General features: G+C 35.8%; 114 protein-coding genes, 1 tRNA gene, 1 pseudogene and 3 riboswitches (1 of these 119 running past the window's edge). Of the genes and pseudogenes, 41 read left to right on the top strand and 75 right to left on the bottom strand.

Annotation, left to right across the window (positions count from 1 at the left end; genetic code table 11):
• The 6 genes from rlmD to MT489_RS16510 form a co-directional block, all read right to left on the bottom strand.
• A protein-coding gene (rlmD, locus tag MT489_RS16535) for a 23S rRNA (uracil(1939)-C(5))-methyltransferase RlmD (protein ID WP_244682671.1) crosses the window boundary here: on the bottom strand, positions 1-450 show its beginning. 933 nt of this gene lie to the left of the window's left edge; the window shows 450 of its 1383 coding nt (coding positions 1-450); the start codon lies at positions 448-450; its stop codon lies off the left edge, out of view.
• A 9-nt stretch (positions 451-459) separates the two neighbouring features.
• Positions 460-1350, bottom strand: coding sequence for a DNA-3-methyladenine glycosylase family protein (locus tag MT489_RS16530; protein ID WP_244682670.1), 891 nt, complete (start codon positions 1348-1350; stop codon positions 460-462).
• 125 nt (positions 1351-1475) lie between these two features.
• The gene (gene pdaA, locus MT489_RS16525) at positions 1476-2273 is read right to left on the bottom strand and encodes a delta-lactam-biosynthetic de-N-acetylase (protein WP_244682669.1); all 798 of its coding nucleotides are present in this window, start codon (positions 2271-2273) and stop codon (positions 1476-1478) included.
• A gap of 113 nt (positions 2274-2386) precedes the next feature.
• Positions 2387-3184, bottom strand: coding sequence for a YfkD famly protein (locus MT489_RS16520; RefSeq protein ID WP_244682668.1), 798 nt, complete (start codon positions 3182-3184; stop codon positions 2387-2389).
• Between the two features lie 264 nt (positions 3185-3448).
• Positions 3449-4507, bottom strand: a complete 1059-nt coding sequence (cax, locus tag MT489_RS16515) for a calcium/proton exchanger (protein ID WP_244682667.1) — start codon at positions 4505-4507, stop codon at positions 3449-3451.
• Between the two features lie 83 nt (positions 4508-4590).
• Positions 4591-5445, bottom strand: coding sequence for a YihY/virulence factor BrkB family protein (locus MT489_RS16510; RefSeq protein ID WP_244682666.1), 855 nt, complete (start codon positions 5443-5445; stop codon positions 4591-4593).
• A 368-nt stretch (positions 5446-5813) separates the two neighbouring features.
• Here MT489_RS16510 and MT489_RS16505 point away from each other — a divergent pair, with 368 nt between their 5' ends.
• Together MT489_RS16505 and MT489_RS16500 are read left to right on the top strand one after the other, a co-directional pair.
• Positions 5814-7175, top strand: a complete 1362-nt coding sequence (locus tag MT489_RS16505; RefSeq protein WP_370876413.1) for an alanine/glycine:cation symporter family protein — start codon at positions 5814-5816, stop codon at positions 7173-7175.
• A gap of 108 nt (positions 7176-7283) precedes the next feature.
• On the top strand, positions 7284-7508 hold the full coding sequence (locus MT489_RS16500; RefSeq protein ID WP_244682664.1) for a DUF1128 domain-containing protein: 225 nt from the start codon (positions 7284-7286) through the stop codon (positions 7506-7508).
• A 208-nt stretch (positions 7509-7716) separates the two neighbouring features.
• Here the strand turns inward: MT489_RS16500 and MT489_RS16495 are convergent, their stop codons facing one another.
• Positions 7717-9309, bottom strand: coding sequence for a GNAT family N-acetyltransferase (locus tag MT489_RS16495; RefSeq protein WP_244682663.1), 1593 nt, complete (start codon positions 9307-9309; stop codon positions 7717-7719).
• A complete protein-coding gene (locus MT489_RS16490) occupies positions 9309-9887 on the bottom strand; it encodes a glycerol-3-phosphate acyltransferase (RefSeq protein WP_244682662.1) in 579 nt (192 codons plus the stop codon). The genes MT489_RS16495 and MT489_RS16490 overlap by 1 nt, the downstream gene beginning before the upstream one ends.
• A gap of 184 nt (positions 9888-10071) precedes the next feature.
• Here MT489_RS16490 and MT489_RS16485 point away from each other — a divergent pair, with 184 nt between their 5' ends.
• Positions 10072-10524, top strand: coding sequence for a flavodoxin (locus MT489_RS16485; RefSeq protein WP_244682661.1), 453 nt, complete (start codon positions 10072-10074; stop codon positions 10522-10524).
• Positions 10525-10628: 104 nt separating this feature from the next.
• Here MT489_RS16485 and motB read toward each other — a convergent pair whose 3' ends face one another.
• The 6 genes from motB to mgtE all read right to left on the bottom strand — a co-directional run bounded on the left by motB (position 10629) and on the right by mgtE (position 16273).
• Positions 10629-11426, bottom strand: a complete 798-nt coding sequence (gene motB / locus MT489_RS16480) for a flagellar motor protein MotB (protein WP_244682763.1) — start codon at positions 11424-11426, stop codon at positions 10629-10631.
• Positions 11413-12213: a flagellar motor stator protein MotA gene (gene motA / locus MT489_RS16475; protein ID WP_244682660.1), complete on the bottom strand. Its 801-nt coding sequence runs from the start codon at positions 12211-12213 to the stop codon at positions 11413-11415. The genes motB and motA overlap by 14 nt, the downstream gene beginning before the upstream one ends.
• A 60-nt stretch (positions 12214-12273) precedes the next feature.
• Complete coding sequence (locus tag MT489_RS16470; protein WP_244682659.1) at positions 12274-12663, bottom strand: DnaJ family domain-containing protein; 390 nt, start codon at positions 12661-12663, stop codon at positions 12274-12276.
• 625 nt (positions 12664-13288) lie between these two features.
• A complete protein-coding gene (locus tag MT489_RS16465; RefSeq protein ID WP_244682658.1) occupies positions 13289-13966 on the bottom strand; it encodes an amino acid ABC transporter permease in 678 nt (225 codons plus the stop codon).
• A gap of 15 nt (positions 13967-13981) precedes the next feature.
• Positions 13982-14842: a transporter substrate-binding domain-containing protein gene (locus MT489_RS16460; RefSeq protein WP_370876412.1), complete on the bottom strand. Its 861-nt coding sequence runs from the start codon at positions 14840-14842 to the stop codon at positions 13982-13984.
• Positions 14843-14944: 102 nt separating this feature from the next.
• A complete protein-coding gene (gene mgtE, locus MT489_RS16455; protein ID WP_244682656.1) occupies positions 14945-16273 on the bottom strand; it encodes a magnesium transporter in 1329 nt (442 codons plus the stop codon).
• 213 nt (positions 16274-16486) lie between these two features.
• A riboswitch (M-box (ykoK) riboswitch) is annotated at positions 16487-16653 on the bottom strand.
• A 1042-nt stretch (positions 16654-17695) separates the two neighbouring features.
• On the opposite strand from mgtE, the gene MT489_RS16450 reads away from it, so the two are divergent.
• A complete protein-coding gene (locus MT489_RS16450) occupies positions 17696-18676 on the top strand; it encodes a metal ABC transporter substrate-binding protein (protein WP_244682655.1) in 981 nt (326 codons plus the stop codon).
• 100 nt (positions 18677-18776) lie between these two features.
• The gene (locus MT489_RS16445; RefSeq protein WP_244682654.1) at positions 18777-20009 is read left to right on the top strand and encodes an aminopeptidase; all 1233 of its coding nucleotides are present in this window, start codon (positions 18777-18779) and stop codon (positions 20007-20009) included.
• A 221-nt stretch (positions 20010-20230) separates the two neighbouring features.
• On the opposite strand, the gene MT489_RS16440 is transcribed toward MT489_RS16445, so the two are convergent.
• Positions 20231-20515: a hypothetical protein gene (locus MT489_RS16440; RefSeq protein WP_244682653.1), complete on the bottom strand. Its 285-nt coding sequence runs from the start codon at positions 20513-20515 to the stop codon at positions 20231-20233.
• A gap of 197 nt (positions 20516-20712) precedes the next feature.
• Between MT489_RS16440 and MT489_RS16435 the strand changes: the two genes are divergently transcribed.
• Both MT489_RS16435 and mreBH read left to right on the top strand, forming a co-directional pair.
• The gene (locus tag MT489_RS16435; RefSeq protein WP_244682652.1) at positions 20713-21234 is read left to right on the top strand and encodes an acyl-CoA thioesterase; all 522 of its coding nucleotides are present in this window, start codon (positions 20713-20715) and stop codon (positions 21232-21234) included.
• Between the two features lie 372 nt (positions 21235-21606).
• Positions 21607-22614 (top strand): rod-share determining protein MreBH, encoded by a 1008-nt coding sequence (mreBH, locus tag MT489_RS16430; protein ID WP_244682651.1) that lies wholly within the window; start codon positions 21607-21609, stop codon positions 22612-22614.
• A gap of 264 nt (positions 22615-22878) precedes the next feature.
• Here mreBH and MT489_RS16425 read toward each other — a convergent pair whose 3' ends face one another.
• Both MT489_RS16425 and MT489_RS16420 read right to left on the bottom strand, forming a co-directional pair.
• Complete coding sequence (locus MT489_RS16425) at positions 22879-24420, bottom strand: flotillin lipid rafts scaffold protein FloT (RefSeq protein WP_244682650.1); 1542 nt, start codon at positions 24418-24420, stop codon at positions 22879-22881.
• Between the two features lie 19 nt (positions 24421-24439).
• The gene (locus MT489_RS16420; RefSeq protein WP_244682649.1) at positions 24440-24970 is read right to left on the bottom strand and encodes an NfeD family protein; all 531 of its coding nucleotides are present in this window, start codon (positions 24968-24970) and stop codon (positions 24440-24442) included.
• A 308-nt stretch (positions 24971-25278) separates the two neighbouring features.
• Here MT489_RS16420 and MT489_RS16415 point away from each other — a divergent pair, with 308 nt between their 5' ends.
• Positions 25279-25842 carry a beta-class carbonic anhydrase gene (locus MT489_RS16415; RefSeq protein ID WP_244682648.1) on the top strand — a complete coding sequence of 188 codons (564 nt, stop codon included), beginning with the start codon at positions 25279-25281 and terminating at the stop codon, positions 25840-25842.
• A gap of 36 nt (positions 25843-25878) precedes the next feature.
• Here MT489_RS16415 and MT489_RS16410 read toward each other — a convergent pair whose 3' ends face one another.
• Both MT489_RS16410 and MT489_RS16405 read right to left on the bottom strand, forming a co-directional pair.
• Positions 25879-26019, bottom strand: coding sequence for a hypothetical protein (locus MT489_RS16410; protein WP_244682647.1), 141 nt, complete (start codon positions 26017-26019; stop codon positions 25879-25881).
• Positions 26012-26185 carry a hypothetical protein gene (locus tag MT489_RS16405; protein ID WP_244682646.1) on the bottom strand — a complete coding sequence of 58 codons (174 nt, stop codon included), beginning with the start codon at positions 26183-26185 and terminating at the stop codon, positions 26012-26014. Before MT489_RS16405 ends, MT489_RS16410 begins: the two co-directional genes overlap by 8 nt.
• A 179-nt stretch (positions 26186-26364) precedes the next feature.
• On the opposite strand from MT489_RS16405, the pseudogene MT489_RS16400 reads away from it, so the two are divergent.
• From MT489_RS16400 to MT489_RS16335, 15 genes and pseudogenes are all read left to right on the top strand, one after another.
• Positions 26365-27186, top strand: a pseudogene (locus MT489_RS16400) (ComEC/Rec2 family competence protein); the annotation flags it as partial.
• Between the two features lie 321 nt (positions 27187-27507).
• Positions 27508-27720, top strand: coding sequence for a DUF3006 domain-containing protein (locus MT489_RS16395; protein ID WP_244682645.1), 213 nt, complete (start codon positions 27508-27510; stop codon positions 27718-27720).
• Positions 27721-27738: 18 nt separating this feature from the next.
• Positions 27739-28563, top strand: a complete 825-nt coding sequence (locus MT489_RS16390; RefSeq protein ID WP_244682644.1) for a TrmH family RNA methyltransferase — start codon at positions 27739-27741, stop codon at positions 28561-28563.
• A 257-nt stretch (positions 28564-28820) separates the two neighbouring features.
• The gene (locus MT489_RS16385) at positions 28821-29087 is read left to right on the top strand and encodes a spore gernimation protein GerQ (protein ID WP_244682643.1); all 267 of its coding nucleotides are present in this window, start codon (positions 28821-28823) and stop codon (positions 29085-29087) included.
• Positions 29084-29452 carry a spore coat protein gene (locus MT489_RS16380; protein WP_244682642.1) on the top strand — a complete coding sequence of 123 codons (369 nt, stop codon included), beginning with the start codon at positions 29084-29086 and terminating at the stop codon, positions 29450-29452. The genes MT489_RS16385 and MT489_RS16380 overlap by 4 nt, the downstream gene beginning before the upstream one ends.
• Positions 29453-29470: 18 nt before the next feature.
• Complete coding sequence (locus tag MT489_RS16375) at positions 29471-30607, top strand: zinc-dependent alcohol dehydrogenase (RefSeq protein ID WP_244682641.1); 1137 nt, start codon at positions 29471-29473, stop codon at positions 30605-30607.
• A 17-nt stretch (positions 30608-30624) separates the two neighbouring features.
• Positions 30625-30822 carry a hypothetical protein gene (locus tag MT489_RS16370; RefSeq protein WP_244682640.1) on the top strand — a complete coding sequence of 66 codons (198 nt, stop codon included), beginning with the start codon at positions 30625-30627 and terminating at the stop codon, positions 30820-30822.
• 13 nt (positions 30823-30835) lie between these two features.
• Positions 30836-31135: a spore coat protein gene (locus MT489_RS16365; RefSeq protein ID WP_244682639.1), complete on the top strand. Its 300-nt coding sequence runs from the start codon at positions 30836-30838 to the stop codon at positions 31133-31135.
• A 438-nt stretch (positions 31136-31573) separates the two neighbouring features.
• Complete coding sequence (locus MT489_RS16360) at positions 31574-32191, top strand: DUF47 domain-containing protein (RefSeq protein WP_244682638.1); 618 nt, start codon at positions 31574-31576, stop codon at positions 32189-32191.
• A 16-nt stretch (positions 32192-32207) separates the two neighbouring features.
• Positions 32208-33206 carry an inorganic phosphate transporter gene (locus MT489_RS16355; RefSeq protein ID WP_244682637.1) on the top strand — a complete coding sequence of 333 codons (999 nt, stop codon included), beginning with the start codon at positions 32208-32210 and terminating at the stop codon, positions 33204-33206.
• 515 nt (positions 33207-33721) lie between these two features.
• On the top strand, positions 33722-33838 hold the full coding sequence (locus tag MT489_RS16350; RefSeq protein ID WP_244682636.1) for a YjcZ family sporulation protein: 117 nt from the start codon (positions 33722-33724) through the stop codon (positions 33836-33838).
• 188 nt (positions 33839-34026) lie between these two features.
• Positions 34027-34134, top strand: a complete 108-nt coding sequence (locus MT489_RS22525; RefSeq protein ID WP_483308111.1) for an aspartyl-phosphate phosphatase Spo0E family protein — start codon at positions 34027-34029, stop codon at positions 34132-34134.
• Between the two features lie 180 nt (positions 34135-34314).
• Positions 34315-34569, top strand: coding sequence for a WGxxGxxG family protein (locus MT489_RS16345; protein ID WP_244682635.1), 255 nt, complete (start codon positions 34315-34317; stop codon positions 34567-34569).
• 155 nt (positions 34570-34724) lie between these two features.
• Positions 34725-34811, top strand: a riboswitch (cyclic di-GMP riboswitch).
• Positions 34812-34881: 70 nt separating this feature from the next.
• On the top strand, positions 34882-35244 hold the full coding sequence (locus MT489_RS16340) for a response regulator (RefSeq protein ID WP_244682634.1): 363 nt from the start codon (positions 34882-34884) through the stop codon (positions 35242-35244).
• A 372-nt stretch (positions 35245-35616) separates the two neighbouring features.
• Positions 35617-35922, top strand: a complete 306-nt coding sequence (locus tag MT489_RS16335; RefSeq protein WP_307416015.1) for a tyrosine-type recombinase/integrase — start codon at positions 35617-35619, stop codon at positions 35920-35922.
• A gap of 101 nt (positions 35923-36023) precedes the next feature.
• Here the strand turns inward: MT489_RS16335 and MT489_RS16330 are convergent.
• Both MT489_RS16330 and MT489_RS22485 read right to left on the bottom strand, forming a co-directional pair.
• A tRNA-Arg gene (locus MT489_RS16330) sits at positions 36024-36096 on the bottom strand.
• 196 nt (positions 36097-36292) lie between these two features.
• Complete coding sequence (locus MT489_RS22485; protein ID WP_370876411.1) at positions 36293-36406, bottom strand: hypothetical protein; 114 nt, start codon at positions 36404-36406, stop codon at positions 36293-36295.
• Positions 36407-37143: 737 nt separating this feature from the next.
• Between MT489_RS22485 and MT489_RS16325 the strand changes: the two genes are divergently transcribed.
• Together MT489_RS16325 and MT489_RS16320 are read left to right on the top strand one after the other, a co-directional pair.
• Complete coding sequence (locus tag MT489_RS16325; protein WP_244682632.1) at positions 37144-37284, top strand: hypothetical protein; 141 nt, start codon at positions 37144-37146, stop codon at positions 37282-37284.
• Positions 37285-37632: 348 nt separating this feature from the next.
• Entirely contained in the window at positions 37633-37770 is a 138-nt protein-coding gene (locus MT489_RS16320) for a hypothetical protein (protein WP_244682631.1), read from the top strand.
• 157 nt (positions 37771-37927) lie between these two features.
• On the opposite strand, the gene MT489_RS16315 is transcribed toward MT489_RS16320, so the two are convergent.
• On the bottom strand, positions 37928-39355 hold the full coding sequence (locus tag MT489_RS16315) for an aldehyde dehydrogenase family protein (RefSeq protein ID WP_244682630.1): 1428 nt from the start codon (positions 39353-39355) through the stop codon (positions 37928-37930).
• A 125-nt stretch (positions 39356-39480) separates the two neighbouring features.
• On the opposite strand from MT489_RS16315, the gene MT489_RS16310 reads away from it, so the two are divergent.
• The 4 genes from MT489_RS16310 to MT489_RS16295 are packed head-to-tail and all read left to right on the top strand — an operon-like array spanning position 39481 to position 41965.
• Positions 39481-39852 (top strand): GntR family transcriptional regulator, encoded by a 372-nt coding sequence (locus tag MT489_RS16310; protein WP_244682629.1) that lies wholly within the window; start codon positions 39481-39483, stop codon positions 39850-39852.
• Positions 39853-39857: 5 nt separating this feature from the next.
• Complete coding sequence (locus tag MT489_RS16305) at positions 39858-40721, top strand: ABC transporter ATP-binding protein (RefSeq protein ID WP_244682628.1); 864 nt, start codon at positions 39858-39860, stop codon at positions 40719-40721.
• Positions 40718-41374, top strand: a complete 657-nt coding sequence (locus tag MT489_RS16300) for an ABC-2 transporter permease (RefSeq protein WP_244682627.1) — start codon at positions 40718-40720, stop codon at positions 41372-41374. Before MT489_RS16305 ends, MT489_RS16300 begins: the two co-directional genes overlap by 4 nt.
• Positions 41375-41386: 12 nt before the next feature.
• Positions 41387-41965, top strand: coding sequence for an ABC-2 transporter permease (locus MT489_RS16295; RefSeq protein WP_244682626.1), 579 nt, complete (start codon positions 41387-41389; stop codon positions 41963-41965).
• A 514-nt stretch (positions 41966-42479) separates the two neighbouring features.
• Here MT489_RS16295 and MT489_RS16290 read toward each other — a convergent pair.
• From MT489_RS16290 to MT489_RS16270, 5 genes are all read right to left on the bottom strand, one after another.
• On the bottom strand, positions 42480-43874 hold the full coding sequence (locus MT489_RS16290; RefSeq protein ID WP_244682625.1) for a sulfatase family protein: 1395 nt from the start codon (positions 43872-43874) through the stop codon (positions 42480-42482).
• Positions 43875-44053: 179 nt separating this feature from the next.
• On the bottom strand, positions 44054-45610 hold the full coding sequence (locus tag MT489_RS16285) for an extracellular solute-binding protein (RefSeq protein WP_244682624.1): 1557 nt from the start codon (positions 45608-45610) through the stop codon (positions 44054-44056).
• Between the two features lie 42 nt (positions 45611-45652).
• On the bottom strand, positions 45653-46552 hold the full coding sequence (locus MT489_RS16280; protein WP_244682623.1) for a carbohydrate ABC transporter permease: 900 nt from the start codon (positions 46550-46552) through the stop codon (positions 45653-45655).
• A 17-nt stretch (positions 46553-46569) separates the two neighbouring features.
• On the bottom strand, positions 46570-47535 hold the full coding sequence (locus MT489_RS16275) for an ABC transporter permease (RefSeq protein ID WP_244682622.1): 966 nt from the start codon (positions 47533-47535) through the stop codon (positions 46570-46572).
• A 323-nt stretch (positions 47536-47858) separates the two neighbouring features.
• Positions 47859-50102: a helix-turn-helix domain-containing protein gene (locus MT489_RS16270; RefSeq protein WP_244682621.1), complete on the bottom strand. Its 2244-nt coding sequence runs from the start codon at positions 50100-50102 to the stop codon at positions 47859-47861.
• A 369-nt stretch (positions 50103-50471) separates the two neighbouring features.
• Between MT489_RS16270 and sspL the strand changes: the two genes are divergently transcribed.
• Together sspL and MT489_RS16260 are read left to right on the top strand one after the other, a co-directional pair.
• Positions 50472-50633, top strand: a complete 162-nt coding sequence (sspL, locus tag MT489_RS16265; protein WP_244682620.1) for a small, acid-soluble spore protein L — start codon at positions 50472-50474, stop codon at positions 50631-50633.
• Between the two features lie 269 nt (positions 50634-50902).
• Positions 50903-51172, top strand: a complete 270-nt coding sequence (locus MT489_RS16260; RefSeq protein ID WP_244682619.1) for a class I SAM-dependent methyltransferase — start codon at positions 50903-50905, stop codon at positions 51170-51172.
• A 193-nt stretch (positions 51173-51365) separates the two neighbouring features.
• On the opposite strand, the gene MT489_RS16255 is transcribed toward MT489_RS16260, so the two are convergent.
• From MT489_RS16255 to MT489_RS16220, 8 genes are all read right to left on the bottom strand, one after another.
• Positions 51366-52838, bottom strand: coding sequence for a sulfatase family protein (locus tag MT489_RS16255; RefSeq protein WP_244682618.1), 1473 nt, complete (start codon positions 52836-52838; stop codon positions 51366-51368).
• A 325-nt stretch (positions 52839-53163) separates the two neighbouring features.
• Entirely contained in the window at positions 53164-54657 is a 1494-nt protein-coding gene (locus MT489_RS16250) for an extracellular solute-binding protein (RefSeq protein ID WP_244682617.1), read from the bottom strand.
• A gap of 37 nt (positions 54658-54694) precedes the next feature.
• Complete coding sequence (locus tag MT489_RS16245) at positions 54695-55561, bottom strand: carbohydrate ABC transporter permease (RefSeq protein WP_244682616.1); 867 nt, start codon at positions 55559-55561, stop codon at positions 54695-54697.
• Positions 55562-55576: 15 nt separating this feature from the next.
• The gene (locus MT489_RS16240; protein ID WP_244682615.1) at positions 55577-56533 is read right to left on the bottom strand and encodes an ABC transporter permease; all 957 of its coding nucleotides are present in this window, start codon (positions 56531-56533) and stop codon (positions 55577-55579) included.
• A 152-nt stretch (positions 56534-56685) separates the two neighbouring features.
• Entirely contained in the window at positions 56686-58971 is a 2286-nt protein-coding gene (locus MT489_RS16235) for a helix-turn-helix domain-containing protein (protein ID WP_244682614.1), read from the bottom strand.
• A 407-nt stretch (positions 58972-59378) separates the two neighbouring features.
• The gene (gene pabC, locus MT489_RS16230; RefSeq protein WP_244682613.1) at positions 59379-60218 is read right to left on the bottom strand and encodes an aminodeoxychorismate lyase; all 840 of its coding nucleotides are present in this window, start codon (positions 60216-60218) and stop codon (positions 59379-59381) included.
• Between the two features lies 1 nt (position 60219).
• Positions 60220-60801, bottom strand: coding sequence for an aminodeoxychorismate/anthranilate synthase component II (gene pabA / locus MT489_RS16225; protein WP_244682612.1), 582 nt, complete (start codon positions 60799-60801; stop codon positions 60220-60222).
• Complete coding sequence (locus MT489_RS16220; protein WP_244682611.1) at positions 60798-62192, bottom strand: anthranilate synthase component I family protein; 1395 nt, start codon at positions 62190-62192, stop codon at positions 60798-60800. Before MT489_RS16220 ends, pabA begins: the two co-directional genes overlap by 4 nt.
• 138 nt (positions 62193-62330) lie before the next feature.
• Here MT489_RS16220 and MT489_RS16215 point away from each other — a divergent pair, with 138 nt between their 5' ends.
• Positions 62331-62573 (top strand): hypothetical protein, encoded by a 243-nt coding sequence (locus tag MT489_RS16215; RefSeq protein WP_244682610.1) that lies wholly within the window; start codon positions 62331-62333, stop codon positions 62571-62573.
• Positions 62574-62612: 39 nt separating this feature from the next.
• Here the strand turns inward: MT489_RS16215 and MT489_RS16210 are convergent, their stop codons facing one another.
• Positions 62613-63257 carry a ThuA domain-containing protein gene (locus MT489_RS16210; RefSeq protein ID WP_244682609.1) on the bottom strand — a complete coding sequence of 215 codons (645 nt, stop codon included), beginning with the start codon at positions 63255-63257 and terminating at the stop codon, positions 62613-62615.
• Between the two features lie 10 nt (positions 63258-63267).
• Positions 63268-63720: a VOC family protein gene (locus tag MT489_RS16205; protein WP_244682608.1), complete on the bottom strand. Its 453-nt coding sequence runs from the start codon at positions 63718-63720 to the stop codon at positions 63268-63270.
• Positions 63721-63947: 227 nt separating this feature from the next.
• Between MT489_RS16205 and MT489_RS16200 the strand changes: the two genes are divergently transcribed.
• A complete protein-coding gene (locus MT489_RS16200) occupies positions 63948-64415 on the top strand; it encodes a hypothetical protein (protein ID WP_244682607.1) in 468 nt (155 codons plus the stop codon).
• Between the two features lie 50 nt (positions 64416-64465).
• Here MT489_RS16200 and MT489_RS16195 read toward each other — a convergent pair whose 3' ends face one another.
• Positions 64466-65605, bottom strand: coding sequence for a DEAD/DEAH box helicase (locus tag MT489_RS16195; RefSeq protein ID WP_244682606.1), 1140 nt, complete (start codon positions 65603-65605; stop codon positions 64466-64468).
• A gap of 114 nt (positions 65606-65719) precedes the next feature.
• Here MT489_RS16195 and MT489_RS16190 point away from each other — a divergent pair, with 114 nt between their 5' ends.
• On the top strand, positions 65720-66640 hold the full coding sequence (locus tag MT489_RS16190) for an MBL fold metallo-hydrolase (protein WP_244682605.1): 921 nt from the start codon (positions 65720-65722) through the stop codon (positions 66638-66640).
• Positions 66641-66825: 185 nt separating this feature from the next.
• On the opposite strand, the gene MT489_RS16185 is transcribed toward MT489_RS16190, so the two are convergent.
• From MT489_RS16185 to sda, 4 genes are all read right to left on the bottom strand, one after another.
• Positions 66826-68301, bottom strand: coding sequence for an amidase family protein (locus MT489_RS16185; protein WP_244682604.1), 1476 nt, complete (start codon positions 68299-68301; stop codon positions 66826-66828).
• A 2-nt stretch (positions 68302-68303) separates the two neighbouring features.
• On the bottom strand, positions 68304-68840 hold the full coding sequence (locus tag MT489_RS16180) for an MFS transporter (RefSeq protein WP_244682603.1): 537 nt from the start codon (positions 68838-68840) through the stop codon (positions 68304-68306).
• Positions 68837-70291 carry an FAD-binding oxidoreductase gene (locus tag MT489_RS16175; protein ID WP_370876409.1) on the bottom strand — a complete coding sequence of 485 codons (1455 nt, stop codon included), beginning with the start codon at positions 70289-70291 and terminating at the stop codon, positions 68837-68839. Before MT489_RS16175 ends, MT489_RS16180 begins: the two co-directional genes overlap by 4 nt.
• A 385-nt stretch (positions 70292-70676) precedes the next feature.
• Positions 70677-70811, bottom strand: a complete 135-nt coding sequence (sda, locus tag MT489_RS16170) for a sporulation histidine kinase inhibitor Sda (RefSeq protein ID WP_244682601.1) — start codon at positions 70809-70811, stop codon at positions 70677-70679.
• 926 nt (positions 70812-71737) lie between these two features.
• On the opposite strand from sda, the gene MT489_RS16165 reads away from it, so the two are divergent.
• A complete protein-coding gene (locus MT489_RS16165) occupies positions 71738-72046 on the top strand; it encodes a DUF3243 domain-containing protein (RefSeq protein WP_244682600.1) in 309 nt (102 codons plus the stop codon).
• A gap of 415 nt (positions 72047-72461) precedes the next feature.
• On the opposite strand, the gene acsA is transcribed toward MT489_RS16165, so the two are convergent.
• From acsA to MT489_RS16140, 5 genes are all read right to left on the bottom strand, one after another.
• A complete protein-coding gene (gene acsA / locus MT489_RS16160; protein ID WP_244682599.1) occupies positions 72462-74174 on the bottom strand; it encodes an acetate--CoA ligase in 1713 nt (570 codons plus the stop codon).
• Positions 74171-74890, bottom strand: coding sequence for an ABC transporter ATP-binding protein (locus tag MT489_RS16155; protein ID WP_244682598.1), 720 nt, complete (start codon positions 74888-74890; stop codon positions 74171-74173). The genes acsA and MT489_RS16155 overlap by 4 nt, the downstream gene beginning before the upstream one ends.
• A gap of 14 nt (positions 74891-74904) precedes the next feature.
• Positions 74905-75747 (bottom strand): ABC transporter permease, encoded by an 843-nt coding sequence (locus tag MT489_RS16150; RefSeq protein WP_244682597.1) that lies wholly within the window; start codon positions 75745-75747, stop codon positions 74905-74907.
• Between the two features lie 21 nt (positions 75748-75768).
• Entirely contained in the window at positions 75769-76737 is a 969-nt protein-coding gene (locus MT489_RS16145; protein ID WP_244682596.1) for an aliphatic sulfonate ABC transporter substrate-binding protein, read from the bottom strand.
• A 132-nt stretch (positions 76738-76869) separates the two neighbouring features.
• Positions 76870-76980, bottom strand: a riboswitch (SAM riboswitch).
• 98 nt (positions 76981-77078) lie between these two features.
• Positions 77079-78224: a trans-sulfuration enzyme family protein gene (locus tag MT489_RS16140; protein ID WP_244682595.1), complete on the bottom strand. Its 1146-nt coding sequence runs from the start codon at positions 78222-78224 to the stop codon at positions 77079-77081.
• Positions 78225-78351: 127 nt separating this feature from the next.
• Between MT489_RS16140 and MT489_RS16135 the strand changes: the two genes are divergently transcribed.
• Positions 78352-79485 (top strand): zinc-dependent alcohol dehydrogenase, encoded by a 1134-nt coding sequence (locus MT489_RS16135; protein ID WP_244682594.1) that lies wholly within the window; start codon positions 78352-78354, stop codon positions 79483-79485.
• Between the two features lie 123 nt (positions 79486-79608).
• Here the strand turns inward: MT489_RS16135 and hisIE are convergent, their stop codons facing one another.
• The 20 genes from hisIE to MT489_RS16035 all read right to left on the bottom strand — a co-directional run bounded on the left by hisIE (position 79609) and on the right by MT489_RS16035 (position 97848).
• On the bottom strand, positions 79609-80274 hold the full coding sequence (gene hisIE / locus MT489_RS16130) for a bifunctional phosphoribosyl-AMP cyclohydrolase/phosphoribosyl-ATP diphosphatase HisIE (protein ID WP_244682762.1): 666 nt from the start codon (positions 80272-80274) through the stop codon (positions 79609-79611).
• Positions 80264-81025, bottom strand: a complete 762-nt coding sequence (gene hisF, locus MT489_RS16125; protein ID WP_244682593.1) for an imidazole glycerol phosphate synthase subunit HisF — start codon at positions 81023-81025, stop codon at positions 80264-80266. Before hisF ends, hisIE begins: the two co-directional genes overlap by 11 nt.
• Before the next feature lie 207 nt (positions 81026-81232).
• On the bottom strand, positions 81233-81820 hold the full coding sequence (hisB, locus tag MT489_RS16120) for an imidazoleglycerol-phosphate dehydratase HisB (protein ID WP_244682592.1): 588 nt from the start codon (positions 81818-81820) through the stop codon (positions 81233-81235).
• A complete protein-coding gene (locus MT489_RS16115; protein ID WP_244682591.1) occupies positions 81804-82874 on the bottom strand; it encodes a pyridoxal phosphate-dependent aminotransferase in 1071 nt (356 codons plus the stop codon). Before MT489_RS16115 ends, hisB begins: the two co-directional genes overlap by 17 nt.
• The gene (gene hisD / locus MT489_RS16110) at positions 82871-84154 is read right to left on the bottom strand and encodes a histidinol dehydrogenase (RefSeq protein ID WP_244682590.1); all 1284 of its coding nucleotides are present in this window, start codon (positions 84152-84154) and stop codon (positions 82871-82873) included. Before hisD ends, MT489_RS16115 begins: the two co-directional genes overlap by 4 nt.
• Positions 84151-84771 (bottom strand): ATP phosphoribosyltransferase, encoded by a 621-nt coding sequence (hisG, locus tag MT489_RS16105; protein WP_244682589.1) that lies wholly within the window; start codon positions 84769-84771, stop codon positions 84151-84153. The genes hisD and hisG overlap by 4 nt, the downstream gene beginning before the upstream one ends.
• The gene (locus tag MT489_RS16100) at positions 84768-85892 is read right to left on the bottom strand and encodes an ATP phosphoribosyltransferase regulatory subunit (RefSeq protein WP_244682588.1); all 1125 of its coding nucleotides are present in this window, start codon (positions 85890-85892) and stop codon (positions 84768-84770) included. The genes hisG and MT489_RS16100 overlap by 4 nt, the downstream gene beginning before the upstream one ends.
• A gap of 147 nt (positions 85893-86039) precedes the next feature.
• Entirely contained in the window at positions 86040-87035 is a 996-nt protein-coding gene (locus MT489_RS16095; RefSeq protein WP_244682587.1) for an ABC transporter ATP-binding protein, read from the bottom strand.
• A complete protein-coding gene (locus MT489_RS16090) occupies positions 87016-88038 on the bottom strand; it encodes an ABC transporter ATP-binding protein (RefSeq protein WP_244682586.1) in 1023 nt (340 codons plus the stop codon). The genes MT489_RS16095 and MT489_RS16090 overlap by 20 nt, the downstream gene beginning before the upstream one ends.
• A gap of 17 nt (positions 88039-88055) precedes the next feature.
• A complete protein-coding gene (locus tag MT489_RS16085) occupies positions 88056-88985 on the bottom strand; it encodes an ABC transporter permease (RefSeq protein ID WP_244682585.1) in 930 nt (309 codons plus the stop codon).
• A complete protein-coding gene (locus MT489_RS16080) occupies positions 88985-89914 on the bottom strand; it encodes an ABC transporter permease (protein ID WP_244682584.1) in 930 nt (309 codons plus the stop codon). Before MT489_RS16080 ends, MT489_RS16085 begins: the two co-directional genes overlap by 1 nt.
• A 299-nt stretch (positions 89915-90213) precedes the next feature.
• Entirely contained in the window at positions 90214-91911 is a 1698-nt protein-coding gene (locus tag MT489_RS16075) for a peptide ABC transporter substrate-binding protein (protein WP_244682583.1), read from the bottom strand.
• 386 nt (positions 91912-92297) lie between these two features.
• A complete protein-coding gene (locus MT489_RS16070) occupies positions 92298-93251 on the bottom strand; it encodes an ABC transporter permease (protein WP_244682582.1) in 954 nt (317 codons plus the stop codon).
• Positions 93244-94164 (bottom strand): ABC transporter ATP-binding protein, encoded by a 921-nt coding sequence (locus tag MT489_RS16065; protein WP_244682581.1) that lies wholly within the window; start codon positions 94162-94164, stop codon positions 93244-93246. Before MT489_RS16065 ends, MT489_RS16070 begins: the two co-directional genes overlap by 8 nt.
• A gap of 5 nt (positions 94165-94169) precedes the next feature.
• A complete protein-coding gene (locus MT489_RS16060; protein WP_244682580.1) occupies positions 94170-94874 on the bottom strand; it encodes an ABC transporter ATP-binding protein in 705 nt (234 codons plus the stop codon).
• Entirely contained in the window at positions 94858-95244 is a 387-nt protein-coding gene (locus MT489_RS16055) for a GntR family transcriptional regulator (protein WP_244682579.1), read from the bottom strand. The genes MT489_RS16060 and MT489_RS16055 overlap by 17 nt, the downstream gene beginning before the upstream one ends.
• 5 nt (positions 95245-95249) lie before the next feature.
• Positions 95250-96035 (bottom strand): hypothetical protein, encoded by a 786-nt coding sequence (locus MT489_RS16050; protein WP_244682578.1) that lies wholly within the window; start codon positions 96033-96035, stop codon positions 95250-95252.
• A 277-nt stretch (positions 96036-96312) separates the two neighbouring features.
• Entirely contained in the window at positions 96313-96891 is a 579-nt protein-coding gene (locus tag MT489_RS16045; protein ID WP_244682577.1) for a DNA-3-methyladenine glycosylase, read from the bottom strand.
• A 22-nt stretch (positions 96892-96913) separates the two neighbouring features.
• Entirely contained in the window at positions 96914-97234 is a 321-nt protein-coding gene (locus MT489_RS16040; protein ID WP_244682576.1) for an alpha/beta hydrolase, read from the bottom strand.
• Positions 97231-97848, bottom strand: a complete 618-nt coding sequence (locus tag MT489_RS16035) for an alpha/beta hydrolase (protein ID WP_244682575.1) — start codon at positions 97846-97848, stop codon at positions 97231-97233. Before MT489_RS16035 ends, MT489_RS16040 begins: the two co-directional genes overlap by 4 nt.
• Positions 97849-98024: 176 nt before the next feature.
• On the opposite strand from MT489_RS16035, the gene MT489_RS16030 reads away from it, so the two are divergent.
• The 4 genes from MT489_RS16030 to MT489_RS16015 all read left to right on the top strand — a co-directional run bounded on the left by MT489_RS16030 (position 98025) and on the right by MT489_RS16015 (position 102592).
• A complete protein-coding gene (locus tag MT489_RS16030; protein WP_244682574.1) occupies positions 98025-99326 on the top strand; it encodes a homoserine dehydrogenase in 1302 nt (433 codons plus the stop codon).
• Positions 99323-100384: a threonine synthase gene (gene thrC, locus MT489_RS16025; protein ID WP_244682573.1), complete on the top strand. Its 1062-nt coding sequence runs from the start codon at positions 99323-99325 to the stop codon at positions 100382-100384. The genes MT489_RS16030 and thrC overlap by 4 nt, the downstream gene beginning before the upstream one ends.
• Positions 100381-101298: a homoserine kinase gene (gene thrB / locus MT489_RS16020; RefSeq protein ID WP_244682572.1), complete on the top strand. Its 918-nt coding sequence runs from the start codon at positions 100381-100383 to the stop codon at positions 101296-101298. The genes thrC and thrB overlap by 4 nt, the downstream gene beginning before the upstream one ends.
• Before the next feature lie 130 nt (positions 101299-101428).
• Positions 101429-102592 carry an iron-containing alcohol dehydrogenase gene (locus MT489_RS16015; protein WP_244682571.1) on the top strand — a complete coding sequence of 388 codons (1164 nt, stop codon included), beginning with the start codon at positions 101429-101431 and terminating at the stop codon, positions 102590-102592.
• Between the two features lie 343 nt (positions 102593-102935).
• Here the strand turns inward: MT489_RS16015 and MT489_RS16010 are convergent, their stop codons facing one another.
• The 7 genes from MT489_RS16010 to MT489_RS15980 all read right to left on the bottom strand — a co-directional run bounded on the left by MT489_RS16010 (position 102936) and on the right by MT489_RS15980 (position 112726).
• On the bottom strand, positions 102936-103694 hold the full coding sequence (locus MT489_RS16010) for a FixH family protein (RefSeq protein WP_244682570.1): 759 nt from the start codon (positions 103692-103694) through the stop codon (positions 102936-102938).
• A 211-nt stretch (positions 103695-103905) separates the two neighbouring features.
• Positions 103906-105084, bottom strand: a complete 1179-nt coding sequence (locus tag MT489_RS16005) for a polysaccharide deacetylase family protein (protein ID WP_244682569.1) — start codon at positions 105082-105084, stop codon at positions 103906-103908.
• A 166-nt stretch (positions 105085-105250) separates the two neighbouring features.
• Positions 105251-106984, bottom strand: coding sequence for an AAA family ATPase (locus tag MT489_RS16000; protein WP_244682568.1), 1734 nt, complete (start codon positions 106982-106984; stop codon positions 105251-105253).
• Between the two features lie 654 nt (positions 106985-107638).
• Positions 107639-108022, bottom strand: a complete 384-nt coding sequence (gene mgsA, locus MT489_RS15995; RefSeq protein ID WP_244682567.1) for a methylglyoxal synthase — start codon at positions 108020-108022, stop codon at positions 107639-107641.
• Positions 108023-108040: 18 nt separating this feature from the next.
• Complete coding sequence (locus tag MT489_RS15990) at positions 108041-110152, bottom strand: hypothetical protein (RefSeq protein ID WP_244682566.1); 2112 nt, start codon at positions 110150-110152, stop codon at positions 108041-108043.
• Positions 110153-110185: 33 nt separating this feature from the next.
• Positions 110186-111172 (bottom strand): Gfo/Idh/MocA family protein, encoded by a 987-nt coding sequence (locus MT489_RS15985; RefSeq protein WP_244682565.1) that lies wholly within the window; start codon positions 111170-111172, stop codon positions 110186-110188.
• Between the two features lie 360 nt (positions 111173-111532).
• The gene (locus tag MT489_RS15980; protein WP_244682564.1) at positions 111533-112726 is read right to left on the bottom strand and encodes an MFS transporter; all 1194 of its coding nucleotides are present in this window, start codon (positions 112724-112726) and stop codon (positions 111533-111535) included.
• A gap of 683 nt (positions 112727-113409) precedes the next feature.
• Between MT489_RS15980 and serA the strand changes: the two genes are divergently transcribed.
• Complete coding sequence (serA, locus tag MT489_RS15975; RefSeq protein WP_244682563.1) at positions 113410-115020, top strand: phosphoglycerate dehydrogenase; 1611 nt, start codon at positions 113410-113412, stop codon at positions 115018-115020.
• Between the two features lie 74 nt (positions 115021-115094).
• Here the strand turns inward: serA and MT489_RS15970 are convergent.
• The coding region (locus MT489_RS15970; RefSeq protein ID WP_244682562.1) for a hypothetical protein at positions 115095-115343 on the bottom strand (249 nt) is incomplete at its 5' end.

Genomic DNA, 115343 nt, shown 5'->3' with positions numbered 1-115343 from the left:
AATTCGTCCGTTCATTTCACGTAACTGAAATTGGCTTTTATTACGATATTTCCAAGGATCTTCCATACCAATTGTTTCACGGATATCTAAATCTTCTAATGCAAATCTCGTATGTCTTTCAAGTGCTTGGATTAATATATCGCGTTTTTCATTTAGCTGTTGGTCATATTGCAAATGCTGAAGCTGGCACCCTCCACATTGTTCATAAACAGGGCAAGGGGCTTTCACTCTAAAAGGAGATCGTTTTCGGACCTTCTTTACAATAGCTTCCGAAAATTTAGGATGGACTTTTACCACTTCTACAACTACTTCTTCACCTGGAAGTGCACCTGGTACAAATACGACCTTCTTTTTAAAATAGCCAACTCCCTCCCCATTGATTCCAAGTCGTTTAATTGTAAGTGGGAATTGTTGATTTACTTTGATTGTTATTTCATTCGAATTTATCATAAAATCATCTCATTCTACTATTAATTCTTTAATTGGCGGTTCAATACTTCTCCATAAATATAGGGAGGCATAGCTTAAGTAAGGTTGCCATTCATTACTAAATTCTAGCATTTCTTCTTTAGTTGGTTTTCGATCCAGTCTATAGAGATCTTTTATTGCATTTTGCAAACCTATGTCGGCAAAAGGAAATAAATTAGGTCTTCCAAGCCCGAAAAGTAGGAAGCTTTGAGCTGTCCAAGGTCCAATTCCCCGTATTTTTACTAATGATTTTATTATTTCTTCATCAGACAGCTTTGACAACTTTTCTAAATTAATTTCACCATTTACAATTTGTGCGGCTAAGCCGATGATGTATTCCGCTTTCCTCTGACTGAATTTTAAAGCTCTTAACGTTTCTGGTTGTATAGTAGCAATTGTCTCAGGTGATGGATAAAAATATACATCGTCGATTTGGAAACCGAATGTTTTAACGAATTCTTCAGTTAATGAAATAGCGAATTTCATATTCACTTGTTGATGAATAATCGATTTTACGAGTGTCGTAAATGGTGAAAAATCTAAAACAATTGGAGTTCCTCTATGAGTTTCGAAAATCTTATTTAAAGATGTTGATATAAAATGATTTTGTATTTCCGCTAAGGGTGTTGTCCATTGGAATACTTTCGATATTTTTTCAATAACTGCTGATTTAGTATTAGAGTTTTTACCATTAATAAGAAATGCGGGTTGATCCGTGGATCCTATTGCCTGAACTGTCGCTACTTCAGGCGTTATATCATAAATAGGAACTTTAACGGACCGTTCTTTTTGGTTCACAATATTTAGCGGATCCATTGCTAATCTGCTCAAAGCCAAATCAAAATCATATGGTCCAGAAAACTCCATCTTTTCTTGCCACACAAATATCTCCTCCGTATGGTTAAATGTTTTATCATTATACCACCGGAGGAGGAGTTTTTTCACTTAGTGTGGATAGATTATCTATATAAGCCCCAATCATATCTAAGAAAGAATGCGCAAAATCTTCAATGGGCAATGATCGGATTTTTCACTTTTTCTTTCAGCATGTAGTCATCCAGACTTTTAAATACGTAACCACGCTTTTTCAAATCTTGAATAACTTTTTCGAGGGCATCCGCATTATCTTTGGATACTGTGTGTAATAACATGACTGCACCCGGATGGACCTGTGCCATAATATTGTCATATGCGTACTTCCAGCCTTTTTGTTGATTGACTTGCCAGTCTTTAAACGCTAATGACCATAATACATGAATATAGCCCGAGTCCCGAGCTACTTTTAGGGTCCGTTCACTTAATATTCCGCGAGGTGGCCTTAGATATTGCATGTCCGATTGACCTGTAATCCTTTTCGTTTCCTCTTTTACCTTATCGAGCTCTATTCTAATCTTTTCATCACTGATTTGCGTCATATCTGGATGGCTCCATGAATGATTTCCCACTATATGTCCTTCATCGACCATCCGTTTTGCTAAATCAGGAGCACTGTCTAAATAGTGACCCGTAACAAAAAAAGCTGCAGGTACTTTTTCCTTTTTCAAAACATCTAATATTTTTGCAGTATAACCATTTTCGTAGCCATTATCGAATGTTAAATATAATATTTTTTGGTCAGCACTCCCTTTATAAAAAGCTCCATATTTCTCAAGAAGATTATCATATTTTTCTCCGGCATCCGCTTGCTTTTCGTTAGCTCCTTTTTTGAACCCCCAATGAATCGGTTGATTGGATATGGCATGCGTAGTTGCTGCATGAAAAAACATAAGAAACAGAACCGGAAATATAAGAATCCATTTTTTCATTTCAATTTCCGCCTTTCATCCTTTTCTTTAGATTTTTCCATAGCAAAAAAATCATGCCTGACAATAAAAGGGACAGGTTCATTTGAACCTGTCCCCTTTGGCCCCGTCCTCAATTAATTTGCAGTGAAAGAAAATGTTAGATGATCTTGAATTGGAAGCCATGCTCCAATTTTTTGGGAAGTAACGTTTTTTACGACGATTTTTCGCTTTGTTCCTCTAATAACTAAATATACTTCCCCGTACGTTACTTCCCCTTTTTCAATTATCGCAGGAATATAGGCATGTAAATATCCGACTCGTTTAGGATGAACATTGTAAATTTGTGAATGTTTCGTACCAGCGCCGATTACTGTTTCCGTTGCTAACGGGAGATTTGTTTTGTCTATTGCTTTTATAAGAATCATCTTTTGAACATCTTCTGGATGAGGGACTCTCCCAGTTAATCCGCCCTTAATTCTCTTTTGCACTTGTTGTACATAATTAATTTGATGGTTCATTTTCCCCGCAGTATTGTCATAAACATTTGTATTTATTTTTTGATATTGCCAATTTGGAATTGTTTCAGCTGACTTATAATTTAATGGCCACTCTCCCATATAAATAGTTGCACGTGTTCCAATCGAAAGCGGCGACTTGTTAATGGATGACTCATTTAAAATTCGAATTAAATTTGGATTTTCGATTGTTTCATTTGATGATTTAAACAATTCCTTCGTAAAATTACTTGGTTTTAAATAAATTAAGTCTTCCATTTCGTTCGGGATAGTATTTTCTTTAGCTATATTTACTACAGATGAAGGCAGTTGAATGGACCCTTTTGATTGCCCTTTAGCAAAGATAAAATCAGCTGGTCCTGAGAGTATTAAAAGTAAAATAAGGATTAACTGTAATCCATAACGAATATGTTTCATAAAGGCAAACCCCTTTCATTATTTACCTTTATGTTTTTCAGAAAGTAGTCTGATTATCCAACAATAGAGCAAATAAAAACCAATATCCTGATAAAATATCTTGTAACTAAATGTGACACCTTCAAAACTAATTTGATTTCCCTAAATAAATAAGTTCCCCTTTTTCAACCATGTTCCATCTTTTATCTTTTTTCTTGGTTTTCCCACATAATTAAAAAGGACCTGGTTCATTTGAACCTGTCCCCATTGGACCCGTCCCCATTATTAGAGCAAATAAAATCCAATTCCCATTATAAAATATGCTGCAAGTAATGTGGCTCCTTCAAACCAGTTTGATTCCCCATCGTTTACAATCACAATTGTTAACAATACAGAGGTAGCCATCGCTACAATTTCGGGAACAGAGAAAACAAGTGGCATGGAAACAGGGAAAAATAATGAAGTAATTACAAGAATCGGTGCAACAAACATTGCAATTTGTAAGGTTGAGCCAACTGCAATTTCAACAGCGACATCCATTTTATCTTTAAAAGCCATTAAGATTGCAGAAGCATGTTCAGCTGCATTCCCGACAATGGCTACAATGATCACCCCAATAAATAGTTCACTCCACCCGAATTTTGTTCCCACTTCATGAAATGTATGAACTAGCCTTTCTGAAGTAAAAGCTACAGCTAATGTCGCCAGCCCTAAGACAATAATCGCTTTTCCTTTTCCCCATTCAGGATCTTCATGTTCAATATTTTTTTCTGATTCCTTTGAATTATAAACACCTCTATGAGTAACTAATTTAAAATACAATGCAAGTACATAAAGGATAATCATTATAATAGAAACACCAATACTTAACGTAATCGTCCTTGTTTCATTCATATTTTTTGAAAACATTTCTGGCACAATAAATGCTACAATCACAGCAAACATTAGTAAGCCTGAATTATGCCTAGCATCGAACACGTTAAAATTTTGTCTTTTAAATTTCAGTCCCCCGATGAAGAAAGATAACCCTGCTACGAGCAATAGATTTCCAATAACGGAACCTGTTAATGAAGCAAGAACTACGCCGATCAACCCCGCTTTTAATGAAAAAATAGAAATGATAAGCTCTACTGCATTACCAAAAGTGGCATTCAATAGTCCGCCAATCCGCGGACCAGCTACAATTGTCAAGCTTTCAGTAGCCCTCCCCATAAAACTGGAAAGTCCGATAATAGTAATACAGGAAAGCCCAAACATTAATACACTTGGGAAATGCAAAAGCGAACCGATTACGATTAAAGGAAATCCAATGAATACGACTATAAGAAAAATTCTATTAACCAATGCATTCAATTCCTCTCAATTTCATGAAAACAAAAATCTAAATGTTATATTAGTTTGTACCATTTAAGTATTATTCCATTCATTTAACATTTATCTTTTTCTTGTGATACAAGAGAGTTAATCTCCCCACCCACCATAATGATTATTCCAGTAATGTAAAACCATAACATTAATATGATAATCCCCCCGATGCTTCCGTATGTGGCCGAATAGTTTGCAAACTTGGAAATGTAAAAAGAAAATCCTAGTGAGACAATGAGCCATCCAATGCTAGAGAAAATTGCCCCCGGTACAGCAGTGAGACATTTTATTTTAATACTTGGCGCTATATAATAAATTGCTAAAAAAACGATAAACAATATTACAGGTGTTAAAGCCCAACGGATCACACTCCAGACTTTTAAAAACATATCCGAATATCCGAAGGTTGAGAAAATAAAAATCCCTAATTGCTTTCCAAAAACCGGTAGCAACAACGCTAGTATAAACACGAAAATCATCGCAAATGTAAAGACGATGGCAAGGGACCTTGCAACAATAAATGATCTTTTTTCTTGTACATCATAGGCCCTGTTTAAGGATTTCATGAGTGCATTCATACCATTTGAAGCAGACCAAAGCGTACCTATAATACCTATTGTCAATAATCCCCCGCTTCGATTCTGCATTACTTCATTGAGTGTCCGTTCAATCATCGAGATGGTCTCAGCCGGGGCTACATCTTTAATTAAGTTAAAAATATCATGTTGTGTTAAAGGGGTAAAAGGAAGCAATGTTACTACAAAAAATAGTAGTGGAAATAAGGAAAGTAAAAAGAAATACGCAAGCTGTGCAGCCATTCCTGCAACATCATTATCTAATATTTTCTGAATTAAAGGTTTTAAAAATTTCATTAAATGATTTTTTTCTTTTCTTAGTTTTAACCTAGCTTTTCCCATCATACCACCTCAATAATTTCATGAAGTCAAGCTTGCTATATGTTTTACCTTTAGGTCCTTTTCTCAAACATAGTAATTGTTTTAAATAAATATTAATAATGAGAAATGAAATCTGGCCTCAAAAATTAGACAGTTACTTGAGAAAAGAACTGCCAACTTTTAGGCATCATTAATCATTATTTATTAGTTGTGAAAGCAGTCGTGTCAGCATTTGCAAAACATTAAACTTTTTGAAAACTATCTATCTTTCTTAACTACAATAAAACATAAATTAGATAAAACTTGACATATGCTTATATTTTTCAGAATAATTTAAGTTGAAGCAAGATAAAAAGGAGGGAAAGAATGTAATGGCAAAAGAAGCTACGATGTCAGAAAAGGTCTTAAAAGTATTAGAAACAATTAGTGACCATGTTTGGGGAATACCATTGCTTATCCTTATTGTCGGTACTGGAATCTACTTAACTATTAGACTCGGATTTTTGCAGTTAAGACTTCTACCCTATTCGTTAAAACTTGCTTTTAGTTTTAAACAGGATAAAAACTCCGAAGGTGATATTTCTCATTTTCAAGCATTAATGACAGCGCTTGCAGCTACTGTTGGTACTGGAAATATAGTTGGTGTTGCGACGGCGGTACTTTTAGGTGGCCCTGGTGCTGTACTTTGGATGTGGCTATCTGCATTTTTTGGAATGGCAACAAAATATGCAGAGGCAATATTGGCAGTAAAATACCGAGTTGTAGACGAAAACGGTGAAATGTCTGGCGGGCCAATGTACTACTTAGAACGAGGATTAAAACAAAAATGGTTAGGAATCTTATTTGCTACTTTTGGTGCAATTGCAGCTTTTGGAATCGGGAATCTCGTTCAATCCAATTCTGTCTCTAAAGTGGTAAACACAACCTTCCATGTGCCTCCAGCAGTGACTGGACTAGTGCTAATGGTCTTTGCTGGACTAGCCATTATTGGAGGAATTAAAAGTATTGGACGAGTCACTTCATTTTTCGTTCCATTCATGGCAATATTTTATGTAATTGGCGGACTTATTATTTTAGTAATGAATTTTAAATTAATCCCAGATGCAGTCGGTATCATTTTTTCTGATGCTTTTACTGGAAAAGCTGTTGCAGGTGGTGCAATAGGAGCTGTTATTCGTTATGGAGTTGCACGTGGGGTCTTTTCCAACGAAGCAGGGCTCGGTTCAGCCCCAATTGCTGCAGCCGCCGCAAAAACGGATTTACCTGGTCGGCAAGCTCTCGTTTCCATGACTCAAGTATTTATTGATACGATTATTATTTGTTCCATTACTGGAATTACTATTGTCATGGCAGGATTATACAGTGACACTTCTATCCAGGCAGGAGACTTAACATCTGTTTCTTTTGCTCATTTTCTCGGTAATACAGGCTCAATTATTGTGGCACTTGGTCTTTTGTTTTTTGCCTCTTCAACGATTATTGGTTGGTCCTATTATGGTGAAAAATGTTTCTCCTATTTATTTAATTCAAAAATAGTTATCTATTACCGTGTCGTTTTTGTACTAGTTGTGTTCATTGGGGCAATAATCAAATTAGAAATTGTTTGGACCTTCTCAGATATTATGAATGGCTTAATGGCCATTCCAAACTTAATCGGACTATTAGGTCTTTCTGGAGTAGTCATTCATGAAACAAGAAAAGTATTAAAAACGATCAAAGAGGAAAAAGAGGAAATGAAAAAAGCCGGATAATATGTATTAATACCTTTCCTTTTCCCAGGGAAAGGTATTTTATTATTGACAACATCCTGTCATCATGAAAGTATAAGGATTATGGATGACAGAGAGGATGGAAATAGTATGGATTTATCTAAAAACACACCTGAAAATATTGAATATATGGTAAATGAAATTGTTACAAAGATGAAAATGGTTAATATTGGAGCAATCAAATCAGAAAGTATGGATTCTGAAATGTATGAAGAACTTCATGAAATTTATGAAATGGTTATGAGAAAGAATAATTTTAGCCCAAGCGAGATGCAAGCGTTAGCAGAAGAACTTGGTCGACTTCGTAAGGCGTAATTCTATATATTTCCTTTATAAAAGAACTGCCCTAGGAAAAGGTGCAGTTCTTTTGTTTGCATATAAAGGGATAATTTTCATAGATTTGTATTTCTTAAGGTTAATAAATGCTGTCAAGGTTGGTCCAAAACAGGTACCAATAAAAGTAATAGAACACCTTTTTACCGGCTCGACTCCTATGTTTACGTACCCAGCACTTTTTTATAAATCAAGTTACGGAAGGCTCTCTATCCGCATTACAAAGACCTTTTAAAATTGAAAGCATTTTTTTAATGTCATTTTCTTCGACATTATTAATACAAGAAATTTGCATCCAATTTTTAGCGACTAAGTATGAACTTTCATAATGTAAATTGTATCCATTCAAATACAAATTATCTCCAAGCTCTTTTGCACTGATATCCTCAGGTAGCAATACCGTCATGATGGTATTAGCTGAATGATTTTTCTCCGATAAAATTGTAAGGCCTGCTTCTTCCACGCCATTTCTTATTAATTGATAGCGTTGATTAATTATTTCATACTCTTCTTCAGGGTAATCGTATCTTTTTAGCGCCTCGGCAAGTGCAGTTACTAGATTCGAAGATTGAGAATAAGGTATGCCTCCTGCTACTGAATATGCTCCAAGATCTAAATAACGTGGCAGACTTTTATTCGGATGCACTTCAACATTATGAAAAACAAATGATAAACCTGAATAACTTGCCAACGCTTTCCCGCTTACTCCGGAAGTAAATAATACACCTTCTAAATTAAGTGGGACCGCTCCTAACGAGCTAATGCAATCTAGAGACAGCTGCAAATTGTATAACTGACATATTTTTTTGAGCATATCAATATCATTTAGCACTCCAGTTGACGTTTCACTGTGTACCGCCCATAGCCAACTGTACTCTTCTTTTCTAATAACTTCAACAATACGTTCTTCTTCAAATGGAAAGCCCCAAGAGTTTTCTATCACATCAAAATCGAGACCGAATCGTTCTGCATGATTGACAAGGCGCTCTCCAAACTCTCCATTGACTAAAATCAACCCTTTTCTAGGCAACAACGATAATTGTCCAGCTACCACATCATTTGCCAAAGTACCTGTACCGTGTAAAATTTGAACATACTTTGCATTCACTAATGTTGTTAATTTCTTTTGTACAGTTTGAAGAAGAATTTCAAAGCCTTTGGATCTATGTGAATAAGGAGATGCAGAAAGTGCTGTTTTTACAGATTCAGAAATGGTTGCAGGTCCAGGTAAAAAATTTATCTGCTCCTTTAATATTCTCCCAGCAATTCCTTCATCAAAAGTTGCTTTAGTAAGATACATTGGTTGGAAGGCTGCCTTATCGTCCCCAGTTAAATATGCAAATGGCTGGAATCCCAATTGACCATAGAGCTTTTGCTCACGTGTAGTTCCTGATATAAGTGCTGCATCGTATCCTAATTTTAAGCAATAACGAATTAATGCTTGCGCCAAACCTAAAAAAGCTCTTCCATTTCTATATTCCGGATCTACTGCTAAAAGCCTAATTTCACAAGGATTTTCAACGGCCACAGGTAAATGCTGCTCAACTTCACCGATTTTTCCGTCCAATGAAAATGGCCTGTTACTGCGTACACATATCATTCCAATCACTTGTTCTTCTTTCATGCAAACGATATATGTATTTTCATCGTGAAATTTATCTATTAAAGTGCGTGAATTATTTCCTTCATGTTGTGGAATTTCTTCTACAAACGTACGATAATTCAGTGTTAAAATTTGTTCAAATTCCGATGCTTTAGTAGCAATTTTATAAATCAAGCTCATCAGCTGATTTTCCTTTCACTGAAAATTTTATCTCTTATATTTTGCCGATGTGCCAATATTACAGTGGCAGAAAGTAAAATAATATAAAAAATTGGATATATATTAAACTGGAAAAAATACATAATAGCTGGCAATAATGCTACGGCAACCATACCTGCTAATGTTAAACTTTTTAAAATGATATAAAATAATATAAAGACAGCTGCAAATGCAGAAAACAATAACGGATGAAAAGCCAATAGCCCACCAATAAAAGTAGACATACCCTTTCCACCTTTAAAATGAAATAATATTGGATAAATATGACCGAGAACTACCGCTAATAAAGCAAGTATTTGTAAGTCGACACTAAATCCGAGCCACTTCGTAATCAAGACTATTATTGCCCCTTTGGCGGCATCACCAAAAAATGTAATAACAAAAGCTTTTTTGCCAAAAATCCTGCCCGCATTTCTAGCCCCTACATTACCACTCCCTTCATTGTGAATATTTTTGTGATAAAAAAACTTTGCTAAAACATAACCAGTTAAAATGTTTCCTAGTAAGTAAGCTCCTAAAAGCCATGCAATCTCTTTCATTATACTTCCTTTTCTAAATTGGTTATTTTTAAATAATATTAACATAATTTAAAAGTTTTTGTGTCAAAATATGTAAAGCTCATGATATAACTGTGTCCCTCCTACGACCTTCACATGATTGTGATAATTTCTTTCGCTCTTTTTTGATAAAATAATGTAGGAGCATATTGAAAGAGTGGGAATCATGAAAAAAATAATATTAATATACACAAGCATGACTGGGAACACTGAGATGCTTGCAGGAGAAGTAATAAAAGGTTTGGAGCAAATGAATGTAGAGCTGACGGTTAAAGAAGCTTTCGACTCTCTTCCGACTGACTTACTTGATTATGATGGTTTTATTATTGGCACCTATACGTGGGAGGGAGAGGTTCCCAATGAATTTATGGATTTTTTTGAGGAACTAGATCATGTTGATTTGTCGGGGAAAAAGGCTGCAGTTTTTGGTTCAGGAGATTCATATTATGGATCTACTTACGGCGCAGCTTTACGCTTTTTCACAGAAAAAATAACATTATTAGGTGCCGAGGTTCTTCTTCCTAACCTAGTCATTGACCTATATCCTGAAGATGCCGAGCTTGAACAATGTCTTGAATTTGGTAGAACATTCGCAGAATTAATGTTTGATAATAGCTAAAACATATAAATTCGACATGTTTCAACATTTCTTAGGTATTTCCCAAGAAATATTATATAGAAGAAAATCGGGGAATAATCATTTCGATTAAGTCCCCGATTTTCTTATTCCTCCCCATTTTTAATTCGGGGCAGTATTAAAACTTCAACTCGTCGATTTTTTGCTCTCCCAGCCTCGGTCGCATTGTTTCCTATCGGTTGAAATTCACCATATCCCTTTGCGCTAAACCACTTAGGATCCAGATTTCTATCTTCAAGTAAAATTTTCATAAAATTAACGGCCCTCATCACACTAAGTTCCCAGTTTGATTGAAATTGGGCATTTTTTATAGGAACATTATCTGTATGTCCACTAATAATGATATTTCTAGGCGGCTCCATTTCTAGTAAAACTGCTAATTCTTTTGCCGTTTTTTTATCTTCTTCCCGAACTTCTGCTTTTCCAGATTGGAAAAGAACATTATCACGTATCGTTAGTAAAAGTCCTTCTGTAGTCAAAGACGTATCGAATTTATTATGAAAGTCATTTTTTTGAATATACGCATTGATTTTAGACTGAATTGCTTCAAGCTCTTTCTGTTCTTCTAAATCGAGAATAACTTCATCTTCTTTAGGAGTCTTATCTTCTTTTTCCTCTTGTTTTTCTTCTTCTATAGGTTCTGGATTATCTTTGCTGTGATCATCATTTTCTATAGGCTGTTGAAAGTCGATTGGACCTGTCCCACCAAGGAAAATACCGTTAAAAACCTGAGATAACTTTTGGAATTTCTGAGCATCTACAGAACTAGCTGCAAAGAGAACGATGAATAACGCCAAGAGCAAGGTCAGTAAATCGGCATATGGAAGAAGCCATGTTTCGTCTGTATGCGGCTCTTCTTTTTTTTCTCTTCTACGCCTGGACATTATTACCTTCACCACTTTCCTCAAATATTTCTCTTCGCTCTGAGGCAGGCAGGTAAGAAGCCAATTTTTGCTCTATTACACGTGGCGCTTCTCCTTCCAATATGGATAAAATACCTTCAACCATCATTTCTTTAATTCTTACTTCTTCTTTAGATTTACGTTTTAATTTATTGGCAAATGGATGCCACCAAACATATCCTGTAAAAATCCCTAGCATTGTCGCTACAAACGCCGCTGAAATAGCCTTACCAAGCTCATCAGTATTATCCATGTTTCCAAGAGCAGCGATTAACCCAATAACCGCTCCAAGAACACCAAGCGTTGGTGCGTATGTACCAGCTTGTGAGAAAATAGAAGCACCGACTGAATGCCGCTCTTCCATTGCGTCAATTTCCTCGTTTAATACATCACGAATATAATCCGCACTGTGGCCATCTACCGCCAAGCTTAATCCGTTCTTCATAAATGTATCTTCAATTTCATCTATTGAAGATTCTAAAGCGAGCAAACCTTCTTTTCTAGCTAATTGTGCAAGATCGGAAAATTCGAGAATGACATCTTTCGCTTCATAAGTCTTTTTATCTTTAAATATAATTCCGAAAAGTTTTGGAACTTTTTTTATTTCTGTAGTTGGAAATGCGGTAACTACACTTGCCGTTGTACCAACTATGATAATTAATATCGCTGCAGGGTTAATAAGTGATATAAGGCTTACACCTTTTAATACCATCCCTACACCAACCGCTACTACTCCCAGAATTAATCCAATAAGTGATGTTCTATCCATATGCTTCACCCTAAACTTTATAAATGTCTTATTCTATATATCGACAGAAAGAAGCAAATTTCAATCACTTTTCGGGTAGAAAAACTTTTTTTCAATTTTGCTCTCATACTGTTTAAAAACGGAAGAGTTTGTTTTAATCCTTTTTTTTGCAAGCAAACTGTTATATTGTAGAATTTTTTCATTTAACTGCCGTTTCAATTTTTCAGCTTCCATTTCATCTTCTGTCTTACGAATTAAGTCTTCAATCGTCATTAGTTCTCTTTTTACGTCCATTTCATCAGGAGAATACCCGGCGTTTTTCATCAATCTATAAGCCATTTTTAACTCATCCGGAATACCAGCCAATGGATCCTTTGGCAGCGGTTTACCTAATCCAGGGAGATTATCAAACTCTCCTTCTTCATAAGCCTTACGAATTCGTTCTTCTGAAATGCCTCCAAATTTATCCAACTCTCCGCCTCCTTTTAATCGTTATCTTCATTATACCTTTTTTGGAAAAAGCAATTCTAAGATAAAAATGACAAAGACGTTACGATGAGAGAGAAATTTGGACGGTGAGAAGTTTACATGTTTAACATTTATAATTTTTTCTAACTCAAAAGTATATTTGCTAACTGGCTATTTTTTTACTAGATCTCACGCCTTAGCTGAGCCAAATCATCCTACTAGCTTCAATCTCCCGCCTACATTATTAGTTTAAAAAGCACCTTAACGTTATCCGGAACACATTTGTGGAAATTTTGGAACTTCCTAACGATTTCATCTCATTCGTTGCTCAACTGTGCAGTGGCTTCGCACTTCTGCTACGAATCCGTCTCATTCGTTGCTCAAATGTGCAATGCTTCGCACTTCTGCTACAAATTCGTCTCATTCGTTGCTCAACTGTGCTAATGATTTGCACTTCTGCTATGAATACGCCTCATTCGTTGCTCAACTGTGCAATGCTTCGCACTTCTGCAACGAATTCGTCTCATTCGTTGCTCAACTGTGCAAAAGCTTCCTACTTCTGCTACGATTCTTGCTCGATTATTATTATTTCTAGGCACTAAAAAAAGAGAAGCAACCCGGCTTCTCTTCATTCACTATATTGATATCGTTTTTCAAGATATGACTGTCCAAGCTCAACAATCGAACAGATGCCCCAATAAATCAATGCTACAAGAATGTACATTGTCATATAATCGAATTCCCTGCCCCCGACAATTTTGGCACGATTAAAAAGGTCGGGAACCGTGATCATGGCAGCTAGTGATGATGCTTTTATCAAGTCTAATAATACGTTTGATAAAGGTGGCAGAGCAATTCTAGTAGCTTGTGGCAAAATGATCAATTTCATTGTTTGCCAATAAGTAAAGCCGAGAGCTTTAGAAGCTTCCCATTGCCCTTTATTAACTGATGTTAATGCCGAACGATTAATTTCAGCCATATAGGCTGCAGAATGTAAACTAAATCCGATCAAGGCACATGTAATTGCGCTGAACTCAATTCCTACCATAGGGAGCCCGAAATACAATAAAAACAAAAATACGAGCATCGGTGTTCCTCTCATGAAAGAAATATAAATTCGAGATGGCACGTTTAATATCAAATGCTTAGACATTCGCCCAAGTGCTAAAAAGAATCCTATCAGTAATCCAACAGCCATTCCTACGAATGAAATTAGGATAGTGTACCATATTCCTTGTAGTACATATGGAAAGGATTTAATGGCAAGTGGAAGGTCGAAAATATATTGCCATTGGATATTGCTCATTTTTCAACCTCCAACTTACTGAAAATCAAAATCTTGTTTTACGGAAACATCCGCTCCATTGAAGAATTTCTTTGATAATTCGCTAATTGTTCCGTCTTCTTTCATTTCCTTCAATACATCGTTTACTTTATTTAAGAGATCATTATTATCCTTTTTAACTACAATCGCCTGATCATTCGGATGATATTTAATATCAGGGTGAATCGTAATATTTAAATCTGGAAATGCTGCAAGAGCTAATGTTTGTAAATAATAGTCATTTAAAATAACATCTGTTCGACCAACTGCAACATCACGAAGATATACTTCATTTGTAGCATTCTCATAAACGACTTCTTCAGCACCGTGCTCACGAGCGATTTGCATATAGATGGAAGTAGCTGCACCTGCAGATTTTTTTCCTTTTAAATCATCTAATGTTTTAATTCCAGATAGGTCGTCTTTACGGACAATTGCTGTACCATATGAAAATTTATATGGATCTGAGAAAGATACCTTCTCTTTCCTTTCATCCGTAATTTCTATATCATTTGCTGCAATATCAATTACTCCGCTGTTTAAGGAAGTTAAAAGCCCATCAAAGCCCATTTCCTTAAACTCTATTTCTACATCCAATCTTTTAGCAAGTTCTTTTAATATCTCAACCTCATAACCAGTAAGTTCATCAGTTCCCTGCTCATGAAAAGATGTAGGATAAAGTGTCCCGGAAGTACCAGCAATGATTTTTCCTTTTTCTTTAATTGCATTCCAAGAATTTTTATCTACGTCGGATTTTTTTGTGCCAGCTGAGTTTTTGTCTCCAGCACCACAAGCTGAAACAAAAAATATTGCTATAATTACTACAAGTGAAAATAAAAGTCTTTTATTATTAAGCATTTCCATCCCCCTATGTAATTCCTAGTATTCCTACCAATATTATTCAACGTAATAAAATATACATGGGAGGAGGAATTTTTGCAAATTTATGTCCAAAAACCTTTAAACTAAATGAAGTAAAAGTTTTGCCATTGTAAAATAAATAATTAATCCTGTTCCATCTACTAGAGTCGAAATAAGCGGTCCTGAAACTACTGCAGGATCTACCCTTAATTTATGTAAAATTAAAGGCATAACAGCAGCGACAATCGAGGCCCAAATAATTATACAAATCGCAGTAATAGCTACTACAGATCCAATATCAAAGCCTACACCCAAAATTTGTGCACGGATAAATGCGACTAACCCCATTACTGCTCCAAGAAGAATACCAGTCGAGAGCTCTTTACGCAATACTTTGAAAATGTCTTTAAATTCTACCTCACCTACACCCATCGCACGAACTAAGGTAGTAACCGTTTGTGTACCAGAGTTTCCGCCAGTCCCAATTAATAATGGAATAAAAAAGGATAAAGCAATCACTTCATTAAGTGTTTCTTCATAATGCCTTAACACATTTCCGGTATAAGCTTCAGCTACGAATAAAATGAGTAACCATCCAATCCGCTTTTTAAAAACGCTCCAAACAGAGTTCTTAAAATAAGGTTCTTCTAATGGTTGGCTTCCTCCCAATTTCTGAATATCTTCTGTCGCTTCTTCGTGAATAACGTCAATCAAATCATCAACCGTGATAATACCTATCATTCGGGAATCATTTGTAACTACTGGAATAGCAACAAAATCATACTTTGCTAAAATCTCAGCAACTTCTTCCTGATGCATGTCAATAGTAACGGAAATAACTTCTTCAGTTACGATTTCCTCTAATTTTGTCTCTGGTTTTTCTAAAATAATTTCTTTTAGTGACACAACTCCGGCTAATTTTCCATGAGTATCGATAACATAAATATATGAAACAAGCTCAGCATCGTGACCTACTTTTCGAATATGCCGTAACGTATAATCGATCGACCAAGTTTTCCTCGCACCAATGTAGTCAACCGTCGCAAGACTTCCGGCAGTTTCTGCTTCGTATGTCATTAATGTTTTAATTTTTTCGCGATAATCTGTCGGTATATAATCAATTAATCTCTTTGTCTGATGTGGATGAATGGCCAACAGCAAATCAACCACTTTATCACTCGACATATGATTGATTAGTTCTACTGCATGATCTTCAGCTAAATGATCTATTATTCTATACTGCAGTTCGGGCTCCAGATATTCAATTATTTCAGCACCTAGTGAAGATGGAGTTATTGTGAAAAAGTCTATTTGTTCATTATACTCCAGTTCAATGACCATTTCAGCCAAATCATATGGTTGATACCTTTCGATAAACTCTTCAAACACTGCGACATTAATTAATGCCATTTTTAATTCTTGCGTCATTGTTACAACCCCCAAATGCATGAAATCTTATGAGGGTAACTTCCATTCTATATTTGGTGACAATGAATGGCGAAGATTAACATGAAATTCAATTACCCTCAGTTGCCGATATACAATTATGAACATACAATTATCCGGGTCCTCATCCATCATTATCGCCTCCATTAATGCAAAATAAAAATCCTCCTACAAATCAATAGGAAGGATTCACGTAAAAACCCCCCCCTGTTGAGTTTTAGCACTGTACAACGTAGAGCAATTGCTCAGCCACATTAAATCATGCCTTAAGTCGACAAGACCTGTTCTACCCATTGGCATCTCTCGATATTTTTGGGCAGTGGCTTATGTTTATACAGGAGCCTCACCTAACGAGGAATCATAATTTTTTTCCCTTTATAATATAATCTTTATTATCCATTGTTATCAAGTATCAGTTCCAAATAAATAACTGGAGAAAAATAGCATTACTGCTTTTAAAAATAAGATGAATTTTTCGCTGTATTCTTCGGAAAGGTATGTTTATTTTTATAATTTTTAGGGTAATAAACACACACCGTTTTCGGAGTAACAGTATAATAAAAAGTCAAAAAAGTGATATGTATATCGATACATCAAATCGATAAGTTATATACTTTTAAAATCAGTCATACCGCATCAACCCTAAAATTTTTCGGGAGGTGAAAAAATGAATAAAAACACAAAACATGCACTCATTTTTTTAGCAGTCCATACCATTTTCTTTCTAGACTTAACACTAGATCTTATCTTTTATTAATAAGACATTATTTAACTAAATAGTAGATGATGTGAATGCTGTGCACCTTTAGTAATGTGTATGAAGAAAAAAGATGTGCAGCTTGATGGCACATCTTTTCATTGGATTAAAGGTATGTTGTATGCAAACACATATATCACGTATATTTGTAAAAATTACAGCTCCCATTCCTTCATAGTTTTGTCGACAATTTTTCAGTTTCCCTTACCTATAAATATTTCCTTTCGATACTAATTTACATATTAGCATTCTTGTAAATACATAAAATAAAGAAAACACTTGCCAATTAAGCATTTTTATTATACGATACAAATCGTAATGGTTACGATTTAACAAAAAAAAGATTAAAAAAATTTAACCTTACAAAACGCCACTGTCTGTAATAAATCCTAAATGCATCTTGATTACTGGGCTCATATATTTACATACATACTTTAGTATGTCTTGCAAATCGTAATGATTCCGTTTAATATATTCAAAGTAAATAAAACTCATATTTTCGAATGTCAAAAAACATATTCATAGTAAAATATTTATGCTTTTATTCTTTTTTTCTTCAAAAATAATTCAAGCGCAAATCTTGCGAATTCGACGAAAAAGGTTGGTACAATCAATAATACCCCTTTAATATAGAAAGGATTAATTTTATGAAAATACAATCTATCTTGTTAACAATATTTTTACTTACTGCTGCATTTTTAAGTGGATGTAATACAAACTCACCCAATAAAAAAGATCAAGCCACGAACAAAAATGATGATACAATCTTAACAGTATTTACAACTATTTATCCAATTGAAGATTTCACCAAGAGAATTGGCGGAAAACACGTTGAAGTAAAAAGTGTGTACCCTGCTGGAGCAGATGCCCATACATTTGAACCAACTATGAGAACGATGATGGATATTGCAGATGCAGACCTTTTCATTTTTAATGGCGCTGGTCTTGAACCTTTTATAGACAAAACAAAAAGTTCCTTAGCGAACGAAAAAGTCACGATGGTTGAGGCTTCAAACGGAATCGAATTATTAAGTGGAAATGATGATCATGACGAAGCGGATCACAATGATAATAAAGAAGAGGAGCAAGATCACCATCATCATGGCAAGGATCCACATATTTGGTTAGATCCAGTCCATGCTATAAAAATGGCGGAAAATATTAAAGATGCACTTACTGAAGTAATGCCTTCTGCAGAAGATGATTTTGAAAAAAATTTCATAGATGTAAAACAAGAACTAGAAAAGCTAGATAAAGAATTCAAAAAAACTGTTGATTCTGCTGATCATAAAGAGATATTAGTTTCACACTCATCTTATGGATACTGGGAACATCGATATGGACTTAAGCAAATAAGCATTTCCGGATTGAGTCCTGAAAATGAACCATCTCAAAAACAACTCCAAACTATTATCGAAACAGCTAAAAAACATAATATTTCATACATTATTTACGATCAAAACCCAGTAACCAAAGTAGCTGATGTCGTCAAAAAAGAAACGGAAACAACTCCAGTTACATTGCATAATTTGGAATATTTAACAGAAAATGATATAAAAAATAATGAGGATTATTTTACTATTATGAATAAAAATATAGAAACATTAAAAAAGGTTTTAGCTAAATAATCCAAAGCCCAGTGCTTTGGATTTTTTTATATCTGAATTGGCTTTCCTTCCATAGCTTGGTAAAATAAACAAGTAAGTAAATTGTTAAAGGAGAATTGCCATGACCAAATTTCAAGAAAGTCTTGAAAAGTATGCAGACCTCGCAGTTAAGGTTGGAGTCAACGTTCAAAAAGGACAAACTCTTGCTATTAATACAACGATTGATAATTCAGAATTTATTCGTCTAGTTGTAAAAAAAGCGTATGAAGCTGGAGCTAAAAACGTAGTTGTCAATTGGAATGATGATGTCGTTTCTAGACTTAAATATGATCTCGCACCAGATGAAGCATTTAACGAATACCCATATTGGCGTGCCCGCGAGGTTGAAGAACTTGCTGAAAACGGAGCTGCCTTTATGTCTGTTGTTTCTTCAAGTCCTGATTTAATGAAAGGTGTCAATCCAGAAAGAATCGCTAATTTCCAAAAAGCTGCCGGAAAAGCTATGGAAAAATATCGCCAATACATACAATCCGATAAAGTAAGCTGGACAGTCATTGCTGCCCCTTCAAAAGATTGGGCTGCCAAGGTATTCCCTGAGGTAGCTCCAGAAGAACAAGTTTCCAAACTGTGGGATGCGATCTTCAAAGCAACAAGAGCTGATTTGGACAATCCTGTTGAAGTTTGGAAAAAGCATGATGAAACATTACATGAAAAAGTTGATTATTTAAATAACAAGCGTTATAAAAAGCTTCACTATACGGCACCAGGTACAGATTTAACAATCGAACTGCCTGAAGGCCACCTATGGGCTGGAGCAGGAAGTATCAATGAACAAGGTCACGAATTTATGGCAAATATGCCTACAGAGGAAGTTTTCACTGTTCCTCATAAAGATGGAGTAAATGGTTATGTATCTAGTACCAAGCCTTTAAGTTATGCAGGAAATATTATCGATGAATTTACAATTACGTTTGAAAATGGGCGAATTGTAGATGTAAAAGCTAAGGAAGGCGAAGAAATTTTAAAGAAACTCGTTGAGACAGACGAAGGATCACACTATCTAGGCGAAGTGGCTCTCGTCCCACATAATTCTCCGATTTCTCAATCAAATATATTATTTTATAATACATTATTTGATGAAAATGCTTCTAACCACCTTGCAATTGGAAGTGCGTATGCATTTTGTTTAGAAGGCGGCAAAAAAATGTCACAAGAAGAGCTTGCCGAAAAAGGCTTAAACTCAAGCATTACACATGTCGACTTCATGATTGGTTCAGTAGAAATGGACATCGATGGAATTACTGAGGAAGGCGTAGCAGAACCTATTTTCCGTAATGGAGATTGGGCGTTTTAAGAACTAAAGCGCAAGGCGCGCAGCCTTAGGCGACAAGCAAATGTTCTGAGAAGCAAAAAGTCCGCTTTTTGACTTTTAAGCTTCGCGGGTTTATGACCTCGAGTCGATGACGCTTGGAGCTAGACGGAAACTACCTTAAAAAAGTTATCCTCAACTTTTCAAAATTTATAATTTCCTATGTAATGAAAAAAGGGCCTGAACACACCTCAGGCCCTTATTATTTAATATTGAAGATCTGTTTCCCATCCGTTATTTATATATTCTTTATAGTACTGATTTGATTCTAGACCGGCAGCTGTTAAATAATCGATCGTATCGTGTTCTCCTAAAATCTCTTCAATTAATTCCGCATAGTACTCCTTCCGTTCCCCGTCCGTTTGTTCATAGCCACTTGCTGTTTCGTAAATTGTATCAAACTTTCCTTTTACGACAAGAGTATTATTCCAACGTTTGAAGAGAATGGATCCATCGGGATTACATCTAATTCTTCTTAAGCCTTTAGCCATAAAGCATCATCCTCCCCATGAATGGTTAATAATAATTGTACGAAGTTGGCGGCTTTAGCATCGAGGAACAGAAAACATACTTTAACGTTTGTAATATACCCTATTTTTTTCCTAATAAACCTCTTTTTCTACATTTGCTTTTCTATATTTAATCAGTGGTATACTAATGGGGCAAGTTAATATTAGAGGTGAATTTGATGGAACAACCAACAACGAAAAAGATGAAGGATACAGTAACGATAAAAACTAGTCATGTTTTTCCACCTGATGCCAACCATCTTGGAACACTATTCGGAGGTAAATTAATGGCATATATTGATGATGTAGCATCGATTGCTGCCATAAAATTTGCTCGAAATTTAGTAGTGACTGCCTCTACTGACTCCGTTGATTTTATTAAACCAATTAGGATTGGTGATGCAGTTACTTTAAAAGCCATGGTTACATGGACAGGACGCAGTTCTATGGAAGTTTTTGTAAAAGTAACATCAGAACACTTATTAACGGGTGAAAAGTCAATTGCAGCACTCTCCTTTTTAACATTTGTTGCCTTAGATGAAAATGGTAATCCTACTCCAGTTCCACAGGTTATCCCGGAAACTGATGAAGAAAAATGGCTTAATGAAACAGCAAATTCAAGAGCAGCACATCGAAAAATACGGAAAAAAGAAAGTAATGATTTAGCTGCATATTTTTCAAATAGCATTAATAACGATTAAACGGCCGTATTGGCTGTTTTTTTGTAGAATAAATGTTACAGGAAACTGCATTTCAAGCATTGAGCCTTCTAAGGAGCATGTTTACGTACGGACTATTGAGCATTGAAAGAAGAAGAACACCAAAGATAAAAGTCTAAAAACATCTTATAACATTGCTGTTTTATTTTTTACAGGAAAATTAAGTTTTCATAACAGCTGGCATGACGATATTTTTCGTTTCCCTTCTATATCAATCTTTGTCGTGTTTCTCTTTGTAATAATTCTTCATTTCCCAATTTTTGCTACAAGCAATCTATAAAAAAATTGTCTATACTAATGGAAAACTGTACATAATTGTATGTTTTGAATAAAAACTAAGGTATGGTGATAATTATGTTTTCGAACTCAGAAATTGGAATTGATTTAGGTACTGCGAATGTACTTGTCTATACGAAAAATAAAGGTATTATTTTAAACGAACCATCTGTTGTAGCTGTTAATACGGATACAAAAAGAGTGTTGGCAGTTGGAGCAGAAGCAAAAAGTATGATTGGAAAAACGCCAGGGAATATTGTTGCGGTTAGACCATTGCGCGACGGCGTTATTGCTGATTTTGATATTACGAGTCAGCTTTTAAAAGAAGTAATGAAAAAAGCAGGAAAAAATATTGGCTTTGCGTTAAGAAAACCAGATGTAGTCGTTTGTACCCCTTCAGGTGCTACTTCTGTTGAACGAAGGGCTATTCACGACGCAGTAAAATCATGTGGCGCGAAACATGTACATCTAATAGAAGAACCTGTGGCAGCCGCAATTGGTGCGGACCTTCCAGTAGAAGAACCAGTAGCGAATGTCATTGTTGATATTGGTGGCGGAACGACTGAAGTTGCCATCATCTCATATGGTGGTGTTGTAACATGCAACACTGTCCGTATTGGCGGAGATTTATTTGATGAAAATATTATCCAACATATTAGAAAAAATTATAATTTATTGATTGGTGAATCTACAGCAGAGCAAATCAAAATGGGAATTGGTTATGCGTTAATTGATCATCCCGAACAACTAATGGACGTTAGAGGAAGAGATCTTGTAACAGGATTGCCAAAAACTGTTACTCTTAGTTCCTATGAAATTCAAAATGCTTTAAAAGAATCATTGCTTCATATTTTAGAAGCTATTCGAGCAACATTGGAAAACTCACCTGCTGAGCTTAGTGGTGATATTGTAGATCGTGGAGTCGTTCTAACAGGTGGTGGTTCCCTCTTAAATGGATTGCAAGAATGGCTAAGTAATGAAATTATCGTACCCGTTCATATTGCGCCAAATCCACTAGAATCGGTAGCGATCGGTACAGGCCGTGCCCTAAGATTTATTAATAAATTACAGAAAGCAACTAGATAAGAAACAACCCTTGAGTGATTAATTTTACTCAGGGGCTTATTTGGGATTTGAAGGTATTGGAAAGAATTCGAACTTGAGTTAAAAAAGAACACAATGATTTTTATAACGTGCCTTCTCCAAGTTCTCTACTCTATGCTCATTCGTTGGCGATTGAGACGAAAACTTGATGTCTCGATTCAATCTCAATTAAGATACAGTTTTAAAAAAAGGTTTCGTTCTCTATCAATCGATACGAGAACGAAACCTTTTAAAATTTTTACTTTCTTAAACTGGTTCGCCTTCCTTGGCTTCTTCCTTTTTATTGCCTTCACGCAATTCGTATGTTAAAGAATCAATACTTCCGCGTACATTATGTTTGCCCGATAAGTTTTCTAGTAACTCACGTACGTCGATTCCAGAAGATGCTTTTAATGATTCTTGCATTGTCGCCATTAAATTTGTTGCATATCCAGTTACTTTATTGGCGCCACCTTCCCCATTACTGCCTGTATCGACGACAGTAATTTTATCGATGTTGCCAAGTGGAGCTGCAACTTGCTTCGCGTATTCAGGAAGCATTTTTAAGACCATGTCGAGAACGGCTGCTTGACCAAACTGCTCGAAGGCTTCTGCTACTTTTTGTTTTGCTTCTGCTTCTGCAAGACCCTTCAAACGAATAACTTCGGCTTCAGAAACCCCTTGTGCTCTTTGTGCTTCAGCTTTCGCCACACCATCAAGACGAACTCGTTCTGCTTCGGCTTTTGCTGTTGCTTCAACACGATATTGATGCGCATCCGCCTCTGCCATTTGCTTCACTTTTTCAGCTGTCGCAGCCTGCTCAACTGAATAGCGGTCGGCGTCTGCTTTTTTCTTCACTTCCGCATCGTATTGTAACTCACGACGCTTTATTTCTCTTTCTTCAAGCTCAATTTGCTTTTGACGCTCGATAATTTTGATTTGCATTTCGTGTTCAGTAACTTCCTGCTTTGCACGTGCTGTTTCGAGATCGTACGCTTGGTCAGCATTTGCACGTGCAATATCTTGTTCACGACGGTATTCAGCCATTTTCAATTGATTTACTTTTTCAGCTTCAGCGATTTCTGTTGCACGTTCTAACTCAGCTTTTTTCGCTTCTTTAGCAGCTTCAGCACGTTTAATTCGCGTTTCCTTATCCGCTTCAGCCGTTGCAATATCTGCGTCACGTTTTACTTGTGCAATTCGAGGTTTACCTAGTGAATCAAGATATCCGTTTTTATCGCGAACTTCCTTAATTGTAAAGGAAACAATAATTAATCCCATTTTTGCAAGGTCTTGGGATGCAACACGTTGTACCTCTTGTGAGAATTTATCACGATTCTTATAAATTTCTTCAACTGTCATGGAACCAAGGATAGAACGTAAATGTCCTTCCAATACTTCCTTTGCCTCTGTTTCTCGATCTTCTTTAGTTTTACCAAGGAATTGCTCAGCAGCTGTGGCAATTTCACCAATAGAACCACCTATTTTAATAATTGCCGTTCCGTCGGCCATAACTGGTACACCTTGCTCTGTATAAACTTCCGGTGTAGTAACCTCAAGCTTACTTGATAATAAGCTCAACGGTTGTGCTTGTTGAAAAACAGGTAACACGAACGTACCGCCGCCGCGGATGATTTTTATTTTATTTCCTGCATCATCTACATGCACGTTTTTTCCACCTAAATAACTCCCTGTTACAATCAATGCTTCGTCTGGTCCCGCAGTTCTATATTTTGAAACAAATACCCCTATTAAAGCAATAAGAATAAAAAGTACGACACCGCCAACAATCATTATTTCAACTGGCATACATCTTCCCCCTTAAGCATTATTTAAAATTTGGTTTATATGGCATTACATATAAAACTCCATTTTTAACTTCAATGACAAGTACTTCAGATCCCTCAGGAATGGGAACATCCTCAAAACTTGCTGCAGGTTTTGAAATCATCCCACTGTAACTTTCAATCACGACTTCGCCAAACCCTTCTTTTGGAATCGAAATAATCGCCTTTCCCACTCGCCCTTCCAACGATTTTTCAGTATAGCTTAATGATTGTTCCGCAGATTTCATTGGAACGAGTACAAATACATTTAAAAGAACATCAAGCAATGCTGAAATAACCGCTGCAATTGCAATAATCAGAAAACTATTAAGAGCTGTAGCTTTCTCTAAAATATATCCCCCTGCAGAAAAAAATGTTATAAAGGCCAATATTAAAACAGGGTTTAAAAAATCAGTAGCTTCTCCCATTCCTTCCAGAACATCCCCAAAGAATAAATAAAGGATTGTTAAGCTTCCGGAAATAATGAGCAAAATAAGATAGATTGTTTCAATCGACATTCCGAACAATGTCATCCTCATCATTCCTTTACATTGCTTTATTTTCCCAACAATGCATTTCTTCTTCTTCTTCCTCCTTCCATAATTTAATACGGTTATTATTACAGAAAAGTTTCATCATTTCTAAAGATTTTCAGATGTTATTACTTTTTAGTTTCAATTTATTTATGTAAAATAAAAACATTAGCTCAAACACATGTATCTTTACGGCTAGTTTTAATGAGTTTGATACACGTTGTTTGCTAATTGTTTAATACGGGGATATGAATTATAGATTTTTCGTAATTGTTCCCTGGTAATTAAGAAACAAAGGAGTTGTGGAAATGAAATTACTTTCAGAAATTCTTGAGTATAACAAAACATTTGTCGAGGAAAAATTATATGAACAGTATACGACAACAAAATTTCCTGATAAAAAACTTGTTATCTTAACATGCATGGACACACGTCTAATTGAGCTTTTACATAAAGCAATGAATATGAAAAATGGCGATGTGAAAGTGGTTAAAAATGCAGGAGCGATTCTTACACATCCGTTTGGAAGTATTATGCGGAGCTTATTGATTGCAGTTTATGAATTGCAAGCTGATGAAGTATACGTCATCGGACATCATGACTGTGGAATGAGTTTGCTCGATGGGGAAAAAATGCTAGAAAAAATGACAAATCGTGGAATCACAAACGAAACTTTGGACATTATTAAAAATTCAGGCATTGATCTTAATAAATGGCTTGAAGGATTCGACAGTGTTGAAGATAGTGTTAGACATAGTGTCGATATGGTTCGTAATCATCCTCTTATGGCTGATGAAGTTCCTGTTCACGGGTTAGTTATTAACCCTGAGACTGGTAAGCTTGATCTTGTCGTAGATGGTTACAAACGTTAATCTTAAAAGGTGGAGTCTATATTTTGACTCCACCTTTTAAGTTTTATCATTCTCTTCCTTCTTTTTATGCTTGTTGTTTTTGTTGCTTGCTTGGAGCTCATAAAATTTAATGGCATTGATGTCTCCCATTTCCATGCCGAATTCTTCTAATTGTTTTCTCTTTTGCTTTTTATCCATTACCTTTCTCTTTTCCTTTTCTGCCAATATTAGAATTGCGATTAGCACCTTTCATCGGATCTTCTCCTTCAGCAAATTCAGCTGTATAATCCGATTCCTCTATATTTTTCTTCGGAGTTTTAGCATACTTTTCAACAGCATTTCTTGCAGCTTTTCTTTTAACCATTAATTCATCACTCCTATAATGATAAAATCACCAATAGTTTCCTCATAATCTATTGTTTTTATCCTGATAAAAAATGTATTTTTTACCAATTTATTATTTCAAAATAGAAAAAACCATTTATAATAGAAAAAGCGAAGGATACTGGGAGGAAAATAACATTGAATCGTAAAATCGGGATAATGGGGATTGTTGCAGCTTTATTTTTTTCAGCATTACTTTTTACTCAAAGTGGCACGAATGCTGCTACACAAAATTTAGTCGTCCATTTTATTGATGTTGGACAAGGAGACGCTACATTCATTCAAACACCTCAGGGAGAAAATATTCTTATTGATGCGGGTAACCGTGCAAAGGGGCATGATGTTGTAGCCTATTTAAAAAAGCAAAACGTAAAAACTATTAATTACTTGATTGCTACTCATCCCGATGCTGACCATATCGGTGGTCTGGATGAAGTGATTAATGCATTCAAGATAGTGAATATTTACGCACCAAAAGTTTCTCATACTACACAAGCGTATAAAGATTTCTTAAATGCTGTGAAGAAAAAGAATTATAAAATAACCACAGCAAAATCTGGAGTAAAATTACCTGTAAAGGATAAATCTGTAACAGCATCATTTTTAGCACCTGTAAAAGATTACTCAACAAGTGATTTAAATAATTGGAGTGCTGTTCTACATGTAAAGTACAATAAAAATACATTCTTATTTACCGGGGATATCGAATCAAAGGGCGAAAAAGATTTGATTTCCAAAAAACTATTATCTAAAGTAGATGTATTGAAAATCAGTCACCATGGTGCAAAGGAAGCTTCGACAAGTGAATTTTTAAATATCGTAAAACCTAAATATGCTATGATCAGCGTAGGAAAAGGAAATCAATATAAACATCCAACTCCCGAAACTTTAAAGAGACTTTCAGCAATAAAAGCGAATATATATCGTACTGATGTATCTGGCACTATCACCGCAACTTCAGATGGTAATACAATCAAAATCAATGCGAAACCTAGCCAAGTCAGTGAGCCCGTTACAAACCCAAGTTATAAACTGACAGCCAGTTTAGATAACAAAACACCTAAGCAGTATTCAACGATCAACTTAACAGTTAACGGACTTCCGAAAGGCACAAAGTATACAGCAGTATTTAATTACAAAAGTACAAAATCAACTTATTACGGAAAAGTTGGCGAAAAGCTTCCTGTTAAAATAAGTAGAGCAGCCATAGGTTATACAGTTAAAGTGGATGTTTCATCATCTTATAAAGGAAAAACCTATAAAACTCAAACATCATTTACTCCAAAATAAGGAAGTGAAAATATGCGTGGAATCATTGATCGATTTGAAGGTGAATGGGTTGTAGTGGAAATAGATGGAGAAACGAAGGATTTTGAAAAAAGGATTTTTCCAAAGGCGGCCGTTGCTGGTGATGTTGTGGAAATTAATGGAGATAAGGTAAAAATCCTTAAAACGGAAACGGAAAAGCTAAGAAAAGAAATTGAGAAGCTTATGAATGATGTATGGGAAGATTAGTTTAAAGGAGACATAAAATTGCCTCAAATTATTAGCGTTAATACAGAAAATAATGATTTCCAAAGGTTCGAGGTTTTAAAGAATAATCGGAATAAACGACATAAATATAAAGAGTTTTTTGTTGAAGGTGTAAGGAATATCAATGAAGCGATCAGTAATTCATGGGATATTAGGGCATATCTATATTCTCCACAAAAGCCGTTATCTACTTGGGGAAAGGATATATTAGCTCGATCTACAGCTAAAATTCATTACGAGCTGCAAGCCCCTTTAATGGAAAAAATCAGCGATAAAGAAGACACTTCAGAACTGATTGCAGTCGTTTCAATGCCGGAAGACGATTTTTCCCGTATTCCGATCAATGAGCAAATGTTGACTGTTGTTTTCGATAGACCGTCAAACAGAGGGAATCTTGGTTCGATTATTCGTTCCTGCGATGCACTTGGATGCCAAGGTTTAATTATGACAGGTCACGCAGTCGATTTGTATGATCCTGAAACAATCCGAGCCACCATGGGATCATTTTTTAATGTACCAACTATCCGAATTTCTTCACCTAGCGACGTAAAAAATTGGGCTGATTCTGTTAGAAAGACATATCCCGATTTACAAATCGTTGGAACGAGTGCAACGGGAAGTGAAGAAATCTATTATTGCGATTTTTCAAAGCCAACGATTCTTCTAGTTGGAAACGAGACACAAGGACTTAGTCATTTTTACAAAGAAATGTGCGATCGTATGATTAATATTCCTATGTTTGGCTCGGCTTCTTCGTTTAATGTCGCATGTGCAACTTCAATTATGCTTTATGAGGTCAGTAGACAAAGGCAGTTGGGATATTAATTAAATATTATCATCAAAAGGGAATGATGCATTACTGCAATCATTCTCTTTTTTATTTATTGGGCTTGAATTGGCTTTTTTTGTAGTGGAACAAGATGCTAAGAAAATAAATCTATGAAAAATTTAAAAGCCCCTTTGCAAGCTCCACTCATTAAAACTTTAATCGAAAACACTCTATCTTTTCTTAAAAGAATGATTCTTTATTAATAAGGAACAATACCAATGTAAACAGTTTAAAAAAGGAGTGGAATCCAAAAGTGGAAATACAAAAATTAGCTGATCATGAGTCTTTGGATTTACATGAAGTAATTAACTTTAAAACCCTTTGTTTAGCAAAATCAAAATTAATGCAAGGACTTGTATTTGATGAAGACCTTAGAGCTTTGATGCAAAAAGATGTCACGCAATCGCTACAAGCACTTACTGAATTACAGGCAATTTATGAAAGGGCACCGTTTGAAGTTCCTGTCCCTCAAAGCCGCCCCACTCCAATAATCAATGGAAAGGAAGGAAAAGTTCATTGAATCAAGACTATTTAGACCCTATAAACTCGTTACACGTACCTGAGCTGGCCGATACTACTTTTGCTATGGATTTTCTCCTTCGTGCCAAAGAAGGTGTTCGAAATATTGCAGTAGCACTTACCGAATCCGCATCTCCTGATGTAAGAGCCTTGTTACGAAAGCAGTTACTGCAAGGGATTGCCATGCATCAAGAAATTACTGAACTAATGATCCGTAAAAAATGGTTCCATCCGTACGAATTAAGTGAACAGTATAAATTAGATCAACTCTCATCAAATAATACAATTATGATTAGCAAAATGAATCTATTTCCTGTTGAGACCAATAGAAAAGGAATGTTTGATCGGATACCTGATGAACACTAATATTGGAGGCTGTATAGCATGAAGGCGGTAACGTATCAAGGGATTAAAAATGTGGAAGTTAAAGAAGTTGAAGATCCAAAGATTCAAAAGGCTGACGATATGATTATTAAAGTAACGAGTACAGCAATTTGTGGATCTGATTTACATTTAATACATGGTATGATTCCTAATCTGCATGAAAATTATGTAATTGGACATGAACCAATGGGAATCGTTGAAGAGGTTGGCCCTGAAGTGACGAAGCTAAAAAAAGGAGATCGCGTGATTATTCCTTTTAACATTGCTTGTGGGGAATGTTTCTACTGTAAAAACCATTTGGAAAGTCAATGTGATCATTCAAATGAGAATGCAGAAATGGGAGCCTATTTCGGATATTCTGATACTACAGGTGGTTATCCGGGAGGACAGGCAGAATATTTAAGAGTACCTTTTGCCAATTTTACACATTTCAAAATTCCTGATAATTGCGAAGAACCCGATGAAAAATTAACGGTTATTGCGGATGCGATGACCACTGGATTTTGGAGTGTGGACAATGCGGGGGTTAAGGACGGAGATACCGTTATCGTTTTAGGCTGTGGCCCAGTCGGACTCTTTGCTCAAAAGTTTTGTTGGTTAAAAGGAGCTAAACGCGTAATTGCTGTAGATTATGTTAATTATCGTTTGCAGCATGCAAAACAAACAAATAAAGTGGAAATTGTTAATTTTGAAGACCATCAAAATGTAGGAAGTTATTTAAAGGAAATTACTAAAGGTGGAGCCGATGTCGTAATCGATGCAGTTGGGATGGATGGGAAAATGACGGATCTAGAGTTCTTGGCTAGCGGATTAAAGCTCCAAGGTGGAGCATTCAGTGCGTTTATCATGGCTTCACAGGCAGTTCGAAAAGGTGGAACAATCCAAGTTACAGGGGTCTATGGCGGTAGATATAATGGATTCCCTATGGGAGATATTATGAATCGAAATATTAATATCCGTACTGGCCAAGCACCTGTCATTCACTATATGCCCTATATGTTTGAATTGGTTTCGAATGGAAAAATTGATCCAGGTGATGTGGTAAGTCATGTACTTCCACTAAGTGAAGCAAAGCACGGCTATGAGATATTTGACACTAAAACTGATAATTGTATAAAAGTCGTACTAAAACCGTAAAAATGGAGGCTTTATAGATGGGCTATGCGTTACACGAAATATTAGAGGTTCAAGAAATGGCTGCTTTTAAAACGATTTGCTTAACAAAATCAAAAACTATGAAAGCACTCGTTACAGACCAAAAATTAAAGGATATTATGCAACAAGACGTTGATCTAACAACGAGACAATTACAAGAGTATGCTTCTATTTTATCCTTGCAAAGCAATAATTAGGAGTTGAGTGAACATGAATCCAATCATTGAAAAATTAACTGGTATGGATGCACTAACCGACCAAGTGGTTGCGATGGACTTATTAATTGCAGCTAAAAGCGGAGTTAGAAATTATGCAATGGCAGTTACCGAAGCGGGAACACCTGAAATTAAAGAAATCTTAACTCGACATTTAGAGGAAGCTCTAGATATGCATGAACAGATTACTAATTATATGGTTGAAAACGGATGGTATCATGCGTGGAATACGAATGAACAACTTAAAATGAATTTAAATAATATTAATACAGCTTTGAACTTACCAACTCTTTAAAAAATAATACAGCTCAAAAGTGACAAGTCCGCCATTATGCGGGCTTGTTTCAATATATAGAAGGAAAAAAGAGCTTTTTCTCTTTATTACGTTGTGAGTGTCTATTCAAGCGGTTATTAATGTACTTAATAAATCTCCTCCCTCTTATTTAATTTCTCTCTCGTTCTTATTCGCTTTACAATCCTCAATAGAATGAAACCTTTATTTATTTTATCAAAGGTCTTCCCTACTTATTTAAAAAATAGAAATATAGCATTAACAATCTGCAAAATGTGACTTCTTTTTCTACTATCCTGATACATTTAATGTCATTTTCCCTCTAAAATCGCACCTTTTGTAAAGATTATGTAAATTTTTCGTTAAGGATATGTTATAAATCCGTAAATTAAGTTATTATGGGAGAGCTGATTTATTTGTGAAAAGGAGAGGCTCTAAGAGATGTTTAAGAAAAAAACAGATAAGTTTTCTATTCATTTAGCAAATATTTCTGATAACTTAACAAAAAGTATGAGTTATTTTAAGGATGGTAAGTATTCCAATGTAGATGATTTGAAAATTTTCACCGAAAAGATGAAGAAATTTGAAAAGCAAGGAGATTCACTGGTTCATCAAGTAATACTAGATTTAAACAATGTGTTCATTACACCAATTGAACGAGAAGATATTTTAGCCCTAGCCATGAATATGGATGATGTCTTAGATGGACTAGAGCATACAGCGGCACTACTAGATATGTATTCTATTACAAAATTAGATGAATATATGATTCAATTTGTAACAGCAATTCATAAGGGTGTATTAGAAATCGAAAAAGCTATAGAATTATTATCTAAAAATAACCTCCCTCAGATTAGAGAGAATGCAATTAAAATTAAAGATTATGAATCCCAATGTGACGCGATATTACGAGTTTCAATCAAACAATTATTTCAAAACGAAAAAGACACTATACGAATTATTCAGTATAAGGACATTTATGAAGAACTTGAAGAAGTGGCTGACTGCTGTCAGAGTGTAGCTAATACATTTGAAGCCATTATTATGAAAAATGCATGAGGAGTAAATAAAGAACATGTATACAATCCTTATCCTAACAATTTTAATTGTCGTTTTTGCAGTAGTGTTCGACTTTATAAACGGATTTCATGATACTGCTAATGCAATAGCGACTTCAGTATCAACAAAGGCCTTGCAACCGAGACATGCTATTATATTAGCCTCTGTGATGAACTTTGTCGGTGCAATGACGTTTACAGGAGTAGCAAAGACCATTACAAAAGATATTGTGGATCCCTTTACTTTAGAAAATGGGTCTACAGTCATACTCGCTGCGTTAATTGCAGCCATCGCGTGGAATTTAATCACTTGGTATTATGGGATTCCAAGCAGTTCTTCACATGCCCTAATTGGTTCAATTGCCGGAGCGGCTATTGCAGCAGCTGGTTTTAACTCATTAAATTATAGTGGATTTCTTACCATTTTAAAGGCGCTCATTATATCTCCTATTTTGGCCTTTGCAGTTGGTTTTATTGTCTATAGCATAGTAAAAGTAATCTTTAAAAATAATAATTTAGCTAAGACGAACAAAAGGTTCAGAACAATACAAATCGCTACAGCAGCTTTGCAAGCATATTCCCATGGAACAAATGATGCACAAAAGGCAATGGGTATTATTACAATGGCCTTGATTGTCAATAAATATCAGAATTCTAGTGATATTCAATTTTGGGTTCAATTAATTTGTGCTCTTGCAATGGCGTTAGGAACGGCCATGGGTGGATGGAAAATTATTAAAACAGTTGGCGGAAAAATCATGAAAATTAGACCTGTCAGTGGTGTGTCAGCGGATTTAACAGGAGCAGCGGTAATTTTCGGAGCTACTTTTATACATATGCCTGTAAGTACTACCCATGTAATTTCTTCTTCGATTTTAGGTGTAGGTGCTTCCCACAGGTTAAAAGGGGTAAAATGGGGAACAGCTCAAACAATGTTAATCACTTGGCTAATCACTCTACCTATTTCTGCTACCCTTGCAGCAATATGCTACCTCATTCTGGATTTATTATTTTAAACCATCATAGTTAATTTGTGATAGACATTATTAGAGCAAAGAACATGGATTTGCCAATGTAAAAAATTATTATAATTACGATATAGCGCGACAGTGTAAGCCTGGTCAGTACCGGGCTTTCTTTAATTTACTTTTCAATTGGTGAACTCTACATGCTATTAATAATTCCCATACATCGTTGACAAAAATTTGGCTAGTAACTAAAGTTATGTCAACGAGTAAACCTAGCGGTAAGGTTGCTTAGCATTTAGTCCATTTTTATTTCTCAGCTGTCTTAAAAAAATGTAGTACCGAAAAATAAAACACCTTTTAGAATAATAACTCTATAAATGAGCACTATTCTTGAAGAAAGTATCAAATACTCCTGGGCGACTCCTCTTTTTTTCCTCTAATAAACTAGCTGATAATCAACCATTTTTTCGCCTTGTCAGCAAAACTACTAGCAAGTTTCGCATCCACTTACATATATTAAATTATCCTTTCGAATGGTTATCCATTAAAAAGGTGGTGATATTATGGGATATTACGGTTACGGTTCTGGCGGCGGTTATGGTATGGGATTTAATTTCGCTTTAATCGTTGTGTTGTTTATATTGTTGATAATTGTCGGTACAGCATTTGTACACTATTAAAACCCTAGTTTCACCGAAATGAATCCATCCGAACCATATCCTACTCATCTCACAAAGAGCGCTTTAGCCCAGCGCTCTTTACCTATCTAAATTTACCCAATTAGACATCCCCTCTCCAGAAACATAGAAGTTATTCGAAATGGAATGATTTCTTTTGGTTTTAAGTATGGTTTGAATCATAAAAAGACATAAAACTAAGTCAAAAATTAGATAAATTATTGAATGTATACCAATTTTTTTTAATAGTTATAGGTTTTAATTACACTTTTTACACTCTGTCCTCCAACTCCCCTTAATCCTCTTATGGCTGCCTTGGCCCTTCGTTACCATTTCTCCACATTTATGGCAGATGCCTTTGAATTTCAATTCAATCTCTCCTTCGAATTATTTCTAACTTTTTTTTTGATAAATTCCTGAATAATTTTCCCTTTATTAACAAACATTAACGTTATTACACTAGATTGGAGGAATAATCAATGCTTAACAAACTTCTATATTCAGCTTGTGCCCTTTTGATTAGTACTTTCCTTATTGGTGTTTCAAATGGACATGCCCAAACCCCAATCACAGAAACAAATAACATTTTTTCTAGTAGTGAAGTTACACATATTGCTCAAAACGACGATGTAACCGATAATGACGCTAATGATGACAACGACACAGATTGGGGTTGGATTGGTTTAGTTGGTTTAGCAGGTCTTTTAGGGTTAAGGCGAAACGATAAAAAATAGTTAATTTACAAACCGCTATTAATATGAACAAGATAAGAATGGCATGATTCTTATTCTTGTTCATTTTTCATTAATCACTTTTCGTCTATTGCCAAGTTTATTCGAACTACTCAATAAGTCTTTTAATTTCTATTTTTCTACAAATTTCGATATTATTTGTATATGGGCAAACTTTACGAAAGTAAAAGACGCAAAGCCACGGGCCTAAAACACTTAGATGTCATGGTAGCCGGGTTGCCAGGTAATACCTGTTATTTAAAAAACTAAATTTACCTTTCTAATTTGCCTAAATATATTCAAAAGGTAATTCCGATGACAAAAATCTTGTTAGTTGATGATTCTGTTTTTATGAGATCATGGTTAAAGAAACTTCTTAGCGATGCCAATTTCAATGATTTTGTTGAAGCTGAGGATGGTCTACATGCAATTGAAATGTACAAATCATTTTTTCCTGATATCGTAATTATGGACAATACAATGCCAAAACTAGACGGGATAGGTGCCCTAAAAGAGATAATGAAAATGGATCCCAATGCAAAAGTTATCATTTGTACTGCATTAGGGATGGAATCTTTAGTAATTGAAGCAATTGAATGCGGTGCTAAAGATTTTGTAATTAAACCTTTTTTTGATAATTTAATTGACAGGATAAATAATGTACTTAGTACTCGGTAGAGTGTTTTTTTATTTAGATGTTGAACTTCAATGCGTATTTTCCGTCACATTGGTACTTTTAATAATGTCGTTAATAGGAATTAATTATCGAAATTAAAGAGATACTGACGAATCACTTTCAATTACTACTAGAATGTTTCATAATAATGATATTTATCATATTCAAAAGGAGCTTCCCAATGATTCCAATAGAACTTATATGCCATGAACTTAACCGGTTAACTATCGACTACTACAGTTGTAACGATCAACATATAAAGTCACTAATAGAATCCGACATTAAACTCTTAAGTAACGCTTTATTTCTTATTGGCCATATGACTATGTCATATTCTGAATGTGAATTAGTTACATAGAATTAATTAGCGTCCAATTCTTCAAATCTCCCATTCTGGTATTTTACAAGCGTTCAGGCTCTTATTGAATCAAAAAGAATTGAATGATGTAAAGAAGATTCGTTTTCACGATTTAAGACACACTCATGTATCTTTGTTATTCAGTCAAAATATACACCCTAAGATAGTTCAAGAAAGATTGGACCACTCGACCATTCAAATGACTCTCGGCACACATACTCCCATATGCTCTATGCAGGAGGCAGCTGCCCAAAAACTAGATGAAATATTTACGAATAATGAAACGAAAGATAACAAAAATACAAACCAAAATTCGATTTAGTACACTAAAGGTGACCAATCTGTGACCAATTTCAAATTTACCATAAAAAATAGCAAGGGCACAAAACGCTGTAACCCTTGCTACTACTGATTTCAATTAAGCGGCCCCGACAGGAATCGAACCTGTGACGCACGGTTTAGGAAACCGACGCTCTATCCTCTGAGCTACGGAGCCATGAGGAAATGATTCTATATTAGACAACGAATTTTATTATACAGCATAATGGTTTGCAGGAAAAGTCTTTAGAACTAATTTCGGATAAAATCAAAATAGATAAACATTTTTAAAAGTAGCTCGTACATTAACCTTATATTTATTACAGATACAGCGACTTTTGTTTTATAAACATAGTTGAGCAACTAACTCTTTTCTATAGCAATTTATCGCTTTTTTCTATTGTTTTCATTTTTCGAAGGACTCTCTTAATTCTAATTCGATTATATCTTTGTAGAAAAATTGGATATCTATTTGTTATGACATTCAATACAGTAAAGCATCTAAAATTCTACCCCAAAAAATGATAATCCTGACCTGATAAAATAAGATTATTGTTGCTATAATGACGTGACTTCTCTCACTTTTTTAGATCTATTTTCAAATTCGATTATTCCTTCTACTGACAGTTCTTTTAAAAAGTAACCATTAAATGGGACTTCATTTTTTCTCCTCCATGCTATTTTAAGCAGTAACCTCTTAAACCATTTTATCCCTAAAATTTCATATATTTTACCTTCCTTTCGAAGTATTTAATACTGTAATATTTGTCACTAAATATTCTGCTTAATAATTTCATCTTACCTCCTAAGCCTTAGATACTTCTCCAACTCTTCTGTACCGTTTAAAAAGAACTAATCCATTGAATTTTGAAAGTCGCAAGCTGTCATATGTATCAGTTATTTAAAATACAAAATGATGTTGATTAGTGCTCTCGTTACTACGACAAATATGAACCAAGCAAACAGTTTATGCCGCCAAAAAAATTGTACCAAGTAACCCAGCAAATTTTAGGAGGTAATATTAACTTTTAACAGAGCCATTATTAATTACTATATAATTATAGTCATATTTTTGTCACATTAAAGGATGCTATCACCATTTTTAAACAAAATTCCTTTGATTATATATCACAACTCCTCTATACTAATGATAGTGTTTTAGATAAATAAATTATTTACTTTCTATATAAATTTTTTGGTATAAAGATTTTAGGAGGGCTTTTATATGCAAACTTGGATCTTAATCGGAATTATGGTCATATTAGGTACAATCGCATCCTTTTTAATGTATTACATTAATTCAGCTATGAATTATGACGACGCAGAAAGAATCGATGAAGTACCTCAAAATACATTCAACCAATAATGTTAATCAAACCTCCTGCATTTTTTGATGCGGGAGGTTTTTGCTTGGTTTTATTTTTTTGTAATACAATAAGCTTACAATAGGAATTTTCATACTTCGTTATTGTTTCTTCTCATTAACGTGAATAGAAATAATACTGCATATTTTCAATTTAGATTAATTTCTTACAATCCCCTAAAATGCTCTTATAAGCTTATTCAAAAATCATCTCTCTAATTATCACAATATCCATTTCGAATTAATTGAATTTTATGTTTTTTTCTCCATGAAAAAGGGTAAATACTACTCACCTCTTAGTATTTACTCTACTTTTTTGCATATATTTTTATAGCAAGGGAGGGATTGAGTATGGAATTATGGGTTACAGTTTGCCTTATTGGAGTTTTAGCAGCAGTTGCTTTTTTTCTCATTTATTTTATTATTGCTGGCATGGATATGGATTCCATAAAAAGAGTTGATAAAGTGCCGCCAAAGACTTTTGATTGATTGTTACAGTGAGAGTTGCCCCATAGCTAGAGGGACAACTCTTTTTTACTTAGATATATTAGTTAGGTTTAGTTGCTTTTACATCAAAAAAATAAGTTTAACGGCTGAATGGTTCATTTTTACGTCTGCATCCATTACTTATTAAAAGAAAAAATCCTTATTTAAAATTAATGCTAATCATTTTCATTCGAGTCATTTCCTTTACTGCGTATTTTACTCCCTCATGTCCATAGCCTGAAGATTTGATTCCTCCATATGGCATATTGTCAAATCGTAATGTAGGGACATCGTTGATCAACACTTGCCCCACTTCTAGTTCATGAGCAAAATGAAAAGCTTGTTTTAAATTATTTGTAAAAACTCCTGCATTTAATCCGTACTGGCTGTCATTCATATGTCTTAATGCTTCATCACTATCTGAAACTTTATTAATCATAACTACTGGCCCAAACACTTCTTCGCAAGCAACTTTTTCTGTCGGCTTTACATCCGTAAGAACAGTTGGAAGAACCCCATTATCTCTCCTTTCTCCACCAGAAAGCAGTTTTGCTCCCCCTTCTACCGCTTCCTTAACCCATTCAAGTACACGAGATTGTGATTTTTTATCAATCATCCCTGTAACCACAGTATCCTCATCCATCGGATCGCCAAATTTAAGTCTCTTTGTTTTATCAACAAAACGAGCTAAAAACTTTTCTGATATTCTTTCATGGACATAAATTCTCTGAGTATGGATGCAAACCTGTCCATTGTAACTAAAAGCCCCTGCAATCGCTTTATCTACTATTTCTTCGAGATGCCCTTCTACCGAGTCATCTACATATAATGCCGAATTACTCCCTAACTCCAATGTTATTCTTTTCAGTCCACTTTTACTTTTTATTTCCGTTCCAACTCTAGGGCTCCCTGTAAAAGATATTTTTTGAACTCGAGTATCTTCTAGCATGACTCCAACTAGAGTAGCACCATCACCAGGTACAACATTTAACACCCCATCCGGCAAACCGACTTTTGTAAAAAGCTCTGCCAACTTCAGAGATGTAAGTGGTGTTTTTTCGGCAGGCTTTACTACGATAGCATTTCCGGATGCAATCGCAGGTCCTACTTTATGGACGACGAGATTTAACGGAAAGTTAAAAGGTGTCACAGCTCCAATAACACCAATCGGCTCGAAGATTGTGTATGCATCTCTCCCACCGCCTCCAACCGCAGCATCAAGAGGAATATATTCCCCAGCAATTTTCTTTGCTTCCTCACCCGAAAATTGCAATGTTTGTACTGAACGATCTACTTCCGCTCGAGAGGCTGAAATTGGTTTTCCCGATTCAGCTGTAATTAACTTTGCAAATTCCTCTTTTTTCTCAGCTAGTAAACGGGCAGCAGCAAATAATATGTTTGCACGTTCAACAGCAGGCATTTTTTTCATTGTTAGAAAGGCCTCTTGAGCAGATGCTATCGCCTTTTCCATATCTTTCGTTTGGCCCTCTGCAACTTCTGCAATTACTTCGTCATTATAAGGATTAGTTAATTCGTATGTTTCCTCAGCTTCCTCAAACTTACCATCGATGTATAATCCAATTTTCATCTCATTCACCTCATCCGCAATATCATTTTCTTTACTATATCAAAAGAAACTAAAAATCACACGTTGACAAATCTGTTCATACTGTATATATTCATTAATAACAGTTATAACAGGTAGGTGATCAGATGAATGTCATCCTTTCGAATAGTAGTGAACAGCCGATTTACAACCAAATTAAAGAACAAATTAAGGAACAAATATTACGTGGGGACTTGAGGGAAAAGTCGCCTCTTCCATCTATTCGAAAATTAGCAAAAGATTTGCAGATAAGTGTGATTACTACGAAAAGAGCTTACGATGAATTGGAATTGGAAGGTTTTATAGAAACTTTTCCAGGGAAAGGATCATTCGTAGCTGCTCAAAATCATGAGTTTTTAAAAGAAAAACAACTAAAATTAATCGAGGAAAAATTGAATGAAGTTATCAATGACAGTAAAGCATTTGATATAAAACTCGATGAAATTATTCAAATTCTAACTGTGTTGTATGAGGAGTGAGTGTATTGGAAAATATTATTGAACTAAAAAATGTGAGTAAAAAGATAAAAGATTTCCAACTTAAAAATATCTCTTTTGAATTTAAAAAAGGTTATATTATGGGTTTGATTGGTCCAAATGGAGCCGGTAAAAGTACTTTGATTCGCTGCTTAATGGATTTGGTGAGAGTTGATGATGGCGAAGTTAATATATTTGGCATGACCCACATGGAAAATACAATAGAAATCAAACAAAGAATTGGGTTTGTTTACGATGAAAGTCATTTTTACGATGATCTTTCGTTAGAAAAAAACAAAAAAATCATCGCTCCTTTTTATCGCAATTGGGATGATTCAACTTTTTATAGCTATATTAAAAAATTTAATTTACCCCTTAAGAAAAAAATAAAAACATTATCAAAAGGGATGAAAATGAAGTTTGCCATTGCGATGGCCCTATCGCACAATCCTGATTTAATTATTTTAGATGAACCTACAGCAGGTTTAGATCCAGTATTTAGACGAGAAATGTTAGATATTTTACAAGATATCATCCAAGACGAAAATAAGTCAGTGTTTTTTTCTACTCACATTACAACAGATTTAGATCAAGTGGCAGATTATATAACTTTTATTAATAATGGAGAAATTGTATTTAGTAAGGAAAAAGACATTATATTTGAGGAATATTTTTTATTAAAGGGACCGGACAGTTTAGCAGTAGACGTACCAAAAGTGAATCTTATTGGGGGTAGAAAGACAGGAGTTGGTTTTGAAGCACTTGTAGATGGAATAGATAATATTGAGCAACAACTTCTTAATCAATTACATATAGAAACTCCATCTCTGGAAACGATTATGTACTATACGATTAGAGGAAATTCACTATGAAAACATTAATTTTAAAAGACTTGTATACTCAAAAACTATTTGGTTACTGCTTTCCTGCACTTTTGCTCTTTCCTTTTTTCATAAATGCAATTAATGCAACGGGTGATCTCGGCTTTGTTTCAATTTATGTTGCATTCGCAGCAATTTGGATGTCGGCTTACTCAAACTTCGGAACGATTGCACTTAATAAAAGAGATCAAAAACTAATCACAAGCTTACCCATTACAAGAAAAAAAATGGTTCAAGCAAAGTATTTCGCTGCGATAATATGGTGGGGAATCGGATTATCTACTTATGGGACACTTGCTTTCCTAATTTTAGTGTGGTGGACTGATTCAATCAACTATAGTGGTGTGACTGATTTAATTTTATCCCTGTTTATTACTTTAATTGTAATATCCCTTTTTTATCCATTGTATTTTTTAGTTGGATACCAAATTGCTGTTGCCATTGCGATTTCAATTCCTATGATTGGCTTTTTCACAATATCGATGATTCATACATTTAGTAACGTAGCTAGCGGAGAAATGTTTGGACCCATAATTCCAACCGATCGTCCGTTAATATTTATTTCAATCGTGTTCTCAAGTATTATCATCACATTCTGTTCCTATAAACTTTCGGTTAAAATTTTTGAAAAAAAAGATTTGTAAAGGGTGAAAATGGTGATTAATCTTATTAAGACAGATATAAAAAGTATTAAACTACTAGAATATATTATAATGATCCCATTTGTATTCATACTCGCTTTTCTTGTAAACCCTGGTTTTGAATATCCTTACTACATATGGATTTTCTATTTTACTTTTGGAATTTGCAGTAGTTCACTGGACCAAAAAAGAAATGATAATGTACAGCCAGTTATTATAAGTTTACCTATTAGCAGGAAAAATTATATAGGTGCAAAGTATTTGCTTCCTCTTGTATGGTTTTTTCTTTCAACAATTGGTGCTACAATTATTGCCTTACTCTTCAACTGGAGAACGGACTTTTTTGAGGTTAATCTGCTCATAACGTCGTTTTTATTGATCATATTATTAATGGCGATTTATCTGCCTTTATGCTTATTCTATCGGCATGCAAGTTTTTTTGTCCCTTTTATTCTAATTTTCGTTTTAACAATGCTAAATACAACTAATGAAATTCATTTTATTCAATTTCACCCAATTTTGTTGCTTTCAATTATTCTATTCTATCTTTCCTATCTTTTATCTGTAAAAATATTTGATAGGAAAATTATTTAATTATTTCTAAGCGAGGTGCAAGAATCTGCCCCTCGTTTTTTTGAGGAAGGGAAAAAATTATCTCAATCGGAGGAAGTAATTATTATCCATACTATTTTTCATTGCGATCTTTAAATACATATTTTGGAGAAAGGTACGTTGAACTTTCATCGTGACCTACAAGAAGCTTTTTCCTTCAGCAAGGGCACATTGAACCCCCCATAGTGACCTTCATGCAGGTTTTCCCTTCAGTAAGGGCACTTTAATACGTCCATCGTGACCTTCAAGCAGGTTTTTCCTTCAGCATGGGCACTTTGAACCGACCATTGTGACCTTCAAGCAGGTTTTTCCTTCAGCAAGGGCACTTTGAACCCTCCATAGTGACCTTCAAGCAGGTTTTTCCTTCAGCAAGGGCACTTTAATACGTCCATCGTGACCTTCAAGCGGTTTTTTCCTTCTGCAAGGGCACGTGAGAACGAAATACAACATTCATGTACGTAAAAGGGACAACCTCATTAAGATTGTCCCTTCATTTTCAGTCTAAATCTTTTACTTGTTCCTTCAAACGATAAAGTTCATTTTTCAGTTCTTCAGCTACGTCAAGGTATTCTTCTTGTCCATAAACATTGTTCATTTCATAAGGATCTTTTTCAAGGTCGAATAGTTCCCACACAGGTTCGTATTTTACATCGCGGGCACCTGGTACTCCAAGACCGTCCCCATAATAGTAAATTAATTTAAATTTGTGGGTACGGACACCATAATGGGCAGCTACATTATGCTCACTCATATGTTCCCAATATCGGTAATACATTGAGTCCTGCCAGCCAAAAGGAGTTTCACCTTTTAGAATTGGACGGAGGCTTGCTCCTTGCATATCTTCCGGAGCTTCAATTCCTGCGTAATCAAGGAATGTTTGAGCAAAGTCAACGTTTAGGGCGAAATCTTTAGTAGTTGTTCCAGCCGGAATTTCACGCGGGTATCTTACTAAAAATGGCATTCTCAATGATTCTTCATACATGAAACGTTTATCATACCAGCCATGATCACCTAGGAAAAAGCCTTGATCGGATGTGTACATGACAATTGTATCTTCAGCAATTCCCTTTTCATCTAAATAATCGAGTAAGCGTCCAGTATTGTCATCAATGGATGCAATACAGCGCAAATAGTCCTTTATGTATCTTTGGTAATACCAGCTCTTTAATTCTGATGGAGAAAGTCCCTCTGGAGGATCTGCCTTCACATCTCTCTTTCTTAAATCGCGATCAATTCTCATTTCTGCTTCTGCAGCGGCGTAAGAACGATTTTCATAATCATCATGGAATGTTTCCGGCTCAGGGATATCAATGTCTTCATATAAATGCATATGTTTTTCATCTGGATCCCAAGGTCGATGCGGTGCTTTATGATGACACATCAAAAAGAATGGACGTTCCTCGTCTCTTTTTTCAATCCAGTCTAAACATAAATCCACAGTGATATCAGTAGCGTAGCCTGGGAATTTCTTTTTCACTCCCATTTCAATCATGTCAGGATCATGGTATTCCCCTTGACCAGGAAAAATATTCCAATAATCAAATCCAGTCGGATCACTATTTCCTCCATGACCAAGATGCCATTTCCCAATCATCGCAGTTTGATAGCCATTTTCCTGTAAAATTTTTGCGACATGCGGCTGTCTTGCATCGATATCCTCATACAGTGTTCTAACGCCATTGATATGATTGTATTTACCAGTCAAAATTGCAGCACGGCTAGGAGCACAAATAGAATTAGTACAAAAACAGTTATCTAGTCTAATTCCTTCATTTGAAATCCGATCTAGATTCGGAGTTTCATTGATTCTGCTTCCATAAGCACTTATGGCGTGCGCGGCATGATCATCACTCATAATAAAAATAATATTTGGCTGTTTTGCTTTACTCATTTTTTCACCCTTCCCTATTTGTTTACTAAAAACAATATTAACATTAATCTTGCGAAAAAGGGCGCGGAGTCCCGAACCCTTTTTCAAAATAATCTTATTAAATCACACACCATCGTTTATCATGAATGAAAATCAAATATCATAATTCACACATAAAAACGTCAGTTTCATAAACGATCTTATTTAAAATTATCGTAATATTTTTGGTGAAGTTCCATTAATTCATCTAAGCCCATCTTTTTCAATTGATCGATATAAGCATCCCAACTTTCATCCACTTTACCTTCGATCATGAATTTTGGAATCATTTCCTTAATGTATCCGTCAATGTCAGTTTGAAGAATGGATAGGCGTTCTGCATCTTCCGCACTGTACATTACATTCGGATAGTATTCTTTTGGCTGATATGGACCATATAGGTCTGCCAATGCGTCTTTTTCTGCAGCTCCTTCACTTTGAATCAATTTTGTTCTAATATCTTGTAAGTTTCCATACACTCCGTAAGAACCAGGTGTAAATTTATGTCTAAATTCTTCATATCCTACACCTTCAGGAGCATCGATTAATTCAATCGTACCATCATCGTTCTTTTTCAAGTTTTGATCAAATGGTCCAAGCGTCATTTGTAAGCCGATTTCTGGATCATACATTTGGTCCATCCACTTCATTGCACGAGCTGGATTTTTATTAGAACTTGTAACCGAGAAACCTGAAAAACTGAATGCTCCAGCATTGATATTCCACATTTGATCGCCTTTTGGTCCCTTCAAAGGAGCAACAGGTACATAATCAGTATCCGCTTTTCCAAACATCGCAAAGTTTGACCAGTTGAAATATGCGCCTAAAATTGGTGTTTCGTTTTGAATTTTTGCATCATAAACTTGGACATCATGTGTAAAGGCTTCTTGGTCAATTAAGCCTTCAGCATATAAATCATGCATAAACTTAACGTATTCTTTAAATTCAGGTTTTGTAGGGGCATAAAATACCTTTCCGCCTTCAACACCGATATTACGACCTACAACTCCGAATGAACCGCTTAAAGAGTGTGGTCCACGAATTCCATTATTGTACATAAAGCTAAATGGAATTTCGTCCTTTTTCCCATTTCCATTTAAGTCTTGGCCTTTAAACGCCTTCAATACTTCCTTGAATTCCTCAGTAGTTGTTGGAACTTCAAGACCTAACTTATCAAGCCATGCTTTATTAATGAAAAATGCGTCGTTTGCTCTGCTTCCTTTTGACACATCATATTGAGGAATTGCATAAATATGACCGTCTGGAGCAGTGATCATCTTTTTCAAGTCAGGATTTTTATCTAAAAAGCCTTTAATATTTGGAGCTTCTTTTTCAATTAAATCTTCAAGCGGAATTAATTGTCCAGTTGAACCGTATTTTACAATATCATTCGCACCAAGTGTCCACGCAGAAAAGAATAAATCTGGAAGATCATTACTTGCGAACATTAGGTTTACTTGCTCTTGATATGTTTGCGCTGTTGCATTTGTCCAATCAATATCAACATTGACATTGTCTTCCAAACCTTGTAAGAATGGCATATCATTCCAATCTGTTGTAGCAGCTGGAGCTTTTACTCCAAATCCTTTAAATGTTACTTTTTCTTCAGCATTATCCTTAGGGATTTCTTTTCCAGCATTCCCTGCTTTTTCGTCTTTACCGCATGCTCCTAGAAGTAGCAAAAGTGCAGCAAAGAGAATCATTAACTTCTTCTTCATTTTTGGTTTCCCCCTTATTTTTATTATATATGAACAAGTCAATTAACCTTTAATTGACCCGATCATTACACCTTTAACAAAATGCTTTTGAATAAATGGATATAAGATCAGCATCGGTAGGCTGGCAATAATAACGATTCCATATTTGATCAGGCCAGAAACATTCGCCATTTCCTTACTGCTTTCCACTATTGCACCTGAATTTTCTACAACCTCATTTGCTTGGGTTAAAATCAAGACTTCTCTAAGTACTAGTTGAAGTGGATAAAGAGCTGTATCTCTTAAATAAATTAATGCAGAGAAATATGCATTCCAGTGACCAACTGCATGAAACAATACCATTACCGCAATAATAGGTTTGGAAAGTGGGACAACGACATTTGTAAAAAACTTTAAATTAGTACATCCATCCATAATTCCTGCTTCTAATAATTCGTCTGGTATCGTACTTTGAAAAAATGTTCTTACGATGATGAGATTATAAGCGGAAATTGCACCGGGTACGATTAAAGCCCACATCGTATTGACCATTCCTAAGTCTTTTACCAATAAATAAGATGGAATCAATCCACCGCTAAAAAACATTGTAAAAACGATGAAAAACATGAATATATTTCTTCCAGGTAGGTCTTTACGAGACAAAGCGTAGCCTCCGGTGATTGTTAAAACAACATTAATCGTAGTGCCGACTACTGTGTAAATAATAGAATTTTTGTACCCTGTCCAAATTTTGCTATGATCAAAAATCATTTCGTATCCTTTAAAAGTGATGTCCTTTGGCCAGAGCCATATTTCTCCATTATTAACTGCAGTAGGACTACTAAATGAAGCGATCAACATGAAATATAAAGGATAAACCGTAACGATGAGTACGATTGCAAAAAACAATATGTTTACGATGTCGAAGATTTTATCTCCTCTAGTACGACTGATTGAATTCAAACTAAGTGCCTCCTTTCTTACCACAGACTTGCTTGTCCGGCTTTTTTAGCCGTTTGGTTGATAAATACAAGCAAAATGAAGTTAATTATGGAATTAAATAATCCAACTGCTGCTGCGTAACTATATTGGGCACCGAGTAACCCTGTTTTATATACATGGGTTTGAATGATTTCAGAAGAAGATACATTCAACGAATTCTGCATTAGGTAAACCTTTTCAAAACCGACATTAAGTAAGTTTCCAATACCTAGAATCAACATTATAATGACAGTCGGCATAATTCCCGGAATGTCGATATGCCAGATCCTTCTTATTTTACTTGCTCCATCCATAATCGCTGCTTCATGTAATTCTGGGCTGATCCCACTTAGTGCAGCAAGGTAAATGATCATTCCCCAACCAAGGTTCTGCCACACACCTGAAGTTATAAACAATGGTTTAAACCATTCAGGAATTCCGAAGAAAAAGATTGGCTCCATTCCTATTAGTACTAGAAATTGATTGACGATCCCGGTTCTAGGAGATAGAAATAGATACAACATTCCTACCAATACTACGACAGAAATAAAATGTGGGGCGTACGTAACTGTTTGTACAATCCTTTTATATTTCCTACTAGTTAACTGGTTTAATAATAAAGCCATAACAATTGGGATTGGGAACGTTGCCAATTCAAGCAATGCTAGCCCAATTGTATTTTTCAATACTGTCCAAAATTGGTATGAATTGAAAAATCGTTCAAATTGAGAAAAACCGATCCAAGGACTACCATTAATACCTAACACTGGATTAAAATTTTTAAATGCAATTTGTACTCCGTACATAGGCAAATAATGAAAGATTAAAAAATAGAGAAGTGTAGGTAGTAATAATAAGTACAAATCGTAGTTCTTCCATATTTTTTTCATTTTTTTCGATAGTGTTTGTTTTTTGACTGCAATCGGTTTACTTTTTTGGATTGCGGTTTGTTCTTGCACCTCCATTTTGTTTCTCCTTTCTATAATGTTCTGCATGATCTGGATGTGGAAAACGATATCATTTCCAAACATTCACCTCGTCGTCCAGTGAAGCAATCATAAAACGGATTTTTTTCTTCTACAATCAGCCGATTCAAAATATATATGCCAAAACAAAATCAAACTCTAATTTAGAAAAAAGCTTTGAAATAGGTGAAAAATAAACCGATATGCAAAAAACAAACACGGAAAAAAGCTTGATTTTATCATATTTCGGACTGTTTTTTTGAAAAAAATCACTCCTCAAAGCTGAATTGAATTTTCGCTTTAAGGAGTGGAAATTTGATTTTTTACATGGCATTTTTTTTTGAGTATTGTTTTCTATATTCACCCGGTGTTAGTTTTTCCGTTTGTTTGAACTTCCTAATAAAACTAGAAACATCACTATATCCTACCTGCATAGCAATATCTTTTATCGGTAAATCTGTATTCGTTAGTAATTCTTTTGTTTGATTCATTCTTAATCGATTTAAATGCTGTAGAATTGTTTCTCCTGTTTGTTTCTTAAAATAACGCATGATATAGGCTTCAGATAAAGAAAATTGGTCTGCTATCATTTGAATCGAGAATTGGTAATCCTGATAATTTCCTTCAATATAGGAAAGTATATTTTCCAGCAATTGATTTTCAGACTCATTCTCTTCATACAGTTCAAAAAATACATCAATCAATTTTTTTACTGTCTCTTCCATTTCTTCTACTGATTGAAAATCATTAATCACAAGAACATCCGGCAGTGCTTCATCCATCTTTGCACGTATCGACTGCATATCGTGAACTATCCTCATAACAGTACTTGTAACGTCATAAATAAGACACTTTGCCATAAATAAATTAATATCAGGTGATTTAATCATTTGCGTTAGCTTATCCATAATACTAGCCGCATTTTCCCTTTGTCTCTGACGCAATGACATTTCTAATTCGGCTACAATTTCCTTATCATACCAATGCATATTTGATTTCTCTGCAAATGTTTCAGTGAAATAAATAATTTGGTCGGCACCTTTTATTAGTTTGTAATCAAGAGCCGTGGCTGCTTCCAAATAAGATTTTCCGATTTGTGTTATATCATGATAACTATTCCCAATTCCAATTGTGACTGCGAAGGATTTATTTTTTACAATTCCTTGATACCAATTGTCTAGAAACGAGATGTTCACCTCGCCTGACAAAATAATTGCTATTTTAGATGTTTCCAGCAAATTGACTCGATACGATTCGGTTGCTGGCAGTTCCTCCAACCAACTTTCAACTAATTCTTCCCGATTTTCTGCACTTGATTTACCCTCTTTGTAAAAGTCGATAAGCATAACATAGTGGGAAGGCTCCTCAAATGTAATGTCTATATCAGCACCTAGCAGATTAAATTCCTCATAATCGGTAATTTCACCGCGCAGCAAACGTATTAATAGATATTGTTGAAGAACGGGTCGGTTTTTCTCCACTCTATTGCTTAAAAATTGATTCCTAGATTCAAAGTAATCAATTGCTTCCCAAACATTATCAAGGTCATTACTTTTTTGACCAAAATGAGACCATTTCTCCTCTGCCTTCCGAATGAGCCTTCGTAAAGGTTTGTAATTAATGTGCATACCAAAGAAAATTAATAAAATCCCCGCTCCTAAGATAATAAGATACGAAATCATTACCTTATTTCGAACACTGTTTACATCTTTCATTAGCTCTGATTCTGGAGAAACGGTTACAAATGTCCAATCCAAAAAATCTGATTTTACAGAAGACAAATAATAAACCTTATCTTTAATTTTAATTGTTTGTTCTTCTTTCAATTTATTTTGTTTAAATTCATTCGTGATACTCGTAAGCTCTGAATCTCTATTGAATAGTTTTGTAACAATCCCACCATTTTGATCAAGTATAAAGGCATTCCCTTTATTGGAGCTTATAACGTTTTTTAACATATCCTTAATCGCTTGTTCTTTTATAAAAAATACTAACGTTCCATATGGATTGGAGTTATTGAACGGAACTGGCACACCATAAGTGATTACGTTAATTGTTCTTCCATTAAAAACCTGAATCTCTTCCGCATTGCGTAAAAATGGCTTATGTCTTTCATTCATATCTTTATAAAATTCATCATAAGACCAATTCGGAAATTGATAATAGGAATTGATAAAAGAAGGTAACATATAACTAGATCCGCCTGAAAATAAGTATTGATCGCCTCTAATGTAATAAAAAATTTCATATATAAAGTCATTTCCAGCCTTATAATTTAATAATTTTTGTGCTTTATAAACATCAAAAAAATTGTTTACAAAATATGGCGTCAACTCGTGTTGCGTTGAAACTTGCATCGATATTTTATGCAATTCAGATAACTTCGTATCCATAATGTCTTTCATTTGAACTAGTTTTTGTTCATTCGTTGCAGTCACTTGTCCTTTTAGATTTGCCAGCAAGTAATAATGAATAATATACCCCATAAAGATTACGGGGATGACCAATAAACCTATGTAAAACGATAAATGCTTAAAAGCAAGTGGAACTCTAATCCCTTTTTTCATGGAAATCCCCCCCTCACAAAGTACTAGAACGTATAATATAACGCTTTCAAATTCTGTTATATATGTAAAATATTGTATGATGGTAATACCATTTATCTATTAGATATATCCCTCGATACTTAATTAAACCGCTTAACAAAAAACTCGTCAAGAACATGTGGTTAATATTTTTATATTTTATTAATAAAGTGACAAATTACTTTTTTAAGCTAAACGGTACGACAATTTCCTGGTAGTCATATTTATTGAATTACTATCAATCCAAAATCAACGTGTCGATATTATCGAAAAGTTGAAGAACGATGCATAGTTTTCCACGTTTTAACTAATCTTAAATATCGAAACTAGAATTAAATGAGGTGTATTTAGATGAGTAAAACGAAACTAAACAGAAATGCAAAAGACGGTGACAATACTAGAGGTAAGCAAGCTAACAGTGTAAATCCTCAAGGTTATGGACAAGATACGGAATTTGCACAAGAGCCGAAAACAAAGCTTGAAAATGCGGCTAAAAAGAAAAATACGAAATAAATAAAAGTAGTCGCATTAATTTTTAATGCAACTACTATGAGCGTAGACAAATTAATTTTTGAATTACATTCAGACTAAACGTTTGTCTTTCGAGGCGCGAAGCCTTCTGTGGAGCGGAGTTGCCATACTCGGCAATGAGCACCGCCGGAAGGCAAGCAACGAAGAAAGCAGGCGTTTGTCAACAGACTGAATAAGCGCTTAAATTTTTAATGCGCCTATTCTTTTTACATTAAGCTTGTTTAATGGAAATTACATTGTGCGAAAATATTATGGAAACGACATTAGAAGAAGGGCAATTTGATATTGTAACAATGATAGGATCGACATTAGAGGAGTCTAAGCAATATAAAAAGGTTTTTGATAAATGCTTTAACCTATTAAATGATAATGGTTATTTAATGCTCATGGATTTTACAAAGCATAAAACTATGGATTATTTTGAAAAAGTGATGTTACTATCAAACCGTCACATTATTGATAAACAAGTTTATGAAAAGTATGAGAGTCTTTCGTTTTATATTTGTAAAGTACGGAAATGATATCTTTTCGTAAAAATGGTTTTTCCATAAAGAAAAAAACCGTTTCGATTTAGAAAATCGAAACGGCCATGTGTGATACTTGTGCAGGCTAAGCGACAGGTTGTCGCTGCCTCAGCCTGCAACATCACGTTGCGGTTTTAGCCTTCCCTTCCACTCTATTGAAAATGAAGTATAGCTACAATTAAGGACCTTTTTATTTGCTTTGATAGTTTAATTTTACTTTATCGCTTTCTTCATGCACTTTTTTCCCTTCTGAATAAATACCTCCCCTTCTTAATTGACCGTACCCTGTAACAGGCTCCTTTGTACCATCGATTCTTGGATCAACATATTCATGAAACCAATTTTCTAAATCGCTTTTCATTTTCTCAATGTTTTCCATGTATTCATTTTGGCCATACAGATTCTCAGTTTCATCTGGGTCTTCTACTAAATTATAAAATTCATGTGGACCATACGGATATCGATGAATGTATTTCCATTGTTTGTTTCGAATCATGCGCACTGGTCCATATTCATCATAAATATATATATTTTTATCTTCTTCCACACTCTTACCTTTTAAAGTTTCCGCAATGCTCTTGCCTGGAAGTCGATCATAAATTGAAATATCTATATTTACATAGTCTAAGATAGTTGGGAACACATCGTACTGGCTGACTAATTGCTCACTGACTACTCCTTGTGGAATTACAGCTGGGTGTGAAACAATGAACGGAACTTTTACGGAAGTATCAAACATATTTTGTGGGAAAGTTCCATTCCCCTTTCCCCAAATACCATGATGCCCCATGTTCATCCCGTTATCCGAAGTAAAGATAATAACAGTATTTTCTGTTAACCCGTTTTCTTCAAGATAATCGATGATTCGCCCAATATTATGATCCATCGCAGTGATAGAAGCATAATACCCACGTAGTAAATCTTTCCTTGTTTCTCCAGTACCATGTGGCGCAGTATTGACTTGCCAAGGATGAATAGGTAAATCAGGCAATATATTAAACTCACAATCTCTATACTTCTCAATATATTCCTTCGGATGGTTCCCTTCGTCCCATGGGCTATGAGGTGCTGTGTAATGTACACCTAAGTAAAAAGGCTGATCTTCCCGACTCAATTCTTCTAAAAAATCAATCGCTTTATCAGTAATGACATCTGTAATGTATTTCTTCTCAAAATAAATATTACCTTCGTACACCATATCACCGTTATAATATTCACAACCACCGCGTGCAATGGTAAACCATTTTGAAAATCCTTGTTGAGGATTCACGCTGTCCCCTAAATGCCACTTCCCTGAAAGTGCGCAAGTATAACCATTTTTAGAGAGAACATTCGTATACGTGACTTGATCCTTTAAATACTCAATTGCTGAGTGCTCACTAGCGAATATTGGATTATCTTTTAGTTCAGGAAATTTTTGGATATCAATATTCCCACCTCGAAGCCAATCTTGAACCCCATGTGCAGATGGAATATTTCCGGTCATTAATGAAGCTCTTGCTGGTGAACACACTGGTGAAGCACAAAAGAAGTTTTCAAATCGAACCCCTTTTTCGGCTAATCGGTCTATATTCGGTGTATGTAAATCTGTAGTACCTGCACAATTTAATGCCCAGGCCCCTTGATCATCGGTGAGGATAAATAATATATTTGGTTTTTTCAAGTTGGTACCTCCTTTATTTTTTATCTTTTATGTAGGCTGTTTTCTTAAAGTTTGTTGCTTTGTAAAAGCCTAAAAGCTGGCTTTTACACCAATATAGAAAATTTGACGGTTCTTATGTAGTTTCCAGCTCTTTTCTCAGTTATATGATTCATTTATAAGAAAAAAATTCTTTTTTCGTCGTTAAAATACATGGTATTTAGCAACAATCGATGAGAAAAGAGCCTTTATGTAAAAGGTCCCTACTCAAGCATTTAAGTAGGAACCTTTTTATAGAAAACTAGCATTAACAGATGCCCACACTACCTATGAAATATTGTTCAACTTATTATTTTTGCTCTTTATACGCTTTATTTACAGCTTCTAAAACCTTATTGCCACCTTGGTTTCTCCACTTTTCGGATAACTCTTTAATACCACTGTCAATATCTTTTTTGCCTGTAATCATATCAATAAAATATTGATTAAAAATCTCATCAAGAATACTCTTATTTTCAATTTCTTCATCCGTTGTTAAGTTTACGAGATTAGGTACCATATTTTCCGTTGCAATTTCTACTGATTCTTTAGCACGATCAGCTTGTGGTTCTGTTTGTGGCAAGTAATTTTCTGTTAATGGCCAAACAACGCTTCCCCAAGCTAATGGGTGGGACCATCCGTTGGAAGAAAAGCCGTCCTTTTCACGCTCTTCCTCGTTATAAATAATTTTGTCGCCTTCTTTTGTATAGTGGACACCTTCAATACCTAATTTTAACAAATCGCGTCCTTCATCTGATAACATGAATTCGATGAATTTTGCAGCTTTTTCAGGGTTTTTCGCATTCTTAGTCACCGCGGTGAATAATCCACCTTTAGGTGCTGGGTTCATTCCTTTATTTCCATCAGTACCAGTAGGGGGTGCCATAAAGCCAAGTTTGCCATTTGGATTTGTTTTTTGTAGATTCGTTTCAAGGCGATTTACATGTCTAAACAATGGTGCTTCCATAAAAGCTACTTTTCCTTGATAAAATTTTTGCTCGCGTTGTTGAGAATCGTTCAACAAAAATTCTACATCTAGCAATTTTTCATCCCATAATTTCTTTAGAAATTCCATACCTGGTTTAAATGCTGAATGTTCAAAAAACGGAACTACTTCCCCTGCATCATTCAAAACATAATCCCCATGTGGTAAACCGTTTGCAAAGAATATGAAATTGAATCTACTATCTTTTTGAGCAGTTAAACCGTAAGTATCTGCCTTTCCATTTCCATCAAGATCTTTCGAAGCTATTAACTTCATTGCTTCATAAAATTCATCTAATGTTTTTGGCGGTTCCACACCAATTTCTTCTAACCAATCAGCACGGTAAGTAATGGCTGCATTTGCTTTTTCTTCAATAAAAGGATATCCGTAATATTTACCGTCAACACTTGTCCACTCTAATTTTTTTAATTTTTCACTAACGGTTGGCATCTCAGGTAAATAATCATTTATTGGTATTAAAATTCCTTCATTAATCCACTGTTTTAAAGTTGGAGATGGATAATTGATTGTAACTACGTCCGGTAAATCTCCACTAGCAATAGCAACGTTAATTTTTTCAAACCCTCCCTCAGGGACAAACTGTACTTCAAGATCGATACCTAACTTTTTATTAATTTCTGCAATAATACGGTTGTCAGATTGAATGGCATTTGCAGCATTATCACCAGGCGTTAAGAAAACAAGTTTGTTATCATCACTTTCTTTACTATTGCCTTTTGATGACTTATTACATCCAGCCATTGAAGAGACGATTAAAATGATTAAAATAAAACTTATCCATAATTTTTTGTTTATCATAAAGATCCTCCAGATACTATAATAATAGATTTTTTTCTTACTCTTTTACAGCCCCTAAAGTAACCCCTTGCATAAAATATTTTTGGAAAAACGGATAAATCATTAATACTGGAATAGTAGTAATCATGATCGTTGCCATTTTAATAGACTGACCGAGAAGAAGTGGATTATCTCCTCCGGACTGAAATGAACTTTCACTCTCGATTAGCATGGATCTTAAAAATAATTGAAGTGGCCAAATATCCCTATTTGTCACATACATAACAGCTGTGAAGAAATCATTCCATCTAGTCACTGCATAGAACAGTGCAATCGTGAAAATAACTGGCAAGGACAAAGGTATGACTATACGGAATAAAATACCAAAGTCACTACATCCATCCATTTTTGCTGATTCCTCTAAGCTTTCAGGAATCGATTGAAAAAAGCTGCGCATAATAATTAGATTGTATGTTTGGATTGCATTAGGAATCATCATAGCCCAGATCGTATTAGTTAGACCTAATTCACGAACTACTATATAAGTTGGAATAAGACCACCACTAAACATCATTGTAAAAACAATGGCAAACATGATAAGCCGGCCACCGGGAATATTTTTTTTAGATAACACATAGGCAGCTAGAGTAGTTGCAAACATACTAATTGCTGTACCTAAAACCGTAATCGTCGCACTGACTCCGTACGACTTCCACAGTTGCTCCATCTTTACTAAATATTGATATGCTTCTAATGTAATTTCCTTTGGATACAAATGCAGGGTAGTTGCCATGCTTTCATGTAAAGGAGTAATGGAAACGATAAGAGCATCCCAAAATGGATACAATGTAACTAATGCAATTGCACTTAAGAAAATATAATTAAATACGTCAAACATTTTACTACCGAAACTTGTTCGAACCACTAATATCTTCCTCCCCTAGTAAACACCCTGTTGCCCCATCCTTCTAGATAACTGATTAGCAAGTACGAGAAGTGTAAAATTAATGATTGATTTGAATAAACCAACAGCAGCAGCCAAACTAAAGCGGCCCTCAGTTAAACCAATACGATAAACATAAGTATCTATAATATCTGACACATTATATACACCTGGATGATATAAAATAAAAATTTGTTCAAAACCTGCTTCCATTAAGTTACCGATTCTTAAGATTAGCAATATGATGATTGTTGCACGAATACTTGGAAGAGTAATATGCCATATTCTTTTCCAACGATTAGCACCATCCATTATGGCTGCCTCATATAATTGAGGATCTACACCAGCAAGAGCGGCCATAAAAATGATTGTATTCCAGCCGAATTCCTTCCAAATCATCGACCAAACTAATGTACTTCGAAAATAACTTTCATCTGTTAAAAAACTTATTGGCTTCCCACCGAAAAATCGAATAATATCATTGACAATTCCGCTATCAATTGATAGAAGACTTATGAGTAAACCACCCATAATAACCCAGGAAATAAAATGTGGGATGTAAATAATCGTTTGAACCGTCCTTTTAAATAATGTTTTCCTAACTTCATTCAATAGCAGTGCTATGATCAATGGAAACGGAAAACCAAAAACAAGGCGATACAAACTGATTACTAAGGTATTCCAAAACACTTGCCAAAACTTATCAAGTTGAAACAGGTAAGTGAAATGATCGAATCCAGCCCAGCTACTTCCTAATATTCCATCGGTGAAATTATAGTTTTTAAATGCTATCAAAACACCGTACATAGGATAATAATGAAAAATGAAGTAATAGGCTAATGCGGGAACTAGCATTAAATACATGTAACGAAAAGAATAAAACTTTGCCCATACTCTCTTTTTCCTTATTAAGTCCGTGTTCTTTCTAGTTGTAATAGGTATTTGAGTTTGCATAAAAAATACCATCCCCCTCCTTCGTAAAAGTGTAAAAAATGTGGAAGCACTTTCATCGTAAGAGAAGATGGTCTTAGAGACTAGATTAATATTTTTTGTTTGGTATCATTTTTTATTTTTCTAAGGGTAACATTTTTTATGATTGGTATTATTTATTCACTTTGACTGGTAGCGCTTTCCAGAAAACTCTGTTTTCGATACTCAGTAGGAGTAAGGCCGGTATGTTTTTTAAAGTTCCTGATAAAATTTTGTTTGTGACCAAAGCCAGTTTCGGATGCAATATCTACTATATTTTTTGAAGTTGCTTTTAGCATAGTCATTGCCTCTTTTAAGCGAATATCCAATAAATAATCACTAAAATTCTTACCAGTCACATCTTTAAACAACTTAGATAAATAATGACTATTCATATAGACAATGTCAGATAAAATCTGAAGACTAATTGGTTCACGAAAATTATTATGAATATATTCGGTTAATGTGTTAATGACTTCTACATTTTTATTTTCTCTTTTGTCTTGTAGATTTGATGAGATATTCGTCATTACTTCTTCGAACCAAATTTGAATTTCATCCAAATTTTGAAGCTTTTCGAATTCAACATATAAACTATCATACTCATTTTCTCTATTCCCGATTAGTTCAACACTTATTATTGCAAGGGAATTAAGTAAATGCGTTAAGATCATTTTTTTATTTAAATAGCCAAATTGACTATCATTTTTAAGCTTTGAAATCATATTTTCTTTAATTTGACAAGCTTTCTCGATATTCCCCGCTTTTAACTCATTCTCAATGGATTCTATCATTTTTCGATATTCAATAAGTTCATTGCGATTTAGGTGATTTATTTGAATTTCATTAAATGATAATATACTGCCTTCCCCTGCAAGCCATTTATATACAAGTGCTTCTTTTGCTTCAGTATAGGAAAGTGAAATTTCTGATAGCCCGTTATATTTTCCACCAATACCAATCGATATAGAAACCATCGGAAATTGTTCATCAATTATTTTTTTCATATATAGAGCCATTTCTTTGATAGTTTCAGAATTCAAAGAATCGGAATTCATGATTATTACATCCTGTTTGTGAAAATCACTTATATACACTCCGCCACCATATAATTCTATTATCTCTTCACACAATGAGCGAAGTTTGTAATGGAATAAATCTATAACCTGCTGATCGTTATCAAATTTCGATTTATAATTGCTTCTTAAAACTAATACAATGAAACTCTTATGCGATAAATTTATTTTGTAATGTTGAACTTGCTGAAGAATTTCTTTCTCTATTAAATTCGTCCCTGAAAGTAAATTTAATATAACGTGATCCCTAAGAATAAGTTCACTATTTTTAAATTTTATTTTGAATTCATTATTCTCTTTAAACAAGTGATCAATAGATGTACGAATGAAACTAAATTCATCTTTTATAGACTTATCAACAAACGAATTTTTATTTTTGTTTAAGTCCTCTACAATTTTTCTTATAGGTTGGTAATGTTTACTTGAAACAAAAATAATGAGCAAAATTCCTATAATTAATGTGGTTAATGTAACTGAAAGGGTTATATATATAACCTCGCTGGATCTTTTAACTACTTCTTTATAAGGGTTTAAAGTAAGATAAATCCATCCATTTTTTGATTCTTGAAATGATACTAACGTATTGGCGCCTTTAATATCTTCAATAAAGTAACCATGGTGATTAGCCTTAATCCGTCCTATATCAACTTGATCAAATCTCTTTAAAAACATACTTTTATCTGTAGATGATAGTACCTTTCCTTCATTATCTAGTATCACTACATTTCCTAGCTTTTTATTGTTCGTATTAATAACCGCCTTATAAAGCACATCTTCTTTTAGATTAATAACAAGAATACCTTTCTTTTCTTGGCTTGAAATGGGAAGGCTTGTATAAAAACTGATTACATTTTCCGATTTGCCATTTGAATTTACTATTTTATTCGCTTTCCACTCTGTTCTATTATGATTATGAATAACACTTTGCAGATCTTTTTGGTCATTATACTCATTTAAATTAGTAATTCCTGAATTAGAGATTAGCTTTTGATTAGTGGAGCTATATAAAAGTATAGAATGAAGATATTTAGATGAAGTCAAGCGGTCGGTAAAAAGGTCACTTGTATTTTTCAAAAATTCATATTCATTTCTAAGATCCCAAGAAAATAAAACTGACTTGTTGATATCGCTATTTAATGCTAGGGATATGGCTAATTGTTCCACTTCGCCCATAGCTTGAGTAACAATTTTCTCAGTCTGTCCGAGAAGTTCGCTGTTATGACTAAGTGCTTGTTCTTTCAATATGGAATTGGTATTTTGATATACAAGAAATCCGATTAGTAATGTGATCAATATTATGACGATTACCAAATGAGTTAGTAACCGAATATAAATGGTTTTCTTCATCTTGCCCCACCCTAGTTAATGAATTATTTTCTTAGCGAATAATAATAAAATTTAACTATATTTTTCTTTTCATGTCAAAAGAATCTGAATCTATAAACCATATAGTAAATTCATAATATATTTAAAGATTGCTTGAAATAAATAATATTAATACTTATTATTAAATTTTTTCTTAACTAAAATGGATTCTATTTTCGGGTATAAATGCTTTTTTTGAGGGTAATATTCATTAGAAGTCATTAAGTAAAAAAGCCGCTTCTGATGCTGATAACATCGAAACGGCTATCGATAGGTGATTTCCTTCTTGGTAAGTCTGCACAAACGTACAAATACTGCCGAAGTGAGTCTTATGTTTATTAATAATGAAAAACTTGGTTAGGCGCATATTTTTTAAAAAAACAGGCTGGCTATCTTAGTATCAATTTATTTTTATACATCTTACTCAACTTATTAAAATATTCCCCGTTCTTACTCGGATAGCTTTTACCTTCCATTTTCTTCACAGGAACAATTTCTTGAACAGAGTTTGTAATGAATATTTCATCCGCTTTTATTAATGCATCTGTTTCGTAAAAGCCCTCCTCTACCAACATCCCTGCATGCTGGGCTAATTTCATCACGAACTGACGAGTAATTCCATTCAATATCCCCGTTTCTATTGCAGGTGTATACAATACTCCATTTTCGACCCAAAAGACATTTGAGGTGACTCCTTCTGCTATAAATCCTTTTTCAGTCAAAAAGAATCCTTCTTTACTCGTATCCGATCCAATCTCTCGTTTTGCTGCAACATTATTAAAAAAATGATGTGATTTTAAACGGTATGCTGTTTCTGGTGAATTGCGTGCAATTTCTAAAATAACAGCTTCTTTTTCAATTACAACATCCACAGGAGGAAGTGGTTTTTGAAACATAATGACAGTAGGAGATTCATATGGTTCAGTTTGCAAACCAATCTCTCCTATCCCTGCAGAGACATTAAATCTAATATATGAATCCTTCCAACCATTTAAATCGGATAGCTTTTCAATGATCTTTAGAACTTCTTCATATTCAAATTTCCTATTGATCAGCATTTCCTTTAGCCCCGCATTTAGCCTATCTAAATGTTCCTTCAAAAGAAATGGATGACCGTCGTATGTTCTAAACGTTTCAAAAACACCAATTCCGTAAATATATCCATGATCGAATGGTGAAATCATCGCCTTCTCTTTTTCTAGAAATTGTCCGTTCAAATAAATAAACATTTTATATTACTTCCATTCGATAACAGTTTAGGAAATTGTGCAGAAGCTGTTTTCCGGCTTCTGTCATAATAGATTCAGGATGGAATTGTACACCTTCAATTGGCAATTCCTTGTGCCGCAAACCCATAATTTCTCCTTTATCCGTCCAAGCGGATACTTCTAAACAATCAGGCAAACTTTCTTTCTTAACGATTAATGAATGATAGCGGGTTGCACGAAATGGATTATTAATATTTGAAAAAATGGTTTTACCATCATGATATATACCAGATGTTTTCCCATGAAGAAGTCTTTCTGCCTTAACTACTTCACCACCAAAAACTTGACCAATTGCTTGATGACCTAGACAGACACCAAGTATAGGGATTTTTCCAGCAAAATGAGCAATCGCTTTGAGGGAAATTCCCGCTTCATTTGGTGTGCATGGTCCAGGAGAGATGACTAAATAACTTGGAGCTAAATGTTCAATTTCATCAATTGAAATTTCATCATTTCTCTTAACGACTATTTTCTCACCAAACTCACCTAAATATTGGACAAGATTATACGTAAATGAATCGTAATTATCGATCATCAAAATCATAATCCCATTCCCCTCATCTCTGCTGCTTCTTTCGCTTTCCAAAGTGCTGTTGCTTTTCTTAACGATTCTACGTATTCCGCTTTTGGATTCGAATCAATGACGATTCCTGCACCTGCCTGGACATGGCACATTCCCTCTTTTACTAACATAGTTCGTATAACAATGTTTAAATTGACATCATTATTGAACCCAATCCAACCGAGCGACCCAGTATATACACCGCGTTTGACTGGCTCCAATTCTTCAATGATTTCAAGCGTACGTATTTTCGGAGCCCCCGTTATCGTTCCTCCTGGAAAAACAGCTTCAATTAAATCGTAAGCAGTTTTTTCGGGAGCCAACTTCCCAGTTACAAGTGATACAATGTGCATAACATGCGAATATTTTTCAACTGTCATCAATTCATCCACATTTACAGTTCCATATTCACACACTCGCCCAAGATCATTTCGTTCCAAATCGACAAGCATAATATGCTCAGCATTTTCTTTTTCATTTTCGATAAGCTCGTTTGCGAGACGTTGATCATCTTCATCATTCACACCACGTGGTCTTGTCCCAGCAATTGGACGAGTACTCACAACATTGCCATCTTTTTTGATTAAGAGTTCAGGAGAACCTGAAACTATTTGAAAATCAGATGTATGCATATAACCCATGTAAGGCGAAGGATTCAATATACGCAATTCTTTATAAACTTCAATTGGAGGAATGAATAGTTCCTTTGATTGTCTGACTGTTAAGTTAGCTTGAAATATATCTCCTTCTGAAATATATTGCTGGATTTTTTCAACGGCACTTACATATTCCTCTTCTGATAATGAAACTTGAAGTACTTGTTCTCCTATTTTATATTCGTTCGAATCTTTTATAGTAGAAGGAGCCTCATTCCACATTGCAACTGCGTGATCTAACTTCTCCTTTGCATGATCACGATTCAATACCATTACCCATAAGCATTCTTCCTCATGGTCAAAAACAGCCCATTCATCAAAAACTAAAAAGTAGATGAGAGGAAGTTGCAAATCGTTTGCCGCTAGATTAGGCAGCTTTTCAATACTCCAAGCATAGTCATAACTGATATATCCAATTGCCCCTCCTTGAAAATCAGGGATGCCTGCAATTGGAGCAAATTCAAATTGTCTCATCCACTTTTCAAGCACAGCAAGTGGTTTTCCTGATAAAACAGACCTCTCTCCCTGACTTTCAATGACAACTTCATGCTCATTTCCTTCTATTATTGCGAATGGTGTTATACCTGCTATGCTATATTTCCCAACACGCCCACTTTCAAGCAGAACATGATGCTCACTATTGGCGGTTAAGCTTACATATGTATCAAAAAACTTTTCTTTTGTAAAAGGTATTTTTTCATATAATACAGCTTCCAAAACAAAACCTCGCTTCCAATCATGGCTATCAGCTTAATTTTAATAGTATCTGCCAAGATTGCAATATCCATGATAAAAATATGTTTTCATCTTTACTAATTCGACTTATAATGAAAGGAATGAAGGGTGGGATGACCAATGAAAATACTGAAATGGTCGTATACGAGGCACTATAATATTAAAGCTCGTTTTGATGAATTTCCCAACTCAGATGTAATTTTTAGGCAAATAAAAGATTACTATTTTATCTACACTGTAGCCTGGTCAAATAAGGATTCTGTTGTAGAGAGGCGACATTTAGAGGAAATGGAGTTTCTGTTAAATAGTGAGCTCGGTACAATAGATTGTTATAAAAATAGACTAGCTTTCCAAAAGGCATAAAGGGAAATCGATTCAAGTGTCGATTTCCCTTATTTTTTATTAATTAATACTAACTTTAATTGAACTTGCAAGAAGTGATGTTGTCATTGGATGCAACAATCCTTCTTCTAAATGGGCTGGAGTTAGACAAACAACACGCCCCTTACCATATTCGTGAGTCCAGCCCGCGATGGATGAGCCGTCGACTGATTCAGATGTAAGGAATATATTTGTTTTTTCTTCATCGCAAAAAACAAAATAATGCTCATCCAGAAACTCGTATTCATTTTCTTCACTCGTAATTTCTGTTCCTTCAACTGTCTTATATGTAACAACTTGATGCTTATCAGGGTGATATTCAAAATACCCGCGTAACATAGAAGTATACGTTTCAATATTTTCATAGGATGCTAGACCCGAATGCCAAGCAACCCAGCCTCCACCATCTTGAACATATTGACTGATAGCCTCAGCCACTTCATCATCCATCCATATTTTAATCTCTTCATCTTGTGGATTCAAACGATTTTCCTTAAAAAGAACGATAGCATCCGGCTTAGTTTTTAAATGTTCGATGATGTTTTCAGCTGATGCATATTCTACTGTGACTTCAGGCAATTCTTCCAAAGCTTTGTTTAAAGAAGCAACTGCCCATTCCTCTTTATGATAAAAGTCACCAACCATTGCAATAATTCGCTTAGTCATTTTTTATCACCTACTTATCGTTTTCTAACAACTCGATCATCACTTTTAAATCCTTTACAGAATCAATATACGCATAGCGACCGCCTTCATATTCCCCTTTTTGAACAAGAGGCATATTCGCTTGCTCCAACACTTGAATCTTTTCTTTCATTCCTTCTATTTGAAATGCAATATGATGGACACCTTCTCCATGCTCATCAAGATGCTCTCTCCAAGTGCTCGGATTCTCGTCCGGCTCGATTAACTCAACTTGTAAAGAACCCATATTAAAAAATGCTAGTTTTGCCCTAGCAACAGATGGCTCACCCCTATATTCCGTTTGTGCCTTTTCAATCGTATCTGTTAAGATGGCATCAGGCTTCTCGACACCAAAGAAATCTGCATATACTTGAGAAGTTTTTTCGATGTCATGAACGAGAATGCCGATTTGGGTTATTACGTTTGTTCCTAATAGATTTGTCATTTATTTCTCCTCCCTAATTTGTACAATACTAAACTACTACCATTAAAATCCATGTAATGATAGCACTTACATTTGTGTAAGTCAATAAAATGTTACAATATTCTAAATTTACATTATAGTATACTTTAAACTACTAAAAATAGTCGCTAACTCTTCTATAATTACCCAATCAAATAATCTTTTATTAACATATCATGCAATTACATCTTACAAAGGGGGTTTAGTTCGTGGGATTACTGTGCGAATGTAATGGAATTGCAGCTACCTCCGCTACTCCAATTAGCGTAACGATTAACGGAGAAAATCGGACAGGTACACTTACCGCTAATGTAAATATATGTCAATCATGTCGTTCAACTAATAGTTTTATAAACTTTTCCTATACAGATGATGTAGATCCTAGATTTAATTTTACTTATTCTTCACAGTCAGTCGATTTGCCTCGATGTGAGTTTTTCGGTGAAGGTAACTTTGGTACATTAGATACCACATCAGAAGGTACAGCAGTTGGAGCTATTATTAATGGAACAACCATGATCACTGCATTTACATTGCTTTTTGAACCACACGATCCTGGTCCTAATCTTCAGTTTATAAGGAATATTGAATTGACTGATGAGGATGGGGACACCTTTAACCAGAATTTGCAAATACAGTCTGATAGTGGGGAAATCATTTTCTGTACTCCTATTTAAAATTCAAAAACCCGCGTTCTTAAACGCGGGTACAGAATTTATTTTCTCGATTATCTAACACCTTTATTGTTCAACTCTACAAACTGCCCTTTAAAGATTCTTCGTGGTAGAATCGATAATTTCAATATCTTTCCGTATTTTTTTAGTTCTCTTTCATCTCTGGGAGTTACGAACGATACAACAGTGCCAGCGGCTCCCATTCTCCCCGTCCTTCCTGAGCGATGTACATATTGATCGATATCAGTTGGAAAGTCGTAGTGAATGACATGGGTCAAACCTTCGATATCAAGTCCTCTTGCTGCAACATCTGTCGCAAGTAATAATGTTACTTCTCCATTCCTAATCGCTTTAATTGCTTTTTCACGCTGATTTTTTCCTAACTCGCTATGAAGAATAGCTAAAGAGACTTTTTCATACTCTAGTTTTTCGGCTAGGACCGACATACTTCCAACATCCCTCACGAACACAAGGGCTTTTACATCTTTCATGGCAGCAATTTTCTGAAGAAGTTTTGCCCTCTCTCTTGGCTCACTGAGTAGGTAAAAATGGTTTACTTTCGATGTTTGGCTTTCTGTTCGCTCAACTTTAATAAATTCTGGATTTCTTCCTATCATAGCTACTACTTGATCTGGTTCATCCAATTGGGTCGCTGAAAACAATAAGAGCTGCCTATCGTTCATAGTCGATTTTACGATAGTTCTCACTGAATCTAAATGTTCTTTATTTAATAATTGGTCACCTTCATCAAGTACAATAGTTTTCACTTCATGCATTTTTAGCTTTTTAAGTTTAATTAATTCTAAAATTCTTCCTGGTGTCCCTACAATAAGCTGTGGTCGTTCTTTCAGCTTATCAAGCTGCCTTTTAATGTTGGCTCCGCCTACTAATGAGGTCGTTTTTATTGATGATCCTTCTGTCCATTTTTGTACTTCTTGATAAATTTGCATGACTAGCTCGCGGGAAGGGGCTAAAATAACTGCCTGCAGACCACTATGTTCTTGGCTAATTTTCTCTAAAATCGGCAATAAATACGCGATTGTTTTTCCTGTTCCAGTAGGAGATTCCGCAATTAGATCCTTCCCTTCCAATATTGCAGGAATTGCTTGCTCCTGTATAGAAGTTGGTTTATTAAAATTCGATTTTTCCCATACTTTTTGTAGAGATGGTTTCATATTGGATAATATATTCATTTTGTTTCCTCACCTTTATGTTTGTAAATTTTATCATACTACAAACTACTCGATGATTAAAAACTTTCCTAATGATAAACTAGAGATATATGCTATATTTTGCGAGGGAAATCGATGAAAAACAAGCGTTATGAAAATCTAGATAAAGTTTCTACTGCGAAAACATTTAAAGATTTACGAAATTGGAGAAAAGAAAGGAAATCCAAGAAAAAGGATTTGTCATTCCAAGTACCTTCTGTACAACCTCAGGTAGCTTTTTTACAATCAAATATAAGCGAACCAACAATTACGTGGATTGGGCACTCTACATTTCTTATTCAGATGAAAGGAAAAAACATCTTAACCGATCCGGTCTGGGCTAAGCACCTTGGCTTGGATAAACGTCTTACGTCGCCTGGTCTTGAAATAAACGATTTACCACCTATCGATATAGTTCTCATCTCACATAGTCATTATGACCATCTGCATTATTCTTCAATAAGAAAATTGAAAGGAAATCCTTTCTTTTTAGTTCCAATTGGACTTGGAAACTGGTTTAAGAAAAAAAGGTTCCAAAATGTAATTGAATTTAATTGGTGGGATGTTCAAAAAATTGGAGATTTGCATTTTACATTTACCCCGGCACAGCATTGGACAAAAAGAACATTAACTGACACAAACCGATCACATTGGGGTGGTTGGGTCATACATGGCGACCAACATTGTATCTACTTCGCTGGGGATAGTGGCTATTTTAAAGGATTTAAAGAAATTGGTCAGCGGTACTCCATTGATTACTGTTTAATACCAATCGGTGCTTATGAACCTGAGTGGTTTATGTCGAGTCAACATGTAAATCCTGAAGAAGCTGTTCAGGCTTTTTTAGATACAGGTGCAAAGTTTATGGTGCCAATGCATTACGGCGCATACCGTCTTGCCGATGATACACCGAAGGAAGCGCTGGATCGAATGTATGCTGATTGGGATCGGCGTGAGTTAGAGAGAGAACGCTTGAAAGTAATGAAAATTGGGGAAACGACAAGATTATTACCTTGATACTGAAAAAAGGTCTTACTCTTTTTACTAGAGTAGACCTTTTTCATTTCTTTACATCATTGGGGACGAGGTGCTATTCGCCGTCGACGTTGTTCTATTAGCCGTTAACGTTGTTCTATTAGCCGTTCGCTCGGCAGCCTCGCGAAACTCATACTAATGTTTGCTTTTCACACTATAAGTGAGCTCTATTTATGACTATCTTCCTTCATAACAGGAGGCTTCCTATGTTTTGTAGCTTGTTCAAAAGCGTAAGCGATTTTTAGTAAAGTTTCCTCACTAAATGCAGTCCCGGTGAATGAAACGCCAAATGGTTCTCCATTAGGCACATATCCTGCAGGTACGATGACTGTCGGGTAGCCGGCTTTTGCGGCAATGACTGAACCCCTGTCGCCTCCGAAGAAGATTGCATCTAGGTTATTCTGTTGCAAGGCGAAATCTATTCCTTGTTCCCTCGATAAGTATTGGTCTTTTTCCAAGGCAGCAATATATTCTTTTTCTAATAATGTGCCACTAGTATCTTCGGATTCTATTAACACCTTTTGTCCGTATTTTAACATTGCCTTTGGATGTTTATAATTGAAAGCAATGACATCAGCAAGAGAACGAATCTCATTCGAATGAGATGTTGCCCGCAAATACGCATTTAAATCTGGTTTAAACTCATACATCAAAACTTCATAACCCCATTTTTCTTCGGCAGATGGAATAACAATGTCTTCTATGATTTCAGCCCCAAGCTCACGTAAACACACAATTGCTTCTTCTATCATCTTTATTTTGTGCTTATTCAATCGATCAGAAAAAGGTTTTCCAGCCATCCCGATTCGATAGCCTTTCAAGCTTGTTTCTGTTAATACAGCCGCATAGTCAATTCTATTCTTCGATGGATTAGTTAAAGTAGCCGGGTCTTTTTCATCCAAACCTGCTATTGCTGTTAGAACATGTGCTGTATCCTTCACAGTCCTCGCCATTGGCCCCGGCGTATCTTGAGTATGAGCAATTGGAATAACTCCGCTTCTGCTTACGAGTCCAACTGTCGGCTTAATCCCTACAAGTGAATTTTTCAAGGATGGATTTAAAATTGATCCAGAGGTCTCTGTCCCAATTGATGCAGCCGCAAAATTTGCTGCAATCGAAGCACCTGAGCCTGAACTAGAACCGCCAACATCAAATTGTCCATACGGATTTAATGTTTGACCACCTCTTGAACTGTAACCACTCGGCATACCAATTGCCATAAAATTAGCCCATTCTGTCATATTAGTTTTTCCTAGTAATATCGCTCCCGCTTCACGCAATTTCGCTGCTACAAACGAATCCTTCATAGCGACGTGACCATCCAGAGCTAGCGAACCTGCAGTCGTATGCATTTTATCTCCGGTATCAAGATTATCCTTCAATAAAATTGGAATTCCGTGCAGTCCACTTCTTGGTCCTTTTTGAGTACGTTCTAAATCCAATGCCGTCGCAATATGCAATGCGTCAGGGTTCACCTCTAATACTGAACGAATCTCCGTATCAAAATGAGAAATCCGATACAAATACATATGTACTAAATCAACAGATGTAATTTCCCCGGAAGCTAATTTCTCCTGCATCTCATCAATCGTTGCTTCAATTAACCATTCATCATGCAATTGTTTTAATTTAGGATTCTTCATTTTTAATTCTCCGTTTCTACTATTTTTAATACAAAAAAGCCGCTAATGAATAATATAATTGAGCTTATATAAAAAATAATGTCCAAGGTAAATAAATCAATAATAAAACCACCAAGCATAACTGCTATTCCGGTAAAAATGGATGTCCAAAAATGATACTTCCCAATAGCGATTCCACGTTTTCCATGCTCGGTAAAATCGGCAAGCATTGCCTTTTCACTTGTCTTCTGTGTTGCACCAATAATTCCAAGGATAATTTGCAGAGCATACACTTGCCATATGTCCGTTACTAGTGGAAAAAAGAGCAACAATATCGCCATTCCCCAACTACTAATCAGCAAAAATAGCTTTCTTCCTAATCGGTCTGACCATTTTCCTACAATTATATGAACGAGTGACGAACTAATCGTAAACAAGCCATAGGAAATCCCGTACTGTAGAAAGCCTCCACTAACCTCTTTAATAAAAATTAAATAAAATGGAAAAACGAGACTACTTCCTAAAATAGCAATACTTTGCGATACGACAATCCATCTCATTTACCGTATACCTCGTAAAATTGATTCATGAATCTCTCATCTGGATCATATTCTCTTTTCTTTTGAAAAAATTCGTCAGCTAATGGATAAGCTTCCTTCATTTGTTCCTTCGTGGGATATTGGTAGTAAGGCAAATAATAAGATCCATTCATCTCAAGAGTTAAATCTATTATTTTTCTTATGACATCTCCTGTCTTTTCTATTTCCTTCGCTGAAATTCCTTGGTTAATATAAAAAACGAGTGCAAACATTTCTTCTTTAGCGTATGAAAGATAAGCTTCTTCATTTTTTGGTACATGTCTAACCGTAATATTTAAAACGTTTAAATCATGTTCATTTAAGATTTCTCTTAATCTATCAACAAATTCCGGAAAATCATCAACAGGGACAAAATATTCTTGAAGAATATCAGTATCATTTTTTCCTTCATAATTTAAAAATTCAACTTCTGGGCGCATGACATTATTTCTAGATATGAACTCTGACTTTCCTTCTTTAAATGCATGCTTTTGAACAAACCAAACGAAATTTTTCCCCCAGTCAGAACTTCTAGAAAGTCCAAATGCAAATTTATTTCTACGTACATATTTTTCATCAACTAAATCAGTGAAGTCTTCTAAATTTTTCTCATCTGTTATAGAATAATTCGTGACATACATTTCTGTTAAAAAGCTTTTTGGAGCAACTGAAATTCTTGAATTATGCATTTCAATATCGGGATTATTCAAAACAATTTCTTTAAAATACTCAGGATAATCATGATAGTCGATCCATTCATTCGTTGCTTTATATAAAACGTTATCTGTCAGTTCAATATCTACATCTAAAATAATTCCGAATAACCCATAGCCTCCGTTGACAAGTCGAAATAATTCTTCATTTTCTGTTCTGCTGACATTCAATATGTCACCATTTGCATTCATTAATCGAAAAGAACGAATGCTTTCAATTAGTGGTCCGAAACGAATATCCCTTCCATGGACATTAACACTCATCGATCCGCCAATGGTAAAAATATTTGGAGCTTGCATCGTCTTAATAGAAAGACCATATGGATTAATCGCTTCCTGAACGTCTGCCCAAGTAGCTCCGCTTTGTACAGTAATCAACTTTTCTTTAGGGTCTACATTAATCACCTTATTGTATGTAGTCATATCAATAACAATGGAATCCTTATAATATGTATGTCCACCTTGACTGTGTTGTTTTCCCGCGATTGATATTTTAATATTTTTCTCTTTCGCATCTAAAAGCAACTGTTTGAATTGTTCCAATTCCTGTCCGTGAATAACCTGTTTTACTTTTATAGGTACAAGTCGTCCAACGTCAGACAACAGGAGTTCATCCTGATCTTTATTTAGATAGGAATATAAAAAAAAGCTACAATAAGACAATATAAAAATGATTAATATTACTGCAAATCGCTTTGAGCTAAAAATCTTAGTCACCATAACCCTCCGTTACAAATCTTTAATTCTATTTTATATGATAAATAGAGTTTATTCTTCATTATTTTTTGTGATAGTACGGGAAAAAAATTAAATTAATCCCACTCCTTGAAGAATATAAAGAAGCAAATAAACAATATTGTGCCAAGATACATCCTGCGAGAAGCATTCAAGAAGAACGATGTGTACTATCGACTTATTGATTTATGTCGCTGATTTTGAGATAGAAAATTTGAATAGGAGTATCGAGGTTGTAGATATCAAGGATTTACTTACATAAGGGGGTAAAAACAAAAGGAAATTGTTTGGAAAGAAGTATTCACACAAATTAACGCTTGTTAAGTACTAGAATGGGAGATTTGATATTGTTTAACCAGGCATATATAGCCTATTGAGGGAGATGTAAATTTCTTCGTTTCATTTCAACATCCAATAATCTAATAAAATCACTGTCCAACTTATTGGATTTTACTTTTCGATATAAAGATATTAATAATTCATTGGACAACTCTTTAATTGACATCTGTTTCAACTCCTTCTAAACGAAATTATTAAATCTACATTAGATATGTTAGTCGAAATAGAAGTAAAATGGGATACTTTTTACAAACTCTTTATAAAAATATACAGATTTTTAACATGATAGTACGAATATTGTGATGCGATTTTGACAGAAACGCAAAATAAAAACCCCTAATTAATTAGAGGTTTTTTGTAACTATTTTGCAATGCTTTATCAATAGCTGAAATTGTAAAATCAATATCATTATAAGTTTCAGTAAAAAAACTTTCCAAATATGTTATTTGATAACTATTTTTTTGGTAGCATATAGAAAATAGTGGCGTCCCATCATCGTGTTTAAATGTTAGTAATATTTCACAACTTGAGTACTCTTTTAGAGTTCTTAACATTGTTTCTGTGTGATTTGTAGACATTATCTTATTATGCTCCCTTCTACTAAGATGAGAGGGTGACTAAGAAAAGTCTCTGAATTCTCAAAATAATTTATTTTCGTTTCTATCGCAACTATAACACAATACTATTATTAAATAAAAGGTTTTATTGGATGAAAATGGATTATAGTGATGCGTAGTTCGAATATAAACAACAATATGGGAAGTATTGAATTGAAATGCAAAGGGATCTGACCTAAAAGCGGTAAGATAGTAACGAAAGGTAAATATATATGGATTAAGGGGAGTTTGAGGACTTAGTGTTATGAATATAGAGAGGGTTAAAAATAGTGTTTCAATGAAAAAACTATTTTAACTTCCTATTGCTATTTAGTATTCTATCTATTTTTCTGCATCATTTGAGTAACTTTGGATGACGAAATCAAGCATCGGATAGAGTGATCGATGAAGATGGAGACAAACTTGATACCATATAGTTTAATCTATTGTTGAAAAGGAAATGTACAAGTATCAACTAAAAGGAGATGCATAAAGATGGATTCATCAAATTCTCAAGAAAAAGTTGAACAACAGCTACAACAAATGGATCAAGAAAAAAAGGAAGACATTTTAGCGAGTTTCGATTCCTTTAAATCCTATTTAGCTAAACAGGTAAAAAAAGGAGAAGAGCTCGGACTTAGTGAAGAATCTCTTGCAAAAGCTGCTGAAAAAGTAGGAAATTATTTAGCAGACCACGAGGAACCACGAAATCGAGAAGAACACTTACTGAAAGAATTGTGGAAAGCCGCCAATAAGGATCAGCAGCATCAACTTGCACATATATTAATTAACATGGTGAAATAAAAATCCTGTTTGATAATCTAAAAGAGGCTGGGCCATAACTAAAACAATCAAACCTAAAGACGAACAAAGATCTATCTTAGCGGAGGAAATATACGAAGACTCCTGTGGGAGGAAGGCATAGGTGAGACCCCGCAGCTCGGGACGAGCGAGGAAGCTAACCAGCCGCCCACGGAAAGCGAAGTATATTTCCGGAGCGCGTATATACACTAATCAACCTGTTCGGATTTATCTTTGTCGTTATGTCCCGGTCTCTTTTGATGAAAGACAAATTAATTTTAAACTACGTTCAGACGAGTTGCAAAAATTTGTCTTTCGAGGCGCGGCCACATTGGGCAAAGAGCACCGCTAGAAGACGAGCAACGAAGAAAGCAAGCGTTTGTCAACAGTCTGAAAAAGAACCCATTACGGGTTCTTTTTACACTTCTACTACTTTTAATTTATCAATTTCTCGAGCTTTCAATTCTCTTCGCAAAATTTTACCGCTAATTTTGGTCTTAGGTAATTCTTCAATTACTTCAATTTCTCGAGGGGCAACGTGTGCCGCTAAGCGGTTGCGGACAAAGAGGCGAATATTAGCTAATAATTCTGGGGAAGATGCATATCCTTTTTTCAATACGATGAATGCTTTTACAATTTCACCACGGACAAAATCTGGTTTTCCAATGACTCCTGCTTCAGCTACAGCCGGATGTTCAATCAACTTGCTCTCTACTTCAAACGGTCCAATTCTTTCTCCTGAAGAATTGATCATATCGTCACTTCTTCCTTGAAAAAATATATAGCCGTCCTCATCTTTTAATGCAAGATCACCGGACAAATACCAGCCTGTATCGAATGGAAAATAAGAGGCATATTTTTCTTTGTTCTTCCATACTTCCTTCATTATTGCTGGCCACGGTCCTTTTATTGCTAAATGACCGACTTCCCCTACTGGTAGATTATTTCCTTCATCGTCTAAAATAGCTGTTTCTATCGTTGGGAAAGGTTTCCCCATGGATCCCGGCTTAATTGGTTCAGTCGGCAAGTTCACAATTAACTGTGCTCCTGTTTCAGTCATCCACCACGTATCATGAATGCGCAGGGTTAAATGTTCTACACCCCAATAAATGACTTCTGGGTTTAGTGGTTCGCCTACACTTAAAATATGGCGGAGTGAACTGACGTCATATCTTTTTAATGTTTCAACCCCTTCAGCCATTAGCATCCTGAATGCTGTCGGAGCACTATACCAAACTGTGACTCCCGCTTTTTCTATTGTTTCATACCAGCTGTCCGCATTGAAACGACCACCATGCAACACAATGGTTGCCCGATTTAATAAAGGAGCAAATATACCATAAACACAACCAGTCACCCAGCCAGGATGGGCAGTGCACCAATAAACATCATCTTCTTTTAAATCAAGTACCCAGCGGCCTGTTATATATTGTTGAATCATCGCTCGATGTGCATGAATGATTCCTTTCGGTTTACCTGTTGATCCGCTCGTGTAGTGAATATTTAAACCATCCTCAAGATTCACCCATTCAATGATATTGTCCTCAACTACCGTATGAGCAAGCTCTTCTGGAATCGAAATAGCGTTAGCAGCCGTTATATGCTGATCCGTTAAAAATATCGTTTCCAAGCTTGGCAAATCACTTAAAGGGACTCGCTGTAAATATTCTTCATTTGTAATCAGAAATTTCCCTTCACAATCAGAGATTCGGTCACGGATTGCTTCTTCCATGAACGCCTCAAATAAAGGACCGACAATTGCCCCTAGTTTTATAGCGGCTAAAATCGCAATGTGGCATTCAGGATGCTTAGGTAAAAACACGAACAAGAAGTCACCCTTTTTTACTCCATTCTTTTTTAAAACTGTTGCCCATCGATCTGTCGCTTCTTTCAATTCTCGATACGTAATTGTCTGTTCGGAGTTCTCGTCAATGTAATAAAGAGCCGTTTTTTCACCGGAACCTTCCTCAACATGGCGGTCGATACATTCATAAGCCATGTTTACTTTTCCAGTTTGATGCCAACTAAAATTCTTCTCGATTTCATTCCAATTAAAACTCTTGTTTCCATCAAAATCATTTTGAACATTATAAGAACCTTTGTATGGAGGAATAATGGATTGTCTTGTCATTGGTATACCTCCTTCGTGTTACTATTCAAATCAAGCAGGTTTAAAATTTCTGCTTTTTTCTTCGCCAATGCTACGTCTCCTCTCGACCGTGGTTTTGCTTGTTGAACTTTTATCTCGGCATATAATTCGCCAGGCTGTCCGCGTAAAATAAATATTCGATCACACAAATACAGTGCTTCGTCTATGTCGTGGGTGACAAGTATCATTGTTGTCTTTCTTTTTTGCCAAATGGATAACAATAAGTCTTGAAGCTGCATTTTTGTAAAAGCATCTAGAGCACTGAATGGCTCATCTAATAGCAATAGGTTTGGTTCAGTAATTAAAGATCTGGCAATTGCCGTTCTTTGCGCCATTCCTCCGGATAAATCTTTAGGATAATGATCAGCAAATTCTTCTAGCCCGACCAATTCAAGAAGCTCCTTTGCCGATTCTTTTTTCTGCCCCTTTTGAACACCAAAATAAACATTTTCTTTTACTGTAAGCCAAGGCATTAAGCGCGGTTCTTGGAACATCATACCAACTGTTTGTTTGGAAAAGGAGAATCTCCCTTGATACTTCTCATCAAGTCCAGATAAGACACGCAAGAGTGTGCTTTTCCCACAACCACTTGTTCCCAAGATTCCAATAATTTCTCCTTCCTCAATGGAAAAGGTCACATTTCGAAAACCAGCTTTTCCTTCATTGAACGTTCTCGTAATATTTTGTACTGCCAGCATTTCGATGTCCTCCTTTAACGCTGATTAGAAAAGCTATCCTGCCAGCTAAGTGATTTTTTCTCGATATTTTTTAACAATGAATCTGTCAATTTCCCAATAACAGCAAATAATAAAATACTAGCAATTACTAGATGAGGGGAGTACGTATTTTGTCCGACGACCAATAAATAGCCTAATCCTTTACTTGCCCCCATGATTTCTGCAGCAACAACGAACATCCAGCCAAGGCCTAACCCACTTCGCAGTCCTACTAAAAAGGATGGCAATGAAGCAGGCAAAATGATTTTTCTTAATGTTTGAGTCGAGGAAAATCCGTATATTTTCCCAACTTCAATGAGTTTGCGATCGACACCTTGAATGCCTGAAACAATATTTAAATAGACTGGAAAAAATACACCAACAGCAATAAGTGTTACCTTTGACGGCTCTCCAATTCCCATCCAAAGAATAAATAACGGCACCCAAGCCAAAGAAGGAATCGATCTGAATGCTTGAATCAAAGGGTCCAGTAATTTTTCGATGACAGTAAAATATCCGACTGTTGAACCTAATATAAGTGCCGCAATAGTTCCAAGTAAAAAGCCGGATGCTACACGAAATAACGTTGTCCCAACATGTCCCCAAAGGGTACCTGCTGCTCCCATTTCAATTATTTCATCTAAGATCTTAGTGGGGGCTGGAAGGAGATGTGCTTCAATGAACCCCAATCTCCCAGCTACTTCCCAAGAAACTAATAGAATAATAGGAATGATTCCTCCGATTATCCAATTCAAATTCCATTTGTTTGCTCGCTTTTGAATATCTTTTGTTTTTGACTTTTTTACAGCAACTTCAATCGTTCCACTTCTTCCACTCATAAAAAGCACCGCCTTTATTTCTTATTTAAAATATCCCGGATTAATCAACTCTTTAACAATTTTTTCGATATCTGCATCTCCTTCGACTAATCCTTCATTTTTTAATACATCCCCTGCAGCCGTAATAGCCGAAATTTGCTCATCTCCAGGTTTAGATACTGAAAAATCATTGCGTCCAATTTGAATTTTGGCAACTTCTAGATCAATTTGTGCCTCTTTTGCTAAGATGTTAGCTGTTTCATCTGGATGATCATTGGCCCACTGACGTGCTTTTTCATATGCTTCAATGACCTTTGTCACGTATTCTGGGTATTTTTCAGCAAATTCGGTACGAACATTTAGTGTTCCATACGTATTAAAATCTGGATTGCGGAAAAATAAATTTGCTCCCACTTCCTTTTCCACTCTAGCCATATGTGGATCAAGTCCTGCCCATGCATCTACTTCTCCTGAAAGAAGTGCTGCTGCACCATCCGCATGCTGGAGGTTGATTATTTCAACATCTTTTGCAGATAATCCCTTATCCTCTAACGCACGCAGCAGAAAAATGTAAGGATCTGTACCAAGAGTCGCCGCTACCTTTTTCCCTTTCAAATCTTCAACACTATTAATTGATGAATCTTTCGAAACAAGTGCCGTCCATTCCGGCTTTGAAAAAATATAAACTGTTTGTATTGGCGAACCTTTGGCCTTAGCAAGAAGCGCTGCTGCCCCAGCAGATGAACCGAAGTCAACGCTTTTTGAATTTAAAAACTCCAACGCCTTGTTGCTACCTTGGCTAAGAACAAACTCTACTTCTATTCCTTCTTTTTTAAATAATTCCTCGGCAAATCCTTTTTCTTTTAATACAAGACTCGTTGGCGAATAATATGCGTAATCCAAAATGATTTTTTTCGGTTTTCCATTTGCTCCACTCGCATGACTTGAGCATCCTGTTATCGTAAATAATGCCAAAAGTAATAATAAAAATTTTGTAATAGATGATTTCATACTTCTTCCTCCAGTGATAATTAATTTGATAGATTTACTTGGTTTAATAAAAATAAGTTACTCAATTTTTTTATATATTTTTGACATCAAAAAGCCCCCTTCCTAAGAAGAGGGCGAAAAATCCTAGTCCTCCTCTTATCTTTCAGATCCATGATCTGTAGGATTTAGCACCTTTGCCAAACGTAAAGTTTGCAGGTTGCCGGGCTTCATCGGGCCTATTCCCTCCGCCACTCTCGATAAGAGATCGTTATTTAATTGTTTAAAGCATTAATACATTTAAGTTGTAAAGTGAGTATAAAACACTTTATATAGTGTGTCAAACTATTTTTTGAAAAATTTACCTAGTTTAAAGATGTTTCAATTGCTGTTATAAGCTGATTTAAAATTTCTTTCGGGTTTTCTATTCCAATGGAAATACGAATGACTCGAGCATTTATTCCTAGTTTTTCCTGTGCTTCTGGAGGTAAAGTGCGATGTGAAGTTCCCAAAGGATAAGAAACCGATGTCTCAACTCCACCTAAAGACGGGACAATTTTTATCCAGCCAAGCGATGCAAAAAAAGTATGAACATCACATTGTGAAGAAAGTTCGATTGTTACGATTGCCCCATTACCTTCTTTAGAAACTTTTTCAGGAAAGTACACTTTTTGAACATAGGCGTTTTGCTTAAGCTCATCTGCAATAAACTGCGCATTCTTGTTTTGTTTTTCCATTCGTAAAGCAAGTGTTTTTATTCCCCTACATGTAAGCCACGCTTCAAAAGGACTTAAATTGGCTCCGAGGCTAATAATTTTTTGACAGACCGATTGCATCAAATCTTCACTGCCAACAATGACGCCTGCAGAAACATCACTATGACCACCTAGATATTTTGTTGCGCTGTGAACGACAAGGTCCACTCCATCCTTATATGGCTGCAAAACATATGGAGTCGCAAAAGTATTATCGACCATCGTAGCGATATTAAATTCTTTAGCCAAATTAACAAGCATCTGTATATTTTCCGCTCGTAAAAACGGATTTGTAATAGATTCTGTATATAGTAGTTTTGTATGATCGCAAATCGCATCTCTAATCTCTTGTTCATTAGCAAAAGAAACGAATGTGACATTAATTCCAAAGTTTTTTAATTCAGCATCTAAGAGATGATATGTACCGCCATATAAATCATCGCATGCAACAATATGATCCCCGTTTTTAGCAACAGCAAGGATTCCTGCCAAAATAGCAGACATCCCAGATGAAGCGGCAGCTCCTGCATCTGCACCTTCCAAAGCTGCCACAGCCGCTCCTAGCTCATCTGTATTCGGGTTGCCATAACGTGTATACAAATATGGCGTTTCGCCTTCAAAATAACTTTCTAACTCATACAAATTTTTAAAAGAAAATGAGGACGTTTGGTAAATCGGAGTAGCTTTACTCGTAAAATGGTTCTTATTTTTTATTGATTGGTGAACAGCCAAAGTATCAAAAGAAACGTCCCTCATATGTGATTCACTCCTAAGTTGATTAATAATTGAGATTATACGTTTAATTCTTTACAGTGTCAAAGGGTGAAAAATCAACATATGGGCATTATAAAAGATAACCGTTTTACATGGGAAGGTGATGTTAATGAAGGCAGTAACTTATCAAGGAGCAAAGAAAATTGAAGTAAAGAATGTCCCAGAACCGAAGCTTGAAAAGAAGGATGATATTATCGTCCGTATTACATCCACTGCTATATGTGGGTCTGATCTTCATCTATATCTTGGAAATATGAAAATGCGTGATGATTACATTATTGGACACGAACCAATGGGAATCGTAGAAGAAGTCGGTCCAGACGTTACGAAGGTAAAAAAAGGAGATCGTGTTGTTATTCCGTTTACAGTTGCTTGCGGAAAATGCTTTTATTGTGAAAATCATATGGAAAGCCAATGTGATAATGCTAATCCACATCTAGATACAGGAGGATATTTTGGGTATACGGAAATGTTTGGGGACCATCCTGGCGGACAAGCTGAATTTTTAAAGGTTCCCTTCGGAAATTTTCTTCCGTTCGTCATTCCAGAATCTACTGAACTTGAGGACGAATCACTTCTATTTCTTTCAGATGTTCTTCCTACCGCTTATTGGAGTGTAGAAAATGCAGGAGTCAAAGAAGGAGATACTGTCATAGTCCTTGGATCTGGTCCGGTGGGACTGATGACACAAAAATTCGCATGGATGAAAGGAGCAAAGCGAGTCATTGCAGTTGACCATGTCGAATATCGTTTGGGGCACGCGAAAAAAATCAATAATGTAGAGATTTATGATTTTACAAAACATGATGACGCGGGGTTATATTTGAGGGAAATTACGAATGGTGGCGCAGATATAGTAATAGATTGTGTTGGAATGGATGGCAAAAAAACACCTTTCGAAACAGTTGGGCAGAAATTAAAACTACAGGGTGGAACACTTAGTGCGATTGAAATAGCCATGAAAGCAGTTAGAAAATATGGAACAATCCAATTGACTGGTGTGTATGGATCCAATTATAATTTATTCCCTTTAGGTGAATTCTTTTCACGAAACATTACTCTCAAAATGGGACAAGCTCCCGTTGTTCACTATATGCCGGAGCTCTTTAAAAAAATCGTTAATAAAGAATTCAATCCAACAGAAATTATTACTCATAAAATACCATTGGATCAAGCTGCTCATGCATATCAAATCTTCAACGATCATGAAGATGATTGTATAAAGGTCGTTTTAAAACCTTAATTGAAGCTAATTGCAACGAGTACATCATTGAATACCTCGCCATTATGATGGATTAACCTCTTTTGGAAGCTACTGAACATGAAAAAGGGGCGAATTGACCCTAAGGTCAAAACGCCCTATGTTTTACCATTTCTGAATATCTGGTCGTTCTTTTTTGGCATTTCCTTTTTTGGATGATCTCTTGCGAAGCTCGGCTTCCACATCCTCTAAAGCTACACCTTGTTCAGCTAGTAGAACGAGGCAATGATATAGTAAGTCACTAGTTTCGTTTACTAGCTCTTCTTTATCATTATTTTTTGCAGCTATAATAACTTCTCCCGCCTCTTCAATAAGCTTTTTGGCGATTTTATCTATTCCTTTTGTAAACAAATAATTTGTATATGATCCTTCAATAGGTGTGGATTTCCTATCTTGGATTTCTTCCATTAAATCAGAATAAATTGTTTGATTTTCACCAGGTGCTTCGCTTTCTTCTCCACCTTCAAGCTCAACGGATTGGAAAAAGCATGTTCTCTCTCCAGTATGACACGCTGGTCCTAACGGAGCCACTTTTATAAGAAGTGTATCACCGTCACAATCATACTTGATGGATTTTACGATTTGCTTGTTTCCTGATGTAGCTCCCTTGTTCCAGTATTCGTTTCTGGAACGTGAATAAAACCATGTTTCTTTTGTTTCTACAGTTTTATTAAAAGCAGTCTCGTCCATATAAGCAAGCATAAGGACCTCTTGAGACTGATTATCTACAATAATCGCAGGAAGCAATCCTTTCGAAAAATCAAGCTTCACTAACGTCAACTCCCCGCTCCTTACAAAGTGCTTTTACCTCACCCACAGTTACAGTTCCTTCGTGAAAAATGGAAGCGGCTAAAGCAGCATCTACGTTTGTTTTTTCAAATACTTCCACAATATGCTCAGCATTTCCACAACCACCAGACGCAATAACTGGAACTCCAACCGCATCAACGATTGCTTTTGTAAGTTCTAAATCATAGCCATCCTTTACACCATCACGGTCAACACTTGTTGGTAAAATGGAGCCTGCTCCTAATTCCTCAAGCTTTTTGCTCCATTCAATAGCGTCAATCCCTGTGTCCTTTAATCCCCCGTGAGTCATAACATGCCATGTTCCATCAGGGAAAAGCTTTGCATCCACTGCTGCTACTATGCGCTCAGCACCAAATTTCTCAGATGCTTCAGAAATAAGTTCAGGTCTCGTAACTGCTGCAGTATTAATTCCTACTTTGTCAGCACCAGCATTTAAAATTCTTTCGATATCATCCAATGTACGAATTCCGCCTCCGACAGTAAATGGAACTGTCACTTTCTCAGCAACACGTTGCACAACATCTACCATTGTATCGCGGTCTTCTGTTGTAGCGGATATATCTAAAAATACCAATTCATCTGCACCGTTTTCGCAATAGGATTGGGCCATCTCAACAGGGTCTCCCATTTCGCGCATACCTTCAAAGTTGATTCCTTTTACCACTTTTCCGTCTTTTACATCTAAACATGGAATAATTTTCTTCGTTGTCATAAAGCGCCACCCCTTAATTTAATTGTACCTTTATACATCGCTTTTCCCACAATTGATTCATTGATACCAATTGCTGCTATAGCATTTTAATCTTCCTGATTTCTAATTCCACCCGAGGCAATAATTTCACAATTTACAGCATCATTGATTTTCTTTAATAGATGTAGCTCTTTCCTAGCAATCCATAAAGTATTAATACAGACTGCACTACTCAATTAAACCTTTTGTTGAATTAACCCCTTTGATATTAGGATCGATTCGAATTGCTTCTGCCAATGCACGGCCAACTGCTTTAAAAATTGCTTCAATTTTATGGTGAGTATTTTCCCCGTATAACACACGAACATGTAGTGTGATACCGGCATTGAATGCAAATGCTCTGAAGAATTCTTTCACTAATTCCGTGTCAAAATTTCCGAGCGATTGTGTTTGGAATTCGCCTTCAAAATGGAGAAACGGCCGGCCGCTAATGTCAATAGCAGCAAATCCAAGAGTTTCGTCCATTGGAACATAAGAAGAACCATAACGGACTATTCCTTTTTTATCACCTAGAGCCTCGCGAAGTGCTTTTCCTAGTACAATTCCTGCATCCTCTACTGTATGGTGGCTGTCAATATGTAAATCGCCATCAACTTTTAATGTCAAACCAATTCGACCGTGCCTTGCAAATGCCTCCATCATATGGTCAAAAAATCCTACACCTGTTTGAATTTCAACAACTGATGGGTCATCCAATCGACATTCAAGGTCTATTTTTGTTTCAAATGTTTCTCTTTTATTAGATGCGCTTCGCATACATCTCACTCCATTCGTTTAACGCAGTACGGAGCTTCGCATGTTCTTCTTCCGTTCCAGCTGAAATCCTAACTGCTTTCAATACATCATCATTAAAAAAGCGGATCTTAATTTTTCTTTCATAAAGAAAATCAGCTAATGCCTTAGCATCATTCATTTTTATTAGAAAGAAATTAGTATGACTTGGAAATAATTTAGCACCTACAATTTTACGAACAAATTCATTTAATATTTCTTCAAGCTCAGCAACTTGCTTAAGTTGCACTAATAAAAATTGATCCAATACATTCGGATTTTCTAGTAATTGCGTACCAATTTGTGCTGACACTGTATTAACGTTGTATGGAGGCTTAATGCAACTAATTCCTTCAATAATTTGGTCATTGGCAATCAAAAATCCTAGCCTTAATGCAGCCATCCCCATTGCTTTTGAAGCAGTCCTTAATAAAATCAGATTTTCATGCTGAAATACTTTTTTAGCAAAAGGAGACTCTCCTGCAAAATCGATGTACGCTTCATCAAGTATAAGGACGCCATCTACTTGACGAAGAGCTGATATCAACTCTTCAATTTCAGCTTCTGGATAAAATTGACCAGTAGGATTATTTGGATTCGACAGGAACAGAAGCTTCGGTTTTTTCGTTTCAATTTCCGCCAATAACTTCTCAAGTGGCAATGAAAAATCATCATTTAAAGAAATTCGGTTTACTTCTGCTCCCATGACAACGGCGTTTTTCTCATACATTGAAAAATCCGGTTCCAAAACGAATACTACATCTCCTGGGTCAAGAAAATATTGGGCAATAATCGTAATTAATTCGTCAGATCCATTCCCAGCGATAATATTGTCAACGGGAAAACCGCTGAATCTCCCATAAGCATTGACAAGAGCCTCAGAACTTTCAGCAGGATAACGATGAATAAGTGTTTCCTGTAAATTTCCAAGATCTACAGATGATAACAAACTCATAAATGCTTCATTATTATCTAGTCTGATCATATCAGACTCTGGTTTTACTTTATAAGGCACTAAGCCTTGAAGTGCTTTTCTCATTGTTCTAGCCTCACTTTCACCGCACGAGCATGCCCATCCAATTGTTCTTCTGTGGCTATTTTTTCAATATAAGGTGCTGCATTGCGAAGAGCCTCTTCTGAATAATAAACAAATGTCGTTTTTTTCACGAAATCATCTACCGAAAGACCTGAGGAGAATCTCGCAGTTCCTGAGGTTGGTAAAATATGATTTGGGCCAGCAAAATAATCGCCAACTGGCTCTGGTGTAAAGCTTCCGATAAATACAGAACCGGCATTTTTCACCTTACTTAAATATTGAAGTGCATTTTCAACTTGAATTTCCAAATGCTCTGGTGCAAGTTCATTAACCAATCGAAATGCTTCATCAATAGAGTTAACAACAACTGCTGCTCCCTCGTTCATAAGAGAAACTTCAGCGATTTCTCTTCTTGGCAACTCAGCACATTGCCTTTTTACTTCAACCAATGTTTCTTCCACTAATCGCTCTGATGTTGAAAAAATAAAGGCACGTGCTTTTTCATCATGTTCAGCTTGTGCGATAAGATCTGCTGCAACAAATTTTGGATTCGCTGTTTCATCCGCAATGATGGCAACTTCCGATGGTCCAGCAATCATTTCAATACCAACATCACCAAAAACAAGCGACTTAGCAGCTGCCACATAAGCATTTCCTGGACCGACAATTTTATCCACGGGCTCAATTTCTTCCGTTCCATAAGCTAACGCTGCAATGGCCTGACTACCGCCTATTTTATAAATCTTATGGACTCCAGCTATATCAGCAGCAACCGATAATATCGGTGTGATTGATTCTCCTCCACGTGCGGGAGTTGCCATCACAATTTCACGAACTCCAGCTAATACGGCCGGAATTGCATTCATCAAAACTGACGAAGGATAGACCGCTGTTCCACCTGGGACATACACACCAACACGGTCAATTGGACGAAAAAGCTGTCCAGAAATAATATCATCAGTCATCTCCATCATTCGAGATTGCTGCAATTGTTTCGAATGAAACTTTCGAATATTATCTGCTGCTTTTTTCAGAGCTTCGATCAATTCATCTGGAACTTGTTCCCATGCTTTCTTTCTTTCCTCTTCCGAAACTTCCCAGTTTTCAGGAATACCACCATCAAATTTTAAAGTGTATTCCTTTAAAGCTTTCTCACCATTATTCCTGATATTCTCAAGCACTTCTTTGACAGTCGACATAACTCCATCTTCAAAAGCTTGCTTTTTTGTTTTCCTTGAAATAAAAGCTTCAACAAATTGTTCAGGTGTATAAACAGGAATCATATAATGGCCTCCCCTGCTCGGAACGAATCGATTAATGGTGTTAAAATGTCTCTTTTTAGTTTCAATGAGTTTCGATTAGCGATTAATCGAGCTGAAATAGTCAACATTTCTTCCTTTACTACAAGCCCATTTTCTTTCAACGTGTTACCTGTCTCTACGATATCGACAATATCATCTGCAAGTCCTAAAAGAGGCGCCAATTCAACAGAACCTTCAAGTTTTACGATATCAATTGATTTACCTTGATCACGGAAATACTTCGTTGTGATATTGGGATATTTCGTTGCGATCCGCTGCTTTCTAAGAGGCGTTAAATTCGATGGAACACCAGCAATCGCAAATCTACATTTACCAAATGGAAACGGCAATAAATCGAAAACATCTGGTTGGATTTCTAATAAAATATCTTCACCTACAACCCCGAGATCGGCTATCCCGTACTCAACATAAGTCGCTACATCATTTCCTTTTGCAAAGATAGCAAAAAAGTCTTCTGTTTCAACCTGCAGCTTTCTCCCTTTATCCAGTAAAGGATTCACATCATAATTACGCTCTTCTAGAAATTGGATAAATTGTTTTTCCAATCTTCCCTTTGTTAGCGCGATAACGGGTTTCATCGTTCAATCACCTCAAACTTTCCATTCAATTTCTTTATTTCGTACACTCGATTATAACCCTTAACATTTACTGATTCTGATTGTACATCTACTATACAATTCTGAAAGGAGTGTCTCACATTTTCGGCATATGCGAGTGATTCTTCATTTGCAATGATACAGATTCTTTCAAATAAATCTGTTTCTATTACTTGTGCTGCCAACACTTCTACGTCTAGGGCAACACCTACCGCTGAAATACTTTCACCGAATTGTTCGTACAAACGATCGTAACGGCCCCCTGAAAAACATACAGCTCCAGAACTTTGTAAAAATCCTCGGAACATGAGACCTGAATAATAAGGAAGGTTTTTTACTCTACCTAGGTCGACAAGAATTTCTCCGCTACCTGATTCCATTAAGATTTTGGCTAGCTTCTTTATGTGTTGTAAAGTACCAAGTACATTCTCTCGGCCTTTCCATTTTTCTTCATATTCGTCTATGATTTCAATTGGACCAAATGCATCAACAAGTGATGCAAGTTCGTATGCTTTTTCTTTATTGCTATGAGAAAGTGCAATTTGATACACTTCGTCTTTTTTCTTATCATGCATTGCTTGTCTTAATCGCTCAGCTTCAAATTTAGACAATTGCAGCTCTTCAACGAGACTTTCATAAATTTCAGTATGGCCCAGCTCTATTACGCAAGCGCCAACTCCTATTTCCTTTAAGAAAGCCTGAGCCATCAGTAAACATTCACTTTCACCCATCAACTCTGGGTAATGGATAATTTCTACACCAATTTGATGGTACTCAACTCCCGGCATATTCCGCTTAAAAACTGAACCTTGATACGTCCACTTTTGAGGCTTTTTTTCTTGAGAAGATAATGCACGGGCAATGGCTGTCGTCCAATCAGGGCGTAGTACTTCAATTTCCCCCTCACCATTAAACCACTTCATCATATCTTGCAATTTCATATCAATAAATTCATTTGTAAAAGTCGATGCATATTCAATGACAGGCGTTGAAATTGGCTTATATCCTCTAAGTGTCGTCACATTTCTAAACTTCTCCATTACAGAAAAGCGATTATTAAGAGAACTTCCCATTTCATCCTTACTTCCGGCCGGTAAAAACAATCTCGATCACTTCCCGATTCTTTAGTTCGTTATCACTCTACCAAACTAAAGGATTTTTAATTTTCTACAACTATATCATAAATCAAAAATAAGCACAAGCATAATTTTATCGATGAAAAAAAGGAGCCTGATTAGCTCCTTTTAATATCATACTTCATACAAATGACACGCAGTAAAATGACCCGGTTTTACTTCTTGCCACTTAGGTTCTACTTTTGAACAAATTTCCATCGCAGCAGGGCAGCGGGTGCGGAATACACATCCACTTGGAGGTGAAATGGGACTCGGAACATCCCCCTTTAAGACGATGCGCTCTCGTTTCACATCGGGATCAGGAATTGGAACTGCTGATAGTAATGCTTGTGTGTATGGATGTAAAGGTACATTATATAAGCTCTCACTATCTGTCAGCTCGACCATTTTTCCAAGATACATGACAAGAATTCGATCTGATATATATTTTACCATCGATAAATCATGGGCAATAAATAGATAGGTCAGCCCCATCTTCTTTTGCAGTTCTTTTAATAAATTGACGACTTGCGCCTGAATAGAAACATCAAGAGCAGAAATCGGCTCATCGCAAACAATGAATTTTGGCTCTAACGCAAGAGCACGGGCAATTCCTATCCTTTGGCGTTGACCACCACTAAATTCGTGAGGGAATCGGCTCATGTGGTCTGGATTTAATCCCACTAACTTCAATAACTCTTTGATGCGTTCTTTTCTCTTTTTCCCACTTAAAGTCCGATGGATGGCAAAAGGTTCCCCAATGATTTCTTCAACCGTCATTCTTGGGTTTAATGAGGCATATGGATCTTGGAAAATCATTTGAATTTCACGGCGAATTTTGACCATTTCCCTATGTTTGTAGGTGTAAATATTTTTCCCATTATACAAAACTTCACCTTCAGTAGGTTCGTACAGACGAATGATTGTTCTACCTGCTGTTGACTTTCCACAACCGCTTTCACCAACAAGTCCTACAGTTTCCCCAGGAAATATATCTAATGTTAATCCGTCAACCGCCTTTAAATAATGACGATCGATTGAAAAGTATTTCTTTAAATCTTTTACTTGTACTAGAGGAGTCTTTGACTCATTACCCTTAGTATGATGATTCTCAGTTAATTGTGTTGACATTTGCCTCCCCCTTTCCAGCCACTTTCTTAGCCATTGGATGATGGAGCCAGCATGCTGCAAAATGGCCAGGATTTACCTCTTCAAGCCCCGGGTTATTATTTTTACAAATGCCCATCGCATATTCACACCTTGCAAAAAATGGGCATCCTTTAGGAGGGTCTATTAAATCGGGAGGAGTTCCAATGATCGGGGCTAACGGTTGTTTCCTATCCATATTGAGCTTAGGAACAGACTTTAGCAATCCCTCTGTATACGGATGCTGCGGCTTTTTATAAAGATCCCGTACCATTGCCGTTTCCACCACTTGTCCCGCATACATAACGACTACCCTTTCACAAATTTCAGCTACTACCCCGAGGTCATGTGTAATCAATATAATTGATGTTCCGGTTTTTCCCTGTATATCTTTCATGAGTTCCAAGATTTGTGCCTGAATCGTAACGTCGAGAGCTGTTGTAGGTTCATCTGCAATTAATAATCGCGGATTACATGCCAAAGCCATCGCTATCATCGCTCTCTGTCTCATCCCTCCTGAATATTCATGTGGATATTGATGAATCCTTTTTGATGGTTGAGGGATTCCAACAAGTTCTAACATATTTAGAGCTTTATCAAAAGCTTCTTTTCTATTAATCTTATTATGTTTTAAAATAGCTTCAATAATTTGGTTTCCGACCTTACTCGTTGGATTGAGAGAAGTCATCGGATCCTGAAATATCATACTAATTTGCTTTCCACGGATTCTTTGCATATCTTTTTCCGAGTTAGCCAACAAATTTTTACCATTAAATTCAATTGACCCTTGTTTATATTTAACAGAATTATTAGGTAAAAGCTTCATAATTGATTTAGCAGTCACACTTTTTCCGCAGCCAGATTCGCCTACGATCCCAATGGTTTCTCCTTCTTTTATGTCGAAGTTCACTCCACGGACTGCCTTTACTTCACCTGCATATGTTTGAAATGATACATGAAGATCTTTTACTTCTAGTATTTTTTCCATATCCACTTAACCCCTCTCTAATTCCGTAATCTCGGATCGAGGGCATCACGTAATCCGTCGCCGAACACATTAAATGCCAACATCGTGAGTGAGATTAAAATTGCCGGAATATAAAGTTGATACAAATTTCCGATATGAATGCTTCCGAGAGCATCATTAACAAGGGTTCCCCAGCTTGCTTGAGGAGGCTGTACACCTAACCCAAGATAGCTCAACGTAGCTTCGGCAAAAATAGCTGTCGGGACAGTAAGAGTAAGGTTTACAAGAATTGGACCAAGTGTGTTTGGAATCATATGTTTACGTAAAATCCAGCCCATATTCGCCCCCATTGCATTAGCTGCATGGACAAACTCCAATTCTTTTAGTTGTAATACTTGTCCACGAACGAGCCGAGCCATTGGGATCCATCCTGTAATCGTCATCGCAATGATGATTGGCCAAATCCCTCTTTTCATTGCAATCATGACTAGAATAACCATTAATAAATATGGAATCGCATATAATACTTCAGCAATCCTCATCATGATGTTATCTGTGCGCCCACCTCTTACAGCAGAAATTCCTCCATACACAACTCCGACGACAAAATCGATTAATGCAGCCATAAATCCTATAAATAATGAAATTCGTGCTCCATACCATGCACGAGTAAATAAATCTCGTCCAGATGTATCAGTACCAAACCAATGCTCAGCATTCGGTTTGAGATTTTTTTTCGTAAAATCTTGTTCATAATAGGAATATCCATTTAAATGGGGACCAATTATTGCCATAATAAGTAATAAAATAATAATTACAAGGCCAAACATAGCAAGTTTATTTGTTTTTAACCTGCGCCAAACATCTGCCCAATATGATATAGATGGACGGGATATTTTTTCGGCTTCTTTAAAATTATCAGTGACAGGTTGAAACATATCTTCTGTTAACTTCATTTGTTTTTCCATCAGATGTTCTCCTTTGCGACCTTAATTCTAGGATCAATCCACGTATAAGCTACATCAACAACAAAGATTAAAAATATTAAAATAGCACTATAGAAAACGGTTGACCCTAAAATGACAGAATAGTCACGGTTGAAGATACTTTTTACAAACATTTCTCCCATTCCGGGAATTCCAAAAATATGCTCAATAATGAAGCTTCCTGTAACGAGATTCGCAGTCGTAATCCCTAGTACTGTTACAACTGGAAGAATAGCATTCCTAATTGCATGTTTAATAATAATCATGCTTCTTCCAAGACCTTTCGCCTTAGCTGTCAACATATAATCTTGATTCATGACCTCAAGCATACTCGACCTCATAAGTCTTGCAAGAAAAGCAGTAGGCATCATCGCCAAAGAAATGGACGGTAATACGGTATGTGCCCATGATTTCCATGTTGCTACTGGCAGTACCTTTAAATAAACAGCAAAATATTGAATAAGGAAAGTGGCAAGAATAAAACTAGGGACAGATATTCCGAGAATTGCAATGATCATTGAAAGATAATCTGGCCATCGATTGTGATGTAAAGCGGCAATTACACCTAGTATTAGACCCAATGTAATAGCAATTATAAGTGCCTGTAGCCCAAGATGAAGAGATACCGGAAAACCTTTCTTAATATAATCATTGACTGTTAGAGTCTTGGATTTCATGGAAGGACCGAAGTCTAATTGAAGCAATGACTTTAAATATAATCCATATTGGACAATTTCAGGTTTGTCCAAATTATAATGCTTCTGCAAATTATTAAAAATAGCAGGAGGCATCGGACCCTCTTTAGCAAAAGGGTTTCCAGGAATAATTTTCATAATGATAAAAGTAATCGTAATAATGACCCATAATGTTATCATCGCCCATATTAAGCGCTTCAACGTGTATTTCAGCATAGTAACACCTCTTTCCTCGAAGTCCGTATACATGTAAGGTATATAAGACTTATGCCTTAATTTTTTTGATTTGAACAAAAAACTACGATTAGTAGAATATGGATCGTTTAAAAGAAGGGTTTGTTTTATAAAAATACCAATCCCTTATCAATCTATTTATTACCACCAATGGCAAATAAATGAGCAGCATTCTGCACATATTTTTCCGAGTTTTGGATTTTATTCATCATAGGAAAAATTGGGGTATGCCACATGGACATACCCTAGATTTCCCCTAATTTCCCACGAAAGTTCAGCTTTTATTTTACAATATCAGCATAAATGAACTGTGGGTAACGGTTAATTGGTGTAAAGATTCCTTTAACATGCGGCTTAACCATAAATGGTTTTGTATAGAAATAAATTGGAACGATTGGCATTCCGTCCATTAGAATTTCTTCTGCTTTATGCATTGCTTCCATGCGTTCTTTTTGATCTGTGGAAGTTTTAGCAATATTGATTTGCTTATCATATTCAGGATTACCCCAGTTCGCATCATTGAATGGACCATCTGATACCCAAAGATCGACAAACGTCATTGGATCTACATAGTCTCCTGACCAACCAGCACGAGAAATTTCATAGTCTCCAGCTTTTTCACGGTCAAGTTTAACTTGGAATTCTACGTTTTCTAGCTCTACAGTAAAGTCAAGGTTTTTACGCCACATTTCTTGAACGGCTTCAGCAATTTTCTTATGACCTTCAGATGTGTTGTAAAGAATTGTGAATTTTGGCATTTCCTTCATGCCTTCTTCAGCAAGTCCTTCTGCTAATAATTTCTTTGCTTCTTCCACATCTTCTTTAAAAAGATCTCCTGAATTTTCTTGAAAGTCACCGCTTACGTCATTGATTCCCGGTGGAATGATTCCGAATGCCGGCTTTTGACCACCTTGTGCTACGTGCTCAGTAATTGTATTTCGCTCAATCGCCATAGAAAGAGCTTTCCTTACTTTAACGTTATTAAACGGTTTCACCTTATTATTTAAGTTATAGTAATAGACTGAGAAGTCAGGGCCATTATTGAATTCAGGATTGCCGGAATCTACAAGCTGACCTTGGACATCTTGTGGAAGTGGATACGCAAGATCCAACTCGTCCGCTTGATACATTTGCCATGCAGTGTCTTCGTTATCAATAATGACGAACTGTACTTCGTCTAGCTTAATTTTATCTTTATCATAATAATTTTCGTTTTTCTCTAATTTCAAGCTTTCTTTATGGTTCCATTCAGTCAGCTTAAACGCTCCGTTGGAAACGTAGCTTGATGCTTCATGTGACCAATCTGGATTTGCTTCCTGCACTTTTTTATTTACAGGATAGTAAGTGTAGAAAGAAGTCAAATCAAGGAAATAAGGTGTTGGTTGTGCTAGTTTTACTTCTAGGGTTTTTTCGTCTAAAGCTTTAACGCCAACCTTTGCTTCTAACTCCTCAAATTTTGACTCATCTTCAGAGCTGTTGTATTCCTCTGCTCCTACGAGATAATAAAGCTGATAAGCATAGTCGGAAGCGCTTTCAGGATTTAGAGCATATTTCCAGGCATATTCAAAATCTTCAGCTGTTACTGGATCTCCATTGGACCATAGTATGCCGTCCTTTAAATGGAAAGTCCAAGTAAGATTGTCATCACTGACATCCCATTTTTCAGCCATACCATCTACAATTTCCCCTTCAGGAGTTTTCTTTGTTAATCCCTCAAATGCATGCTCTAATATCCATGAGTCATGTGTACCTTGTGCGATTCCTGGATGTAAAGCACCAGGTTCTTCATTATTATTAAGATACAAAATTTTTCTTTCAGCTGGAGCCTGTTCAGGTTCCTTTCCGTTTTCTGATGTCTTCTCACCCTCATCTTTTGGAGGAGAGGATGTTGGTTCATCTGTTTGCCCACTGAAACAACCGCTAAGAACTAACATAAATACCAAAATCAGTGAAAATAAAGAAATTCTTGACGCTTTCAAATGTAATCCCCCTTCATTTGTTTTTGCGAAAATATAAATCTTTAGTGCCTTGGCAGTAATACTTGGAACCCTCTCTTCTAAAATCGTTATGAGAATCCAAGAGCTCCGCCTAGACTTTAACTTAACTTCGTAATCTCTCCTAGTTAAGTGTTAAAAATTTTTACTAATTCACACTTAGCATAGAAGGAAAACGCTTACGAAATTAGGCTAACCGTTCACTGCAATTATATGATGCAATTGAACAATTAATTTATAATCTTCGCATGTATCAAATATATCAAAATATTTAGTAGAAATACAAATTATATTTTTACATACTTACTTCTATTCACACTAAAATAAACCAACCCTTATAATCAGGATTGGCTTAAAAAATAATACTATATTTACGTTGCAATATCTCTTTTTGTAAAGAACACAAATGCCATAGCATGAAATATAATGAAATAAATAATTATCATTATGATTGAAAACGAAAGCGTCATTCCTTCTACTAGAGGCATTCCATCTACATACTGCATTAAGTTTGTATTAGCGAATAAACTATATTTAGCCCAATCAAACTTGGCAGCAAGTAAGTTTGTAATCGTTCCCCCCATTAACAGTAAGAAGATTGAAATTCCGATCGCCAATCCACTATTTCTAAAAACGGCAGAGATCATAAATGCCATTGTTGTAAGCAGAAAAACACTTAATGAGTTTAAAATATATGTTTTGATCAAATAGAGTAAAAGATTTTGTTCTACTACTGCCCCATTAACATAGGCAAGATGAACATTGTCTCCGGTTCCTTTTCCAAACAGAATTAATCCTAAAATCGAGACAATTGTAAATAAGATAGCAAGCATAGTTAGCAAGTATAAGATAGTAGTAATATATTTTGCCATTAATATTTTCCAACGACTATACGGCTTGATTAATAAGATTTTAATCGTGCCCCATGAAAATTCATGAGCGACAATTCCCGATGCAATAATAATCACAAGTAATCCTACAAAGCTAGTCAAATCAGATGAATCTTTAATAAAACTCCATACGGAATATGAATTTTCAGGGGGCATATTATGTTCGATTCGATATTCATTAATGGCCGTTTCCTTCGTTAAATATTCCTTCAATGAAGGAGCAGCAAATTCTATATCTGCTAATTGTTGCTTATTTTGCTCGTTCTGAGCGGTGAGCTCCTGTTTCCAATTATCATTCGCTGGCTTCTCTTTAGATTCTACATATTTTGTAATTCCACCAACACCTATGATCACTAGCAGAAGAAAACCAATCATAATATACGTACTAACTTGCTTGAAAATTTTTATCCATTCATTCTTTATGAGATTAAGCATTGACCGCTACCTCCCCGCCATTTGTAATTTCTAAGAATCTATCTTCAAGCGTTCTCGTTTGACCTTTCACTTCATAAATAAGGAAATCGTTATGAACAAGAAGATTAATCACATTTGGCACTTGTTCCTTATTTAGAACTAAACCGAAACCTTCTCCATTCACTTTTGGCGAGTAGCCTTGTTTATCCAAAAGACTTAGAGCTTTTTTACGGTTGTTAACGATAAAAACATATTCTCTTTCGTTCGAGTTTTTATCCTCATGAACATGTTGAACATTGATCAGTTTTCCTTTTTGTATAATGGCGATTCGATCACACATCATTTCCATCTCAGAAAGCAAGTGACTTGAGACGATGACAGCCATTCCTTTATTTCTTGCAAGACTGCGTAAATAATCACGAACTTCCCTTATTCCTGCAGGATCGAGTCCATTTGTCGGTTCGTCCAGGATTAAAATTTTTGGATCATGTAAAAGACTTTGTGCAATTCCTAAACGTTGTCGCATACCTAGTGAATATGTTTTTACCTTGTCATGGATTCGTTCTTTTAACCCAACTAATTCAATAACTTCCTCTATCTTTTCTTTCGTAACTCCTTTTGTTAAGCGAGCGACTTGTTCTAAGTTTTGATATCCAGTTAGAAACTTATAAAGCTCAGGATTTTCAACAATTGCTCCGACATTCCTTATGGCATCTTCAAAATCTTTTGTAACATTTTTTCCACAGATAGCAATCTCACCCGATGTAATACCAATAAGTCCAACCATCATTCGAATAGTCGTTGTTTTCCCAGCACCATTCGGACCAAGAAACCCGAACACTTCGCCTTCCATTACTTCAAAGCTTAAATCATCTATGATTTTTTTCTTGCGAATTGTTTTCGTTACATTTTTTAGTTCTACAACTGTTTTCAATTTACTCACACTCCTCGTTCTTCCATTATCGTTTTAAACCATTCAAGAACAGAGTAGCCTTGTTCTTCCCGTAATCTTTCAACATTTTCATGTCCAATAATATGACCGTTATAAATCGCGATTACTTCATCCATAATAGGTTCAATTTCGTCAATTTCATGTGTTGCGATAATGACCGTTTGCTCTTCAAAGTCAATGTAAGTCAACAAACTTTTAATAATTGAATCCCGTACCATTGCATCTAAACCTGAAAATGGTTCATCGAGTAAAACGACCGGTGCTTCACGAGCCAGTGTTAAAACGAGCTTTAGCCTACCTCGATTTCCCTTTGATAACTGTTTAATTTTCTTCTTTCCATCAAGTTTCATATCTTCTAAAAGCTTCGATGCCCTATCCATATTGAAATCTGGAAATTGAGTTTTATAAAAGCTCACCATCTTATCAACCGTAAAGGAATCATAAAACATGTCGAGTTCAGTTAAATAAGCTACCTTCCTGCTTATTCTTCTTGTCACTTCTTCATCGAGAACATTAACGACCCCACTACTAGGATAAACAAGGCCAGCAACTAGCTTTAAAGTAGTCGATTTTCCACTCCCGTTCGGTCCTAACAATCCGTAAATTTTACCAGTTTCAAACTGAAGGGATACATTATCCAAAGCCTTTTCCGAACCATACTTTTTAGTTACTTGATTAAATTGGATCGCCATTCTGATCCCCCTCGCTTAAATAAGCTTCTAATCCATTTATCATGTCTTCTTTTGAAAAACCAAGTTCCTCCATATTCTTTACAAACTGGGTGATGATTTCCTTTTGCATCGTTTGTTGTAATTCCACAACTATACTCTCTCTTTCAATAACAAAAGTTCCCTGCCCTCGTTTCGTTTCCACTACCCCCATCCTCTCCATTTCTGTATAAGATCGTTGAATGGTATTTGGGTTTACACCTAATTGAATTGCCATTTCGCGCACAGATGGCAATTTATCCCCAGGTTTTATTTCTTTCCTGACAATCCTTTGAAAAATATGATCCGCTATTTGCAAATAAATAGGTTTCGATGCTTCAAAATCTGCTGTCATCCACATTACACCTCCACTTTTTTATCGAGGAGTCTACTAGCAATGAGGAAAAGTACAATTCCGAAAATGATGTACATTATTATGGGAACGATAGGAACAGGTATATCTGTATAAGCGATCGTCCATCCATTCCCCTTCGCATATTCCATTGAAGGGGCAACATTTATATTAGCTGAAAAGGAGAATAAATTATTTTGAAGCAAATTGAGTTTTACTAATTGTGCTTCAATAAAACCAAAAGCTAACCAAATTAAAAATACTACAAGCCATCGGAAATTTTTTAAAGCCGGGATTTTTCCAAGAGAATGATAAATCGTCCAAAGGAAAATAATCCAGATTGTCATATACAAGGATGTAGTGAAAAGAGCGATATGGAAAAAAGCTCCCTGTCCAAAAGGCAGAAAATCGCTAAACACTGTGATCAATCCTTTTTTAAGAAGAAATTGCATAAGAATCAATCCATATACGACTATCAATAACTGCGACATAGATTGTAATAAAGCGGCCGAACATAATTTTGCAAGCAATAATTTTTTACTGCTTTGTGGATTGTATAACCATATTTGTGTTTTTCCTTCGACGCTTAATACATGCAAAATCATGATTGGCATTAAAAACAAATGCATGCTCATCAAACCAATATAAATTGGAACGACAATGCTCGGTTCATTCCAGTAATCTTGCATAATATATCCACCCACAATGCATATGAGTGAGAAAACAAGCCAAGTAATATACCAAAATCTCATTAAGAGCATATCTTTTTTCATTAGTCCCCAAAAAGCCGTCATCATGCGCACCTCCAAAAGTTATGTATTAGTGTATTAATCAAATAGTACACTAATACATAATGACACGTCAAGGGGGTTTTTACATAAATGTAAATAATCTCCTTTCTTAAAGTGGAAAATTTATTACGAAATCGGAAAGGTTATTATGGACGATCCTTTAGCTTCCCAATATGTATTGGACAAAACTTTAGCTCTCACGAATGATCTGTCTACCAATAATGCTTACAAGGGACAAAACGATTTTTTCCAAAATAAAAAAAACGCGTCGCTGCGTTTTTCATCTTGATACGAATAGATTGTCTTTAATCCAGAAGCGCCACGGATAATCGCGTGCCTCTCCTGTATTATCTATGCCTATTCGTTTACCTTCCATAATTTCTTCAGGTATAATTCCTGGCGTAATATAAAGCGGGGGTTCAAATAAAGGACGACCATAATCCTCCATCGTTATTCCCATTGCTTTCGTAAGTTTCCCTGGCCCATTCGTAAGATTTTTAATCTTATCAACTGGTCTGCGTTTGGTCATTAAGTCAACTCCAGTATAGGGTTCCAGTGCTCGAATTAAAACGGCATGTGGTTCGTCGATGCCAGCACTTACTACATTAATAAGACAATGGGTATGCATCGTATATGTATAAGCAAGCCCTGCTTTTCCAAACATGATCTCAGTTCGTTTTGTCCTTCTATTATTATAACTATGAGCTGCTCGATCATAAGGTCCCATATAGCTTTCAGTTTCGACAATGTAGCCTGATGTAATGCCTTCATTTGTTTCATTCACAAGTATACATCCAAGAAGAGCTTTTGCTAGATCGATTGTTGATTGATGAAAAAATTCCTCACTTACAGGATTCATGAGCATTCCCCCCTTTTTATTTCTATTTAAGTGCAGTTCCAAAGAATTCATCAACTCTTTTTACATATTCCTCTGAATTTTGTTTATAAGATTCTACATGCCCTTCCCCATCAGTTATCCAAATCGAAAATGACTCTGGATATTTCTGTACCATCTTTTCACTTTCTGAATAAGGAATCAAATCATCCCCCTTATTATGAATAAAAAGCACAGGTCGATTCTTTAATTTATTCAACACACTGACGGGGCTGGCATCCTGTAAATCTAAATTTGTCATGAGCGGAATCATTGTTAATATTAATGGAGTAAACGGAAAATTAGGAAGATCTGACCATTTCGTCATATTTCCCTTAGATAATCATGTAAATCACTGAACGGACTGTCTGCCACTACTGCGATTACATCCTTTGATTCTGCCGCGGCCAAAAGAGAAGTTGCTGCCCCCATGGATGCCCCAAGCAGTCCGATTGGTTCTTCATATTGTTTTGTAGTCCAATTTATAACTCCAAGCAAATCCATTTTTTCCTTTACTCCCAATGAAGTCATATCCCCCTCAGAATTTCCAGAATGGCGAAAATCAAATGCGATGACTCTATATCCTTTTTCAAGGAGCTCATTAGCAAGTGATAAAAAAGGCATTCCTTCTTCTAATCTATTTTCTCCATATCCATGCGAAAAAATAATATTCATCTTAGGACGCTCTATCGGTTCTAGAACCCAACCCGAAAGTGTTGTCTTTCCATCTTCACTTAATATTTCAATATCTTGATAGTTAAGACCATATTCGCTTGGAGAGTTATTAATCGATTTTTTCTCAGGTTTTAATAAGTATAAACCTTTATAAGCCGAGATGATGATACACATTATCGATGTGATTACAAACATAATACTAACAATGAAAATAGCTAGTTTCATTAAGCTCATTTTTCTTGTATGTTTTACTTCTGTGATACCCATCTTTTGACCTCATTTCATTTCATCTAATAATTATGAAAAATGAATCTAATTAAATAGTATTCCCATACATTTTCACGTACAATTAACAGTAAAAATATCTTGACACATGACTATAAAATGTCTACTATAAAAAGACAAATGTTTTTACACAAGAGACACAAGAGGGGTGAGGACAAATGAAAAACTACATTTCTATTGGTTTGCTCGGTTTAGGTACAGTTGGAAGTGGAGTTGTTCAATTAATCAAAAACCATCAGGAGGAGCTTGTCCATCAGGTTGGTTGTGAAGTAAAAGTAAAAAGCATTCTCGTTCGAGAAATAGAAAAAGAACGCGATATCCAAATTGGGCAAATACACCTCACCACCGACCCAAATGAAGTGTTAGAAGATCCTGAAATTGATATTGTCATTGAAGTAATCGGTGGAATTGAAGAGGCCCGTGAACATATTATTCAAGCTTTAGAAGCTAAAAAACATGTCGTTACAGCTAATAAAGACTTAATTGCTTTACATGGACCAGAATTACAGCAAAAAGCTTTAGAAAATAAATGCGATTTATTTTATGAAGCAAGTGTTGCCGGAGGTATTCCCATTTTAAGAGGGCTGTCGGATGGACTTGTTTCAGATCGCATTCAAAAATTAATGGGTATTGTGAACGGTACGACAAACTACATCTTAACTAAAATGGATGAAGATGGTCTTTCTTATGAAACGGCACTTAAAGAAGCGCAAGATCTAGGATTTGCAGAGTCTGACCCAACATCTGATGTTGAAGGTTTAGATGCTGCTCGCAAAATGGCTATTTTAGCAAGACTGGCCTTTTTTACAAATGTGGATCTTGAAGATGTTGAAGTATCCGGTATTAGCAATGTCTCCGTAGAAGATTTAAACTACGGTAAAAAATTAGGCTATGTTATGAAATTAATTGGATATGCTCACATTGACAATCAACAATTAGAAGTTAGTGTTCAGCCTACTTTCCTATCTAATAGCCATCCGCTTGCCTCAGTAAAAAATGAATACAATGCTATTTACGTAAATGGTGAAGCAGTTGGTGAAACAATGTTTTATGGTCCAGGAGCTGGAAGTCTTCCAACCGCAACTGCAGTTATGTCTGATGTTGTTGCCGTCATTAAAAACATGAGACTCGGAGTGAATGGAAAAAGTTTCGTTAAGCCTCGATTTGAAAGAGTCTTAAAAACTCCTGACCAACGTTTTGGCCAATATTATTTCCGTCTTCACTTAAAAGATCAAGTAGGAGCTTTCTCTAAAATTACTACACTATTTAATGAGTTGGACATCAGCTTCGAAAAAATTTTACAAACACCGCTTAGTAAAAATGAACTTGCAGAAATTATTATCGTGACACATAATGTTTCCATGGAGCGTTTTGAAAGAGCGCTCATGCAATTAAGAGATTTAAGTGTAGTAGAAGAAGTGATTAGCTACTACCGTGTAGAAGGAGATGCAAAAAAATGAATTGGCCGGGATTAATAGCAAAATACAAAGAATTTTTACCAGTAACAGACGAGACACCGGCATTAACGCTACAAGAGGGAAATACCCCATTGGTACATCTCTCAAACTTATCCAAACAACTTGGAATTGAACTATATGCAAAAATTGAAGGAGCCAATCCTACTGGATCATTTAAAGACCGTGGTATGGTTATGGCTGTTGCAAAAGCAGTTGAATCTGGAAGCAAATCTATTATTTGTGCCTCCACAGGAAATACATCTGCGGCGGCTGCAGCCTACGCGGCAAAAGCAGGCATAAAGGCAATTATAGTCATTCCTAAAGGAAAAGTTGCACTCGGAAAGCTTGCTCAAGCGATGATGTATGGTGCTGAAATCGTTGAAATTGAAGGGAATTTTGACGAGGCTTTAAATATGGTACGGAAAGTTAGTGAAACTTCTGCTGTTACACTTGTTAATTCCGTGAATCCATACCGCCTAGAAGGACAAAAAACCGCTGCATTTGAGGTTTGTGATCAACTTGGTGGTGCACCTGATATTCTAGCAATTCCTGTTGGTAATGCTGGAAATATTAGTGCTTATTGGAAAGGATTTAAAGAATACAATGAAGTAAAACAATCAGGACTTCCAAAAATGTTTGGTTTCGAAGCTGAGGGAGCAGCTGCTATCGTTAAAGGTGAACCAATTGCTGAACCTGAAACAGTTGCAACTGCTATCAGAATTGGGAACCCAGCAAGCTGGCACCTTGCCGTAGCTGCCCGTGAAGAATCTGGTGGAATGATTGAATCCGTTACGGATGCAGAAATTCTTGAAGCGTTCAAGCTTATTGCTAGAACAGAAGGTGTATTTGCGGAACCAGCTTCATGTGCTTCCATTGCAGGAGTTTTACAGCAATTAAAAGCTGGAAGTATTCCAAAAGGCAGCAAGGTTGTAGCAGTATTAACAGGAAACGGATTAAAAGATCCACAAACAGCTATTTCGGAAATTAATATCGAGACTGTTGTTCTTCCAAATGACGAAGTAACTGTTTTAGAATATATCGAAGGTGTTGTAACTGCATGAGTATGTTCAGCATCACTGTTCCAGCGAGTACTGCAAATCTAGGTCCTGGGTTTGACTCAGCTGGCTTGGCACTAAATCTATACTTAACTCTACATGTGGAAAAATCAGAGCAATGGGAATTTGTACATCAATCTGTACATCTCCCTCCTGCTTCTAAAGCAAGCGATCACTTAATCTATCAAACAGCCGAGAAGACGGCAAATATTTATCATTCACAACTATCGCCTTGTAAGGTAATTGTGGAAAGTGATATCCCACTCGCTAGAGGACTTGGCAGCAGTGCTTCCGCTATTATTGCGGGGATTGAACTCGCTAATCATGTATGTGAACTTTCACTCTCTATTGAGGAGAAATTAAGAATTGCAACGGATATTGAAGGCCATCCTGATAACGTAGCCGCTTCTCTATACGGTGGTCTAGTCATTACCTCGCAACTTCCAAGTGGAGAAATTGAAGTTTTTCAAAAGAATGATACGAATCTAGATTTTATTGTTTATATTCCAGTCGTTGAACTAAAAACAGAGGACGCCCGTAAAGTTCTTCCTGAGCAATTTACTCGCAACGAAGCAGCCAAAGCAAGTGCCGTTGCAAATGTGATGTTTTCCGCTTTTGTTTCTGGAAATTACGAGCTAGCGGGAAGATTGATGCAGGAAGATTTATTCCATGAACCGTACCGCTCCTCTCTTATTCCAAATTACGCAGAAATTCGGGAAGAAGCAAAAATCGCGGGAGCTTACGGAACTGTTATCAGTGGTGCAGGTCCTACCATGATTTCTATTACTTCTAGTGGTAAAGGCATGGAAGTTGCAGAGCACCTTGAGAAATTGCTTCCATCACATAAAGTAAATGTTTTAAAACTGGATACGAATGGAAGTCGAGTAAATCTCGATGCTGTAAAACATAATTCAAAATAAAGCCTGGCACTCCGCCTTGGCTTTATTTTTTTACTTTTTTTAGCTAAGCCAGTTGACTTTTTTAATGCTTGATTTTTGATTTCCTCTATTATTTCAACGATAATGATTACATAAAGGGGGCTGATTATTTATGGATAATTTTACTTTTTGGAATCCAACAAAGTTAATTTTCGGTAAAGGTCAATTACAGCAATTGAAGACAGAAGTTCCTAAATATGGTCAAAAAGTTCTGCTTGTATATGGCGGAGGAAGCATTAAAAGAAACGGATTATACGATGATGTCATGGCTCTTCTTAAAGAAATTGGCATTAAAACATTTGAATTATCAGGTGTTGAGCCAAATCCACGAATTTCGACTGTTAGAAAAGGTGTGGAAATATGTAAGAACGAGGGTATTGATTTTATATTAGCTGTTGGTGGCGGAAGTGTTATTGACTGTACAAAGGCAATTGCTGCAGGTGCTAAATATGATGGAGATGCATGGGATGTTGTAGTCAAACGAGGTATTGTACAAGATGCACTACCATTTGGAACAGTTTTAACTTTGGCAGCTACAGGCTCCGAAATGAATTCAGGATCGGTTATTACTAACTGGGAAACAAATGAAAAATATGGTTGGGGAAGCCCTCACACATTCCCTAAATTCTCAATACTTGATCCGGTTAATACATTTACTGTACCTAAAGATCAAACTGTTTACGGCATTGTCGATATTATGTCGCATGTGTTTGAACACTATTTCCATCAAGCAGAACATACGGAGCTGCAAGATCGTCTCTGCGAATCAATTTTACTTACAGTAATGGAAACAGCTCCAAAGCTCGTTAATGATCTGGAGAATTACGAGTATCGTGAAACCATTCTTTACTGTGGAACGATGGCTTTAAATGGTATGGTAAACATGGGCTTCAGTGGGGATTGGGCTACTCATAACATTGAACACGCCGTTTCAGCCGTCTATGATATTCCTCATGGTGGCGGACTTGCAATCCTTTTCCCGAATTGGATGAAGCATAATCTAAATGTAAATCCATCACGTTTCAAAAAACTTGCCGTTCGTGTGTTCGGTTTAAGTACTGATGGAAAAACAGATGAAGAAATCGGATTGGAAGGAATTGAAAAACTTCGCGAGTTCTGGAATAGCATCGGTGCACCTTCTCGATTAGCCGATTATGACATTGATGGAAGCAAACTGGATGTCATGACCGATAAAGCAATGATCTACGGGGAATTCGGGAATTTTAAAAAGCTAAATAGAGACGATGTTTTTGCGATATATGAAGCTGCTTTGTAATGAAGTTGGAAAATGGACAGGAAAACCTACCTGATGGCAGTAAAATTGTGAATAAGGCTAGGCTAAATTCAAATCCTGGTAAAACCTAGTTAAGCAAGAATAACTGGCCAGCTGTCCAAAAATCATTTTAAGAGCAAAAGCGCAAGGCGCCCTCCTATCGGCGACAAGCAAATGTTCTGAGAAGTCAAAAAGTCCGCTTTTTGGCTTTTAAGCTTCTCGGGTTTATGATCTCGAGACGATGGCGCCTGAAGATAGACGGAAAACTACCTTAATAAAGTTATCGACAACTTTTCAGATTAATAATTTCCTAAGCAATTAAAAAACCTGGGATTTCCCCAGGTTTTTATTTTACCTCTATTTCGTATTCTTCATGTTCATGTAATCCTTCATCGTTTTGTACATGAATTTTTATCTTATATATTCCTATCTCGTCAAAAGCATGACTTCCACCGTATTCTCCAGTCTTTGTTTCGCTCGCGTCTACCCATTCATGCTTATCTGAAATATCATCATTCCAAATTTCGAATCGAACACGAGCATGTTCCAAAGGTTGGTTATGGTCTTGCAAATGAACAACAAATTCTGTCTCTTTACCTTTTTCAATCGTTTCAGGTTTCATAAAGTGCATATTAAAGTCTTCCGAATGATGACCATGTTCGTGCTCTCCTTGTTCATGATCATTGTGAGCGTGTTCTTCAATTACACCTTTTCCGACGGTCACTGACTTTTTAGGCATCGTATGTAATCCACGTGCAGTAACATGAACTTGAACAGTGAATACACCATCATGATCAAAAGCCTTTATAGCTGAATATGTACCATCTTTATTATTAATAGCCTCAATCATTTCACTTTCGTCTTTTTTTCCTTCTTCCCACACTTCAAATTCTACCTCGTCTGCATCAGAAACTTTCTCATTGCCTTGTGTAACAGTAGCTTTAAAAGGAATATCTGCATTCACATCTGCAGTATCCTGTATTTCAAGTACGACTTCCAGCATTTCTGGAATCCCATTATCTGAACTATTATTTTTGCTGCTATTACATGCTGCAAGCATAAAAACAAACATACTAATAGAAATTATTGCAATTATCTTCTTCAAATTCTTCTCCTCCACGCATGATATAGCTGAATATACGACCATTTTACAATAATAGTATGCTTTAGGTGTGTGCCTAATGTTACCATTTAGTGAAATGGGTAGACTTGTTCATATTTTTGACATTAAAAAAAGCACAAAGTTTAACCTCTGTGCTCATGTATTCCCATAAACTTATTAATCAATTCCTCAAACTTTCATTTATAAAAATTCTCTATTTAAACTGTACTGGAGTCATTGTTTCATCCAATGCTCTCATTTCGTATCCGTTGTCTTTATAATATTTTAGGATTTTTTCTAAATGTGCGAGGGTTGTTGGTTTTTCATGCATTAACACGATTAATGGTTCATTGTTATTAAATTGTTTCGTCTGTTGGATTACTTGGTTTACGAATGCACCGTTAGTCAGTTTCCAGTCAGTAGAATCAATATTCCAATCCCATAAAATCATTTTTTCCTTATCTGCCGCAGCTTTATAAGGAGCAGTAACGTATGGTTTTGAGCCATATGGTGCCCTAATAAGATGTGTCTGTACATTCGTTGTTTTTTGTATGAACTCTATTGCTTTGTTCATTTCACCAACGAAGCTTGCTGGTGAACGATATACTTTGGAGGTATCATGAGTCACACCATGAACACCGACTGCATGCCCTTCTTTTACCATTGTTTTGACTGCATCTGGATAATTTCTCATATTCGGTTCCAGCATAAAGAATGTTGCCTTTGCATTATATTTCTTCAATAATATTAAGATATCTTTTGAAACGGCGTGAGGGCCATCATCAAATGTTAAATAAACAACTTTTCCCGTTTTTACCGGTGCCTGTTCTTTTGTTTCTTCTTTAGGTTTTTCAACTGGAGGCATTTCCTTTGCGGGTTGTTCTGATTTTTGCTCTTTCTTAGGCTCTTCATTTTGCTTTTCTACATCTTTTTGATGTTGTTCTACTTCTTGTTTATGTTTTTCAATTTCTTCTTTGTGCTTATCAAGTTCTTCTTTATGCTTAGCTGCTTCGTCTTTTTGCTTATCTATTTCTTCGTCTTGTTCCTGCGTATCTGGATTATTTTTTTCTATATTTTGTTCTGTGTTTTTAGGATCTTCTTCATTTACAACTTCATCAACTTTATTTGGATCGTCCGTTTTATTTTTTTCTACAACAGGATCCTTACCAATATTTGATTTACCATCAATCCTATCAGACTCTTTATCTTTGGAATAAACTGCCTCTACAGCAATGGGCGGCATCTGTATATTTCTTTTTGCTGCAGCATTTTGTTCTGCAATGCCATCCCATATAAAATAGGATAAGACTGCAACAAACAAAATAAATGATCCCAAGGTAATCTTCCCTAAGCGGTTAAGCTTTCTTTTTTTCCTTTTTTCTGACCCCTTCAATCCCTTCAACCCCTCGACATGATTCTACTATAATAATAGACGTCTCATCGCCAAAAATCGTTACAGAAAAGTTACAATTATTACAGTTTCATTGTAACCTATTTTAACTAGTATTTGGGCAAAAAAAAATCCCTTCTCAACATTTTTTGTCGAAGGGAATAAGATATTAGTTGAATGCTAGTTCATCCTCTAAAAATGAACGATTTCCTGTTACAATTTCTTGTACTTCAAATCCATCTAATGTCTCTTTTTTCAGTAGCATTTCAACCAAATCGTCAAATTCAGTTGTATGTGCCTTAATCATTAATTCTGTTTTTTCCAACGCTTTTTGGAATAACTCCTGCATTTTCTCATCCTTAGCTTGTTTTTGGAAGGTTAAAGTAAAACCATCCTCAAGCATGCCTGTTTCCACCATATCTTCTAAAATATGCTTAGCTTGCTGAACATCTCCGCTAACTCCGATGCTATGCTCACCTAGATAAATACGCTCAGCTACTCCTCCAGCAAGAATCATGCTAACCTGATCGAGCAATTCACTAGTGGTTGTTAAATGAAGTTCTTTTTGAACTGGAGCTACATAACCTAACGCTTGCCCACGCGGAATAATGGTAGCCTTACGAATGGAACCTGGTTTTGTCAAAGCTTGAATTAGAGCATGTCCTGCTTCATGTATGGCGACACGGCGTTTTGTATCAGGGTCATTCAATGCACGAGAAGTATTACCAAGAATGGTTCTGTCAATAGCATAATCTAAATCATTCATACTCACTACATCGCGGCCTTCACGAACAGCTTTTCTGCTTGCTGATTCAAATAAATTACTAATTTGCGCACCAGAAAATCCTGTAGTACTCTCAGCAAGAGTATTTAATGACGCATATACTTCTTGAGACAGTCTTTTTCCTTTTGTATGAATATCAATGATTTCTTTCCTTCCTTTAGTATCTGGCAATGGAACTTGGAAGGTAAAGTCGATTCTACCTGGACGAAGGAAAGCATCATCCAACATATCCTTTCTATTCGTTGCCGAAATAAAAAGAATTCCATCATTAGCATGTCCACCATCAAGCTGAACAAGCAACTCTGTCAAAGTTTTTTCTGCTTCTTCCCCGCCATGTTGTTTCCTTTTTCCTGCAAGTGAATCCACTTCATCAATAAAAATAACAGCTGGAGTTTGCTTCCTTGCATTTTCAAATAATCCTCGAATGCGGGCTGCGCCTACCCCAACAAAAAGTTCAGTGAACGCAGATCCACTTGCTGAAAAAAAGCTAGCACCGATTTCATTAGCAATCGCTTGAGCGAGTAAAGTTTTTCCTGTTCCCGGAGGACCGTATAGTAATATCCCTTTCGGCGCTTTAATACCAATTTTTGATGAGCGTTCTGGGCTCTTTATAATTTCCAGCGTTTGATGGATTTCTTCCTTCATTTCCTCAGGTAACCCACCAATATCATCTAAAGTAATGGTTGGAAGTGGCAATGGCTTCGATGTACTATGTTTCATTTTCGTAATGCCGACTCCACCCTTTTTCTGAACCAGAACAGCAGCCGCAATCAATAGAAGTACAATTCCACCAATGATCCAATTCCCCATCAAGCTTCCGTCAGAATATTTATAGTTAATATTATATTTATTCACAAGTTGTTCAACTAACGGACTATTCGGACGAAAATGTGATATATATTTTCCTTTCGGTGTATCTATATAAATTGTGCCGTTTGACATTTCTTTAAGGGTAACGAGCTCACCATGTTGAGCTTGTATTGTTTTTTCAATAGCTGAAAATGGAATAACAGTTCCCTTATTCATTGTCAGAACCGCCCACAAAGTCAATGCTACTACAACAGCTATACCAATGGCCAAAGGAACAATCTTCGTTGCGATTCTTGAATTTGATCTCACTGTTCCATCTCCTTTTAATAAAAGCACAATCCAATTTCCTATCGACTAATGACCACAGGGACTTTAAAAGAGATAAAGTAAACACAATAAATATGAAATACTGTTTTTTTCTCTGTCGATGGCTGGTTGTGCTAAACATATAAAATAAGAATCTAGCAATAAGTATAACATTATTTTCATATAATGGTCATCATAGATTTTTTGACAGTTTAATGAAGTTAGAGAGGATTTTTCTCATCAAAGCATCTCCTAAGGATATGTGCACTGAGAAGAATACATAAGAACGTGGCGCATTTCGGTAACTTTTCTTATTTGGCTGAACTATAGCAAATTCATCCGGGTCTGCATTAATCGACGTAGATTCGTTGCTGAACTATGATTTATTCTACGTTTCTGCTACGATTCACGCTGTTTCGTTGCTGAATTATGATTAATTCATCGATTCTGCTACGATTCATGCCGATTCGTTGCTAAACTATGATTAATCCATCGATTCTGCTACGATTCACGACGATTCGTTGCTAAAAATACTCGGGATAAAGAAAACTAAGATATTTACTAATGCAAATGCGGATTGGTGATAGTGACACCAACTAAAATAGCAATGAAAAAAGAACCCTGAATTAATTTCAAGGTTCTTTTAACACCAAAGGATTAACGCCAGTCGAGAAACCCTTTCTCCAAGCCTCTAACTAATATTTCAGCAGTTCCCATATTCGTCGCTAATGGAACGCCGTATACATCGCAAAGACGCATAAGTGCTGAAACGTCAGGCTCATGTGGCTGAGCCGTTAAAGGGTCGCGGAAGAAAATAATCAAATCCATATCATTTTCAGCGATCCTTGCACCTATTTGCTGGTCTCCTCCTAGCGGACCGGATTGAAAACGATGTACATCCATACCCGTCGCTTCCATAATCCTTGTCCCCGTTGTACCTGTCGCAAACAATTCGTGTTCTTGTAAAATTAACTTATAAGCAGTGGCAAATTGGATCATATCATCTTTCTTTTTATCGTGTGCGATCAATGCAATTTTCATCCTATTTTTCCCCCAACCTTAGAATTTATCTGCTGATTCCTTGTAGATTCGCTTACTATAATTAATCCACTCTAATTGTCTTAACCTTACTTCATATAGTGACAATCGATTACGGAAGAGCTCAGGATTTGATTTCAATATTGCTAAATCTGACCTTTGACTTACTACTTTTTCATTCATTTCATCAACGGTCTGCTTTAATACGCTTAATGGGCTTCGAAAGAATATATGAACATCTCTGCCAATCGAGTTTTCAAGTAATTCAAATTGACGGAAAAACTTCGAAATAATAGAATTGGTTGTTTCTTGATACGTATCGTTTTGTATATAGCTTTTATACGTATTGGCTAAAATTGCGTTGTTTTTCGGAATAGCACCTAATAATTTTCCAGCACCTTTAAGTATTACTTGTGATGGTGTTCTTCTAAGTAAAATATTTTCCTTTTCAATATGGACCGAACTCGTCATCCTGTCAATATCCCTTTTCCAATCTTCGATAATTTTAAAATCACATTCAAGCGTTAGCTTTTCCTCACCAAGCAAGGCGTTAAATCCATATGCCCAACCAGTTATTTGGTCTTGGCATTTGGTAAGTTCTTGTTGTGAAAAAGAGATCCAATCTTCGAGAGATCTAATAAATATCGGGATAATGGTATTGCTTAAATATTGATGAATTCGATCATTCATTTCTCTATTTAATTCAAGATGGATTTTTCCAAAATCACTATCTTCTTTTATAATTTCCGATGATTCCCTAATCATTTTTGGGATCGTTTTTTCTAAGTCAGCTATAATTTCTTTTTTAATATTACTATAAGCTTTCTCAATAACAAGTACGTTTTCCTCTTCCAAATCCTGCATTTGATTAATTGATCCTTGCATCCTTGCTAATATATCGCTGTCTACATTAATCGATTCTGATAGCTCTAGAGTCATTTGTTCCTGTTGCTCAAGCAAGTTTGAAATGCTTTTCTTTATAGTTGTTAAAAGGGTTGTATTCCTTTCATGCTCATCCGTGCTTTCATCATGTAAAATCCATTCGATTCCTTGCTGCACTTCTAATTGATTTTCTTCAGCCCAGTTTCTAATAGATTGAAAGATTTCAATAGATTCTTTGAAAATATTTTCATTGTGATTCACTTTAGAAAGATCAATTTCTGCTTTTTCAACAATCGCACTGCTTAAGGTTTCAGGGAAAAGATCATTCCAAGATAAGATTGCAGTGGAAACAAATAATGGTACGGAGCTGGATACTTTTTGCCATGCTGACAAAAGTAATGGAACGATATTTTCTACGTCCGAAAAATCATAGTTACCAATCAACAAGTCTAAAAAGGCACCATTATACAATGTTGACAATACGGAATAGTCCTCTACTCCAAATTCTGCCTCAATGATCTCTTGATTTAGGACTCTAAGCCATGGAAGATAAGAATTCTGATGTTGAAAATCCCCCCACAGTTCTACAACAATTTTCTCAAATTGAGAATCATGTTCTCGAGCCAACACAGTTAATAGCGGAGCAAAAAATGCTGGATCATGATATTTCGTATATCCTTTTTCAATATATGAATGTAAAGTATTGAACCAACTATTTGACATAGTTCGAATCGCTTCATTTGTTGCCAATTCAATTGCATGATTCCAATCTTCTTGATTTTCAAAAAAGGCACGAGCCAACTTTGTCACATTAGGATAATCGGGATTCATATGAACAGCATTTAAAATCATTTGATTCGCTTTTTGATATTTCCCTTGAGCTAAATACACTCCAAATAGCTGAAGGGTAATCTCTGTATTTAAAATAGGTGAATCCGTTGTAATGGTTTGATAAATATTCTCCGCTGTATCATATAAATCAAGTTCAAAATAGGCATCCGCCATATTTTTCTTTGCCCACGGCTCCAATTCATTATGAACATTTTCCCATTTGAAAATGGCAGCTTCATAATCTTGGCAATCATAATAAGCTTCACCTTGTGCAAAACGGATCATGGACAGATCGGATAGTTCCTTTTTTTGCTCTGCAAAAAACAAGTCCCCCAATACTCCAATTGGATGTCGTTTATCGTCTTCCAAAACAAACGTCGTATAGTACGTTTTTTGGACTAATTTATCTTCAAACGCCATTATTATCACCGTCTTCCAAAAGATTTTCTCCCTTTAAATTAAATCTGCGGGATATGTAAGTCCAATTTGTCGCCTTGCTTCAGCTAATATTCGAGCTGTAATTAAAGAGTTTTCATACGAATTGACCTTTGATTCCGTCTTACCAGATTTAATTAAATTAATAAATTCCTCTACTTCATAATACATGGACGGAACAGTATAAGGTTGACCTATTTTTTCCAATTCCCCATCACGATACCTGATTTCAACATTTTCAGGTGTCGATATTTCTTTAATGATAATACTACCGTCCTCACCTTGAATTTCCGATGGTATATACGAATTAACGATTTTGGAATGGGTTAATACGGCCTCAAAATCATCATATTGTAAAATGAGACTGCCGCTTCCATCGACACCCGAATCTAACATGACTGCATTTGCATGTACTTTCTTCGGTTCTCCAAACAATACAACTAAAGGATATACACAATATATACCCAGATCCATTAGAGATCCATTCGAAAAATCTGGATTAAATGCATTTAATATTGTTCCCTCTCTATAAGCATCATACCGTGAAGAGTATTTGGAAAAATTGGCGAAGATTCTTCTCACTTTTCCAATTTTATTTAAATTTGCTTGTACCGCTTTAAAATTCGGAAGCAATGTTGTTTTTAATGCTTCCATTAGTAAAACATTATGTTTTTTAGCTGTTGAAATCATTTTTTCAAGTTCAGCTGGATTGGATGCGATAGGTTTTTCACATAAGACATGCTTCCCATTTTGAAGAAACATGATTGATTGCTCAGCATGAAATGAATTAGGACTAGCAATATAAACTGCATCCAATTGATCACTCTGTGCCATTTCTTCTATATTTGTATATACAATTTCCACACCATATTTTGCTGCAAACTCCCGTCCCTTTTTTTCCGTACGAGAATATATAGCAGTAAGTTGGAAATCTTCTATATGTTGAGCTGAACGAATAAGCTCGTCTGTAATCCAATTCGTTCCAATAATTCCAAAACGAATCATCCCTTACCCTCCCATTATAATGAAAATCTTCATATGTTTATTCTTACTATATTGTATTTGCGAAAATCTTGCATGTAAAAGATAGAAAAATATCGAATTCCCAGCTTTTTCGGTGAAAAATTTGATATAAAAAGCAAACAGGAATTTTTAACGATGTCAAATAAGGGAACAAGTAAGCTTTTCACCCTTAATTGGCTGTATATTTGTGATTTTCCCTGCATGAATTACCTGCAGAATTTTAAGTCATCGTAATACTCAGTAAGTAAAAGACGCCTCCACATTGTATAACTATGTCAGTAGATACATGGGGAGATGTCCTATTTATAAGAATATATGATTAAAATTCTGCGCATTTTTATATTACCAAGCACTTTGTTTCCTGGAACTAGTTTTCTTTGTCCAAATATAAGTCAGGATAAAACAGCCGAGTAAAATAATCGCTCCAAATGTGAAAGGAATATTCCGATGCCAGTCAAATAAGGTTCCAGCTAATGCGGGTCCAATCATATTCCCCAAACTCATGTAGGAATTGTTCATACCTGCAGCATACCCTTGTTCATCGCCAGCTGTTTTTGAAATTAATGTATTAACGGCCGGACGGATTAAAGTAGTTGCAGTTGAGAATACAGTTGCCACCAATAAAATAATGTAGAAACTGCTAACAAATAACATGCCATAAAGACTGATTGCCGCTACAAACAAACCGAATAATATAATTCTCATTTCACCGAACGCATTAAATAATTTATTTAGTGCAAAGCCTTGAACAACCACACCGACAAAACCACCGACTGTCATAACGATAGCAATGTCATTTGGCGTATAGTTAAATTTATATGTCAAAAACATCGTTAAAGTGGATTGGAAGTTAGCAATACCAAATGAAAATACAAATACTACGACTAATAATACAAAATACCTTGTTTTAAAGGAGCGGGTCATTTGTTGGATTAAATTTTCTCCTTTAGGCATAACCTTCGGTTGATCCATCATTACAGGTTTGATTGATGGGAGTACAATTAAAGATAAAATTCCAGCAACGATTGAAGCGGACCCTCCAAAATAGAAAGGGAAATGCAAGCTGATATTTGATAAGAAACCCCCAATTCCAGGGCCAATCATAAAACCTAATGAAATAGCAGCACCAAGCCAGCTCATTGCTTTTCCACGTTCTGTATTTGTAGTGATATCGGCAGTATACGCCATTACTGGAGGAACGATAAATGCAGAACCAATGCCTGTAAAAAATCGACAAAGATAAAGCATCCAAAGTTCGGGAGCCAGCCCAAAAGCAATTTGAGAAAGCCCATTCACTAAGAGGCCGAAAATAATTAATTTTTTACGGCCATGGCGATCCGATAAATTTCCCGCAACTGGAGAGAAAATAAATTGAGCTAAAGCAATAATAGCAATCATAAAGCCTAATGCTTGTCCAGCAGCTCCAAAGGTTTTCAAATAAGTTGGCATAACCGGAACGATAATTCCAATCGCACTAAATGTAATAAACATATTGAACATTAATATGTAGAGAGCTAATTTTTTTGAGAACTTCATAGGATTCTTCTCTTTTCAATAAAGTTTGTTGTATTTAATGAAGTATATTATATCTTTGATATATACGATAAACAAATTGTAATGCTCCGACGAACCAAAGTAAGAATGGAGATGAGGATTTTTCAACATATGTAAATGAATCAAGAATATTATTATATCCCAAACAAATATAATCTTGAAATTGAAATGTCTATTCCATCGCAACTCAGATTCCGAACAATATTGATGAAATTCCAAAGAATTATTAAGTTTTTTCTAAAATATTTCATTAACCTCTTGCATCATAAATATCTTGTGGTAGAATATTTTGTATATTTAATTTAAACAATACAAATAACGACATGTAATGATGAAGAGGGCTTTTTAGAGAATAGCTAAGAGAGTCGGTGGTTGGTGGAAACCGATGTATTGTCTATTGTTGCCTAGCACTTCTGAACTGGCTAAATGCCCGGCCCACGCCGTTATCCACTCGAGGCTGATTTGACTTTCAAATTAGTGAACGAGGGTGGCACCACGATATCACGTCCCTCATAACTTGGCGCATGCGCCTGTTATGGGGGCGTTTTCATTTCACCTAAAAAGCAACTAGGTTATCGTAGAAAACGAATATTCAACCCGTTTAGAAAATGCACATTAAGAACAATAACAAAAAAACAACAATGCAGAGGAGATATGGATCAATCATGTACAAAATTCTCGTATCAGATGCAATTAGTGATAGTGGTTTAAAGGCACTTTATGATCATCCAAATTATACAGTTGATAAAAGACCAGGTCTTCCAGCTGAAGAATTAAAAACAATCATTCAAGATTACGATGCTTTAATTGTTCGCAGTCAAACGCAAGTTACTGCTGATATTTTAGAACATGCTAATAAATTGCAAGTAATTGCACGTGCTGGTGTCGGTGTAGATAATATTGATGTTAAAGCTGCAACTAAAAAGGGAATCATTGTTATTAACGCACCTGGTGCCAACACAATCTCTGCTGCTGAGTTGACGATGGCAATGATGCTTTCACTAGCGAGAAGCATTCCACAGGCTCATGCCTCAACATCAGTTGGAAAATGGGAGCGGAATTCTTTTAAAGGTGTCGAATTATTCGAAAAAACTCTTGGCGTTGTTGGAATGGGTAAAATTGGTACTGAGGTTGCAATGCGTGCGAAAAGTTTTGGGATGAAAATTCTTGGCTATGATCCATATTTAACAGAGGACAGAGCGGATCAATTAGGAATAAAGAAAGCATCTTTAGATGATATTGCTGAAGAAGCTGATTTTATTACAATTCACACACCACTTATTAAAGAAACACGTGGCCTTATTAATGATGACTATTTAGCTAAAGCTAAACAAGGTGTTCGCATTATCAATTGTGCCCGCGGCGGAATCATTGATGAAGCAGCACTTGTAAGAGCCTTAAACTCCGGAAAAGTTGCAGGAGCAGCATTGGATGTATTTGAAACTGAACCATCTACTAATTTAGAGCTTTTAGGTCACCCAAATGTCATTGTAACGCCTCATCTTGGCGCATCTACAGTTGAAGCTCAAGAAAAAGTGGCACATGAAGTAAGTGAAGAAATAATTGAAATTTTTGAAACACAATCTATTAGTCACGCTGTTAATATGCCCCAAATATCTGGTGAAACACATAAAAAGCTTCAACCATTTATCACACTTGGCGAACAAATGGGGATGCTTGCTATTCAATTATTAAAAGAAGCTCCAGACACTGTAGAAATTAATTTTCACGGTGAGCTTGCAAAAGAAAATACAGATTTAATAACACGAACAATGATTAAAGGCATCCTTTCACATCATTTAGGAGATACAGTAAACATCATCAATGCTCAACACTTACTGAAGGATCAAGGTGTAACGTCTAACGTATCTAAAAATCCTAAAAGTAAAGGATTTGCTAGCTACGTGGAACTTACTCTTTATAGAGAAGGAGTTAAGTCGAACATTGGAGCAACTGTTTTAAACGGCTATGGTGCCCGTATTGTTAAAATGAATGATTATCGTATTGACGTTCGTCCGGAGCCATATCTCTTATATATTAAACACCATGATATTCCAGGAATGATTGGCCGAGTAGGCTCTACACTCGGTGATTTCGATATCAATATTGGTACAATGCAGGTTGGACGTTCCGAAGTTGGCGGCGAAGCAATCATGGTACTTACTCTTGATAAAATTGCTGATAAAGACGTAATTCATGCTTTAACAGTAATTAGAGGTCTCGAATATGCACAATTCCTTGAACTCCCTAATGGCGGAGTCCCGGTGATGAGTTAATCATTTTGTGTAAAAGCTGAATAGTAATTATAGATTAGGACAGAAACTCCGGGTATACGGGGTTCTGTCCTCTTTTATTGCATTATTGGTTGATTTTTGAATCGAGCTAGCTTTTTGCGAACAGTACTTTGGATTGGTTCTCTCATCACACGACCAATCCTGTTACCAAAATAAAAATATCCGAAGGAATGAAGTGCACCCCAAAAGTTAGAGTCAAAATCTAACTTTTGGGGTGTTTTATTATGGTTAAATATGCGGATAACTTTAAGGCGATGGTAGTGAATGAATACCTCAGAGGGACGCTTGGCTATAAAAGATTGGCT

The organism is Lederbergia wuyishanensis (assembly GCF_022900255.1).
In the GTDB taxonomy this organism is placed as follows: Bacteria; Bacillota; Bacilli; order Bacillales; family Bacillaceae_C; genus Lederbergia; species Lederbergia wuyishanensis.
This window is presented reverse-complemented; position numbering and strand designations above follow the sequence as displayed.

What these genes read in the sequence shown, in the direction of transcription:
- MT489_RS16415 (WP_244682648.1), top strand. Translation starts at nt 25,279, where the DNA reads ATGAAATTACTTTCAGAAATTCTTGAGTATAACAAAACATTTGTCGAG.
- MT489_RS16185 (WP_244682604.1), bottom strand. Translation starts at nt 68,301, where the DNA reads ATGAAGAATCCTAAATTAAAACAATTGCATGATGAATGGTTAATTGAA.
- MT489_RS16310 (WP_244682629.1), top strand. Translation starts at nt 39,481, where the DNA reads ATGAATGTCATCCTTTCGAATAGTAGTGAACAGCCGATTTACAACCAA.
- MT489_RS16240 (WP_244682615.1), bottom strand. Translation starts at nt 56,533, where the DNA reads ATGCAAACTCAAATACCTATTACAACTAGAAAGAACACGGACTTAATA.
- MT489_RS16500 (WP_244682664.1), top strand. Translation starts at nt 7,284, where the DNA reads ATGGATTTATCTAAAAACACACCTGAAAATATTGAATATATGGTAAAT.
- MT489_RS16490 (WP_244682662.1), bottom strand. Translation starts at nt 9,887, where the DNA reads ATGAAAGAGATTGCATGGCTTTTAGGAGCTTACTTACTAGGAAACATT.
- MT489_RS16440 (WP_244682653.1), bottom strand. Translation starts at nt 20,515, where the DNA reads ATGGCTAAAGGCTTAAGAAGAATTAGATGTAATCCCGATGGATCCATT.
- MT489_RS16180 (WP_244682603.1), bottom strand. Translation starts at nt 68,840, where the DNA reads ATGAGATGGATTGTCGTATCGCAAAGTATTGCTATTTTAGGAAGTAGT.
- MT489_RS16450 (WP_244682655.1), top strand. Translation starts at nt 17,696, where the DNA reads ATGAAAATACAATCTATCTTGTTAACAATATTTTTACTTACTGCTGCA.
- MT489_RS16365 (WP_244682639.1), top strand. Translation starts at nt 30,836, where the DNA reads ATGAATCCAATCATTGAAAAATTAACTGGTATGGATGCACTAACCGAC.
- MT489_RS16190 (WP_244682605.1), top strand. Translation starts at nt 65,720, where the DNA reads ATGAAAAACAAGCGTTATGAAAATCTAGATAAAGTTTCTACTGCGAAA.
- MT489_RS15980 (WP_244682564.1), bottom strand. Translation starts at nt 112,726, where the DNA reads ATGAAGTTCTCAAAAAAATTAGCTCTCTACATATTAATGTTCAATATG.
- MT489_RS16520 (WP_244682668.1), bottom strand. Translation starts at nt 3,184, where the DNA reads ATGAAACATATTCGTTATGGATTACAGTTAATCCTTATTTTACTTTTA.
- MT489_RS16510 (WP_244682666.1), bottom strand. Translation starts at nt 5,445, where the DNA reads ATGGGAAAAGCTAGGTTAAAACTAAGAAAAGAAAAAAATCATTTAATG.
- MT489_RS16165 (WP_244682600.1), top strand. Translation starts at nt 71,738, where the DNA reads ATGGATTCATCAAATTCTCAAGAAAAAGTTGAACAACAGCTACAACAA.
- MT489_RS16290 (WP_244682625.1), bottom strand. Translation starts at nt 43,874, where the DNA reads ATGAGTAAAGCAAAACAGCCAAATATTATTTTTATTATGAGTGATGAT.
- MT489_RS16115 (WP_244682591.1), bottom strand. Translation starts at nt 82,874, where the DNA reads ATGAGAAAAGCACTTCAAGGCTTAGTGCCTTATAAAGTAAAACCAGAG.
- MT489_RS16035 (WP_244682575.1), bottom strand. Translation starts at nt 97,848, where the DNA reads ATGGGTATCACAGAAGTAAAACATACAAGAAAAATGAGCTTAATGAAA.
- MT489_RS16150 (WP_244682597.1), bottom strand. Translation starts at nt 75,747, where the DNA reads ATGAGTGGAAGAAGTGGAACGATTGAAGTTGCTGTAAAAAAGTCAAAA.
- MT489_RS16315 (WP_244682630.1), bottom strand. Translation starts at nt 39,355, where the DNA reads ATGAAAATTGGATTATACATCGATGGTAAGTTTGAGGAAGCTGAGGAA.
- hisD (WP_244682590.1), bottom strand. Translation starts at nt 84,154, where the DNA reads ATGATTCCTGTTTATACACCTGAACAATTTGTTGAAGCTTTTATTTCA.
- MT489_RS16040 (WP_244682576.1), bottom strand. Translation starts at nt 97,234, where the DNA reads ATGACGAAATGGTCAGATCTTCCTAATTTTCCGTTTACTCCATTAATA.
- MT489_RS16210 (WP_244682609.1), bottom strand. Translation starts at nt 63,257, where the DNA reads ATGACTAAGCGAATTATTGCAATGGTTGGTGACTTTTATCATAAAGAG.
- MT489_RS16495 (WP_244682663.1), bottom strand. Translation starts at nt 9,309, where the DNA reads ATGAGCTTGATTTATAAAATTGCTACTAAAGCATCGGAATTTGAACAA.
- sda (WP_244682601.1), bottom strand. Translation starts at nt 70,811, where the DNA reads ATGTCAATTAAAGAGTTGTCCAATGAATTATTAATATCTTTATATCGA.
- MT489_RS16215 (WP_244682610.1), top strand. Translation starts at nt 62,331, where the DNA reads ATGAAAATACTGAAATGGTCGTATACGAGGCACTATAATATTAAAGCT.
- MT489_RS16085 (WP_244682585.1), bottom strand. Translation starts at nt 88,985, where the DNA reads ATGGAAAAACAAATGAAGTTAACAGAAGATATGTTTCAACCTGTCACT.
- MT489_RS16405 (WP_244682646.1), bottom strand. Translation starts at nt 26,185, where the DNA reads ATGGTTAAAAGAAAAGCTGCAAGAAATGCTGTTGAAAAGTATGCTAAA.
- MT489_RS16045 (WP_244682577.1), bottom strand. Translation starts at nt 96,891, where the DNA reads ATGAATCCTGTAAGTGAGGAATTTTTTCATCAATCAACAATCGATCTA.
- MT489_RS16250 (WP_244682617.1), bottom strand. Translation starts at nt 54,657, where the DNA reads ATGATAAACAAAAAATTATGGATAAGTTTTATTTTAATCATTTTAATC.
- MT489_RS16360 (WP_244682638.1), top strand. Translation starts at nt 31,574, where the DNA reads ATGTTTAAGAAAAAAACAGATAAGTTTTCTATTCATTTAGCAAATATT.
- MT489_RS16060 (WP_244682580.1), bottom strand. Translation starts at nt 94,874, where the DNA reads ATGGCGATCCAATTTAATCAAGTAACTAAAAAGTATGGTTCGGAAAAG.
- thrB (WP_244682572.1), top strand. Translation starts at nt 100,381, where the DNA reads ATGAGTATGTTCAGCATCACTGTTCCAGCGAGTACTGCAAATCTAGGT.
- MT489_RS16325 (WP_244682632.1), top strand. Translation starts at nt 37,144, where the DNA reads ATGCAAACTTGGATCTTAATCGGAATTATGGTCATATTAGGTACAATC.
- pabA (WP_244682612.1), bottom strand. Translation starts at nt 60,801, where the DNA reads ATGATTTTGATGATCGATAATTACGATTCATTTACGTATAATCTTGTC.
- serA (WP_244682563.1), top strand. Translation starts at nt 113,410, where the DNA reads ATGTACAAAATTCTCGTATCAGATGCAATTAGTGATAGTGGTTTAAAG.
- MT489_RS16345 (WP_244682635.1), top strand. Translation starts at nt 34,315, where the DNA reads ATGCTTAACAAACTTCTATATTCAGCTTGTGCCCTTTTGATTAGTACT.
- hisB (WP_244682592.1), bottom strand. Translation starts at nt 81,820, where the DNA reads ATGCGAAGCGCATCTAATAAAAGAGAAACATTTGAAACAAAAATAGAC.
- MT489_RS16465 (WP_244682658.1), bottom strand. Translation starts at nt 13,966, where the DNA reads ATGAGCAATATCCAATGGCAATATATTTTCGACCTTCCACTTGCCATT.
- mreBH (WP_244682651.1), top strand. Translation starts at nt 21,607, where the DNA reads ATGTTTTCGAACTCAGAAATTGGAATTGATTTAGGTACTGCGAATGTA.
- MT489_RS16270 (WP_244682621.1), bottom strand. Translation starts at nt 50,102, where the DNA reads ATGAAAAAAGGGATTAGAGTTCCACTTGCTTTTAAGCATTTATCGTTT.
- hisG (WP_244682589.1), bottom strand. Translation starts at nt 84,771, where the DNA reads ATGAAACCCGTTATCGCGCTAACAAAGGGAAGATTGGAAAAACAATTT.
- mgsA (WP_244682567.1), bottom strand. Translation starts at nt 108,022, where the DNA reads ATGAAAATTGCATTGATCGCACACGATAAAAAGAAAGATGATATGATC.
- MT489_RS16285 (WP_244682624.1), bottom strand. Translation starts at nt 45,610, where the DNA reads ATGAAGAAGAAGTTAATGATTCTCTTTGCTGCACTTTTGCTACTTCTA.
- MT489_RS16445 (WP_244682654.1), top strand. Translation starts at nt 18,777, where the DNA reads ATGACCAAATTTCAAGAAAGTCTTGAAAAGTATGCAGACCTCGCAGTT.
- MT489_RS16235 (WP_244682614.1), bottom strand. Translation starts at nt 58,971, where the DNA reads ATGAAGAAAACCATTTATATTCGGTTACTAACTCATTTGGTAATCGTC.
- MT489_RS16205 (WP_244682608.1), bottom strand. Translation starts at nt 63,720, where the DNA reads ATGACAAATCTATTAGGAACAAACGTAATAACCCAAATCGGCATTCTC.
- MT489_RS15985 (WP_244682565.1), bottom strand. Translation starts at nt 111,172, where the DNA reads ATGATTCGTTTTGGAATTATTGGAACGAATTGGATTACAGACGAGCTT.
- MT489_RS15990 (WP_244682566.1), bottom strand. Translation starts at nt 110,152, where the DNA reads ATGGCGTTTGAAGATAAATTAGTCCAAAAAACGTACTATACGACGTTT.
- MT489_RS16435 (WP_244682652.1), top strand. Translation starts at nt 20,713, where the DNA reads ATGGAACAACCAACAACGAAAAAGATGAAGGATACAGTAACGATAAAA.
- motB (WP_244682763.1), bottom strand. Translation starts at nt 11,426, where the DNA reads ATGTCCAGGCGTAGAAGAGAAAAAAAAGAAGAGCCGCATACAGACGAA.
- MT489_RS16375 (WP_244682641.1), top strand. Translation starts at nt 29,471, where the DNA reads ATGAAGGCGGTAACGTATCAAGGGATTAAAAATGTGGAAGTTAAAGAA.
- pabC (WP_244682613.1), bottom strand. Translation starts at nt 60,218, where the DNA reads ATGTTTATTTATTTGAACGGACAATTTCTAGAAAAAGAGAAGGCGATG.
- MT489_RS16485 (WP_244682661.1), top strand. Translation starts at nt 10,072, where the DNA reads ATGAAAAAAATAATATTAATATACACAAGCATGACTGGGAACACTGAG.
- thrC (WP_244682573.1), top strand. Translation starts at nt 99,323, where the DNA reads ATGAATTGGCCGGGATTAATAGCAAAATACAAAGAATTTTTACCAGTA.
- MT489_RS16425 (WP_244682650.1), bottom strand. Translation starts at nt 24,420, where the DNA reads ATGCCAGTTGAAATAATGATTGTTGGCGGTGTCGTACTTTTTATTCTT.
- MT489_RS16355 (WP_244682637.1), top strand. Translation starts at nt 32,208, where the DNA reads ATGTATACAATCCTTATCCTAACAATTTTAATTGTCGTTTTTGCAGTA.
- MT489_RS16175 (WP_370876409.1), bottom strand. Translation starts at nt 70,291, where the DNA reads ATGGTGACTAAGATTTTTAGCTCAAAGCGATTTGCAGTAATATTAATC.
- MT489_RS16460 (WP_370876412.1), bottom strand. Translation starts at nt 14,842, where the DNA reads ATGCTTAATAATAAAAGACTTTTATTTTCACTTGTAGTAATTATAGCA.
- MT489_RS16155 (WP_244682598.1), bottom strand. Translation starts at nt 74,890, where the DNA reads ATGCTGGCAGTACAAAATATTACGAGAACGTTCAATGAAGGAAAAGCT.
- MT489_RS16080 (WP_244682584.1), bottom strand. Translation starts at nt 89,914, where the DNA reads ATGCTGAAATACACGTTGAAGCGCTTAATATGGGCGATGATAACATTA.
- MT489_RS16030 (WP_244682574.1), top strand. Translation starts at nt 98,025, where the DNA reads ATGAAAAACTACATTTCTATTGGTTTGCTCGGTTTAGGTACAGTTGGA.
- motA (WP_244682660.1), bottom strand. Translation starts at nt 12,213, where the DNA reads ATGGATAGAACATCACTTATTGGATTAATTCTGGGAGTAGTAGCGGTT.
- acsA (WP_244682599.1), bottom strand. Translation starts at nt 74,174, where the DNA reads ATGACAAGACAATCCATTATTCCTCCATACAAAGGTTCTTATAATGTT.
- MT489_RS16410 (WP_244682647.1), bottom strand. Translation starts at nt 26,019, where the DNA reads ATGGATAAAAAGCAAAAGAGAAAACAATTAGAAGAATTCGGCATGGAA.
- MT489_RS16015 (WP_244682571.1), top strand. Translation starts at nt 101,429, where the DNA reads ATGGATAATTTTACTTTTTGGAATCCAACAAAGTTAATTTTCGGTAAA.
- MT489_RS16300 (WP_244682627.1), top strand. Translation starts at nt 40,718, where the DNA reads ATGAAAACATTAATTTTAAAAGACTTGTATACTCAAAAACTATTTGGT.
- MT489_RS16275 (WP_244682622.1), bottom strand. Translation starts at nt 47,535, where the DNA reads ATGGAGGTGCAAGAACAAACCGCAATCCAAAAAAGTAAACCGATTGCA.
- MT489_RS16140 (WP_244682595.1), bottom strand. Translation starts at nt 78,224, where the DNA reads ATGAGGGACGTTTCTTTTGATACTTTGGCTGTTCACCAATCAATAAAA.
- MT489_RS16145 (WP_244682596.1), bottom strand. Translation starts at nt 76,737, where the DNA reads ATGAAATCATCTATTACAAAATTTTTATTATTACTTTTGGCATTATTT.
- mgtE (WP_244682656.1), bottom strand. Translation starts at nt 16,273, where the DNA reads ATGACGCAAGAATTAAAAATGGCATTAATTAATGTCGCAGTGTTTGAA.
- MT489_RS16350 (WP_244682636.1), top strand. Translation starts at nt 33,722, where the DNA reads ATGGGATATTACGGTTACGGTTCTGGCGGCGGTTATGGTATGGGATTT.
- MT489_RS16505 (WP_370876413.1), top strand. Translation starts at nt 5,814, where the DNA reads ATGTCAGAAAAGGTCTTAAAAGTATTAGAAACAATTAGTGACCATGTT.
- MT489_RS16090 (WP_244682586.1), bottom strand. Translation starts at nt 88,038, where the DNA reads ATGGAAAAAATACTAGAAGTAAAAGATCTTCATGTATCATTTCAAACA.
- MT489_RS16370 (WP_244682640.1), top strand. Translation starts at nt 30,625, where the DNA reads ATGGGCTATGCGTTACACGAAATATTAGAGGTTCAAGAAATGGCTGCT.
- MT489_RS16320 (WP_244682631.1), top strand. Translation starts at nt 37,633, where the DNA reads ATGGAATTATGGGTTACAGTTTGCCTTATTGGAGTTTTAGCAGCAGTT.
- hisF (WP_244682593.1), bottom strand. Translation starts at nt 81,025, where the DNA reads ATGACAACGAAGAAAATTATTCCATGTTTAGATGTAAAAGACGGAAAA.
- MT489_RS16070 (WP_244682582.1), bottom strand. Translation starts at nt 93,251, where the DNA reads ATGCTTAATCTCATAAAGAATGAATGGATAAAAATTTTCAAGCAAGTT.
- MT489_RS16050 (WP_244682578.1), bottom strand. Translation starts at nt 96,035, where the DNA reads ATGACGGCTTTTTGGGGACTAATGAAAAAAGATATGCTCTTAATGAGA.
- MT489_RS16195 (WP_244682606.1), bottom strand. Translation starts at nt 65,605, where the DNA reads ATGAATATATTATCCAATATGAAACCATCTCTACAAAAAGTATGGGAA.
- MT489_RS16055 (WP_244682579.1), bottom strand. Translation starts at nt 95,244, where the DNA reads ATGACAGCAGATTTTGAAGCATCGAAACCTATTTATTTGCAAATAGCG.
- MT489_RS16260 (WP_244682619.1), top strand. Translation starts at nt 50,903, where the DNA reads ATGGAAACGACATTAGAAGAAGGGCAATTTGATATTGTAACAATGATA.
- sspL (WP_244682620.1), top strand. Translation starts at nt 50,472, where the DNA reads ATGAGTAAAACGAAACTAAACAGAAATGCAAAAGACGGTGACAATACT.
- MT489_RS16340 (WP_244682634.1), top strand. Translation starts at nt 34,882, where the DNA reads ATGACAAAAATCTTGTTAGTTGATGATTCTGTTTTTATGAGATCATGG.
- MT489_RS16135 (WP_244682594.1), top strand. Translation starts at nt 78,352, where the DNA reads ATGAAGGCAGTAACTTATCAAGGAGCAAAGAAAATTGAAGTAAAGAAT.
- MT489_RS16420 (WP_244682649.1), bottom strand. Translation starts at nt 24,970, where the DNA reads ATGACATTGTTCGGAATGTCGATTGAAACAATCTATCTTATTTTGCTC.
- pdaA (WP_244682669.1), bottom strand. Translation starts at nt 2,273, where the DNA reads ATGAAAAAATGGATTCTTATATTTCCGGTTCTGTTTCTTATGTTTTTT.
- MT489_RS16095 (WP_244682587.1), bottom strand. Translation starts at nt 87,035, where the DNA reads ATGTCAACACAATTAACTGAGAATCATCATACTAAGGGTAATGAGTCA.
- MT489_RS16395 (WP_244682645.1), top strand. Translation starts at nt 27,508, where the DNA reads ATGCGTGGAATCATTGATCGATTTGAAGGTGAATGGGTTGTAGTGGAA.